Raw genomic sequence first — 113,159 nt, 5'->3', positions numbered from 1 at the left:
TTTCAGCCTCGCCCCGAGATCGACGTACTCCTGCGTCACGTCCGTTCCCTGCGCGCTGCTTTGATATTCGAGATGCTCGATCTTCTCCAAACCGGCGAGGAAGCCGTCGAAGCCGGTCGCCGGCACTTTAATCGTGAACGTGCCGCCCCGCTCAGCCGACGTCTTCTGATCCGCGAACTTCAGCAGATAACCGCCGGACAGATGAATGAGGTCCCGGAGCTTCGTCTGCGCTTCGTCGTACGCCTTGACTTCCATCGTGACGTTGCCCCGATAAACGATTTTCCGGTCGATGGGCTCGCCCGCGGCGCCGTTCCCGGCCGTACCGTCTTCCGAGCCGCCCGGCTGCGCGCCGGATCCCGAAGGATCGGCCGACTCCGGCGGAGCCTCGGCCGCCGCGCTCGTCGACGCCATCGTATCCGCCGTCGCGGACGAGTCTGCCGACTCCGACGTCGCCTTGTCGTCGCTGCCCGCGTCGGCATTCCCGGCATCGGCAGCCGCCGCCGAATCCGCCGAAGCTCCGTTGCTCGCGTTCCGGTTCGCCGCCGAGCAGCCGGCCAGCATGCCCGCCAGCACGGCCATTGCCAATAGACCCGCCCACCATTTCGCTCTCGTCCTCCGCATTCCCGCACCCCGTTTCTTCTCCCGTGCCATGCTCGCGACCCCCTGCTTTGTATTTGTTCGCCTGCGATGAAGGTTGCTGCGCGATCCAAGGAGGATCGAACAGGCAGCATTCATCGCTACGCGCCTTCCACTTCCCAAACGCGGAAGAGCTTCCAAATGTTGCGAGGCAACGCGAAGAGCCGGCACGCCGCGAGCCCAACGAAAAAAAGGAGCCGCTTCTCAAGGAAGGGCTCCCGCCAAGGTGACGCATAGGTATGGAATGCGCAAATCGCGATACGCTCGGCGCTTAATGCGCCTGCCAGCTGTCGAGGTACGTCTTCTGCTCGTCGGTCAGCTTGTCGATGCCGGTGCCGAGCGCTTCCAGCTTGTAGCGCGCGACCTGCTCGTCGAGCTCGTACGGCACGTTCACGACTTTGGCGCCGATCGCCTCGTAACGGTCGTTGACGTACTTCAGCGACATCGCCTGCAGCGCGAACGTCATGTCCATGATTTCCGCCGGATGGCCGTCGCCCGCGGCCAGGTTCACGAGCCGGCCTTCCGCCAGCAGGTAAAGGCTCCGCCCGTCCTTCAGCCGGAATTCCTCGATGTTGCGGCGCACGACGCGCTTGGAGACGGACATCGCCTCCAGCTCCGGCTTGTTCACTTCCACGTCGAAGTGGCCGGCGTTGGACAAGATCGCGCCGTCCTTCATGACTTCGTAGTGCTCCCCGCGAATGACGTCGCGGTTGCCGGTAACGGTGACGAAGAAATCGCCGAGCTTCGCCGCTTCGCGCATCGGCAGCACGGTGAAGCCGTCCATGTACGCCTCGACGGCCCGAATGGCGTCGATCTCGGTCACGACGACCTGGGCGCCGAGCCCTTTCGCCCGCATCGCCACGCCTTTGCCGCACCAGCCGTAGCCGACGACGACGACGGTTTTGCCCGCGACGACGAGGTTCGTCGTCCGGTTGATGCCGTCCCAGACGGACTGGCCCGTGCCGTAACGGTTGTCGAACAAATATTTGCAGTACGCGTCGTTCACGGCGACCATCGGGAACTTCAGCGAGCCGTCCTTCTCCATCGCCTTCAGCCGGATGATGCCCGTCGTCGTCTCTTCGGCGCCGCCGCGAAGATTCGCCATCAAGTCGGGACGCTCCGCGTGCAGAATGGTGACGAGGTCGCCGCCGTCGTCGATGATCAGGTCGGGCTTCGTTTCCAGCGCCTTGACCAGGAGGGCTTTGTATTCCGCCGGCTCCGGATTGTACTTCGCGTATACGGTGATGCCGTCCTCCGCCAACGCGGCGCAGACGTCGTCCTGCGTGGACAGCGGATTGCTGCCCGTGATCGTCACGTCCGCCCCGCCGGCCTGCACGACCTTCGCCAAGTACGCCGTCTTCGCCTCCAGGTGCAGCGAGATCGTGACTTTCAGCCCCTTGAACGGCTGCCCCCGCTCGAACTGCTCCCGAATCCGGTTAAGCACGGGCATGTGCGCCGCGACCCAATCGATCTTCAAGCGGCCGTCCGGCGCAAGCGCCATATCGCGCACGATGCTGTCTTGCTTGGCATTCCCAGTCATGGTCATCTTCCCTTCGCTCATAAAAAAATCAGATAATGGCCGCCGGACCGGTCGTACGGCGCCTCCAGCAGCTTCTCCAGCCACGATGCCCCGAACCGGTTCCAGAAGTCCGCCATGTTCAGCGTCCGCTCCTGCGGTCCGCCTTCCGGCCACAGCGCGAGCGCGACCCCGTCCTGCTGGCGCAGGGCGGCGTCGAAGCGCCGCGCGTGCGCTTCCTTCGTCCGCTTCTCCAAGTAAGCGATCTGGTCCAAAATGCGGCGCAGGTTGTTCGCGGAGAGCGCCTCGAGCCCCTTCTCCACGGAAGCGGACAGCCGCATGACCGGCGCGTAGAGCGCTTCGAATTGCGCGCCCGCTTCGGCGAATCGTTCCTCGATGCCGAGCTCGTCGCGCTCCTTGAGCCAAGCTTCGCGCCGGTCGGCGTAACGATGCACGACGTCGTCGAAGGAGAGCCCGTACTTGGCCATCTGCTTCTCCGTCGCGGCGTCCACCAGGGTATACGACATCCGCGGCAGGATCAGCGGCATTTCCATGCCCATGGCGCGGAACGCTTCGCCCGTCAGCGTCCAATAGGCGATCTCGCCGGGTCCGAGCACGGCGCCTAGCACCGGCAGCAGGTAATCCTGCATCAGCGGCCGGGTCAGCACGTTGTTGCTCAGCCGCTGCGGCTCTTCCGCGGCGATCCGCAGGAGCTCGCCGCGCGACAGCCGGCACGTCTCCTTGCGGTTCCGGAAGCTCCCGTCCGTTTCCTTATACAGCAGCGTCCGTTCGTCCGCCTCGAACACGAACAGGTTCGCGCAGCCGTCGGCGACGTCCGCCGACGGGGCGAAGCCCAGCTCGCGAAGCGCCGCCTCGGACCGCTTGTACGCCGCCTCGAGCGCGTCGTTGCGTTCGATCATCGCGGTAAACATCGGCGCTTCGAGCGCGCGGATGCCGGCATCGTCGGAATCCAGCAGGACGAGGCCCTGCTTCCCGAACAGCCAGCCCAGGACGGCGGCGAACCAGCCGGACAGGTCGTCGTGATCCGCCGCGAAGCGGCTCAGCGCGTCCAACAGCTCACGCTTGAACTCGCTGTCCGGCAGCACGGCGCCGAGCCGCTGCAGCGCTTCCGCCATCGCGGGCTTCGCCAGCTTCGTGCGGCTGACCGACGTGCGGCCCCCCGCCGGACGGTCGATCGCGACGCGGACGAGCTTGTCTTCGGCCGCGCGGACGTAGGCATGGTTGGCCTCGTCCCAGTCATGGTCCTCGCCCGCGATCCAGAACACGGGCACCACGTGCTTGCCCGTCAGTCCGGACGCTTCCCTGGCCGCGGCGATCGCGGTCACGGCTTTATGTATGACCAGCAGCGGTCCCGTCCACAGGCCGGCCTGCTGGCCGGTGACGACGACCGGAGCGCCCGCGCGGATCGCTTCGATGTTCGCCAGGACGGCGGGCACGGCATTCATTCGTTTATTATACGCCAGCAAGGCATCTGCCAGGCGTTCGGGCTGTACGCGTTTGTCTCCATGGGCTTCCAGCCAGTTCATGCGACGGTGCCAATGCGATTCTTCCGCGGGGTGGCTGCCGAACAGCGCTTCCACGCCGGGATGGCTGCGCTTCGCGTAAGCCTCGACGAGCGGCTGTCCGAACGGCAGCCGGACCGGTTCTGTTCTCATCAACAGTCTCTACCTTCTTTTCTCCGGTATACGAGCTCTATAATGGCATGCGTTTTTTCTCATTCATTGTACACATTGTTTCGGTAACCGTCAAAATAAAAGACCCTCCGTTTCCGGAGGGTCCGATAAAACCGCGGCGGCCGCGATTCAGGCGGTAAACAGACTCTTGCCGATGCCGACGAACATGAGAATCACGTAGCAGACGCTCATCAGAAAAAATCCGAGCCGCCAAATGGCGCGCGAAACGCGCCGGAGGTCGAGGTTGCCCTTCGACCGGTACTGCATGTTCCCCAGCAGCCCGCCGCCGAGCAGCAGGATGAGCAGAATGCCGTACAGGCCGAAGCCGCTGTCGAAAATATCGTTGAACAGCACCGCCACGCAGCCGATCAGCAGGGCCGTCGTCACGTCCATGGCGAGGCGGAACGCTTTTTTCCGGTCGCCGCTGACGGCGGCATAGCCGAAATAAACGAGCAGGAACGGCACGACGGGAATGACCGCCAATAGGGCATACACATGCTTGATGCTATCCCAAATCCAGCCCAACCCGCTCTCCTCCTCCCGAAGAATTACGTCACGCGCAGCGCCTTCACGAGGGCAAGGACCGCGTCGTTCATCCGCGACGAAAGACCGAGACGCTTGGCGTACCCGGCGATGCCGCCGTTGATCCAATCGATTTCCGTCAGGCGCCCGGCGCGCACGTCCCGCAGCATCGAAGATTCGTTGCCGGCGGTCGCCGCGCATACGCCGAGCAGGCGTTCCCAAAGATCCTCGTTGGACCGCAGCCCCGCCGCGCGGAGAATCGCTTCGCTTTCGTCGTGAAGCGCCCGCATCAGCCGCAGGCGGTACGGATCGCGCGAAAGCTCGCCGTTCCTGACTTGGTAAATGGCCGTCAGCGGATTGATGACCGCGTTCAGCAATAATTTTAGGAAAACTTGATCTTTGATCTCATTCGACAGATTCGCCTCGATTCCTGCATCTGCCAGCGCGTCAAGCAACATTTTTTGCGCCTCCGCGCCGTCGTCGTTCCGCCCGTCCCAGCGGCCGAATGCGAGCCGCCCCGTTCCGGTATGCCGTACCGTCCGCTCGTCCGGCTTCAGCGCGCCTTCCGTCGTCACGGCCGCATAGACCGGAGAAGCCGGCAGCGCTTCCGCGAGCCGTTCCATATGCCCGATGCCGTTCTGAAGCGCGAGCAGCGGCACCCCTCCCCGGAGCAGCCGCTCCAAATCCGCGAGCAGCCCCGCGTCGACCTGCGGCTGCTTCACGGCGAGCACGGCCCAATCCGCGCCGAACGCGCGGCATGCGCCGGCATCGACAAACCGCCGCACGGACGCGGCCGGGATAACGACCTTCGTCTCCGCGCCCGTCGCTTCCTTATATAAGAGACCCTGCGCGTTAAGGGCGCCAGCCTGCTCGTCCGACCGGGTGAGCAGGACGACGCCGTGCCCCGCCAGCGCCAGCCTCGCGCCGTACAGCAGCCCCAGCGCGCCGGCGCCCACGATGATGATGTTCACGCGTCCACCTCGCTAGTTTTGAATCGTGTTACCGCCATCGTACCAGAAGCAAACGAAAAAATCCCGCCGCGCCTGCATCAGGTACGGAGAGATTTTAAGGGGTTGCCGCACGGGGCGGCCTTATTCGATGCGTTCCAAATTTCCGTTCGCGTCCATTTTGAAACGCGGTTTCGATTCGTCTTCCTCGGTCAATACGGTCAGCCGCCGGGCGCGATCCATGATCTGAATCAGCGTCTTGTAGTCGTCGTTCACCGCGCGGTAATCCGTCTGCGCGTTGTTCACTTCGAGGGACAGCCGCTCGTTGATCTCGCGCAGCGCGAGCAGTTCTTCCTCCCTGTCCCGCAGATCGCGTTCGAGCGATTTGATCTGCCGGTTCAGTTCTTGGTACGTCGCTTTCCATTGGCGCAGGAACCGGATGACGGTATCGATCGAGAGCGATTCTTCCGTCAGCGGGTCGTTTTTGTAGGCGCGCTCCTCGGCATCCATTACGTTCAGGGAAGACACGTGAGGGGTTGCGGCGTACGTCTGCTTTTTCATATAATTCCGCTTCTGGCGCTGCTGCTTCGCGATCTGAATGGCATCTTCATAGCGCTTGCGAACGCAGCTGTTCCAGCGAAAACCGCAGGCCGCCGAAGTGCGGCCGATCCGCTCCCCCACTTCTTCGAACGCGGCTAGCTGCGTGCTGCCTTCGCGAATGTGCCGCAGCGTGACCTCGGCCAGAATGAGATCGTCATCCGGGCTCCAGGCATCTTGTCTCACTGCTGTCATGCAACCAAAACCTCCCAACATTAGGCGCTTACTTTATCTCTATGCCCTTGGTAGAGTTCATAGAATCTATCGGATACTAAATTGTATATCCATTTTTTTTTAGGCTCATACATGTTTTCAGCCAAATTGAAGCAAACTTGTACCAAGACGCTTTGCAAGTTAAAAAGTTTGCCAATTCGTCACGATTGAAACAGTTTACAGTCGTTACCTGAAACGTTATAATGGGCAATAGAAATCGGGTCGAGACTGACGAGAGGGGGAGAATTTCATGGCACGCATGTTCCGGGTGCTCGGCTTTTGGACGCTTGTGATCGCGCTGATGGCGTTCGCGGGACACATGAACGAGATGGCGCTCTTGTTCTTTATCCAAACCGCTGTGTTTGTCCTGTTAGGCTATTTGAACTTTTCCGAAAGAACCTATATGCTGATGTTCTGGGGATACATGTTTATCTCGTTCGTCGGCTTCACGTATTGGACGGTATTTGTAATGGGGAACCCATTCTAAATATACGGACGGACGTTTCACCTTATAAAAACAACCAAAAGGCTGTTCCGGGAGACAAGCTCTCCGGAACAGCCTTTTTTCGACGGGCGCGTCTATTTGCGCAGCGCCAGCACCTTGAACGTTTCGCTCATCGCATCGCTGAGCAGCAGCTGGCGGATGGCCCGGTTATGCCGCGCCGCCTCGCCGAACGGGTCCGTCCCGTCATGCGGCGCGAAATCCGCCAGCACGCCTTCGTCGACGAGGAACTGCTTCTGCGTATCGTAATACACCCGCTCCCAGCCCGCGGCCGCGGCGGCGGCCATGCAGGCGGTGAAGTTCACGTGCGCGGTCATGTCCTGGCCGCCTGGATCGAGCAATGGCTCGTCCCGGGCGACATGCTCCTTATAGCAGAGCAGCGTGCCGCGCATCCGGTGCGGCGCCGCCAGCTCCCGCGCCTCGTGGCCATAATCGACGAGCACGAGGCAGCCGCGGGCCATCCGCGCGGCCATGTCCGCGAGCCACGCCTCCGCGGCCAGGTTCACTTCGAGAATCTGGCCTTCCCGCAGCGTGATTCCGTCCCGGCGCAGCACGGCTTCAAGCCGGTCGTCCGAGAGCGCCATCTCCGCATAGACGAACGCCTCCCCGTCCCCTTCGCCTTCCGCGGCCTCCGCGACCCCCAGCTCCCGCAAGATTCCGCCGCGCAGGACGACCCGGTGCACCGGGAACGCGTCCAGCAGCTCGTTGGCAATCACGACGACGAAGCGATCGTCGGCGCTCGCGCATAAGGCGGCTTCCGCTTCGCCCGGCGTCATGTACTTCACGGCCGGTCCTCCGGCCATGCCCGTTCCCTCGCCCAGCCGACGACGCGCCTCCGCCAGATGGGCGGGACTTCCGTCCACGAGCCAATACGCTTCCGGGCTCCGACCCGGACGGCCGGCCTCCCATGCCGCCAGCATGTGCTGACCCAACGCGCCCGTGCCCGCTCCCCATTCAACGACCGTGACGGGAAGTCCCTGCGACCCGGCGAGCTTGGCCGCATACCCCGCCAGCTTGCCGCCCATGATCGTGCCGATCGCGGAGCTGGTATAAAAATCGCCCGCCCGGCCCACGCGGACGCCGCCGGCCCGGTAATAGCCGTCCCGTTCGTCGTACAGGCACATTGCCATATAATCGCGAAACGTCATCGCCGGCCGTTCCGAAGCGGCGCTGGAAGCATCCGCTCCCATCACCCGTCCGCGGCGGCCGCCGCTTTCGATCGCCTGTAATATCGCCGTCTCCAACCGCGTCTCGCGCCGCATGCGCGACCGCCTCCTTCCCTGAGACAAAATTGCCGGTACCGGATATAATAGACTTATTTTGCGCATATAGTAGGGCATGCACAGCCGCCAGAAAGGGGGTTGACCGTGCAAGGAACGAAACGCCGACGGGCCGTGTCGCTTGCCGCCGCGGCGCTTGCGCTATGGCTGACGATTTCTCCCGCGCTCGCCGAGCCCGCCGTCCCGGCCGACGAAGAGACCCGAAGCGTTATCGAGAAAAGCCTCTCCGTCGTCGAGATCGACAAGGAAATCGCGCGCATCGAGACGGAGCAAACCGCCGTCGAAGCCAAGCTTTCCGCCTCCCAAGCGGCGCTGGACAAGCAGGAAGCCGACATCGACGGGAAACGCGAGGAAGCCGGCAAGGTGCTCCGCGCTTATTATACCGGCGAACGCAATTCGCTGCTGACGGCGCTGCTTTCGTCCCGCAGCTTGTCCGGCATGCTGGCCATCCTGGACTTTTTCGATCTGATCTTCGCGTCCGACCGCGACACGCTGAACGCTTATCAAGCGCACTATCAAGCCTTGAAGAAGACCGTCGCCTCGCTGAACGCCCAATCCGCGCAGCTGACCGAAGTCGAAACCCGCCTGAGAACGCAGCGGGCCCGGGTCGTCGCGCTGCAGAGCGACGTGGATTCCGCCTTGAACGGCAGGGAAGACGCGGACAAGCTGCGGTCCCTGATCGACGACTATACGGCCTATTGGCAGAATGTCGGGCTGGTCGAAGTAAACCGCTACTTCAACGCGCTGTCGAAGGCAATGGGCCAAATCCCGTCCTGGGTCGAGAAGGACAAAGGCATGCTGGATATCGACGACTTCAATTACACGCTGACGATTCCGGACGGCAAGCTGAACGCCTTCCTGCGCGGGCAGAATCCCCTCTTCGACAACTTCGCGTTCGCCTTTAAAGAAGACAAGGTGATCATTACGGGCAAGAAGGACGATCTCGAGGTCGAGCTGTCCGGCCATTATACGCTGGAGCCGGCGGGCTCGATCCTGTTCCACGTCGACGAGCTGATTTTTAACGGCTTGGCGCTGCCCGATACGACGCGCAAGCAGCTCGAACGACAGTTTGACTTAGGCTTCTATCCGTCCGAAATCGTCTCGTTTCTAAAAGCGAAATCGGTCTCCGTCAAGGACGGCGCGCTGGTCATCAAACTCTCGATCAGCCTGTAAGGCGAAGCCGGGCCTGTCCCGTCTGATTCCATCTCATCCCGTCTCCCCCGTCTCATCCCGGCCAAGTCCGGCTATAAGGACGTTGTCGGCGGCGCTTCGGCGCCGCTTTTTGTCGTGCCTGCCGGCCGTTCCCCGTTCCATTCGGCGATCAGCCGCTCGGCCGCCTCGGGCGTGAATGGACGAGCATTGCCGCCGAGCGAGGCGCACAGCGCGGACCAGCGTTCCCACCGCTCCCGCCAAGGCGGATCCGGCGCCGCGGCCGCGGTCTGCAGCATCGGCACCAAATAATGCGGCGGGCGATTCGCGATCTCGTTGAATTCGAACTCGCCCGTCATGACCGAGGCGCGCGCCGGCAGACGGCCGAACGCGCGGTAGCGCGCGAGCTGCGCTTCGGGCTCCGTCATCGCCCGGATCCATTCCCGGGCGTCCGCCAGCTTGTCCGTCTCCGCCGTCAGCACGAAGCTTCGCCCGTTGCTGCGCACGACGGGGCCGTTCGCGGAGCCGATCGACAGCAGCGAGCGTTCGGCGTCGCTGAAGCGGAAATACACCGTCCACGGGATGACCGCGCTCAGCAGCTTGTCCTCCCGGAACGCTTGAACGAGCTCGCTCCCCTGCAGCAGCGGATCGTACCGCGTCAGTTCCTTCGCGTGCCCGGCCGCAAAGCGGAGCTGCTCTTTCTGAGCGGCGGTGAAGGGCGACAGGTTCGCCGCCGGCTTCGCGTCCTCCTGGAACAATCCGAGCCATGCGGACAAAGCCCGGGCATCCGCGCTGTTCAGATTGAAGGGACTGACGCCGGGCTTCGAAGCCGCGAGCGTCGCCGTCAGGGTCTTGAAGGCGGCCATGTCCTTGGGCGGTCCCGCCGCTCCGCCGGCTTTCAGCAGCGGCTTGGACCAGACGTTCAGCAGCGGGTTGCCGTCCACCGGAACGCCCCAGAGCGAGCCGTTCCATTTCACCATGTCCGTGAGCGCTTCCAGCTGGTCGGCGGCGAAATCGCCGGTCACGATCTCGTCGACCGGCAGCAGATCGCCCCGCATCGCGAGTTCGCGGACGCGGTCGTTATCGAGCAGCATGATGTCGAAGGGCTCGCCCGTTTCGGACGCCTGCTTGCGCGCGGCGTCGGGGTCTTCGTCGCGAATGTTCGTTAGGTTGACCGTTACCCGCGGATGGCCTTGCAAATACCGTTCGTTGCTCTTGATCCAATATTGAAATTCCGTCTCGTCCATGGAGACGGCGATCGTCAGCGTAATCGGCTCCCGGTCGTCGCCGTTCGCGACCTGCGGCAGCTGGCTGGAAGGCGCCCCGCCGCCTAACGGCGCGATGGGCGAGCCCGGCTTGCCCGACGTCGACACGAGCAGCGCCGCGCATATCGTGAATACGCTCAGCAGCAAAATGACCGCTTTTCTGCGTGACACCTTCTCCCTCCTCGCCGGTTGGCTTCGCTGCCTTTCCTTGTTTATCATTGTAACAAGAAAGCGTTTTTTTGTCGCTAGCCGCTTCGCCGCCGGCCCGCGTTGCGCCGCGGTGCGCGATCGTGCATACTATAGCTCATAGACGCCGATCGAAAGGAGAATGTTGCCGATGAACGCCGTTTACAGTCTCGAGCTGCACCTGCCGGAGGACAAGCTCCCCGGTTATTACGCGCAGATCGTCAAAGGCATCGCCGATGCCGTCACCTTGGTGGACCGCCACAAGACGCTGCTCTTTGTCGACGGTCCGGAAGCCCGTGACGCCGTAGAGCGGCTCGCCGCCAAGTACAACGTCGAGACCGAGCGCGGGCTGTGGCTGATGCTGGAGGCCGCGTGGGTCGCGAACGACCGCGTCTTCGGCGATTACGGCGTGACGACCCGCGAGGGCAACCGGTTCCTCGACCTCGGGCTCGCGTCCGTCGTCGCCCTGGCCGCCGCGGACGGCGAAGCCTCGGAGCTCGCGGCCGCGCTGACGCAGGCGGACGAGCATGCCCTCGCCTCGCTTGAACAAGAAGACGGCCGGCGGCTCCTGGCCGTCGACCGTCATCAAGAAGAATTGCTCGCGGGCATCGCCCGCGCGTACCGCTGTTCGTTCGAGACCGTCGTCCCGGCGTCCGTCTAGAGCAGGTCCGCCGCCAGCTGGGCGAGCTTGGAGCGCTCGCCCTTCTCCAGCGTCATATGGCCGCTGACGCCTTCCTGCTTGAACCGCTCCACGGCATGCGTGAGTCCGTTGCTGATGGAATCGAGATACGGATGGTCGATTTGCTCCGGATCGCCCATCAGCACGATTTTGCTTCCCTCCCCGACGCGCGAGACGATCGTCTTGACCTCGTGGCGGGTCAAGTTCTGCGCTTCGTCGACGATGATGAATTGCCCCGGGATGGAGCGTCCCCGAATATAAGTCAGCGCTTCGACTTGGATGCTGCCGAGGCCCATCAGAATTTTATCGATGTCGCCCGATTTCTTCGTATCGAACAGGAACTCCAGATTATCGTAAATCGGCTGCATCCACGGACGCAGCTTCTCTTCTTTCTCGCCCGGTAAGTACCCGATATCCTTGCCCATCGGCACGACAGGCCGCGCGATGAGCAATTTTTTATATTTGTGCTCGTCTTCCACCTTCATGAGCCCCGCCGCGAGCGCCAGGAGCGTCTTGCCCGTGCCCGCCTTGCCCGTCAGGGTGACGAGCGGAACATCGTCGTTCAGCAAGAGCTCGAGCGCCATCCGCTGCTGGGCGTTGCGGGCGGTGATGCCCCACACGGGGTCGTTGCTTAAGTAGAGCGGCTCCAGCCTCGCGGCATCCTGGCTGACCTTCAGCAGCGCCGATTTCGAGGTGCCCATCTCGTCGCGCAGAATCACGAATTCGTTCGGATGCAGCCGCGTGCCGAGCTGCAGGCTCTTGATCGACAGAAACCGGTACGTGTAGAATTCGTCGATGACGGACGGATGCACTTTCAGCGTCAGATAGCCCGCGTAGACTTCGGAAGGCGCCACGACCTGGTCGGACAAGTAATCCTGGGCTTCAATGCCGAGCACGTCGGCTTTGATCCGCACCAGCACGTCTTTGCTGACGATGATGACCGGTCGCTCCGTCCCTTTATCCTGCTCCTCCAGATGATAGTTCAGGGCCACCGCCAAAATCCGGTTGTCGTTCGTCATCTCCCCGAACATTTCCTGCACCCGCACGAAGCTCCGATGATTCAGCTCTACCTTGAGCACGCCGCCGCTTTCGAGTCCGATCCCTTCATGCAAATGTCCGCCTTCCCTCATGTTGTCCAGCAGCCGGGATACATGCCGGGCGTTGCGGCCGAGCTCGTCGGCAAGCCGCTTCTTCGAATCGATCTCCTCCAACACCACCGCGGGGATTATGACCTCGTTGTCCTCGAAGGCAAAGATCGCTTGCGGGTCATGAAGCAGTACATTGGTGTCGAGCACGAATATTTTTTTCATCGTGAGCCCTCCTGGCGTTGGGAATTTCGTTCAAAGGCGTACATAGCGAAACCCTCATCTAGGCAAACTAGGCTTGAACACAGGATGCAGACTTTAGAAAGGTCAGGTGGCGAATATGAGGAAATGGCTTGTGCCCGCTATGCTCCTTTGCTTGCTGGCAGCAGGTTGCAATACCGTCGCCCGCAATGAGACATCACCCTCTCCGCAAAATGATAACCGCGTTCGCGCCCAGCAAAGCTCGCCGCAGAAGAAGACGATCGGCAATCCCAAGCAAGTGGCCGCGCATTTGGAAAGCTTGGCGCGCAAGGTGCCCGGCGTGAAAGGCGCGCACTGCGTGGTGTTTCAAAATACGGCGGTCGTCGGCATCGACGTCGCCGGCAACGTAGACCGCTCCCGCGTCGGCACGATCAAGTACGCCGTAGCGGAGGCGCTCCGCAAAGACCCTTACGGCATCAACGCGGCCGTTACCGCCGACATCGACCTCTCCCATCGGCTGAACGAGCTCGGCGCCGACATCCGCCGCGGCCGTCCGATCGCCGGCTTCGCCGAGGAGATGGCGGACATCGTCGGCCGAATCGTGCCGCAGATGCCGCGCGACGTGCAGCCGATGCGGCCCGAGCCGCAAACGCAAGCCAAGCAGCAGCTGAACCAGCATTTGTAGGGGCGGACCGCTTCGGATTAGCGAGAACCCGTATGCGTACGCAAAAAGCCTAGTGAACGCATCACTAGGCTTTTTTCATGGCCGCAAACACCTGTCCATCCAGTTTGTCGGCGGCTCTTTTATCATACGTTTTCTCATGCTCCGGTCTTACGGACAAGCGTGCGCCGTAAAACATCGCATCGCGGATCGAAGCGATGTCGAGGTCGAAGCAGACAAGCTTAAAGGGTACGTCTTCCAAAGCCTCCGCGACGAGCCGTGCCGTGCCATGGATCGTTTGAACGGTTCCCGGCGCGAACAGCGTCACGCTTGCTTCGGCTGTCGAAGTCATGTTCACCGTCAAGCGCGAGCGGCCGTCGAGCGCGAAGCGCAGCGTGGCGCGGTCGACCGCATAAATCCACGAGATCGCGCTCGACGTAGGTGCCCCGGTTTCCGCGTCGATCGTGTGCAGAAGAACGAACGGTTGCTCATTCAATGCGCCGTATAGATCGTCAGAGAGTACCGCGACGGGTTCGGTCATCCGCATGCCCTCCTTGCCTGCAGTGTCATGAGTGCTCCGATGCCCTCATTATAGCATAGCCGCCATTGCTCTTCCACCGTCATTCCGCCAGTTTTGCGCTCAGCGCGTCTTTCGCGGCCTGCAGCTTCGCGTCGTCCAGATAGACGTAAGGACTTTTCCACGTGCCCTCCAGCGGAATGAACGTAATGTCGTTCGCGCCAATGCCGTAATACGTCTTCAGCATGTTCTCGACCTCGTTCGCCGGGATGTCCATCCGCAGGTTGTTGCCGACCGCCTTGATGACGCCGGCGATCTTCGGCACGCTGGAGAAGGATTTCATTTTGTCGGCGATTTGGCCGAGCACCTGGCTTTCGCGGCGGTTCCGGTCGAAGTCGCTGGACATGTTCTTCCCGTCGTTCGATTTGCGGTAGCGTACGAAGTCGAGCGCGTCGTCGCCCATCAGCTTTTGCCGGCCTTTGTTCAGGTCGATGTTCGTGCCGTCGGCGTTATCGACGTAATGCATATCCATGTCGACGTCGACCGTCACTCCGTCCAGCGCGTCGACCACGTCCGCGAAGCCTTGGAAGTTGATCGTGGCGGTGTAGTCGATCGGAATCCCGAAGAACTTTCCGAACATGGTCCGCAGGTCCTTCTTGGCCGCCTTCTCGGCCTCGGCGTTATCCAAGCCGTCGCCTTTCTCCAGCGCGCGGAACCTGGCAAAATACGCATTGGCTTTGTTGATTTTGTAACCGCTCAGCGCGATTCGGGAATCCCTCGGAATCGAGACGACGACGGCCGATTTGGTCGCCGGGTTGAACGCGGCGACCATCATGACGTCCGTGTTCAAGCTTCCCGTCTGCTTGCGCGTGTCCATGCCGAGGAGCATGAACGCGACCGGCTTGACTTTCACGGAATCCTCGGGCGCCACGACGACCGCCGGATCCGCGTCCGTCGTGATGTCCTTCAGCGCGTCTTTGGAAACGTACACCAAGTAGCCCAGGTAGCCGGCGACTCCGACCAGCACGAGGAGCAGCAGAACCATGATGCGGCGCGGCCAGTAGTTTTTCTTCTTCGGTCGAACGGCGTGCGTAGCCTTCCTTGACATGTTTTCCACCTTCGTTAGTTGTATTTCGGATTCGCGTTGATGTCGGCCAGCAGCTGTTCGGCGGTTTCCCGCGGAATCAGCTGCGTCTTCGAACGCCCGTCCTTGTCGTACTTCACGTGGACCATGGTGTCGTCCGTCTTATGTACGAGCAGGTTGGCGAGGCCGTGGTCTTCCGTCAGCATATCGCGAAAGAAATCGCGCGTGTCCGCCGCGGCCCGGTCGTCCGGCCTGGCTTCGGCGACAAGCTGAATCTGAAGCCAATTGAACAAGGCATCGTCCAGGCGCACGGCGTCAAACTCCTTCCGCGTCGGAGCGGCTTGCGCTGCCGCGTTTTGCCTTGATCTTGTCGTACAGCTGGCGGCCGCGAAGCAGCAGCATCATGAAGACCGCCACCGCCATGCACTGCACGATCGGCAGGATGTCGTACTGCAGCACGAACAGGACGAAGGCGCCGAAGGCCATCAGCAGATGGACGAGAATTTCTTTCAGGATCGGCAGCCGCTTCTGGGCGCGAAACACGGTGTTGAAAATATAAATCGTAAAGGCCAGGATCAACAAATACGTAAGGACGGGATGCGCATGAAACCAGCTTTGCATGGTGCTTACCTCCTTCTTTACTATAAATAGCATAACGATGCCCGCGAAGCAAATGCAGGGCAACGGTTCTCCCGAAGGAAATCCGCTGCCCTGCCTTGGTCAAAGCGTCTCAAGCGGGACGCGCTTTCGGTTTAAACGCCTGCTTGAGCGGTTTTGCGATGCTTCTCCGCGCGTTCGCGCTCGCTCTTGTTCAAGATTTTTTTGCGGAGGCGAATCGATTTCGGCGTTACTTCGCAGTATTCGTCGTCGTTCAAATATTCGAGCGCCTGCTCCAGGGAGAAGAGAATCGGCGTCTTCAGGCGGACCGTGTCGTCCTTGCCGGCCGAGCGGATGTTCGTGAGCGCCTTCTCCTTGCAGATGTTGACGATGATGTCGTTGTCGCGGTTATGCTCGCCGACGATCATGCCTTCGTAGACGTCCGTGCCCGGCTCCATGAACAGGATGCCGCGGTCTTCCACGCCGTTCATGCCGTAGAACGTCGACACGCCGTTCTCGCTCGAGATGAGCACGCCTTGATGGCGGCCGCCGACGGCCGTGCCGGCCAGCGGGCCGTAGCTGTCGAACGCATGGTTCATGATGCCGTAGCCGCGCGTCAGCGTCAGGAAGTTCGTACGGTAGCCGATCAGGCCGCGCGCCGGAATGATGAACTCGATGCGGACTTGCCCCGTGCCGTTGTTGACCATGTTGACCATCTCGGCTTTGCGCGTGCCGAGGCTCTCCATGACGGCGCCCATGCTCTCTTCCGGCACGTCGATCAGGAGGCGTTCGTACGGCTCCATCTTCGCGCCGTCGACTTCCTTCACGATGACTTCCGGTTTGGATACCTGCAGCTCGAAGCCTTCGCGGCGCATGTTCTCGATCAGAATGCCGAGGTGAAGCTCGCCGCGGCCGGACACGATGAACGCGTCGGGGCTGTCGGTTTCGTCGACGCGCAGCGCGACGTCGGTCTCAAGCTCCTTGTACAGGCGTTCGCGAAGCTTCCGGGACGTAACCCATTTGCCTTCGCGGCCCGCGAACGGGCTGTTGTTGACGAGGAACGTCATCTGCAGCGTCGGCTCGTCGATCTTCAGAACCGGGAGCGCCTCCGGGTTGGCCGGATCGGCGATCGTTTCGCCGATGTTGATCTCGCGGATGCCCGCGATCGCGACGATGTCGCCCGCTCCGGCTTCTTCGACTTCGATCCGCTTCAGGCCCTGGAAGCCGAACAGCTTCTCGATGCGGGCCTGCTTCGTCACGCCCTCCCGGTTGATGACCGCCACGGCCTGGCCTTGGCGGATCTTGCCGCGGTTGACGCGGCCGACGGCGATGCGGCCGAGGTATTCGTTGTAATCAAGCAGCGTCACGAGGAATTGCAGCGGCTCTTCGGCGCTTTCCTTCGGGGACGGGATATGCTCGACGATCGTATCGTACAGCGCCTGCATGTTCTCGTCCTGCTTCTCGAGGTTCAAGCTTGCGGTGCCCATCAGCGCGGACGCGTAGACGACCGGGAAGTCCAGCTGCTCGTCGTTCGCGCCGAGCTCGATGAACAGATCCAGCACTTCGTCGACGACCTGCTCCGGGCTCGCGTTCGGGCGGTCGATCTTGTTCAGGACGACGATCGGCGTCAATTGGCTTTCGAGCGCCTTGCGCAATACGAATTTCGTCTGCGGCATGCAGCCTTCGAACGCGTCGACGACGAGCAGCACGCCGTCGACCATCTTCATGATCCGCTCCACTTCGCCGCCGAAGTCGGCGTGTCCGGGGGTATCCACGATGTTAATAAGGTAATCCTTGTAGTTGACCGCGGTGTTCTTCGCCAAGATCGTAATGCCGCGTTCCCGTTCCAAATCGTTGGAATCCATGGCGCGTTCCTGCACCGTTTCGTTGTCGCGGAACGTGCCGGATTGTTGCAGCAGCTTGTCGACCAGCGTCGTTTTGCCATGGTCGACGTGCGCGATGATGGCGATGTTTCTGATGTTTTCTCTGGCTAGCATAGTACGTTATCCACTCCACTTTTTTATTTAGTCTGTAGTCTCTCGACTTGATTCATGTAACCCGTTCTTATGCCGAACGGCCCTGCCTTACCAGCGGGCTCTTCGTCCCACGACCAGCCAGGCGCCGGCCGCGATCAAGAACGCCGCGATGATGTACAGCCCCCAACCCCATACGAGCATGATGACGAAAAAGGATACCGCCGCAAGCGCCAGGATAATCGCCAGCGTGAGCGGAAATTTCGGACGATACGCGTCGAAAAGATGGTATTCGTACAGCCCCGCCGCGACGCTGAGGATGACGAACGGCCACAGATTCTCCATCTTGCTCCAGCCAAACGCCATGCAAAAGAAAAAAAGAAAGGCGTTGATCGTCAGAATCGCCCCGGGAATCAACACGAACGGAGGCAGCAGTCGTCCGAAAAACAGCACGTGCAGCAGGATGCCGGGAATCAGCAGAAACAGAGGCCAAAAGTTTGTGCCGATAAACGCAAACAGCCCCAGTTTTCCGAGCAAGATCACAACGCCGGCAGCCAAAAACAGCAGCCCGACGGTGTATTGGTTTTTCGACATGCCTAAGTTCCTTTCTCTCGACACATTTTTAACATTTACTAGTGTAATGGAACGGAAGGCAAAAAACCAGTGAAAGTACTGCAAATTACTGAAAATTATAGGATTCGGCCCTTTTTCGCGCGCAGCACCGCCACGACGATGACCAGCGGGATGAGCAGGATCGGAATCGCCTTGGTCAGCACCGCCGCGTTTTGCGCCAGGAAGCCGTGAACGGCCGGATCGTGGACGAGCATCTCGCCCGAGGCGTAGCCGAGCAGACCGCCCCCGATATACACCAGCGACGGGAATCGCCGCAGGATGCCGCTAAGCAGCTGGCTGCCCCAAATAATCATCGGAATGCTGAGCACGATCCCGAGCAAAATAAGCACGGGCTCTCCCTGCGCGACCGCGGCGATGGCCAGCACGTTGTCGAGGCTCATGATGAAGTCCGCGACGACGATCGTCCGCACCGCGGCCGCGAGCGTGCTGACCTTGCGCATCGCGTGGAATTCCTCGGCATGATCCGAAGCGTCCATGATGAGCTTCACCGCGATCAGGAACAACAGGACGCTGCCGGCGGCTTGCAGGTAAGGGATCTTGAGCAGGTAAATCGCGACCAGCGTCAGCGCGCAGCGCAGGCCGACCGCGGCGACGGCTCCCCAGAGCACCGCCCGCTTCCGCTGCTTCGGCGGCAGCTGCTGGCTCGCTAACGCTATGACCACGGCGTTGTCGCCGCTTAACAGCACGTTGATGAACATGATTTGGATAAACACGATCAAGCTGTCCACTTTCGTCCGCCTCCTTCGGAAAACGCGGCGGCCGCGCTTGCGGCGCCGGCGCTTCCGGCAAGTTCCTCGAACCGGGAAAAGCCCCGTCTATGAACGGTATGTCCCGGGCGGACAGGTTATGTTTGCGATTTTTGAATCTTTTCGCCGATTCGTCCGTATGAACGATCAAGTTACGTGGTATCAGAAAGGGTGTTGCGGAAATCATGGAATTGTTTTCGGTTGAATTTTTCACCGCGCTCGTCACGATCATCTTCATCGACTTGATCCTGGCCGGCGACAACGCGATCGTCATCGGTCTCGCGGCCCGAAAGCTGCCGAAGGAGCAGCAGAAGAAAGCCGTTATCTGGGGAACGGTCGGGGCGGTCGCCATCCGGGCCGTCGCGACGGTGCTCGTCGTTTATTTGCTGAAGGTGCCTTGGCTGATGGTCGTCGGCGGCGTGCTGCTGCTGTGGATCGCCTATAAGCTGCTCGTGGATTCGGATGCCCACGACGACATCCAGGCCGGCAATACGCTGTGGCAATCGATTCGCACCATCGTCATCGCCGATGCCGCGATGGGCATCGACAACGTCATCGCGGTCGCCGGCGCCGGACACGGCAGCATTCTTCTCGTCGTCCTCGGCCTCGTGATCAGCATTCCGATCGTCGTCTGGGGCAGCACGCTGTTCATCAAGCTCATTCAGCGCTTCCCTTGGATCGTTTACATCGGCTCCGGGGTCATCGCGTACACCGCGGCCAAGATGATTACGCACGAGAAGCGGCTGGAGGACGTATTCAATCACAATCCGGTCTTCGAATGGTCGTTCTTGATTCTCGTCGTCATCGCCGTCATTCTCATCGGACTCCGCCAAAACGTCCGTCGCGCGAAAGCGGCGCGGCAATTGGAAAGCGGCGGCGACTCGCACTAATCTCTCATATTCCCGAACATCTTATAAGCGGCAAGCCAAAAGGTCGCCCTCCCGGTCAACAGCGGACTGTTGCCGGAGGGCGACCTTTTTTGCCTCTTGACGTTAAATCGCGATGGGATGCGGCTCCCGCAAGCGGGTCGGAATCAGTGCCCCATCATCATGGCCGGGTCCGGCGCTTCGCCGCCCGCCTTCAGATCTTCGGCCTTCAAGCGCGGCTTGCGCAGCAGCAGGGTCAGCGCGACGCCTACGGTCGCGATGCAGGCGGACAGGAAGAACGTGTCGCCGTAGCCGGCCACGACGGCCGTCAGCGGATTCGCGTCCGCTCCCGCGCCCGCGGCATGGGTATTGATCTGCGACGTCAGATAACCCGTTAAGCCCGCGACGGCGAACGAGACGACGACCTGCTGCGCCGCCGTCGTGAGCGGCGTAACGCGGCTGACCAGCCGGCGCGGCGCGGAATTAAGCACGTGCGTGTTGAGCGGCATCATGGAGAAGCCCATGCCGATCCCCATCATGCAGATGGACAAGATAATAACCCACAATTGGGTATCGACCGTCACGTTCGACAGAATGAACAGCGAGACGGCGACGACGGCCAGACCGGCGAAGGCGAGCGGACGGGCGCCGATTTTATCGAACAGCTTGCCGCTGATCGGCATGCCGATCCCCGCGCACAGCGCCTGCGGCATCAGAATCCAGCCCGTCTCCAGCGCCGAGTAGCCCTTCACGCCCTGCAAGTACAGCGGTACGAGCAGCATGGCGCCGAACAGCGCGAGCTGCACGATCCAGGTCAAGATGATGCTGCGCGTAAAGTCCGAAGACCGGAATACTTTCAGCTCGAGCAACGGCTGCTTCTGCATCAGTTCCACGAAGATGAAGACGATCAGCGCGACGCCGCCTACCGACAAGCCTATAATCGTGGACGTCGAGCTCCAGCTCGTGCCGCCCTCGCTCACGCCGTAGGCCAGCATCGCGAACGCGATCGGCGCCAGGCACATGCCGATGACGTCCAGATGCGGAGCGGTTTGACGGTCGGAATGCGGCAAATAACGAAGACCGAGAATGAAGGCGATGATGCCGATCGGCAGGTTGATCATGAAAATCCAATGCCAGCTGACGGAATCGACCAGCCAGCCGGACAGCACGGGGCCGAACGCCGGCGCCATGAGCATCGGAATGCCGAGCATGCCCATGATCGAGCCGCGGCGTTCCGCCGGCGCGAGCTTGAAGACCATCGCCATCCCGATCGGGGAGACCATGCCGCCGCCCAAGCCTTGAATGACGCGGAAGAGAATCAGCTGCTCCGGCGTTTGCGCGATGCCGCACAGAACGGAGCCGATCGTGAACAAGGCGATCGTCAGCATGAATATTTGCTTGGAGCCGAATTTGTCCGTCAACCAGCCCGCGAGCGGGATGACGGCGGACAGCGCCAGCGTATAGCCGGTTACGGTCCATTGGATCGTCTTGAGGTCGGTATCGAAATATTCGACCAGCTTCGGGATGGCGTTGTTGACGACCGTGCTGTCCAAAATAACCATGATCATCCCTACGATGATGGCAAGCAGCGGCGGGAGTATGGACTTCAACGAGAAATCGTCTTGTCCTTTCGTGTTGGCTTGCGTTTGCGACATGAATGCCTCTGCTTTCTGCTCAATGAGCCCTGTATTGATAAAAATAATGATCCAGGAACAAATCGATCTGCTCCTCGATCGTGGCGGAGGTGTGCAGGGAGCCGTCCTGCATGGAATCGTGCTTGTTCGCCAAGCTGGCCTTGATGACGGGCGACAAAATCGCGGCGAACATTTGCTGCGTCATCAGGAGCAGCTTGTCCCTGCTGGCCGGGCCGATGATTTCCGTCAACGCGGAAAGCAGCTTATCCAGGCCTTGATTCTTTAGAAATTCGGCGTATTCCGCCTGCGATTCGAACCACTGCTCTTGCACGAGCAGCCGTTTGATCAGCTCGGGATGCTCCTCCAGCGAGGACGTGTACGACAGCAGGAACCGCTTCAAGCGCACGAGCGCCGGAAGCTCCGTCTCGTCGAACACGGCGAAGGCCGCTTGGAACGAGGTGAGCTGGACTTTCAGCGTCTCGCTGATCAGCTTCTCTTTCGAGCCGAAATAATAATTGACGAGCGCGACGTTCGCCCCCGCCGCGGCGGCGATTTTGCGGATCGTCACGCCTTCGATGCCTTCTGCTTTGATCAACTCCAACGTGGCGGCCAATATGTTCTCTTTCGTCGCGGGAATCCCTCCGGTCAGGTTTAAACGTTGTTTAAAACATCATTTAAAACAGTGTTTAATATACCTCGCCATGCTCCTTCTGTCAACCTTATTTTTGCTGCCTCGCGGCCGTGAAAGCCAAGCAAAAAGAGCCAATCGCGCCTCATCCCGGGGACAAGGCCGACTAGCTCTCGTTTACCGTATACCGCAAGGTTCGCCTTCGTTAAAACCAATCGTCCACGCCGGCGGATTGCGCCGCGGACCGGAATTCCGGCGTAATGGACAGCGTCTCGACGGAGGCGACCGCTCTGCCGATCAGGCCATCCAAATCCGCGAGGCCCGCCTCCGCCTTCTCGACCACGCCCAAGTTCGGATTGGTGGACGGATTCTTCGGCACGAAGAGCGTGCAGCAGTCTTCGTACGGCAAGATCGACGTGTCGTACGTGTCGATGTTCCGCGCGATCCGGATGATCTCGTTCTTGTCCATCGTCACGAGCGGGCGCAGCAAAGGCAGCTCCGTGGCCCGGCCGATAACGTTCATGCTGCTCAGCGTCTGGCTCGCGACCTGGCCGAGGCTGTCTCCCGTCACCACCCCGAGCGCTTCCCGCCCTTCCGCCAGGCGATCGGCGATGCGCAGCATCGCGCGCCGCATGAGCGTAATGATCAGCGAATCGTGGCCGCCCTGCGCGATGGCGGTTTGAATATCGGTGAACGAGACGAGATGCAGCTTGATCGGCGCCCCCGTATAGTGCGACAGCTTCCGCACGAGCGAGATGACCTTCTCCGTGGCCTGCTCGCTGGTGTAGGGATAACTGTGAAAATGAACCGCCTCCAGCTCCAAGCCCTGCCGCATCGCCAAGTACCCGGCGACCGGGCTGTCGATGCCCCCCGAAAGCAACAGCAGCGCCTTGCCGTTCGTGCCGTACGGGAAGCCGCCGGCGGCCTGCTCCACGCGGCTGAACACGTACGTCCCTTCGGGCTGGATCTCGACCTTCAGCTCCACCTCCGGCTCCCGGACGTTCACCTTCAGGCCGGGCAGCTCGCGGAGCACATGGCCGCCGACCAGATGGTTCATTTCCTGCGAGTCGTGCGGGAAGCTCTTGTCGACGCGGCGGACGGACACCTTGAACGTCTCCGGCTGTCTCGGCAATCCCCGCATGACGTCTATCGCCGCGCTTCGGATCGCCTCCAGGTCGTTCGGCGTCTTGCGCACCGGACTGAAGGATACGATGCCGAAAACGTCGCGCAGCCGGACCGCCATCTCTTCATAGGGCTCGCCGTTCAAGGCGACGTAGAGGCGCCCGAAAGCCTTCTGGATCCCCGCGCGCGGAAAATCGGCGAGCGCCCGCCTTACCTGTTCCCATACCCGCTTCTCGAACCGGTCGCGGTTTCTTCCCTTCACGGTAAATTCGCCGAAGCGCAGCAGTATCATATCCGGATTCATCTGTCAGTCCCCTTTGCGTTCCAACGGTTTTAGCTTTTGCACGACCTTCTCCAGCATCTCGCACAGCCGCGCCACTTCGGCGTCGCCGTGCTCGTCGCCGAAGCTGACGCGGACCCCGCTCGAGGCCCGTTCGCGGGACAGGCCCATCGCCAGCAGCACCCGGCTCGGCTCGTCGCTCTTCGAGGAGCAGGCCGACTTGGTCGAGGCCAGAATGCCGTGCTTCTCGAGCATATGAACGATCACCTCCGGCCGCATGCCGGGGTAGGAGAAGTTCACGATGTTGGGAGCGGCTCCGCCGCCGGCGCCGAGATCGGGGCTGCCGTTCGGCACCAGCTCCGGGATGGACGCGATGCCGGCCAAGAGCTTCGCCCGCAGCGCGTACATGCGCGCGGCCCGCTCCGGCTGACGCTCGACGGCGAGCCGGAAAGCCTTCGCCGCCGCGACGATCGCCGGCACGTTCTCGGTGCCGGGACGCAGCCCCCGCTCCTGGCTGCCTCCGCCGTATACGTGCCCGAGCTGCAGGTCCTGCCGGACGTAGAGCAGCCCGACGCCGCGCGGCCCGCCGAGCTTGTGCGCCGCGGCGGAGAACAGATCGACCCGGCTGCCGGCGAGATCCACCGGCACCTTGCCCACGCTTTGCACGCCGTCTACGTGGAACGCGATATTCCCGCGTCGCTTCAAGCGGGCGCCGATCTCCGCGATCGGCTGGATCGAGCCGACTTCATTATTGACGTGCATGACGCTGACGAGCGCCGTCTCGTCCGTCAGCGCCGCCTCGACCGCTTCGGCGGACACGATGCCCGTCTCGTCGGCGGGCACGTACGAGGCCGTCCATCCTTCGCGTTCCAGGCCGCGGACCGTATCGTAAACGGACGGATGCTCGATGGCGGTCGTCACGAGATGCTTGCCTTTCTTCGCGAGGCTGCGCGCCGCCCCGAGGATGGCCATGTTATTGCTTTCCGTGCCGCCCGAGGTGAACAGCCATTCTTCCGCGGCCGTTCCCGGGAAGAGGCTTGCGACGACGGCGCGGGCCCGCTCCAAGATATGCTTCGCTTCCTGGCCTCCGCGATGAAGCGAGGACGGGTTCGCGTAATGTTTGGCCATGACTTCGGCCATCGTCCGGATGACGTCCTCCAGCGGAGGCGTCGATGCGCAATGATCGAAATAATGCATGCTGCCTCGTCCTTTCGCGTTCGCTGATGTGCATTTCCTTATAGTATCGCATCGCGGCGGCAAAGATCAACGACCGAAGGCCGAAGCGGCAGGAATTGCCGCTTCGGCCTAAGGGGGCGGATCTCGATGCACGCTGCGGGATCCCGATTAGGTTCAACCGATATCGTTCGTCCGGGCGTTCAGCACTTTCGTGACGTAATTCCGCGTTTCTTCGGGCAGCCGTTCCATCAGCGCCTGAAAGTCGGCGTTCGTCTGAATGCCCGCGCGGTCCACCCGGCCCGGCCCCGCGTTGTACGCCGCCAGCGCCGCTTGGTCGTTGCCGTCGTATTTCTTCATCAAATAAGCGAGAAATTTCGTCCCGCCTTCGATGTTTTGGGCAGGATCGAACGCATTCGTCACGCCGAGGCTCCTCGCGGTACCGTCCATCAGCTGCATCAGCCCTTTGGCGCCCGCGCCGGACTCCGCGCTAGGATTGTAGGAGGATTCCGTCTGAATGACGGCTTTGATCAGCGACGGGTCGATGCCGTACTTGGCCGCGGCCATCTGAATCAGCGGCTCGTAATCGCCCGCCGCGCCAGCGTCCTCCGTGGCCGGCTCGCCCGATCCGCCGAGCATCGGCATCAGCGCGCTCAATCCGCCGAGCGCCGATGGGTCGGCTATCGAAGGGAGTCCGTCCGCGCCCGCCCGGTCGCTGCCGGAACCGCCGGCCATATATTGCTGCAGCAGCGTATCGAACAGCGACGAACCGTCCGTGCCCGCCGACGCGGACATGACGTTTTCGTTACCGTTCAGATCGAGGTTTGGCATGAATTGAAGCTGAAGGAGGGAACTCATAATACGCGGATCGATGCTCATTTCGGGATAGACCTCCACGGGTTAAGGCTTGGTTTCGACAAGGATTAACATCATTTTACATCCTTTCGCCCCGATTCACCAATGAGCCATTGGACCCAAGCCTGAGTCATTTCGCCTGCGAGCGCGCGCCGTATCCCGGGCGACGCCGCCCGCTTATGTAAAAAACCGGCGAAGAGACATGCTCTCCGCCGATTCGTTCAGGATATCGCATAATAAAGAGGTACGAGGACCAAGTAAGCCAGCACGGCGATGAAACCGAGCGTAATGGACGTTACGCCGAGTCCGCGCGCGCCCTGCCAGTACGCGATGAAGCCGACGACGACCGCGGTCGCCCCCAGCACGATCGGCCAGACGATCCAGGACATGACCGCCAGGATCAGCGCCGCCCATCCGGTCGCCACGCCCGCCGATTTCGTTTCGCGCACGACGTCGTTCGTTCGCTTGGTGACGCCGCGGTCCGGATAATAGTCGGGCATGGAACGCTGCGGCACGGCGATTTCCGCCGCCGATTCTTCGTTGTAGGCTTTCATGTCGGGATGGTAAAGCGGATTCGTTGCCGAATCGTCATGCGGGCTGTGCTCGAAACGATGCTCGGATTCGCGTTCCATTTCGCTTCACTCCTTCGGTTTAAAGGTATGGCAGCATGTGGACGCACTGTTCATCGCCTTGTCCTGGTGGTCGTGGCCAAATCCTTCTCCGGCGAATTCGGATTCGAATTCGACTTCGGCATGGCGGTCGATATCGACCTGGATATTGGCGGCGGCGCACTTGTTGCCTTCTTCCCAGAAGGAACAGTTCGCGACGCTGCAGCTAACGCCATTCGGCATAAAAATCACCCCCGGTATCAAGTTGCCCGTACCGGGGGTGAGTTATGTCTGCCTTATTTTTGACCTTGCATGCGCCGCTGCGTCATGTAATCACTTTCGTAATACGACAGGTCGTCGCGCAGCTCCTCGAAGATTTTGGATACGGACAGGACGATGTCGCGTCCCGCGCGGACCGGCTTCTTCCGAAAGCGGATGGCGTCTTGTCCCGTGTACGCGTAGCGGCCGTCTTCGGAATAGCACTCGTTCTTCGGATAGAAGAAGGCGTTGACGCATTGATGGTAGACTTCGTAAAGCGCGCGTTCCGCGAAATCCGTATCGAAATTCGGCCTTCTCAGCGCCACGCCGAGCTTCTCGTACGCCACTTCGGAGAACACGAGCATGTGGCGAAGGTCGGACAGCAAGCCTTTATAAAAAAGCGCCGATTCACTGTCTTGATCTTCGGCGAGAAGTTGGGGCAGGGCGTTTTCGTTCAGAAACGCTTCCAGCTGGCTGATGGCCATTTTCAATTTGTCCCGGGTCGATTCGCTAATCGCTTTTACGTTAGTCGAAGGCATGATAGGTAGATCCCCTTTCATTATCTGCAAACAATACTTAAATCATCAACATCGTACCACAAAATTGAAACAGATGGTACTGCCGTTTGGACCGGCCGGCCGTATATTTTGCTCCGGCGCACGCTACCCTAAGGACAAGTTGACGACAGGGCCGCGGCTTTCCCGAGGCGGCGCCGATCAGGGAGGATAAGACGATATGACTCGACGTAAATGGATCGGCTGGTTCGCCGTGCTTGCCGCGCTGGCGTTCCTCATCCCGCTGACGCCGTGGTTCGGCGGAGGACCGGTAAAGGCGCCGTCGAACAAGGCCGGGGTCAGCACGCTGTCCGCGCACAAGGAACGCCAGATGAAGCTGGCGACCGTCAAGTCGGACATGGACGCGACCGCGCTGCTGTGCACGACGGAATGCGCCCGCAATTTCCAGAAATTGATCAAGCACGAAGCGTCCATGCCGATGAACAAGCAGCACTTGGCGCATATGATGAAGATGCACAAGCAGATGGTCTACGTCTGGTGGCATCACCAGGGCGGCAGCGTCGCGCTGGGCGCCCAACCGTCCTCCGCGCAGCTGGGCGGCCTGGTCGGCCAAGCGAAGAAACGCGTCATGGCCGGCCAGGATTACGCATCCTCGCCGCTCCAAGCGAACGGGCACCGGTACATGGTGATCGGCGAAGCCGACCGGAAGCATCGCGGGGACGGCATCGTCGGGGTGCTGCTGCAGGATATCGTCATGAAGGTCGAAGGCCATCAGCGGCGGAACCTGCGCCTCGTCCCTTACCCGGCCGAGGGCAAGTATAAGATTGAATCGGTGAAGCCGAACTCCACGACGGACATCACGGTCGACAGCGGCGAAGACAACGGGAACGCGAGCCATTACCACATCAATGAAGTCGTGGTCCGTTTCCGGCAGCAGCCGACCGGCGACGAGATGGCCCGGATTCAGCATGACATCTCCGCCGTTTCGGTGAAAAAGCTGGGCTACACGTACGTCTTCCGTTCCCGCGTCATGAAAGCCGACGACATGATGCGGTATTTCAAGCGCAGTTGGCATGTCGCTTACGTCGAGCCCCATTACCTGTACATGACCAACGACGTGCCGTCCGTCGGCGCGAATGCCGACAACGGCGCGTCGATCGTGCCGAACGACGCCTTGTACGCCCAGTACCAATGGAATTTGCCGGTCATCGAGACGGAGAAAGGCTGGACGGTATCCAAAGGCAACGATCAAGTGCGGATCGGCGTGCTGGACACGGGCGTTCAGGCCGATCATCCCGACCTGATCGGCAAAATCGACGAAGGCACCAATCTGGTCGACCAGACCGCGCCGCCGGACGACGACGTCGGCCACGGTACGCACGTATCCGGCATTATCGCCGCCTCCGTCAATAACGGCGAAGGCGTCGCGGGACTGACCTGGTTCAACAAGATCGTGCCGGTCAAGGTGCTCGACGCGAGCGGCGCCGGCTCGACCTATTCTGTCGCCGAGGGCATCATATGGGCAACCGACCACGGCATCAAGGTCATCAACATGAGCCTCGGCAACTATGCCGAAGCGCAGTTCCTTCACGACGCGATCAAATACGCCTATGACCGGGACGTCGTGCTCGTCGCCGCGAGCGGCAACGACAACACCGAACGGCCCGGCTATCCGGCGGCTTATCCGGAAGTGCTCGCGGTCGCGTCCACCAACGCCGACGGCACGCGCTCGCCGTTCTCCAACTACGGCGACTACGTCGACGTCGCGGCGCCGGGCATGACGATCGCGAGCACCTATCCGGGCAGCCAATACGCCGCCCTGTCCGGCACGTCGATGGCCAGTCCGCACGTCGCGGCGCTCGCGGGGCTGGTCCGTTCCATCAATCCGGATCTGTCCAACGTCGAGGTCATGGACATCATTCGCAAATCCGCGAAGGATTTGGGCAGCAAGGGCAAAGACAAATACTTCGGCTATGGCCAAATCGACGTCGACCGCGCGCTGCTGGCCGCGCGCCAATCGACCACCGCGTCGCTGCAGCAGTTCCCGCAGCAGGTCGAGCGGCGGCTTGCCCAAATCGCCCGCAAATACAGCTGATCCGCTTTCGTGAAGAGCAGCCGGACCGGCAACGCGAAATAACCCGCAAGGCATGATGCCTTGCGGGTTATTTGAGCATATGGAAAGCTTGCCGTAAGCCGGGTTCTGTGCTTCGCGTGGTCAAACGGGAACTACCCTCCCACTTATGAAGCGACAATCATCTATCTAGGCCGGCCATTGCTGACCGGCTCAAGCGACCAACCCGAACGCTCCCCGGGCAAGGGTTGCAGCGCGAGGCTGCCGCGTTCTCTCGGTCTTGCTCCAGATGGGGTTTACCAGCACCGTTGTCGCCAACGGTCCTCGTGGTCTCTTACACCACGGTTCCACCCTTGCCTGTGCCGCGTCGTTATCGCAGCCATCGGCGGTCCATTTCTGTGGCACTATCCTTCGGCTCGCGCCGACTGGACGTTATCCAGCATCTTCGCCCTACGGAGCCCGGACTTTCCTCTCGCGGCAACAAGGCCGCCAGCGATTGTCTGTCAAACTTTCCGCGTATTCAATAGTATACTAAGAACGCGGCCAAACCTCAAGGCGGAATCGCGCATTGGCCGCTTTTACTTGCGCAGGGCAACGCCGGCAACGCTGGTAGCGGCTTCCCGCGGCGGTGCTACAGGAACCGGAACGGCTCCGTGTCGATCTGCGACGGCATCGTTTCCGTCGCGTAGCCGCGCCGCTGCAGCTCCTGACGGAGCCAGTCTGCCAGGCGCGGCTTCATGAGCTTCTCGATGTTGTGGCCGGGATCGATGATCGCGAGCCCGGCCGCCAGCGCGTCGTGCGCGGTATGGTAATCGACATCGCCGGTGACCAGCACGTCGGCGCCCGCGAAGGACGCGTGGCGGATATAACGCGAGCCCGAGCCGCCCAGCACCGCTACCTTGCGGATCGGCCGCTCCGGATCGCCGACGAGGCGCAGCATCGGCACTTCGAAGGCGGCTTTCGCCTTCGCCGCGAGCTCGCCCAGCTTCACCGGCTCCGGCAGCTTGCCGACCCTCCCGAGCCCGAAGACGCGGCCCTTCAGCTCAACGGCGTAGAGATCGTACGCGACCTCTTCGTACGGATGCGCCTTCAGCATCGCCTGCACGACTTTGCGGTGCGCGCTGTGCGGCACGATCGTCTCGATCCGGACCTCCTTGACGCGCTCCAGCCGACCGGCTTCGCCGATGAACGGCTGCGTGCCTTCGCCCGGCTTGAACGTGCCGACGCCGTCGATGTTGAAGCTGCAGTGGCTGTAGCCGCCGATCTGGCCGGCGCCGGCGTTCCAGACCGCCTGCAGCACCTGCTCGTGATGCGTCTCCGGTACGAAGACGACGAGCTTGTACAGCTTGTCCGTGTGGACGTCCTCCAGCGCCGAGCGCCCCTCCGCGGGCACGCCGAGCATGTCGGCCATCCAATCGTTGATGCCGCCGTCCGCGACGTCCAAATTCGTATGCGCGATATAGACCGCGATATCATGCTTGATCAGCTTCTCGTACAGCTTGCCCGCGGGCGTCGATGTGTCGAGCTTGGCCAGCGGCCGGTAAATGATCGCGTGGTGCGCGACGATCAGCTCGGCGCCGGCCGCGATCGCTTCGTCGACGACCTCCGGCGTAACGTCGAGCGCCACGAGCACCTTCGTCACTTCCTTCTGCAGCGTGCCGAGCTGCAGGCCGATCTTGTCGTTCTCCATGGCGATATGCTTCGGCGCCAGCTGCTCTACGAGCTGGACGACGGTTTGACCGTTTGCAAACAAGACAGCACCTCCTCGATCGCTTCCATTTCTTCGCGCAGCTGCGCTTCCTTGCCGCGCGATTCCGCGAGCTCGGACTGCTCGAGCTGCGCGCGGATCCGCTTCAGCTTGCCGTGTTCCTGCCGCCACTTCTCCGGCAGGAGCTCCGCCCGCTGGCGCAGCAGGTACGGGCCCATGCGGAACAGCCAGCAGCGCTTTCGCTCCGCGTCCATATCGGCCGGCAGGAAGGCGGGATCGTACACCTCCGCGTTCGTGACGTCCGTCGGGCTGTCCGCTTCGCGAAGCGCGCGCAGCACCTCGTACAGCTTCCCGTCCTCTTCCAGCAGCCACTCGCCCTGCAGCACGTAGCCATGCTCGAAGAGCCACCGGCGGACGAGCTCCTCGCCGACGTTCGGCTGCAGCACCAGCTCGCGGACGCCTTCCAGCTTGCCGGCTAGACGGCCCGTCTCCAAAATTTCCGCCATCAGGCTGCCGCCCATTCCCGCGATGGTGACGGTATCGGCTTCGCCGGGCTCGAGAACGGCCAGCCCGTTCCCTTTTCGCGCCGCGACGGCCTTCGCCAGTCCGGCTTCGGCGATCTGGCGCTTCGCCGCCTGCAGCGGCCCGTCGTTCAGTTCCCCCGCGATCGCCGAAGGGCATTTCCCGGTTTGCACCAGGTAGACCGGCAGCAGCGCGTGGTCGGAGCCGATATCGGCGGCGCGCGCGCCCGCGGTCACGCGGTCCGCGATCGTTTGTAATCGTTTCGACAGCTTTATCATGTTAGGCAACCCACGCAATCCATTGTTTTCGAAGCGAGAAGAGCAAGGCCCCTCCCGCGATGATTTTAACGATCAGCTGCAGCTGAATCCCGCCCGCCTCGTCCGCGAACAGCGCGGCGTACAGCTCCGGCATGAACCAGGCGAGCGCGCCGGCCGCGAACAGCATCGAGGCCGCCGGCTTCGTCCACCGCTGCACGAACCAGCTGAACCAGCCGAACACGAACGACAGCGGCACCCAGTACAGCTGGATCTCGTACCACGCCGGCGCGTCCGTCTTGTTGGCCAGCAGCCAGGCATAGACGAGGAAGGACGCCAGCCAGCCGCACAGATGCAGCAGCGGGATGCGGGCGCCGATGCCGAACGCGACCCAGACGAGCGCGCAGACCGACAGGAGCCCGGCTTTCCAGCCCCAAGCTTGCAGTTCGTGCAGCTGCAGCATGTACAGGCCAGCGCCTAGCATGAGCAGCATGCCGGCGCCGATTAGGCCCATGCCGGCGGACTCGCTCCGCCTCCGGTACTTTTGACCCAGAAGCAGTAGGGTATAAACGCCCGTCAAGCTGACCGCTATTTGCAATACCGGATGAAAAACGTTAAAATAAAGAACAATAAAACAAATCAAGGAAAATATTCCAAATGTAAGCAGCCATTGTTTCGCCGATGCTTCCTTGACGACGATCGCCGCTCTGCCCGCGAACGAGGCCGGCTTCCGGGACTCTCCTTCTTCCAGATACAGATTAAGCAGAAAGTCGCAATACTGCTCGGGCAGCAATTTGGTCCGCTGCCAATGCTCGATCTCTTTGACAATCGTTTTACGTCGTTCCTGATCCATGGCAGTCCTGTCGTCCCTCGCTTAACGTCAAGTTGGCCTTCATCGAAGCAGCGGCGATCCCGTCCGTTTCTTCAAAAAAGACCTTGCTGCACGAAGCAGTAAGGTCCCGGAATGATTATTCGAGAAAATCTTTCAACCGTTTGCTGCGGGACGGATGCCGCAGCTTGCGCAGCGCCTTCGCTTCGATCTGGCGAATCCGTTCGCGCGTGACGCCGAACACTTTGCCCACTTCCTCCAGCGTCCGTGTACGGCCGTCGTCCAGGCCGAAACGAAGCCTCAGCACGTTCTCCTCGCGCTCCGTGAGCGTATCGAGCACGTCCTCCAGCTGTTCCTTCAGCAGCTCGTACGCGGCGGCGTCCGCCGGCGCGAGCGCCTCCTGGTCCTCGATGAAATCCCCCAAGTGCGAGTCGTCTTCTTCCCCGATCGGCGTTTCGAGCGACACCGGCTCCTGCGCGATTTTCATGATTTCCCGGACTTTCTCCGTGCTCAGATCCATTTCGGCCGCGATTTCTTCCGGACTCGGCTCGCGACCCAGCTCTTGCAGCAGCTGACGGGATACGCGAACGAGCTTGTTGATCGTTTCCACCATATGAACCGGAATCCGGATCGTGCGCGCCTGGTCCGCGATCGCGCGGGTGATCGCTTGTCTGATCCACCAAGTGGCGTACGTGCTGAATTTGTACCCCTTCGTATGGTCGAACTTCTCGACGGCTTTGATCAAGCCCATGTTGCCTTCTTGAATCAAATCCAAGAACAGCATGCCGCGTCCGACGTAGCGCTTGGCGATGCTGACGACGAGCCGGAGGTTCGCTTCGGCCAGTCTGCGCTTCGCTTCTTCGTCGCCGTGCTCGATGCGCTTGGCGAGTTCGACTTCGTCGTCCGCCGACAGCAGCGGGACGCGGCCGATTTCCTTCAAGTACATCCGGACGGGATCGTTTATTTTAATGCCGGGCGGGAGCGCCAAGTCATCGTCGAAGTTGAAATCGTCCTGATCCCGTTCCTGATCTTCCCTGCCGCCGATCGGAAGATCTTCGTCGTTCTCGTTCACCACTTCGATGCCGATATCGTCAAGCTGCTCGAAAAACTCGTCGATTTGTTCCGGATCCTGATCGAACGGCGAGAGCTTCTCCATAATTTCTTTGTAGGTTAAGGAGGATCTCTTCTTCCCGTGTTCAATCAGCTGTTCCTTGACGAGTTCCAGCTTTTGTTCCGTATCCAGTTCAGTATGTTGATCATTCGCCATATTCCGACTCCCTCCTCCCTAGAAACGATCATCCTACCGACCTTTAAGCTGTCTCTCTAGGGCTATAATCTCACTTGCAATTTGTGCCGCTTTCAGCATATCGCCGGACCGCTCCGCCCGAACCATGGCTTCTTTTTTCTCTTCGACTTCCCGTAGTTTAGGCACCTTGACGATTTCGTTGACGTAATCGTCGAGCAGCTGCTCGTCGAAGGGCATGTCGTCGTCCATCATCAAGATCGAAGCGGCCGTCCGTTCCAGACGGTCATCCTGAAGCGATGCAATAAACCGGCTAACATCCGGATCATGGCCTTGCGCATAATAAGCATATAAATAAGCAGCAAGCGCTGCGTGATCCTCCACGTGGAACGCTTCCCCGAGCTTCCGATGCACCGCGCCGGCCGTATCCGCGCTTTGCAGCATTTGCGCAAGCAGCTTGCGCTCGGCTACCTGGTATGCGGGCAGCACCGGCGGCGCCGAGGACTTCCGGCGGTTTTCACGGTTTTCATTCCTACCATTATTCCACGAATTGTCGTTATTATCCCTTTGCGGTTTCATTTTTTGAAGCTGCTGCCGTTCGTTAAAACAGTCCTGCTTCAGCGATTCCAGGGACATATCGAACTCCCGGGACAGCTCCTTCAGGTAAAATTCCCGCTCTGTCGGCGAATCCAGCACGGCGATGATGCGTACGGCTTCAAGCAAGTAATTTTTCTGTCCCTCTTCTTCTAGGAGTATATGGTTTTTCTTTGCATATAATAATTTAAATTTTGTGGCGGACACCGGATGTTCGATAATTTCGCGCATGAAGGCGTTCGCGCCGTTCGCTTCGATGAACTCGTCCGGGTCCATGCCCTTCGGCAGCATGGCCACCTGCACCTTCAGTCCGGCCTTCTCCAGGATCGGAATCGACTTCAGCGCCGCGGCTTGTCCCGCATTGTCTCCGTCATAGCAGATCACCGCTTCGTCCGCGTTGCGCTGCAGCACCGCCGCATGCTCCTCCGTCAGGGACGTCCCCATCGAAGCCACGCCGTTCTGAACGCCGGCGCTCCACGCCTTCACGATGTCCATGTACCCCTCAAACAAAACGACGCGCCGGTTCTTGCGCATCGCCGCCCTGGCATGATGAAAATTGTACAAATTCCGGCTCTTGTTGAAGAGCATCGTCTCGGGGGAATTCAAATACTTCGGCTGACCCTCGCCGAGCATCCGTCCCGCAAGCGCGATCGGCTTGCCGTCCCGATTCCAGATGGGAAACATGATCCGGTCCCGGAAACGGTCGATGTATCCGCTCCTGTCCTGCTTGCCGATGAGCAGCCCGCCCTTCTCCATCAAAGCCGGGTCGAATTCCCGCTTCTCCAGAAAGCGCGCGAGCGTATCCCATTCCGGCGGCGCGTAGCCGATCGAAAACTGATCGATCTGCTTGTCGGTGACGCCGCGCGAACGCAAGTATTGCAAGGCCGGTTGCCCGTGCGTCGTGTTCATAAGCAAATAATGATACAATTTCACCGCCAGCTCATGGGCTTGAACCAGCTTGTCGCGTTCTCCGTTCCCTTCGTCGCCGCGCTGACCTTCCGGCGCGCCGCCCCACGCGATCGGGATTCCGGCTTCTTCCGCCATGACGCGAACGGCCTCGGGAAACGAATATTCTTCGATTTCCTCGATGAACTTAATCGCGTTGCCGCCCTTGCCGCAGCCGTAGCAGTAGAAAATCCCTTTCTCGGGGGTGACCGTGAACGACGGCGTCTTCTCCGAATGGAACGGGCAAAGCCCCTTCATGTATTTCCCGTGCTTCGAGAGGTGAACGTACTTCGCTACCGTTTCGACGATATCGTGGTGCTTGAGCACCGCTTCGATAACGGAATCCGGTATTTTCCCGTAAGCCATACTCTTTCACCTTCATCCTGAATAACAAGTAATACTATTCGCTACGGTTCACCATTCTCCTGCCGAGATTCCAAAACTTTTGTCAGCTTTTGCTGAAAGCGGTACCGATCCTCGTCCGTCATCGCTTTCGGCCCTTTCGTCCTTGCGCCTCCCCGCCGCCGTTTGGCAAGCGCGTGCCTGCGTTCCATCAAATAATCGATGTTGCGGTCGTCGTACCGCTCGCCCCGCGGGGAAAGGGCGATCGCGCCCCGGGCAAGCGCGATCGTGGCCAGCCCGAAATCCTGCGTCACGACGATGTCGCCGCGCCGCACGCGGTTCGCGATGTACAAATCCACTGACTGGTCGCTGCGGTCGACCTGCATGATCTCGACCCCGGCCTCCTGCTGAAGCCGGTGGTCGTGCGAAGCGACCATCAGCACCGCCACGCCGCGCGCCCGGGCCGCTTCGACAATTTCCCGCTTCACCGGACACGCATCGGCATCGACTACGATCGTTGGCTCCGCCGTCAACTTAGCACCACCGTATCTTCATGTGTAACTTCCGTACTATTATATACGGCAAATAACCAAAAAATCCTGCTTTCCCGCGCTCAAACGGATTCGATGTGCTCGAGGATCAGGCTGGCCGTCTCTTCGACCGCCTTGTGGGACACGTCGATGACGAGACAACCGATTTTCTCCATGACCGAGGCGGCATACTGCAGCTCGAACTCGATTCGGTCCGCCTTCGCGTACGACGCGCTGTCCGGCAGGCCGAGCGCCTTGAGCCGTTCCTTGCGGATCCCGTTCAGATAATGCACGTCGATGGTGAGGCCGACGACCTTCTCCTTGGGAATTTGGAACAGCTCCGGCGGCGGTCCGACTTCCGGAATAAGCGGCACGTTCGCGACCTTGAACTGCTTGTGCGCCAAGTACATCGACAACGGCGTCTTGGACGTCCGCGACACTCCGACGAGCACGATGTCCGCTTTCAGAATGCCCGTCGTGTCGCGCATGTCGTCGTACTTGACGGCGAACTCGACGGCATCGACCTTGCGGAAATAGTTCTCGTCCAGCACGTGGTTCAGTCCCGGCTCCTGGCGCGCCTTGCGGTCCGTCTTCTGCTCCAGGCTTTGGATGAGCGAGCCCAGCAGGTCGATGGCCGTCACGCCGTGCTTCTCCGCCAGCCGGAGCATCGCTTCCCGCAAGCCCGGAAGCACGAGGGTGTACAGCATGATCGCGCCGTGCTGCTTCGCCTGCGCGACGTAACGCTCGAGCGAGGCTTCGTCGTGCACGAACGGAACCCGGCGGATTTCCGTATGAATGGGATGAAATTGGGCTACCGCAGCCCTGACGACAAGCTCGCCGGTATCGCCGGCGGAATCGGAAACGACGTAAATGATCACTTCAGGCTGTGTATCGGCTGCCATTTCAATCCCCTCTCCAAAGATAGTCGGGTTACTAATACGCGGTTCCGCGCCTAAAGTTGCGCTTTGCTTTCGGCTTTGTTCGAAGGCGCGTTTGCTTCCCTATATAAAGCTGCGGTTCGCTCCGCGAACCCTTACCATACCAGTTTCGAAAAATCCGCCACTTGGGTGACGCTGCCCGCGATCGAAGCCAGCGTCGCCAGGCGGTTCGCCCGTACCGCTTCGTCCTCGGCCATGACCATGACGCGGTCGAAGTACGCATTGATCGGGTCCTTCAAGGCGGACAGCTTCACGATCGCGGCGTCGGCTTCGCCTTGCGAGACGAGTGACGCGATCTCGTCGCGCACCGACGTCCAGGCGCCGTACAGCTCGCCTTCCACCGCTTCCGCGAACAAGGCCGGCTTGACGTCGCCGGACGTAGCTTTCGCCGCCAGGTTGCAGACGCGGTTCAGCGCGTCCACGACGGTTTTGAATTCCTCGCGGCGCTCGCCGGCCGCGGCAGCCGTCAGCGCAGCGGCGCGATCGACCGTCTGGCGCAGGTCGTTGTAACCGACGGCCATGACGGCGTCGATGACGTCGTAGCGCACGCTCTGCTCCGTGAGCACGTTCTTCACGCGCAGGGCGAAGAATTCGTAGAGGTCCTTGCGCACGTCGGCGGCGTCGCGCTTCATGCCGCGGGCGGCGTGCACCTCGAGCGACAGGTCGAACAGCGTGCCGAGCGGCAGCTTCAAGCCGTGCGACAAGACGATCTGCACGATGCCCGCCGCTTGGCGGCGAAGCGCGTACGGATCCTGGGAGCCCGTCGGAATGATGCCGATGGAGAAGCAGCCGACGATCGTGTCGATTTTGTCCGCGAGGCTGACGATGGCTCCCGCGACGGAAGCCGGCGCCCGGTCTCCGGCGAAGCGCGGCTGGTAATGCTCGTTGATCGCCCGCGCCACGGCTTCCCGCTCGCCGGCTTTGCGCGCGTAGTCCTCTCCCATGATGCCCTGCAGCTCGGGGAACTCATACACCATTTGCGTCACGAGGTCGAACTTGCAGATCGCCGCCGCGCGCGCGGCATCGGCCGCGTCCTGCGCGCCCAGCGCAAGCGCGGCCGCCAGCTTGCCCGTCGTCTCCACGATTCGGCGGACCTTGTCGGCAACCGTGCCGAGCTCCTCGTGATAGACGATCGTCTCCAGCTTGGCCAGCGCGTCGCCGATGGCGAGCTTCTGATCCTCGGCGTAGAAGAACTTCGCATCGGACAGCCGCGCGCGCAGCACCTTCTCGTTGCCTTTCGCCACGTTCTCGATGGACGTCCGGTCGCCGTTGCGCACCGTCACGAAGTAAGGCAGCAGCTTTCCGTTGCCGTCCAGTACCGGAAAATACCGCTGATGCTCGCGCATCGACGTGATGAGCACGTCCTGCGGAATGTTCAGGAACGATTCGTCGAACGAGCCGAACAGCGCGTTCGGGTACTCGACGAGGAAGACGACTTCTTCCAACAGATCTTCCTTGACGGCGATATGCCAGCCCTTCTCGGCCGACAGCGCGTCGATCTGCGCCACGATCAGCGCTTCGCGCTCGGCCGCGTCGGCGATGACGTGCTGCTCCTTCAAGCGCGCGACGTAGTCGGCCGGGGACGGAATATCGGTTTCCGCGCCGAGGAAGCGATGGCCGCGCGTCGTTCGGCCGCTGCGCACCGCCGTGATTTCGAGCGGCACGACTTCGTCGCCGAACAAGGCGACCAGCCATTTGATCGGGCGCACGAAGCGCAAGTCGTAGCTGCCCCAGCGCATGTTTTTCGGGAAGGACATCGACGTGATCAGCGACGTCAGCCCTTCCGGCAGCACGTCGGCCGTCGCCGTGCCGATGCTGCTCTTGTTCGCGTAGACGTATTCGACCCCGCCGACTTCCTTGAAGAAGAAGTCCTTCGGATCGACGCCCTGGCTGCGGGCGAAGCCGAGCGCGGCCTTGCTCCATTCGCCGTTCTCGCCTCCCGCGATTTTGCGGGACGGCCCCTTCACTTCCTCATGGACGTCGGCCTGCTTCTCCTCGACGGCGCGAACGAGCACCGCGATGCGGCGCGGCGTGCCGTACGCTTCGATTTCGCCGTGCGCGATGCGGCTCGATTCCAGCCATTTGGCGGTCTTTTCTTTCAATTGGTTCATGGCGCCGCGCACGAAGCGGGCCGGCACCTCTTCGAGTCCGATTTCCAGCAGCAAATCCTTAGCCATTGTCGTTCGCTCCTTTCTTGAGCATCGGGAAGCCGAGACGCTCGCGCTCTTCCAAATACGTCGCCGCGCACGCGCGCGCCAGGTTGCGAACGCGCATGATGTAGCCCGTCCGCTCCGTGACGCTGATCGCGCCGCGCGCATCCAGCAAGTTGAACGTGTGCGAACATTTCAGCACGTAGTCGTAGGCCGGGAAGACGAGCTTATGCTCCATCGTTTTCTTCGCTTCTTCCTCGTACATGTTGAACAGCGAGAACAGCATCGCCGTGTCCGACGTTTCGAACGTGTATTTCGAATGCTCGTATTCCGGCTGCAGGAAAACGTCGCCATACGTTACGCCGTCCACCCATTCCAGATCGAACACGTTTTCCTTCTCCTGAATGTAGGAGGCAAGACGTTCCATGCCGTACGTGATTTCTACGGCCACGGGATTCGCATCGATGCCGCCGACCTGCTGAAAGTACGTAAACTGCGTGATTTCCATGCCGTTCAGCCACACTTCCCAGCCCAGTCCCCAGGCGCCGAGCGTCGGCGATTCCCAGTTGTCTTCCACGAACCGGATGTCGTGATGCAGCGGATCGACGCCGAGCCGCTTCAGGCTTTCCAAGTACAGCTCCTGGATGTTGTCCGGCGACGGCTTCAGAATGACCTGAAACTGATGATGCTGGTACAGCCGGTTCGGATTCTCCCCGTAGCGGCCGTCCGCCGGACGGCGGGAAGGCTCGACGTACGCGACGTTCCACGGCTCGGGGCCGATGGAACGCAGGAACGTCATCGGATTCATGGTGCCGGCGCCTTTCTCCGTATCGTACGGCTGGACAAGAATGCAATTTTGTTCCGCCCAGAACTGCTGCAGCGTCAAAATCATGGTCTGAAAATTCATGCGCTTCTTCTCTCCTTCATTCATAGTGAACGTCAAAAAAAGCTTCCGTCTCTACGTCTGAGCTACAGACGTAGGGACGAAAGCTTGCGCTTCCGCGGTTCCACCCTACTTGGCTCTCCGTCCGCGCGTCCTTGCGACGGCGGCGACAGCCCGCTTTTCGATACGGTAAACTCCGGAGCGCCCTTCGCCGCGCAGGTCCGTCCGGGCTTCCACTGTCCCCGGCTCGCTTCGATCGGACGGCATACCGACTACTTTCTCCATCATCGTTTGTACACATAATAACCTATCTTATCAATTCCAGGTCACCGTGTCAATCGCAGCCAAAAAGCCGTTCAAATCGAATACTTATCCATTTGGTCCAGAAACGCGCGCGACTTCAGCGGAAGGCCGATATGCGTATCCATCAGAAGCCGCATCGCCTTCTTCAGCTCCTGCTTCGTCTCGTCCTTGAGCTGCACGTTGCCGAGCCGCCGAAGATCCATGCCCTGGTAGACGCGCAGCAGCTTGAGCGCGCTTTCGCTAAGCGGCAGCGCCTGCGGGTCCTTGTAGGCGCAGCGGCCGCACAGAATGCCGCCGCTTCTCGCGGTCAGCGCCATCGGCCCCGCCGCGTTGCCGCACGACGCGCAGGCGGAGAAATCCGGCCCGTACCCGGCCGCCTGCAAAATTTTCATCTCGAACAGCTGCGTGGTCACCAGCGGATCCTTGCCTTCGGCGAGCGAGCCGAGGCAGGCTTTCAGCTGCTCGAACATGAACGCGCCGGCGTCTTCCTCCTGCAGCGCGCGGTCTACCAGCTCCGCCGCGTAGGAGGCATAGGCCGCCAAATCCAGCTGCTCACGCAAAACATGGTGAGATTCGATAATCTCACCATGCGTCAACGTTCCCAGGCCGCTGCTGCGAAAAAATAGATACTCCCCGTGCGTGAACAGCTGCGAAAGGGAGCCGTGGCGGCTTTTCAGTTTCTTCGCGCCGCGGACGACGACGCCGGCTTTGCCGTTCGTGTTCGTCAGCAGCGTGACGATTTTGTTGCCTTCCCCGTAATCGGTGCTTCGGATGACGATCCCTTCGACCCGGTACTGCATGAGCCTCTCCCCCAACAAACTCCGTGTACGGCTAAGTGGCGCCGTCGCTTTCGGCCGCGGGCTCCCCTTCCTCATCGTCGGAAACGGACTCTGCAGGCGCGTGGCGCTCCATCTCCCGGTACAGCAAGAAAGCTTCCACATCCCCGGTCAGCGTAAAATACTTCCACGAAAAAGTTCGCATTCGTATTCATCCTTTCCGCGCTCAGAAATGTTGCTCACGGATTAGGATGCGATGATCGAAGAGCCCTTATCCCAGCCAAATTATTGCTTATCCGGCAGCGCGGCCGGCGTCCATCGCGTCAATCGTTGCGGAAGCCGAGGTCCTTCAGAACCCGGTCCTGGTTGCGCCAATCTTTCTTCACCTTGACCCACAGCTCCAGAAACACGCGGGAGCCGAGCAGCGTCTCGATGTCGCGCCGCGCTTCCTTGCCGACCTGCTTCAGCAAGGCGCCCTGCTTGCCGATGACGATGCCCTTTTGCGAATCGCGCTCGACGAAGATCACCGCGCCGATGTAGACGACGCCGTTGTCCTGCACGCGCATGTCTTCGATGGCGACGGCGATGGAATGCGGCACTTCTTCCCGGGTGAGATGCAGAATCTTCTCGCGGACGAGCTCGGCGCAGACGAACTGCTCCGGGTGGTCCGTCACCTGATCCGCCGGGTAATATTGCGGGCCTTCCGGCAAATAATCGCCGAGCACCTTCAGCAGCGTGTTGACGTTGTTGCCCTGCAGCGCGGAGATCGGAATGACCTCGGCGAAATCGTACAGCTCTTTATATTGGACGATGAGCGGCAGCAGCGCGTCCGGCTCGATCTTGTCGATTTTGTTCATGACGAGGAACACCGGCGTGTTGACCTTCTTCAGCGCTTCGATGATGAAGCGGTCGCCGCCGCCCAGTCCTTCGGAGACGTCGATCAGGAAGAGCGCCGCATCCACTTCCCCGAGCGTGCCGATGGCCGACTTCACCATGAAATCGCCCAGCTTCGAGGTCGGCTTGTGGATGCCCGGCGTATCGAGGAACACGATCTGCGAACGGTCCGTCGTGTACACGCCGTGGATTTTGTTGCGCGTCGTCTGCGGCTTGTCCGACATGATCGCGATTTTCTGGCCGATGACTTCGTTGATCAGCGTCGACTTGCCGACGTTCGGCCGTCCGACGATCGCGACGAAGCCGGAGCGGTATTTTTCTTTGGATCCTTTGGACCCGGTCGTAGTCGTATTCATAGGTGGTCTAATGTCCCCTTCCAGGCATTACGCTATCGTTAAACTTCTTCCAGCTGCTTCGACGAGAACGCGCCGGGCAGCAGCTCTTCCACGGTCATTATGTTCCAGTCGCCCTTCGTATTGCCCATGACGACGGGCATGTCGGGCGCGCATAGCTCCACGAGCACCTGGCGGCAAACGCCGCAAGGCGTGATCGGCAAATCGGTGTCGCCGACGACGGCGATCGCCTTGAAGCTCTTCGCCGCGCGGCCGTCGGCGATCGCCCGGAAGAGCGCGGTCCGTTCGGCGCAGTTCGTCGGGCTGTACGCCGCGTTCTCGACGTTGCAGCCGAGATGGACGGCGCCCTCCGCATCGAGCAGCGCCGCTCCGACTTGAAAATGCGAATACGGCACGTATGCCTTCCCCTTCGCTTCGATCGCTTGCTCCATCAGCTGCCGGTATGGCTCCGGCAGCGGTTGTTTGGTGGTTTCGGACATGGCGGTCCTTCCTTTCTCTTCTTAAGGCACGATATGCGGTCCGAACACGATCAGGCCGACGATGACGGCCATGACCGCCGCCACGAGCACCGCGCCCGCGGCCGCGTCCTTGGCGGCCTTCGCGAGCGGATGCGGGCCCGGACTAGCCAGGTCGACGACGTGCTCGACGGCCGTGTTCAGCAGTTCCGCCCCCAGCACCATGCCCTGCGCGATGACGATCGCCAGCCATTCCGTCCGCGACAGTCCCGCGAGCCAGCCGGCGGCATTGACCGCGACGACCGCGACGAGATGAAGGCGCATGTTCGCTTCCGTGCGAACGGAAGCGCGGACGCCGGCCCACGCGAAGGCGACGCTGCGGAGGAACCGCCGCATCTTAGCGGGTCAGGCCGGCCTGCCGCAGCACCGCTTCCTGCTTCCGGGTCATGACGGCTTCGCTCTCCTCGTCCTGATGGTCGTAGCCGGTCAGGTGCAGGAACCCGTGCACGAACAGAAAGCCCAGCTCCCGTTCCAGCGAATGGCCGTACTCCTCGCTCTGCAGCTTGGCGCGTTCCGCGGAAATGATGATGTCGCCGAGCATGCCGTCGTACGGGATCGGGTCGCTCTCGTCGTCCACTTCGTAAATGATGTCCAGTTCTTCGTCCGTTTCTTCCTGCATCGCGAAGGACAAAACGTCCGTCGGACGATCGATGTTGCGGTAATCCTTGTTCAATTGGTGGATTTCCGCATCGTCGACGAACGAAAGGGTCACTTCGCCTTCCGTAATGCCCTCCGCTTCGCCCGCCAGCCGCAGCAGCCGCTCCAGCACACCGACGAACGCTTCGGAAATCACCACCTTGTCTTGATCGTTGCTCCAGTCCAACTGCAAACTCATGCCAGCCGCTCCTTTGGTTTCGCGTCTTCCGGATATTCGATGCGCGAATGAAAAATGCCCACGATGGTTTCTTTCAACGTTTGCGCGATTTTCTCCAGCTCTTTCAGCGTCAGGTCGCATTCGTTGAATTGATCGTCGTCGAGGCGTCCTTTGATGATTTTGTGTATCATCGATTCCACCTGCTCCATGGTCGGGCTGCGCATGCTGCGCACGGCCGCCTCGACGCTGTCGGCGATGCCGACGATGGCGGCTTCCTTCGATTGGGCTTTCGGGCCCGGATAGCGGAAGTCCTCCTCGGCGAAATCGGGCTCGACGCCCGCTTCTTCCGCCAATTTGAGCGCCTTGTGGTAGAAGAATTTCAGAAACGTCGTGCCGTGATGCTGCTCCGCGATATCGCGGATCGGCTTCGGCAGCTTGTGGCTCTTCAGCATTTCCACGCCGTCGCGCGCATGCGCGATGATGATCGATTTGCTGAGCTTCGGATCGATCGAATCGTGCGGATTTTCATAGTTTGTCTGATTCTCGATAAAATAACTGGGCCGCTTCGTTTTCCCGATATCGTGATAGAACGAGCCGACGCGGCACAAGAGGCCGTTGGCGCCGATCGCTTCCGCCGCGGCTTCGGACAGGTTGCCCACCATGACGCTGTGATGATACGTGCCCGGCGTTTCCGTCAGCAGCTTGCGCAGCAGCGGATGGTTCGGATTCGACAGTTCGACCAGCTTCAGCGCCGACAAAATGCCGAACGTCACTTCGAAGAACGGCATGAGGCCGACCACGAGAATCGCCGTCAGCAGCCCGCTCGCGAACGCGAAAGCCACGGTCATGATCAAATCGGTCTTGGCCGGCAGCTCGCCGAGCAGAATGATCGCGAGCGCCGAAGCCGACCCGAACAGGCTGGCCATGATGCCGGCCTTGAGAATCGTCGACCGCTGGCTCGCCCGGTGAATGGCGAAGATGGCCGCGAACGAGACGACCGCCGTCGTGAAGCCGTAATTGAAATCGAAGATCCGACCGGATTCCGAATTGAAAATAATGCTGCCCATGATGGCGAACACGAACGAGCTCACGACCGCCAGCTGCACGTCGAGCAGCAGCACGATCAGCATCGCGCCCATCGCCGTCGGCGCCAAATAGCCGACGTACGGCATCGTCGACGTCTGGGTCAGCTCCACGATATGCATCGCCAGGACGTTGAGCAAGTAGATGAGCAGCAGCATGCACAGCTGCGCGTTGGTGTACCCCGTCCGCGTGCCGCCGCTCAAATTCGACGCCTTCTCCAGATAGCCGTAGATGACGATCAGAAACAGCGTCGAGAACAGCAGCAGGCCGAGCTGCGGCCAATAGTTTTTCTTCGTCTGCAGCAGGCCGAACGAAGAGAGCCGGTCGTACATTTCCTTGTTGATGACGTCGCCCTTGTGGACGAGCACGTCGCCCTGCTTGATGACGACCGGCGGCGTGTTCTCCTTGGCCGCCACGCGGGCGTCGTTCGTCGCCTGTTTGTCGAGGAATTTGTTCGGCATGATCGCGTACCGCGCCAGCTCCTGCACGATCTCCCGCGACTTGCGCTCGCTGAGCGAGCTGGCGTTGACGAGCTCCGCCACCTTCGTGCGGGCCGTTTCCGCCTCCCGCAGCGAGTCGCCCATCAGCTTGTGGACGATCGATACCGCCACGACCTGCATTTCGTTTAATTGCGTCGGCGTCAGCTGCGGCAGTTTATAAAACGTCTCTTCCGGGATGCGGTACGCCTGTTCCTTGACGACGCTCGCCATCTCATCCAGCAGCGAGTCGTTATACGTGCCGTTCCCTTTGTTGGACCGGACGAACTGATCGACGTAGTCGATGTACATTTGCGGAATTTCGCTTCGGTAGATCGCCACTTTGTTCTCGAGCGAGACTTGATCGTCCTGGTTTAGCTGTTCCATCCGCGCGAAGACCTGCTCCAGCAGCGTCTCGTTGCGGAGCGCGACGATGGAATAGATCGATTCCACCTGCTCGGCCGCCTGCTCCTGCGCCTGCAGCGTCGCCTTCTCGTCCTTGATCTCCATCGGCGCTTCGATATCGCGGTCGCTCGCCTTGTTCAGTTCGATATGATACGTCTTCGGAAGCAGATGCGGCGCCAGACTGAAATAAAAAAGCAGCACGAAGAGCAGCAGCAGCAGCCAGCGAACGGCGCCGCTGTTCCTCCACCCGCTCCAATCGAACGTCTTCGCTTCCTCCTGACCGGTCTGCTGGTTCTCCATCGTTGCTATCCTCCTAGAGCGTGCATCCCCCAAAATCCCCCGAACGTCGCGGGACCTCCAGGGACTTCGTCCCTTGGACCCTGCTAAACGATACGCGCATGCGATGCGGTCTCCAAGGAGCGTTTCGCCTGCGCGCGTCCCCTGCCCGCGGCGGATGCCGGCTTCGCCGTCCCCGCAAGCGCGAAAAGGCTTGCCGTCCGGCGGCTTGAAGAGATTTTATACCTTCCGGCCGCCCGAACACAAGCCCATTAAACGAATTTCATTTTTCGGCGAAACCCGCCCCGCGCGCCCGCTTCCCCGGGCGTTTCCGTTCGGCTTCGGCAACATGCGTATACGATTCGTCCGGACGCGCCGTTTTGCGGGCGGCGTCCGCGCGCGAAGCCGAACGGGCCGGACCGCCGAAAAAAGAACGAGCAAAGCGCGTGCGAACGCTTTGCCGTTCATGCCGTATGTTTATTCGTCCCGGTTCTCCGCGTCCAAATTGTAAGCGGTAATGATTTTTTGCACCAGCGAATGCCGGACCACGTCCTGCTCGCCGAAGACGATGAAGCCGATTTCCGGGATGTCGCGGAGAATCCGCTGCGCCTCTATGAGGCCGGAGCGCTTGCCCCGCGGCAGGTCGATCTGGGTAACGTCGCCGGTGATGACCATCTTGGAGCCGAAGCCGAGCCGCGTCAGAAACATCTTCATTTGCTCCGGCGTCGTGTTCTGCGCCTCGTCCAGGATGATGAACGAATCCTCGAGCGTCCGTCCGCGCATGTAGGCGAGCGGCGCGACTTCGATCAGGCCGCGTTCGAACGCTTTCGTCGTCTGATCCGGGCCCAGCACGTCGTGCAGCGCGTCGTAGAGCGGCCGCAGGTACGGATCGACCTTCTCCTGCAGATCGCCCGGCAGGAAGCCGAGATTCTCGCCCGCTTCCACGGCGGGGCGGGTCAGAACGATCCGCTTGACCGCGCCTTCCTTGAGCGCCGCGACGGCCAGCACGACGGCCAGATACGTTTTGCCCGTCCCGGCCGGGCCGATGCCGAAGACGACGTCCATTTTCTTGATCGTTTTGACGTACGTCCGCTGGCCGATCGTCTTGACGCGAATCGGCTTGCCGCGGAACGTCGTCGTGATTTCCGCCTTGAACAGGTCGAGCAGCTGGTCGGCCTGCAGCGTGCGGGACAGGTCGAGCGCGTACGCGATATCCCGCTCCGAGGGCGAATAGCCGCCTCTGACGAGCTGCTGCAGCACCGTGTAGAACTGCTCGAGCGATTCGACTTCGTCCGCCGGGCCGGAGATCGCGATCTCCGCCTCGCGCGACATGATGTCGGAGGACGACTGCTGCTGCACGAGCCGCAAATATTTATCCTGCGGGCCGAACAATGCCAGCCCTTCCGCGGCGTTCGCGAGCGGAATTTTGACTACTTTGAATTCATTCGGCAAACATACTCAGTCCCCTTGCATTTGAACTAACGGTCTCTCTTTCACGATCGACTGGTCCACCTCGAAAAACACTTTCAAATAAACTTTACCATTGTCCGTCTTTTCATGCAAAATGTTTTCCGCGAGCACCTGCGCGCCGGGCCCGACTTTGGCCAGCAAATCGGCCTTCGCCTGCTCGATGCCCTCCGCTTTGGCTTCCTCGACGCTGACCGTCTGCTGCTGCATCTTGACTTCCAAAATCGTTTCCTTCATCCGCCCGAACGGCAGCTTCAGCGTCCGCCACGCCGCCCGTTCCTCTTCCGTCACGCGCTCGTACATGGCGAACGGGATTTTGCCGAAGCCGCTCACCTGAAGCCCCCGGCCGCCCGCGACGCCGTACCAGATCACTTTCTTGTTGCCCGTGTATACTTTCGTCGTCCGCGTAAGCGGCGATACGATGTCGTATTCGTGCCAGACGATCCCTTTTACCTCGCCCTTCGCCACGACCGCCTTGCCGTTCGCCGCGTCGCCGAGAAGGCCCGAGATCAGAACGTCGCCCTGCTTGACCTTCATGTTCGGCCGGACCACCGGATTGCCGGACTCCGCCATGACCTTCGTGACGACCGCGTCCGTGGAGGCGACGAGATGGCGGGGATTGAGCAGAACCTTCGGTTCCGGCGTCGCCGATTCCACGATCCGGATCGTCACGTGCGTGCCCCGTTTCTCCACGCCGATCCACGCCGCCCCGGGCAGCTTCTGCGCGAGATGGCGCGACAGGACCGACGAGTCCTCCAGCCGGAACGACCATTGGAACGGGTACAGTCCCTCCGCCTTGGCCGCCTGCAGGATCTGCTCCTCGGACAGCTTGTCGTTGCCCTGCACGTCGATCGACCAGACGAGCGAGGAGAGCAAGTACATCCCGACGAAGAACAGGACGAGCCCCGCCGCAAAAAAAACGCGCTTCCGCATCCGCTGCAGCCAAAACGGCATGCCGAGCCGCTCCCGGACATGCACCCGGCAGCCTGTCCGCTTCAGCAGCGGCCGCAAGCGGAAAAAGTCGCCCAAGACGACGTAGCCCAACAGCTCGCCTTCCTTCGTGCGGCGAATGGACCACAGCCGCAGTCCATCCGCGAGCGCTTCGTTCACGAGCCGCTCCGTCTCCTGGCCGCGTATGGTGACCGCGACGTAGCCCCGCAGCCATTGCATCCATGTCGCATCCATTTGTACGCCCCCTTATTCTCGGACCTCGATATTTTTGATGATGCCTTCCACGAACACTTCTTCCGTCCAAATGGTACGAATGACCAGGTCGCTCCCGGTCACCTCGAGTTCGCCTTTGCTCAGGGCCAGTCGCAGCTTGTCGCTGGAGAAATGCAGGACGCCGCGATGGTTCTCAATATACAGCTGCCGATCGCCGATCATCGTGAGACGGGGCAAATCCATAACGACGTCCTGCGGCAGGTCCAGCAAATCGGCAGCCATTTTTCGAAGTTTGCGGTTGATGCGGCGCATCCTGGCAGAGGCCCCCCTTCCCGTACTGTACCAAACTATGCGGGATGAGTCGGAAATATGAGAACGGCGAAGCCTCTCGCGAGCCGGCCCCGCAAATAAAAAAGCACCCGTTCCGAAAGGAACGGATGCTTGCGGCGAACGCCGGTTACTTCTGCTTGAGCGGCCGCTTCGATCTGGGCGGGCCGAGCACCTCGGACATGACGAACGCCTGCCGCAGGTCTTGGCCGCGCGGCGCGCGGAACGTCGCGCCGTCCGGCTGCGGCCGAGCGGACGCCGGAAGCGGCGAGCCCGCGGACGGCTTCGGCCGCGCCTCGGCGGCCCGCTCCGCTTCGAGCGCGCGTCCCAGCAGCGTTTCGCCGGTCAGCTCGGCGCCGACGTTTTCCTCGCTTGCGGTGCCGCCAGAGGGCTTCAGGTGCGACGTATACACCGAGCCGCCCAGAGGGCCGGACGTTTCCGGCGGCGCGACGAAAGGCCGGCCGGTATCCGGCTGCGCCTGCTGCGGAACCGGGCGGGCGTGCGGCCGCTGCGGCTGCGCCGGCCGGTCGGCTTGCGGCCGGGCTTGCGGCCGTCCGGCCGGTCCGCCGCCGAACGGCGGCATCCGGTTGCCGCCGGGGTTTTGCTTGCCGCGCGCCTTGTTCAGCAGCGAAAGCAGGATCCCCGCGATGATGATGACCACGTAAATATTCGAGAACAGCAGCTTCAGCAGCTCTTCCATGCGGTTACCTCCCCGTCCGGATCAAGCCGCGAAAGGCTGGCGGCCATTACCGCTCATCCTTCTCGGTCCCGTCTTTGCCGATCGAATTCCGCATGCTCGTATCGGCTTCGATGTTTTTGAAGTTCATGTAATCCAGCACGCCGATTTTGCCGGACTTGAGCGCCTCGGACATGGCGAGCGGCACTTGGGACTCCGCTTCCACGACGAGCGCGCGCATCTCGACGACGCGGGCTTTCATCTCCTGCTCCTGCGCGACGGCCATGGCGCGGCGTTCTTCCGCCTTCGCCTGGGCGATCCGTTTGTCGGCTTCCGCCTGCTCCGTCTGCAGATGGGCGCCGATGTTTTTGCCGACGTCGACGTCCGCGATGTCGATGGACAGAATTTCGAACGCCGTTCCGGCATCGAGCCCCTTGCCGAGCACCGTACGGGAAATGAGATCCGGGTTTTCAAGCACGTCCTTGTGCGACTCGGATGAACCCACCGTCGTGACGATGCCTTCGCCGACGCGGGCAATGATCGTTTCTTCGCCGGCGCCGCCGACGAGCCGGTCGATGTTCGCGCGCACGGTGACGCGGGCTTTGACCTTCACTTCGATGCCGTTCTTGGCGACCGCCGCGACGATCGGCGTCTCGATGACGCGCGGGTTGACGCTCATCTGCACGGCCTGCAGCACGTCGCGGCCCGCGAGATCGATCGCGGCGGCGCGTTCGAATTCCAGTTCGATGTTGGCGCGCTGCGCCGCGATCAAGGAGTTGACGACCCGGTCGACGTTGCCGCCGGCCAGAAAATGGCTTTCCAGCTGATTGATCGTGAGGCCGAGCCCGGCCTTGGTCGCCTTGATCAGCGGATTGACGATGCGGCTCGGGACGACGCGGCGCAGCCGCATGGCGACGAGCGTGATGATGCCGACGCGGACGCCGGACGCGAGCGCGGAGATCCACAGCATGATCGGGAAGAAGCTCAAAAATACGGAAATGGCGATTACGGCAAGCACGACGATGATAATGATTGTCACGGTAGGATCAAGCGTCACTGAAATCCCTCCAAATTATTCGTTCTCGTCTTTCGGCCTTACGACGACGCGGGTGCCCTCGACTTTGACGACCACCACGTCCGAATGCGGCGCGACGAACTCGCCGGACGTCACCACGTCGACGCGCTCGTCGCCGAAGCGCGCCGTGCCGGCCGGCCGCAGCGGCGTCAGGGCGATGCCGTGCCGGCCGAGATAGTCCGCCTTGTTCGCCGAGGAGCGGTACCCCTTGTCGGTCGTCAGCTGATCGCGCAGGATGAATTTGTTCCAGACGCCTTTATGCGCGAAGCGCTTCGCGACGAAGTAGACGATGACGGCCGCGGCGACGAGCGCGACGACGAGCGACAGCAGCGCGGACTTCGGATTCGGCGCGGCCAGCAGCACCCCCGCGACGAGCGCGGACGAGCCGAGAATGCCGAGAATGCCGAAACTCGGCAGGAAGAACTCCGAGACGAGCAGCAAGAGTCCCGCGATGAACAGCGCGACGTCCTCGAAGCCGGCGAACCCCGTTACGTAGTGGCCGAAGAAATAAAGCACGAACGCCAGCGTGCCGATGACCCCGGGCGCCCCGAAGCCGGGCACCATGAATTCGATGGCGATGCCGGCGATGCCGATGATCAGCAGGATCGTCATGACGGCGGGATGCGTCAGAAAATCGCCGATCTTCTCCACCGCGCTCGCTTCGTAACGGACCACGTTCGGCTGATCCAGCTTCAAGCCGTCGATCGCCGCTTGTTCCGTGTCCGCCGTAAATTCGGCATAGCCGGCCTTGACCGCTTCCTGGGCGGTCAGCGTCAGCACTTCGCCCTTCGCCTTCGTGCGCCCGAGCTCCTTCAGCTCGACCGTCAGCGACGGATTGACCATGGCCGCGGCGATGTCGGGATTGCGCCCGTTCAGTTCCGCCGCGGATTTCATCGTCTCCGTCCAGAACGACACCGTCTTCGGATTGTCGACGAGCGTTCCGGTTTCGTCCACGACGGCCGCCGCGCCGATCGTGCTGCCCGGCTGCATGACGATCTGCTTCGCGTTCAGCGCGATGTACGTGCCGGCCGACACGGCCTTGCCCTGCACGAACGCGGTCGTAGGCACCTTGCTCTCGCGGATCAGCTCCCCGATGTCGAGCGCGCTGTCGACCCGCCCGCCGAGCGTGTTGAGCACGAGCAGCACCCGGCTCGCTTTCGCTTCCTCGGCTTCCTCGTAAGCCCGTTTCAAATGCTGGTACAGCCCGGATTCCACCGACCGGTCCGCGTCGACGACGTAAACCGTCGAGCCGACGGAATCGCCGGCGGCCGCGGCTTTCGCCGGCACGGCGGACGTTCCCGCGAGCGCGAATCCGAGCAGCACGGCGACGGGCAGCAGCCACCTGAAGTTCCAACGCTGGACTTGCCGCACATTAGCCCCTCCTTTGTACGCCTAACGAACGACGCAACCTACTCCTCTAGTACGGACGCGGCCCCGACATGTTTCACGCTTACGCATGCGCGGCTTCCTTCAGCCGGACCGCGGTCCAGTCCGTCCGGTAAAACCGGACCATGACCGACAGGCCGAACACCATCAAGAACGTATACAGCGCGAGCCAGGCGCCCATGCTCCCCCAATGGAACACGAAGATGAAGAGGTAGGCGAGCGGCACGAACAGAAACCAGCTGACAATGAAGGAGACCCGCAGCAGGAACGTCGTGTCGCCGATGCCGCGCAGCCCGCCCGCGTAGAAGTTCAGCAGGCCGTCGAAGATTTGCAGGTACGCGGACGCCTTGATCAAGTACGCGGCGAGCTGGTACACCTCGGCGTCGTTCGTATACAGATGCGTAATATGCTCGGCGAAAATAAATTCCCCCGTTCCGAGCAGGACGAGAAACGCGCCGCCCAAAATCGCGGTGTCCGTGCCGACGCGCCGGCCGAGCAGCGGCGTCCCTTTGCCCACGAGCTGCCCGACGAGGATCGTCGCGGTCGAGCCGAACGCGAAGGCCGGCATGAAGCCGAAAGACATGATGCTGAGCGCCACTTCGTTGGCCGCCAGCGCTTGGTCGCCGAGGCGCGCGACGAACGCCGTGAAGATGTACATCGAGAGGCTGAGCGAAAATTCCTGCATGCCGAGCTTGCCGCTCTCCTGCGCGATCAGCTTCATCTCGACCCATTTGAACGTAAGGGTCAAGTAACGCCGCGTCTGGAATTTCTTGTTCAGCACGACGAAGAAGATGAAGGCGCAAATGAGCGTTTGAGCGCTTTCGCCGATTAGTATGGCGTACCCCGCGCCCTTTAACCCCAGCTCAGGCAGGCCGAGCTTGCCGTACGTCAGCAGGTACGTCAGAAGCAGGATCGGCACGTTCGCCATCAGCGAGACGACCATGGACAACTTCGTCGCCCCGATGCCGCGCAGAAAGCCGTGAAACGCGAAATTGATGATGCCGAAGGACATGGCGTAGAACCGCAGCTCCAGGTAGTAGGTCCCCGTGTGCACGAGCTCCGACGAGCCGCCGGTCCAGCGCAGCACGTCATCGGCGCCTACCAGGCCGACGAACGCGATGAGCAGCGCGAACGCCAGACACATGTACATCGCGATGTAGGTGCGCTGGATGCCCCGTTTCATGTCGCCCGCGCCGTGATTTTGCGCGACGAGGTAATTGACGGTGTGTCCGATGCCGGAGAAAAGGGCGAAGGCGTTGTACATAATGATGTTGGAGACGCCGACGATCGCGATGATGAGCGAGCCGAGCTGCCCGACGATGATCAGATTGATCGTCCCGACGACGGTAGCGCTTGCAAAGGAAACCAAGGACGGAATGGCCAGCAGTAAAATTTCTTTCCAATTTCGCAGCATGGACGCGTAAGCCTCGTTTCGGTAGGTTAGCCCTAATTGTCGCCCACCTAAAGAGGGTGTGTCAATAGGGGCACGGTGCCCGGCAACACGAAAAAACACTCCCCCGGAAGGAGGAGTGTTTGGCTGTCAGCCTATGTTATTGCAGAAATTGCTGCACAAATGTGTTTACTAGTTTACCATCAGCACGCCCTTTGACTTTCGGCATAAGAGCGCTCATGACTTTCCCCATCTCGGCTTTCGAAGAAGCACCGGTTTCCTGGATGGTCTGCTGAACAATCAACTTGATCTCTTCTTCGGTCAGCTGCTGAGGCAGGTATTCACTAATAATTTCAATTTCTGCTGCGACACCTTTCGCAAGATCATCGCGGCCGGCTTTCTCAAATTCTTGGAGGGAATCTTTACGTTGTTTGATCTCACGACTTAAGATATCAAGCACTTCGGCGTCTTCAAGCGGACGTTTCAGCTCGATCTCTTGATTCTTGATGGATGCGCGGAGCATCCGAATCGTCGTGAGCTTGAATTTGTCCTGGCTCTTCATCGCCTGCTTCATATCGTCGTTCAATCGTTCGCTAAGGTTCATCGTGGAAGGATCCTCCTAAAACTTTCTCTTGCGCGCAGCCTCGGACTTCAACTTACGCTTGACACTAGGCTTCTCATAATGCTTGCGTTTCTTCACCTCGGCCAATACGCCATCCTTTGCGATGGTACGTTTGAAGCGGCGGAGTGCAGCATCGATCGTCTCGTTTTTGCGAACTTTTGTTTCAGACACCAGTTTTCCCTCCCTCCGAATCAGACCGTCCAAGAAAGTTAACACGGTTCATCAAATTTAATTATAGTTGATAACGAAAGGCAGTGTCAACTTGAACGGACATGCTATTTTTTTCACCTAATTAAGGCCCTTCAGCTTCGTCCCGCCGAGCAGGTGAAGATGCAGGTGATACACGACTTGTCCGCCGTCGCCGTTCACGTTGTTGACGAGACGGTAGCCGGATTCCGCGATGCCGAGTTCCCCCGCGATCTGCCGGGCGGCCGCGAACAGCTCCGCCATCAGCGCGTCGTCCTCGGACGTCACGTCGTTCATCGTCGGGATATGTTTCTTCGGGATGATGAGAATATGTACGGGCGCTGCGGGCTGGATGTCGCGGAACGCCACGACGCGGTCGTTCTCGAACACTTTGTTGGACGGAATGCCGCCCTCGATGATGCCGCAAAAAACGCAATCCATGCTTCAAGCTCCTTTCCCGCCGAAATCGGTGCTACCTAATCTCCATCATAACGAAAAAAAGTAAGCAAGTCCAATGCCGGAAACCAGCGTCCGGTCGATGAACGCTGGTTCGTCAGGACGGCGCGGCAGCGAAGGCCGCCAAGGCTTAATAAAACGGCAGCAGCGACAGGCCGACGAGCGCCGTGAGCGGGAATACCTGCCGGTAGAAACGGCGGCGCGGGAAGAACGGATACGGATACAGCGGCGGGAAAAACGGCCCCGGGACGAACGCGCGGTCCATGCCGCCGCAGTGCGGCACCGCCAGGCAGACGACCTCGTCGTCGATATGCTCGATGAAGCCGTCGCAGCACCAGCCGTCGTGCGTATGCGCGAGCACGTAACGGTGCATATGCTCGTGGCACCAATGCTTCATTTCATGCTTATGGACGTGATGCGTGCTCGGCTTCGGCGTCTCGATCGGCGCCGTCGATGTCTTCCCCGGCGGAGTCGGGATCGTACCCGTCGATTTCTTGCCGGTCGCGCCTTTGGAAGCTTTGCCGACCGGGGCAATCGTCGCGCCCTTCGACGACGGCTTGACGACCGGGGACGTTGTCACTTTCTTCTCCATCTCTCAACATGACCTCCTTCAATCTCTTACCATGATATTCGCCCGTGGGCAAATGGCGCCTATGACTGGGCAAAATAGGCGTTTACCCGGGAGGGATCGATGCCGATTCGATGGGAATATCAGCCGAAAACGAGATAGATCGGCCCTCTTGCCGCGCGTATAATGGAAAACGCGAGAGCGCGCGGCGACGCGGCGCTCCAAGGAGATCGGCCGTGCCGAAGGGGCTTCGGCGCCGGCTTGGCCGGCAAGGCCGACGATTCGTCGGAAGGAGACAAGCTGCATGAAAGTGGCGATTATCGGGGGCGGGCTTGCCGGATTGACGGCAGCCGCGTATTTGTCGGTCCGGCCGGACGTCGAAGGCGTGCTGTTCGAACGGAGTCCGCAGCTGGGCGGCCGCGCGTTTACCTACGAGAAGGCCGGCTTCACGCTCAATTACGGCGCGCATGCCGTCTACGGCTTGGACCGCCACACCCTCTCCGTGATGGAGCGGGAGCTGCATCTGCGTTTCGGGAGCAAGCAGGTCGACAAGCGGAAGGTCATGTACGAGAAAGGCGAACGGTTGACGCCGGCTCCGCTCGATTTCGTGAATCTGGTCAAGACGGATATTTTAAGCGCGAGGCAGAAGGTCCGTTTCGTCGGAGAGATTACGGCGATCATCGCGAACATTCATCAGCTCAAGCATTACGCAACGCTCGGGGATTACCTGCGGGAGTCCGGCGCGGACGAGGACGTCAAGGAGTTATGGGAGCATCTCGTATGCAGCAACTTCTTCATCGCGCCCGAGGACGCGCGCCGCGTGCCGGGACCCGTCATCGCCGACTATTACCACAACTTGTTCCTGTCCCAGCGTCCCGTCAACTACGTGCTCGGCAGCTGGGCCGTCATCACCGATCAGCTGCGCGACAAGATCGGCTTGTCCGCGCGCTGGGCGATCGCCCTGCAGGAAGGCGTCGACGGCATCCGCTACGAGCAAGGCAAATACGTCCTGACGACGAAATCGCGCGAGGAGGCGTTCGACCGGGTCGTCTTCGCGATGCCGGTCCAGCAGGTCGTCAAGCTGCTGCGCGGCACGCCGTGGGAGCCGTTCCTGGAGCCGTACGAACGCAATTCCGCCACGGAAGTCATGGTCTACGACGTCGGGCTGCATGCGGTCGTCGCCCGGCCGTTCAGCTACATCAGCGATATGAACCATAAGCTGTTCATCTCGGACGTGTCCGCGACGGACCACACCCTCGTGCCGGAGGGCGGGCAGCTGCTGCAGGGCATCGCCTACCTCAGCGATGAGCGCGGCGGCGGCGAAGCCGACCGGAAAGCGTATCTCGAGGAACGGACGGCGCAGATGGAAGCGCTGTTCGACCGCCACTACCCGGGCTGGCGGGATGCCGTCGCGGTCAAGCGCGTATCGAAGAAGTCCATGGTGCAGAGCGTCAAAAACGTCGCGGGCAACAAGCTGCTGCCGATCCGGATCGAAAGCATGCCGTTTTATTTTTGCGGGGACGGCTGCGAGGGCAAGGGCGAGCTGGCCGAGCGCGCGTTCTCGAGCGGCCGTCTGGCGGCTTGGCGCATCGCGGGCGAATTGGAAAAGCTGCACGCGAAGGTGTGACGGACGTCGCGGACGCGGGACGGAATGGATGGAACGACGGAATGGATGGAACGACGGAACGACGGAACGACGGAACGATGGAATGAAGGAACGACGGAATGAAAGAAATGGACGAAACGACGGAACGGACGGATTGGACGAAATGGGGTTGGGCGCAGTTCGGGGCGCAGTTCGGGGCGCAGTTCGGGGCGGAGTTGCGGCGTTATCTGGCGCAAGGCAGCATACCGGCAAAATTGAAACGCAAAAGACCGGCCGCGTTCCTCGGCAAGAGGAAGCGCGGCCGGTCTTTTTGATGCGAACGTCGATCAATCCTTGAACGCGAGGTCCGCGGGCTTGTTCATTTCCGTCAGCAGATTGCCCGCGGTCGACGGCCAGCTGGCGTCGACCAGGATGGCGAGCGATTGCTCCTTATTGACCGTATCGTGCTGAAAAGCCGACAGCTCCTGCTCGCAAGCCTTGAACACTTGCAGCAATTCGTTCAAGTAGGCTTGCTCCCCTGCCGTGAGCGGCCCGTCATGATTGCCGACCGCTTGCAGCGACGCCAGCGTTTGGTCCAGGAACTCGTCCGCGCCGCGCTTCGCCGCGAACTTCCGGCCGTTCGCGTCTTCCGCCGCCCGGATGAAGTCCGCCGCGGCCGCCGCTTGCCGGTAGGCGGCCAACAGCTTGCTCTTCGCCAGCATGCGATCCGCGATGTCTCCCTTCGCGAGCAGGCCGCCGGTATCGGCGGCGGCCTCGGCGAAGAACGCCTTCGCGCCGTTGCCGGAGCGAATGACCGCCGCGCCGCGGTCCTCCTTGGACGTCTGGTCGTTCTGAATGAGCTTGGAATATAAGAACACGTTGCCGATTAAGCTGACGGTCAACAAAATCAGCACGATCGGCGTGAAAATCGGCCTCTTGGCCTGCTGTTCTTCCACGAGACTGCCCCCTACGCACGCAAGTTCCGCCGGTCTGCGCGTTGATTCGCTCCCCCGGCATTCTCTCCCCTACGTTAGCGGTTTCCCTCCTAGAAATCAACCGGACGCGCCCAACGTTAACAGTTCCGTCACATCGTCTCCAGCTCGACCGCGCTCCCGCGGCCGAACGGCTCGGACGGGGTGACGATCAGCCGGCGCGGAAGCCTTGCCCGCAGCTCCGGCACGTGGCTGATGACCCCGACCGCGAGCGTCTCGTGGTGCAGCTTCTCGAGCGCGGTGATGACCGTGTCCAGCAGCTCGGGATCCAAGGTGCCGAAGCCTTCGTCCAGGAAGAAGAATTGGAGCGGGTACTTGCCCCGCAGCTGGATTTGGCCCGAAAGCGCGAGGGCGAGCGCCAGCGACGCGAGGAACGTCTCCCCGCCGGAGAGCGTCGACACCGGGCGGCGAAGGCCGCCCGCGGCATCGTCGCGGATGACGAAGCCCCCGCCGGAATCGACCTCGAGCGCGTAACGGCGCTTGGTCAGGAAGCCCAGCCGTTCCGAAGCGGCCCGGCACACCTGCACCAGCTGCTCCTCGGCGACGTATTCCACGAACGCGTTGCCGCGGAAGACGGTCTGCAGCGACTTCAGCCGGTTCGTCAGCCGCTCCATGGCCGAGCGCTTCGCCTCCAGCGCGAGCCACCGTTCCTGCTTGCTCCGCAGCGATTCCAGATCGCGTTCCGCCTTCGCGGCCGCCTGCAGGCACAGCTCGCCCGATGCGCGCCGCGCGGAAAGTTCGGCGGCGGAAGCCTCCCATTCCTCTTCCGTCAGCGTGCGGCCGCCGAGCTGTTCGCGCAGCAGGGACGCCTGCGCCGCCAGCTGCCGCTCTTCTTCCCGGTGCTTCGCCACGAGATCCGCGATCGCGCCCTGCCGATCCAGCATCGGCCGCAAGGCGTTCACTTCGTCCGCGCTTTCGAAAGGCGACCGTTCCAGGGCGGCCGTCCACTCGGCGCCGGCTTCGCGGCGGCGTTCCTCCGCGGCGCGTTCCGCTTCCGCCGCGCCGGTCCGCTGCTCGGCCGCCTGCTGCAGCTCCCGCTGGGCGTCTTCGTGACGCCGCGAGCGCTCGGCGGTCCGGGTTCGCAGCTCGGCAAGCTCTCGCTCCGCCTTGCGAATCAATTGGTCGGCCGGCTGTCCTTCGGTGACGGCGGACAGCCGCTGCCGCTTCTCGTCCAGCTGCTCGCGCCGTTCATGGAGCGACGCTTCCAGCCTGGCGGCTTCCAGTTCGGCCTCGTTCGCGAGCCGCTCGCTCTCTTCCTTCGTCCGCGCCGTCTCCTCGATGTACGTGACGCTGCGGTCCAATCGGCCGCGCAGCTCGTCCGCTGCGGCTTCCCGCCCGTCGAGCGCCAGCAGCGCCGCCTCCGCCGTATCCGGGCGAAGCTCCGGCCCGAGCTGGGCCGCCCATTCCGCGAGCTCCCGCTCCAGCGCTTGCCGGCATTGCGCGTCATGCGCCCGCGCGCGGTCGGCCAGCGCTTCCTGCGTCGCGCAAGCCGCCGCGCTCTGCTCGAGCCGGCGCTCCGTCTCCGCGCAGCGGGCGCGCGCGGCGGCGGCGCGGGGCCGGGGCGAGGGGCCGGGCGGCCGCGCCACGCGCCCCGGGGCGCCCGGCCCGCCCGCCCATTTTCCCGGCGAGGCCGCCCGCCCCCCCGGCGCGCCCGTCCCCGCACGGGACGCGGCCCCCCCCCCCCCCCGACATGCCGTCGTTCGGCGGCGGCCGGGGCGGCCAGCGTCCGCAAGGGGGCGACGGCGCCCAGGTCCAAGGCGGTCAAGGCGGCGGCCAGCGCGGCAATTGGCAGGGCGGCGGCAAGGCGAACGGCGACGGCGCGCAAGGCCAGACGGCGGGCGGTCAAGCCGGGAACGGCCAAGGCGCGGCGGCCGGCGGCCAAGGCCAGGGCCAAGGCCAGGGCCAAGGCCGCGCGGGCGGCGGACGGTTCGGCGGAGGCGGCTTCATGAACGCGATGAAATTCGAGGACGCGCAGACCACCGTACCCGTGAACGCCGATACCCGGATCGTGAAGTTCGGCCGCGGGCAGAACGGGATGACGACCGACGCCTTGAAGGCGACCGATCTGCAGGCGGGCGACGTGCTGATGGTCTGGCTCGGCGCCGACAACAAGACGGCGGGGTACATCCGGCTTCAATTCAATCCGGCCGACATGGGCAACGCGGGAAAGGCAGGTAACGGACAATGAGAAAATGGTGGCTGCTTGGCATCGGCGCGCTGATCGTCGCCGCGGGCGTCTTCTATTATATGAAGCGCGACACGAAGGCGGCGGCTCCGGCGCCGACCGTCCAGACGACGCGCGTCACGAAGGGAACGATCGAAGTGAGCGTCAGCGGCACGGGAAGCCTGGCGCCGATCGACAAAGCGACGGTCAAAGCGACCGAGCAGGGCACCGTCGGGAAGGTCAACGTGGCGGAAGGCTCGGTCGTGAAGAAGGGCGACGTTCTCCTGACGGTCGAAGGCGAGGACAATAGCGACAAGATCAAGTCGGAGCAGTTGAACCTCGAGAGCCAGCTGCTTGACTTGTCGGACACGCAGAACAAGCTGAAGACGGCAACGGACGACGCGAGCATCGACAGCATTAAGCTGAATTTGAAGAAAATGCAGCTGCAAATCGACCAGACGCGCGAAAACATCGCGGATCTGCAGGACGCGGAGACGGGCAGCACGATTACGGCGCCGATCGACGGCACGGTAACGGCGCTGAACGTGACGGCGGGCGACTCGCTCAATCCGTCCGCCGAGCTGATCGACATTTCCAATTACGCGAAGCTGCAGATGGTCGTCGGCATCGACGAGCTGGACATCGCGAAGGTGAAGAAGGACCAGTCCGCGACGATTTCCGTCGAAGCGCTGTCCGACAAGACATACACGGGCAAAGTCGTCAAGATCGCCGACGAAGGCACGTCGAGCAACGGCGTCGCGTCGTTCGACGTGACGGTCGCGCTGGATAAGGCGGACGGCTTGAAGAGCGGCATGTCGGCCGAAGCGAGCATCGAGGTCGAGAAGAAGGAAAACGCGCTGATGCTGCCGATCGACGCGGTGCAGTCGCTGGGCGGCCGGTACATGGTATTCGTGCCGTCCGAAACGGCAGGTACGGGCGCGGCAGGCGGCCAAGGCGCGGCAGGAAGCCAAGGCGCGGCAAGCGGCCAAGGCGCGGCGAGCGGTCAAGGCGCGGCAGGCGGCCAAGGCGCGGCAGGCGGCCAAGGCGCGGCAGGCGGCCAAGGCGCGGCAGGCGGTCAAGGCGCGGCGAGCGGTCAAGGCGCGGCAGGCGGCCAAGGTGCCGCAGGCGGTCAGGGCGGCGGCTACGGCGGCCGGGGCGGTTACGCCGGCGCGCAAGGCGGCGGCCGAGGTCAAGGCGGCTATGGCGGTTTCGGCGCCGGCGGCGGCTACGGCCGCACGGGCACGGGCAGTAACCGCAGCGGCGCCAGCGGCGCGGGCAGCCGCTTCGGCACCGGCACGCCGAAGGTCATCACCGTCGGCATTCATAACGAGGATTACATCGAAGTGCTCACCGGTCTCGCGGAAGGCGACCGCGTCATTTTGCCGACGGTCGTGACGTCCTCCTCCTCGAACCAGCAGCAGGCTGGCGGGTTCGGCGGGGGCGGCCTCGGCGGCTTCGGAGGCGCGGCCATCGGAGGCGGCGGCTTCGGAGGCGGAGGCGGCTTCGCGGGCGGCGGAGGCGGCCGTACCACGACGCGGACGACGGGCGGCGGAGGCGGCGCCGGCGCGGGCGGAGGGACGCGCTGATGGAAGCGGCACGCGAACCGCTCATCCGGATCGAGACGCTGTCGAAGCTGTACAAGATGGGCGGCGAGACCGTCCACGCGCTGAACGAGATTTCGATGCGCGTCGAGCACGGCGATTTCCTGGCCATCATCGGTCCTTCCGGGTCCGGGAAGTCGACGCTGATGAACGTCATCGGCTGCCTCGACGCGCCGAGCTCGGGCAAGTATTGGCTGGACGGCGAAGAAGTCAGCCGGCTGCGCGAAGGCCGGCTGGCGGAGATCCGCAACCGGAAGATCGGCTTTATTTTCCAGGGCTTCAATCTGCTCAGCAAGTTGTCGGCGCTCGAGAACGTCGAGCTGCCGCTCATCTACCGCGGCGTGCCGGCCAAGCTGCGCCGGGAGCAGGCGATCGAGGCGCTCGGCAAGGTCGGCCTCGAGGGCCGCGTCAAGCATAGGCCGAGCGAGCTCTCCGGCGGCCAGCAGCAGCGCGTCGCCATCGCGCGGGCACTGGCCGGCAATCCGCCGATCCTGCTGGCGGACGAACCGACGGGCGCGCTCGACACGCGCACCGGCGCCGAGGTCATGGGCCTCATGCAGGAATTGAACCGGCAGGGGCATACCATCGTTCTGATCACGCACGACATCGCCATTTCCAAGCAGGCCAGACGTGTCGTTCGCATCCAGGACGGCCAAATCAGCGAAGAAGGCGGTGACAGTCGTGAATATCGGGCAAGCCTTCAAAATGGCGGGTAAAAGCATTCTGGCGAACAAAATGCGTTCCCTGCTCACCATGCTCGGCATCATCATCGGCGTGGCCGCGGTCATCGCGCTCGTCGGCGTCGGCCAGGGCACGACGAAGCAGGTCACCGACCAGGTGCAGAGCCTCGGCACGAACCTGCTGACCGTCAGCATCACGGGGCGCGGCTCCAAGACGACGCTCGATTACAAGGAAGCGGAGGACATCACGAACACGTCCGACATCGAGTTCGCCGCGCCGTACAACCAGCAGAACGCGACCGTGAAGAACGGCGGCAGCAGCACGAGCGTCAGCGTCGTCGGGACGACGGCCGACTACATGGACGTGAAGGATTACAGCCTGGCCCAGGGCCGGTTCGTCGCGCAGATCGACCTCGATTATTACCAGAAAATCGCGGTGCTCGGCTCCACGACGGCGACCGACCTGTTCGGCACGACGAACGTCGTCGGCCAGTCGTTCCTGATCAACGGCGTGCGTTACAAGGTCGTCGGCGTGCTGGCGACGAAGGGCAGCTCGCTCACCGGCTCCAACGACGAGATCGTCATCATCCCGATCACGACCTCCGAGCGGCTGTTCAAGTCCAAAGGGGTCAAGTCGATCAACGTGCAGGTGGCGGACCCGAAGAAGATGGACGCCGTCATGGCGGAGCTCGAAACCGCGCTTGGCAAGAAGTTCCGCGGCGACACGAACAGCTACCGCGTGTTCAACCAGCAGGACCTGCTCGACTCGTTCAGCAGCATCTCGGATACGCTCTCGCTCGCGCTCGGCGGCGTGGCGGCGATCTCGCTGCTCGTCGGCGGCATCGGCATCATGAACATCATGCTCGTGTCCGTCACGGAACGGACCCGGGAGATCGGCATCCGCAAGGCGATCGGCGCGAAGAAGCGGGACATCATGATCCAGTTCCTGATCGAATCGATCGCGCTGAGCGGCCTCGGCGGCCTGCTCGGCATCGGCATCGGGCTCGGGACGGCGCAATTGCTGCAGAAGTTCGCGAGCATGACCGTCGTCGTGTCCATTCCGATCATGGGCCTCGCGTTCGGCTTCTCGGTATTCATCGGCGTCGTGTTCGGCCTCTTCCCGGCGAACAAGGCGTCCAGCCTGCGGCCGATCGAGGCGCTTAGATTCGAATAGCGCACAACGCCGCTCGCGCCCATGAGGCGCGGGCGCGGCACGCGCGCACCAAGCGGCCGGACGGGGATATTCCCCCGTCCGGCCGCTTTTTTTCGCGTCCGCGAAGGGCGCCATTTTTAGCTATCCGGCCGCGCTAATTTTATATTTACGGGCTGACGGGCCTCCTATAGAGTAGGGGGAAGAAGGCTCAATCTCACGTAAAGAGGTGCTTCATGAAGTCGAAATTCACGTATACCCCGCCGGCCAACGGCTATCCCGAGTGGAACAATAACCCGGATATTTTCGAGCTGAACCGGATGAAGGCGCATGCGACGCTGATCCCGTTCGCCTCCGTCGAGGAGGCGCTGCGGGGCGACCGCTCCGCTTCGCGCAGCCGCTTGTCCCTGAACGGCACGTGGAAATTCGCGTTCGCCGAGAATCCGGCGTCGCGCATCGCCGATTTCCATGCCGACGCTTACGACCATTCGGACTGGGCCGACATCCAAGTGCCCGGCCATTGGCAGCTGCAGGGCTACGATTATCCGCAATACACGAACATCCGCTATCCGTGGGAAGCGTCGGAAGATCTCGTGCAGCCGTTCGCGCCGACCAAGTACAATCCCGTCGGTTCGTACGCGCGCACGTTCGAGGTGCCGGCCGAATGGGACGGACAGCCGGTGTTCATCAGCTTCCAGGGCGTCGAGTCCGCCTTCTACGTCTGGGTGAACGGCGACCTCGTCGGCTACAGCGAGGACACGTTCACGCCGGCCGAGTTCGACCTGACGCCGTACCTGCGTCCGGGCGCGAACAAGCTGGCCGTCGAAGTGTACCGCTGGTGCGACGCGAGCTGGCTGGAGGACCAGGATTTCTGGCGCATGAGCGGCATCTTCCGGGACGTCTATCTGTATACGGCGCCGAAAGCGCACATCTACGATTTCTTCGCGGTCACGGAGCTGGACGGGGACTACCGCGACGCGGAGCTGAAGCTGCGCGCGACGCTGCTGAATTATTTCGCGCAGGATCTCGGCACGGTGACCTTCGAGGCGCAGCTGTACGACCGGGACCGCCAAGCCGTGCTGCCGCAGCCGGTGACGGTATACGCCGCGATGGGCAAGGACAGCGAGGAGCTGGAGATCGAAGCGTCGGCGAACGTCGCGAATCCGCTGAAATGGAGCGCCGAGCACCCGAACCTGTACACGCTCGTCCTCTCCCTGAAGGACGCGGAAGGCCGCCTGCTCGAGACGGTCGGCAGCCGGATCGGCTTCCGCAAGTTCGAGATCAAGGATAAGCTGATGCTGATCAACGGCAAGCGCATCGTGTTCAAGGGCGTCAACCGCCACGAATTCTCCAGCCGGACCGGCCGGGCGCTCGGCTACGAGGACATGCTGACGGACGTCAAGCTGATGAAGACGCACAACGTCAACGCGGTGCGGACGTCGCATTACCCGAACAGCCCGCTCTGGTACGAGCTGTGCGACGAGTACGGCTTGTACGTCATCGACGAGACGAATCTGGAGACGCACGGCAGCTGGGAATACAACTCGCCGGTGCTGAAGCCGAGCTTCGTGCCCGGCAGCGACCCGGCCTGGACGGCCAACGTGCTCGACCGCGCCAATTCCATGATGCAGCGCGACAAGAACCATCCGTCCATCCTCATCTGGTCGCTCGGCAACGAATCGTTCGGCGGCGATAATTTCGTCCGCATGCACGACTTCCTGCGCGAGGCGGATCCGTCGCGGATCGTCCATTACGAAGGCGTCACGCAGTGGCGGCCGTCCGACGCGGCGACCGACGTGGAGAGCCAGATGTACACCCCGCCTTCCAAAGTAGCGGAGTACGGCGCCCATCCAAATTCGCCGAAGCCGTTCATTCTATGCGAGTACAGCCACGCCATGGGCAATTCGTGCGGCGGTCTTCATCTGTACACCGAGCTGTTCGACAAGTTTCCGCTCGTGCAAGGCGGCTTCATCTGGGACTGGATCGATCAGGCGATCTGGACGACGAACGCGGAGGGCGCCGCGTACCTCGCCTACGGCGGCGATTTCGGCGAGCAGCCGCATGACGGCAACTTCTGCGGCAACGGCTTGATCTTCGCGGACCGCACGGCGTCGCCGAAGCTGCTGGAAACGAAGCGCTGCTACCAGAACGCGGACGTGACCGCCGTCGATCTGAGCCGCGGCGTCGTCTCGCTGCGGAATAAGTTCCTCTTCACCGACTTGAGCGCGTTCGCGCTGCGCTGGTCCGTCGCGTTCGACGGCATCGAAGCGGCGAGCGGCAGCCTGGACGCCGCGGCGGCGCCGGGCGAATCGGCCGAGCTCGCGATCCCGCTCCCGGGGCGGACGGGCGAAGAAGGCGAAGCCGTCCTGACCGTGAGTCTGCACACCAAGTCGGACTCGCCGTGGGCCGATGCCGGCCATGAGGTCGCCTTCGGGCAGTTCGTGCTGCCGGAAGCGCAGGGCGTCGCCGCAACCGTCGGACGCGCGGACATCGGTTCGGGCACGGTGGAAGCCGCCGAGGAAGGCGGCCGGCTCGTCGTGCGCGGCCAAGGCTTCTCCGCCGCCGTCGATCTCGGCCACGGCGGTCTCGTCTCGTACATCGCGAACGGCACGGAGCTGATCCGCGGCGCGCTCGCGCCGAACTTCTGGCGCGCGTACACGGACAACGACCGCGGCAGCAAGCAGCACGAGGTCAGCGCGACCTGGCGTTCCGCCGGCGAAGAGCGCTCGCTTCGCGCGCTCGCCTGGGACGCGCGGCCGGACCGCGTCATCGTGCGCGCGGCGTTCACGCTGCCGACGACGGCGGAATCCCGCTGCGACGTGACGTACGAGATCCGCGGCGACGGCGCGATCGAGGTCGGCCTGCGGCTCGAGCCGGGCGAAGGGTTGCCGGAAATTCCGGAAATCGGCCTGATGCTCACGATGGACGGCTCGTTCGACCGGCTGGCCTGGTACGGCAAAGGGCCGCACGAATCGTATTGGGACCGCCAGCACGGCGCCAAGCTCGGACGTTACGAAGGCACCGTCGCGGAGCAGTTCGTGCCGTACCTGCGCCCGCAGGAGTGCGGCAACAAGGTCGGCGTCCGCAGCGCCGAGCTCGCGAACGGGGAGGGGGCGGCGCTGCGGATCGCGGGCGAGCCGCAGTTCGAGCTGAACGCGCTGCCGTACGCGCCGCAGGAGTTGGAGACGCACGACCATGTCTACAAACTGCCGGCCAGCGACAAGACGGTCGTCCGCATCAACCACAAGCAAAGCGGCGTCGGCGGCGACGACAGCTGGGGCGCGAAGACGCATCCGGAGTACGTGCTGCACGCGAACCGCACCTACGCGTTCCGCTTCACGCTGAAGGGCAGCGCCGAATAAGCGAACGAAAAAAGCGCCTCCGGCGCGGGCCGCATACTTGCGTATGCCGCCCGCGGGGGCGCTTTTTCTTTTGGCATTATCGAAGGGGAGGACCCGAGCTCAAGCGAGAAGGACGGTGAACCGGCATCCCGCGCTTGGCCGGGGCGGCGGCGCGAATGGGGCAGGCTCGTCCGGCGCGCGCGCGGCTACTCGTCGACGATGACGCCTTGGCCGGCTTCCAGTCCTTTGACGACCTCGACCTGATCGCTCGTCTTCAGCCCGGTCTCGATATCGACTTCTTTGACCCGGTTGTTCTCGATCGTCTCGACGTAATCGCGGCCGAACATCGATTTCAACGCGTCGCGCGGGATGATGAGGACGTTGTCCCGCTTCTCGATGAACAGCTTGAAATCGGCGTAGGTGCCGATCTGAATCGGCGTGCCGGGATTCTTCAAGGCAATGACGAGCGACTTGGAATTGCGGCGGTTCACCTCGTCGTCGTCGCTCTTCGGCGCGGTCGCCGGCGTCTGCACGACGGTGCCTTCGTACGCCTTCTTGTCGAGCGTGAGCGAAACCGCCGTTCCTTTCTGAACCGGCCGGAGCTTCGTGGCGTCGGTCGCGTCGTAGACGAAGTTGACCTTGCCGGGATCGGAGATGACCGCCATCGCGATGTTGGCCTCCACCGCTTCGCCCGGCTTCATATCGTTCAGGTACGTGATCAGCCCGTCCGCGGGCGCGAACAGCAGGGCTTTGCGGTATTGCTCCTTCAGCGCGTTCAGCTGCAGCTGTTCCGCGTCCAAGTCGATTTTCGCCAGCGAGACGGCATCCTTGCCCGCATTTTGCTTGACGGCGTCCTGATAGCGGATGGTGCGCTGCTCGACGGTGAGCTCCTGGAGCTTCAGCCGCATCGGCAGGTCGCCGGTATCCAGCTCCGCGATCGGCGCGCCGGCTTTGACCGTATCGCCTTCGGCGACGTACAGCTTCTTCAGAATCCCGCCGGATTCCGGGAACGAGACGGTCCGGTTCTCCTCCGATACGGCCGTAGCCGTCGAAGACAGGTACAGCTCCAGGTTGCCGCGGGTGACGGGCTCCGTGACGTGTTCCTCCGCCTTGCTCGTCAGCGCGGGGGGATCGAGCGGTTCTTCTTCGCTCGGCAGCAGCGAACAGCCGGCGAGCAGCGACAGCCCCGCGCAGAAGGCGGCGGCCCGCGCCAAATAAGGGCGGCGTTTGGTAGTCGTCGGGTAAGCCATAGGCTGGAAAGGTTCTCCCCTCGTCGTAAAATAAACGTCATACTTTATTTGACAAATTTGCTTATTCAAGCATAAACCCGGACCCGTGGAGTGTCAATGTGCGCGCTTCCATTTTGTTCGGCGGCGGGGAGCCGGGACGGCGGTTCGAGGCCGCGTTTCTACTAAAAGAGCGCCTGACGCGCATGCGGGGACGAACGGCCGATTGCGGGGGGCGTTAAGGCGCCAAAATCTTCCTAACGGCCAATTGTCACCCCTTTGGCGCTGTGCTATGGTAGCAAATGAACGTTTCGATATCGGATCAGATAAAGGTGGTAGGCACTATGACGACAGCTTCCGCGCGGACGGCCGCGCTGCGGACGGGCACGGTCTATGCCGTGCTCTTCGCGATCAGCGCCGTGCACTTGTTGAACGATACGATGCAGGCGGTCGTAAGCGCGCTGTTCCCGGTGTTCCAGGATTCGCTTCGCCTCACGTACGGGCAGATGGGGTGGATCGCGTTTACGCTCAACATGACGTCCTCCGTCATGCAGCCGGTCGTGGGCTACTTCTCGGACAAACGGCCGATGCCGTGGATGCTTCCGGTCGGCATGGGGCTGAGCCTCGCCGGCATGGCGGGCCTCGCGTTCGCCCCCGGCTTCTTCTACGTGCTGCTCGCGGTCGTCTTCATCGGCCTCGGCTCCGCGGTGTTCCACCCGGAGGGCTCGCGGGTCGTGTACTTCGCCGCGGGCGGCCGGCGCGGGCTCGCGCAGTCGATCTATCAGGTCGGGGGCAACGCCGGCAGCTCGCTCGCGCCGCTCATGACGATCTTCATCTTCCTGCCGCTCGGCCAGCCCGGCGCGATATGGGGGACGCTGCTGGCCGCCGCCGCGATCGCGATTCTCCTCCGCGTCGTGCCGTGGTACAAGACGCAGCTGGAGCGGCACGGCAAGCCCGTCAAGAAGGCGAAGGCGGCCGGAACCGCGGTCGCTGCCCCGGCCAAAGGGCGCTCCGTCATCGCGTTCGCCATGACGATTCTCGTGCTGCTCGTCTTCGCGCGCTCGTGGTACGTCAGCGGCATCTCGAGCTTCTACAATTTCTTCGCCGAGGAGACATACGGCCTGTCCGTCCGGGCGGCGCAGGTGCCGATCTTCCTGTTCATGGCCGCGGGCGTGCTCGGCACGTTCTTCGGCGGCGTGCTGGCCGACCGGTTCGGCCGCAAGCGGATGATCGTCTTCTCGATCGGCGGCGCCGCGCCTTTCGCGCTGCTGCTGCCGCATGTCGCGCTCGGCTGGGTCTATCCGATCAGCCTCGCGCTCGGCTTCATCCTCATGTCCGGCTTCTCGGTCAGCGTCGTGTACGCGCAGGAGCTCATTCCGAACAACGTCGGCATGGCGTCGGGGCTCATCACGGGGCTGGCGTTCGGGATGGGGGCGCTCGGCGCGATCGTGCTCGGCAACCTGGCGGAAGCTTGGGGGCTGCCCAAGGTCATGACCTATTCCAGCGTCCTGCCGCTGATCGGGCTGTTGGCGATGCTGCTGCCGCCCGACCGGCGCGAAGCGGCATAGAGGCGGAATAGAGGCGGCTTAGAGGTAGTATAGAGGTAGCATAGAGGTAGCATAGAGGTAGCATGAAGGTAGAATAGACGTAGCATAGAGGTAGCATAGAGGTAGCATGAAGGTAGAATAGACGTAGCATGGAGGTAACATAGAGGTAGATTAGAGGTAGAATAGAGGCGGAATCGCACGGTGGCGAGGCATGCAGGCAGGATTAGCCCAAAACGGGATCAAACAAGGACGGTTCCCACAGTGAGCCCACAAGCGAAAGGGTGAATAGCGCATGAGCCAAGCTTTGATCGCCGCCGCCGGGCGCGGAGACGCCGCGGAAGTCCGGCGGCTGCTCGCGGAGGGCGCGGAGGTGAACGCGCGGGACGCTCGGGGACGGACGGCGCTTCTCGCCGCCACGCATGCCGGCGATGCCGAGGCCGCGCGGCTCTTGATCGACGCCGGCGCCGATCTTGACCTGCAGGACGCGATCTTGGATAACCCCTTTCTGTACGCGGGGGCGCAGGGGCGGCTCGAGATCTTGAAGCTGCTGATCGCGGCGGGGGCCGACGCGAAGCGGACGAACCGGTACGGGGGCGTCGCGCTGATTCCGGCCTCCGAGAAGGGGCACGCGGAAACCGTCCGGACGCTGCTCGAGACGACGGACGTCGACGTCAACCACGTCAACAACCTCGGCTGGACGGCGCTGCTGGAGGTGGCCATCCTGAGCGACGGCGGACCGCGGCATCAAGAGATCGCGCGCCTGCTGCTTCAGCACGGCGCGGACCCGCGTCTGGCCGACCGGGACGGCGTAACGGCGCTAAGGCATGCCGAACGGAACGGCCTGACGGAGATTGCGCGCATCCTGCGGGGGGCGGAGCCTGGAGCGCGCTAAGGAATAGGGGATTGCGGCAGCAGGACGGCGGAAATACCCGTTCACGGCTGCCGCTTTTTTATGCCTTGCCGCACGCGATCCGAAAATAATTGTTCGGCCTAGAAGGAATTACCACTCAAAAAGGCGAATGTATATTCGCATTCAGGCGTTGATTTTGAGGAGGGGAATCGAATGGCCAAACAAATCGGCAGCTCGCTCAGCGTGCTCGCCGTATCGGATCTCGCCCGTTCGCGGGCGTATTACCGGGACGTGCTTGGCTTCGACGTGACGGATTGGTGGGCGGAGCGCGACGGCTTGAACGGCATGGCGCTCAAGCTGCATCAGGCGCCGGAGGGGTTCAAGCCGGTGCCGAATCCGCCGGAGCCCGGCGCGGACACGGGCATCGACGTACAGGGCTACACGGATACCTGGGCGGGACTTGACGCGTTGTACGAGGAGTTCAAAAGCAAAGGCGCGTCGTTCGCCCGCGAGCCCGTCGTCTATCCGGACTTCGGACCGTGGAAGGAATTCGTCGTCGAGGATCCGGACGGCTACCATCTCGCGTTCGGCGGCGTCGACGGCGGACGGGCGCATTGCAGCATCCGGCCGCAGATCGATTCGGCGATCCTATGGGTGCGCGACCTCGATCGGGCGGTCGACCGTTACGCCAAGCTGATGGGCCTGCCCGTCCGCGAAGAGGACCGTTTCGGCAAGCTGCATCTGTTCCGGCTGGACAACGGCACGCATCTGATGCTCGATTCGCACGGCATGGAGGGCGCGCCCATCCCGGAGCGCGGACCTTCGCTGAAGCTGGCGGCGACCGATATCGAGCGGGCCAAGCGGGAGGCGCTCGGCCACGGTTTCGAGCTCGCGTTCGACGTGCGGCGCCTGCCGACGGTCGCGTATTTCAATCTTCGCGATGAAGACGGCAACGTCGTGACGGTGACGCAGGAGCTCGTCACATCTTAATTCGGGAGGCGGAGAGACGATGAGGGTAGTAATCGTGGAGAGGCCGGCGATGCGCGCGGCGGTCATCCGCTCGGAGCTCGGCGGCGAAGGCACGCGCCGCGCCTGGCGGGGCGTCCAAGCGCTGCTGAACGGCCACCCCGCCGTGGCGAACGCGGAATACGGGCTGGTGTTCATCCCGGAATGGCAATGGGCGGACGGCGTGCGCGAGCTGTGGACCGGCGTCGAGATCACGGATGCCGGGGCGCTTCCGGACGGCGTGGAGACGATCGCGATTCCGCCGCGCAAATACGCCAAGCTCACGATCCGGGGGAATAGCGGAGCGATGGAGGACGGCTATGCGTTTCTGGCGAAATGGTTCGAACGGACGGGCATCGCGCGGGACGCGGACGAGGGCTCGTTCGGGTTCGAGGCGAACCGCTTGAAGCCGGTCGATCCGTTCGCGATTCCCCGTTCGGAGATCGCTTGGTTCGATTACGACATCTACGCGCCGATCAAGGACGGCGACGCGCTCGACCCGGACCCGCATCCGCGCGTCGAAAGCATCGCTCTCGCCGCGGAACCGGCGCGCCGGATCGTCGGCGTCGAGCGGTTCGTGGCGCAGGGAGACGGCGAGAACGCCGCGGAAGCCATTCCGGCGATCCGGGAGCAGTTCCTTCGCTTGAGCGAAGGATGGGCCGGCACGGGCGGCCGCGAAGCGGAGTTCGGCTTGTTCACGTACGCGCCGCCCTTCGGTCCGGACCAAAGCTTCCTGTACCTGGCCGGCGTCGAGATTCCCGCGGACGACGAGGGTCCGATTCCGGCGGGCATGACCGCGCGGACGATTCCGGCCGGCGAATTCGCCGCCGTGACGTACCGCGGGCCGCTGGCCGAAATCGGGCAGGCGCGGGGGTTCTATCATGGGAGCTGGCGCGGGCAGTCCGGCTTCGAAGCCATCGACGACTACGAATACGAGCGTTATGGCGACCTCTATCTGGGGGCGGACGACGCGGAATCCGTCGTTGAGCTTCGGTTTCCCGTCGTACGCGGGGCGCGGCCGGAGCGGCCGATGCCGCCGGCGTGCAGCCGCGAGTAGACGCAAGCGTTTCTCCGAGGCGGCCGGGAGGGGGGGCGGCCCCTTCCTTCGCCGCTTCCGGGCGGACGCCGCTTGAACGGAACGCGCCTTATGGCGTACACTGGTAGAAGGCTGCGGGTTCGCGGCCGAATCCGATAACGGGAGCGTGCAAGACGATGGCGAAGAGCGGGGCGCGCAAGCGCCTGGAGAAGCATGTGCGGCAAGGCGGTCTGGACCCGAGAACGCTGCGCGGAAGCTGGAACGGCGTGAAGCCGGCGACGAGGGTGAAACCGGACAAACGGAGAATCGCGTACCCCAAGAATGACGATGATCGAGGATTCAAGCCGGACGCGGCTTGAGGGCTGGATCATCGTCATTCTTGTTTCCGGAGCGAGCCCCGCGGCCGCCGGAGCGGGGGAACGTCGCCTGCCGTCGAACGGTTGCCAGTTGGCGGCGCATGGGCTATGATCGAGACAACGATTACATTTTGCGGGGAGATGGGTGAAATGGACGTATCGGAAGCGCTGTACGGAGCTTCGCTGCCGGAACTGAAGCAAGGCTACATGTTCCATGACGAATCGGACGGCTACTGCTGCCTCGTCTGCGGGGAACGGTACGAGGATGGCGTCGTCTACCCGGTCGGGGACCGAATGATGGAGGCGCGCAAGGCGATCGCCGCGCACGTCGCGGCGGCGCACGGCACGATGCTGCAGTTCCTGCTCGGACTGGACAAGAAGTCGACGGGCTTGACGGAGCTGCAAAAGCTCTTGATCGGCGCGTTCGCCTCCGGCAAGCCGGACGCGGAGATCGTCGAGCTGACGGGCGCCGGCAGCGCTTCGACGATCCGTAACCACCGGTTCTCGCTGAAGGAGCGGGCCAAGCAGGCGAAGCTCTTCCTCGCGATCATGGAGATGCTCGACGAGAGCGCCGAGCCGAGCGCGAAGGCCGTTCCCGCGCGGCGGACCGCGCCGCTGCCGGACGAGCGCTTCGCGCTGCCGCCGGAGGAATACAAGGCGCTGCTGGACAAGTATTTGCCGCAGGGCTTGGACGGAACGCTTACCGGGCTGCCGCGCAAGGCGAAGCGCCGGACCGCGCTGCTGCGCCATATCGCGACCAGCTTCCGGAAGGGCCGCCGTTACCGGGAAGCGGAAGTGGACGAGCTGCTCGCGCGGCTGATGCCGGAGGAGTTCGCCACGCTGCGCCTGCTCCTCGTCGATTACGGCTTCCTGGTGCGCGAAGGCGAAGGGGACGCCTACCGGCTGGGCATCTAAGCAAGGAAGAAGAAGGGACGTCGGAAGGAAAGCCATGAACAGACGCAAAGAGTTGCAAAACGAGTTCGGCGTCAAGGGACGCGCGATGGGCGTGTTCCAGATCGTCAACGGGCGCGACGGCAAACGCTACGTCGCGTCCTCGCCGACGCTGGATTCCGCCTGGCGGCGGGAGAAATTCATGCTCGATGCGGGCAGCCACCCCAATTCCGCGCTGCAGCAGGCGTACAAGGCGCAGGCGGGCGCCGATTTCCGCTTCGGGATCGTGGAGCGCCTGGCGCTTGACGACGGCGCGGGGCAGGGCGGCGAGGAAGCGGAGGCGGGGAAGCCCGCGCTCGGCCGGGGCGCCGTCCGGGCGTACCGGGACGCGCTGAAGCGGTTGGAGCGCAAGTGGCTCGACGAGCTGCGGCCTTACGAGCCGGAAGGCTATAATCGCGCGCCGGCGGAGCGCTGAGCCCGCGGCGCGCGGAGGTTCCGCCGCCAAGCCGCTGCCCGGCGCGATCGCGCGCGGGACATCAAGCCTTGAGAGTCGGCCGCCGACTCTCAAGGCTTTTTCCGTTGCCGGCGGGTGCGGTTCTTTAGGGCACGCTCCGGTGGGCTGCCCGCCCGGCCGGCTGTCAAGCCCGTTTCGCGGCGGCGAACGGGTCTCCCTGAAACGCAAACCGTCCCTTATAATAAATTCACGAAACGACGGAACCATTTTCCAGCTGCTTCGTCTACTTTCCGAGGTGAATCGCTTGCAGTTCGATTATTTGAAGCATGTCACGGACGGCTTGGACCGTCACGCGGTGCTGGACGAGCTGATGGCCGCGTACGGCAAGGACGTCTGGCATTTCGCTTACTTCATCACGCATTCCCGGGAGATGGCGGACGATATCGCCCAGGACGTCTTCGTGAAGGTGTTCCAGCAGCTTTACGAATTCCGCGGGCAATCGTCGATCAAAACCTGGCTGCTGGCCATTACCCGCAACACGGCGCGCGACGTGCTGCGGTCGGCCTGGGTGCGGCGGGTCGTGCTGTTCGATACGATCCGTTCGCATGCGCAGACTTCGCCTTCGGCGGAGCGGGAGAGCATGGACAAGCTGATGGCCGAGGAGATTTGGGCGGTCGTCTTGAAGCTGCCGCGCAAGCTGCGGGAAGTGCTCCTCCTGAGCAGCCGCTACGGGCTCTCCATGAGCGAGATGGCGGACATGCTTCGCGTGTCGGCCGGGACGGTGAAGTCGAGGCTGCACCGCGCCCGGGCGGCGGTCAACCGCAAGCTGGCCCAAGAAGCGCATTGGACCGGGGAGGAAGAATGGACATGAAGCAGCCGGGTTACGAATGGGAGCGGCGCCTCGCCGGCAAGCCCCCCGTGAAGAATGGGTTCACCTCGGAACTTGAGAACAAAGTGAGGGAACGCATTCGCATGACGACGACGACGCGACGACGCGCGCCGCTCCGAAAGGCGGCCGCACTGCTGTGCCTGGCCGTCCTGCTCGCCGGGGGCTGGCGGTTCGGGGACGATCTGAAGCAGCTGCTGCAGCCGCGGCCGCATGCCGACGTGCCGGCGGCGCTGAGCAAGGATCCGCTGGCCGCGAAGGAATACGACCTGAAGGTGCAGCAATTCGAGATGAACAACACGTTCGAATATTCGTTCAAGAAGCCGTTTATTATCCGGCATCCGTCCGTCAAGCTGTCGATCCAGGAATCGCCCGACGCGCTGTACGGGGATCCCGGCAAATTCGAGGCGTGGTTCGACGCCGAGCAGCCCGACGTGGTGCAGGTGCCGTATAACGTCTACGCCAAGCTGGCCGCCGACGGAAGGCTGAAGCCGCTGGACGTTCTGACGAAAACGGACAAATCGGAGACGGAGACCGAGGCGCTCCACGGGCCGCTCGTCGAACTGCTGCGCCAGGCCGGCGGGAACGGCGAATTGTACGGCCTGAGCTATGATCTGACGTCCACGGCTCTCTACGTGAACGAGGATCTCTTTGCCGCCCGCGGGGTGCCGCTGCCCGAAGGTCCCGTGAACGCCGACGAACTGCTGCAGCTGGCCGCGCGGTTCCGGGGCGCCGGCGTCAGCGGGTTGGCCGCGGTGAACCGGTCGAACACCTTCGCGACCGTCGCCGCCGCCGGCCAGACCTCCGGCTTGCAGACGATCGTCGACCAGAACGGAAGGCTGCGGGCGAAGGTGGACTCCGAAGGGTGGAAGCGCGTCTGGACGACCGTCGTCGACGGCTACCGGACGGGCTGGATGAACCAGGCGAAGCCGGTTCAATACGGCAAGAACGGGACGACCATGGCGGAGATCGGCAAGCAGGATCCGTTCGCGCTCGGGCAAGTCGCGATGACGCTTAGCCAGAGCTACTACTACGGCAATCTCAAGCAATACGAGCAAAGCGGCATCATGCATTTCAATTGGCGGACCCTTCCGATCCGCCTGGACCCTTCCGCGACGAACCAGGAAGCGTATCTCGGCACGTCGACGGTGTATGCTATTAACGCGAAGTCCGCGCAGGCGGATGCGGCCTGGGAGCTGCTTCGCTTCGTGGCCGGCGGAGCATGGCAGCGGAATGTGGATCCCAATAGCTATTTGCATCAGCAAGTGTTGGCCGCACCGGCCTCCATGGACCAAGCGTTCCGCAAGGAGTGGGAGGCTTTCTACGCCGCCGCGAACGTCGATCCCGCGAAGGCGGCGTCCGGCTTGGCGGCAAGCGGCGACCCGCGGCTCATACAGGCCAATCAAGTCCTGTACAAGCTGGGCGGCGAAGCCATGGATGCGATTCTGAAGGACGGCAAGTCCGTCGACGACGCCCTTGCCGATTTTCAGAGCCGGCTGGACGCCCAACTGGCGGTCATCGGGAAAGGGGACCAAGCGCCATGACCTCCATGACCGCCATGACCGCCATGAGGAAGCCCGCGCACAAGCCATGGGCCGCGTGTCTCCGTCTGCTGCTGCCGCTGCTGCCGGTCTTCGGGCTGCTGCTCGCCGCCTGCGCGAACGGCTCGGACGGGGCAGGATCGGCTCCGAAGGAAGTCGTCATCGGGATCGCGAACAAGAGCGCGTATGCCAGCGCATACGGGGACTATTTGTCGGCGGCTTTCCCCGACTTCAAGGTGACGTTGGTGGAGATGGACCCCGACTATAAGAACCCGCTGACCGACGAGCAGTACGAGCGCAAGCTGAACGAGGAACGCCCGGATTTGCTGCTCGGCTATGACATCCGTTACAAGCGTCTTGCCGCCGATGGGCTGCTCGAGGATTTATCGCCCCGCCTGATCGACGACAACCTGAAGGAAGCCGATTTCTACCCGGGGATGATCGAGAAAATGAGGCGCGACGGAGATGGCGGCCTATACGCGGTCTCGCCGACCTTTCAAGCGTCGGCGCTCTACTACAACGCGGACTTGTTCCGCAAATACGGCGTCCCCTTGCCGCAGGACGGGATGACGATGAAAGACGTCTTCGTGCTGGCGGCTCAATTCGGCAAAGCCGGCAGCGCCAAGGACGGCGTCGCCGGGTATCATCAGCCGTTCAGCAGCATGCCGCACAACTTGCTCTTCTCGTTGTCTACCCGGGATGGGCTGCGCCCCTACGATTTCCGGACCGGCAAGGTGACGATGGATACCACGTCCTGGCGGGAGATCGTCGAGACGGTCGCGGCGCTGTACAAGAACGGGACGTTCACCATGCAGAACGTCACCGGCGATACGGTGGACGGCGAGGTCTGGTACGGGCCGGAAGACGTGAACGAGGCGGATCTGTTCAAGAAGGGGAAGTCGGCCATGACGATCGGGGGTTACAACGCCATGCGGGGCATGCCGTTCGAGCTCGGCATGGTCACGCCTCCGGTCAGCTCGTCGGGCAACCGCTCCGAAGATATGGGGGTCTATACCTACATGGCGATTCCGGCGGGCGCCGAGCACAGTGATACGGCGTGGGAGATGATTCGCTTCATGCTCGGCGATTATGTAGCCAAGGTGCGTTCCGGACTGCAGGAAGAAAGCGAGCTGCCGACCCGCAAGTCGTATATGCAGTACGACCGCAACCCGCTGCTGCCGAAGCTGTACGAGATTCTGCCGGGGCTCGGCCAGTCCTATTCGCTGGAAGGGTACGACCCGAAATTCACGACGCTGTTCTCCGAGCTGGAGGACCGCGAGATTGCCGCCGCCGTTAAAGGCGAACGAAGCGTCGACGGCGTCATCGCCGCCATTCAGAAGGAAGGTCAGGCGCTGATGGATGCGGCGAAACCGAAGAAATAATGGCGCGCATCGCCCAAATTCTGCGTATGCCGTATTCCAATCCGCGGGTAATATGGTATAGTGAAAGAAGATGAGCCTAATCAGGCAAAAGGAGCCGGCGGCAACCGACTCCTCGCGCGACTCACCGCTTTAAGGGCGGAAGGCTCAGGAAGATATGGGAATTAGAGTAGACCGCATACCTTTGCGAGAGGGCGGTCTATTTTTTTTTGAGATAAGAGAGCAGCGCGAGAATAAACATGCCGAACGTAATCATCAGCGTTATCGCGTCTTTGGTCTCCATGGCATCACCTCCCCTCGGGGAGACTAGCCGACCGCCCTTGCTAGCCACTCATCGCTCCTTCATTATATACGAACGTAAGTTCGCATGTCTATGGTTATTTTGGGACATGTTTACAGAGACTTCGCAATTAATTGTGATATTTCATCTATAGCTGTAAATGTTTCAAAATGAATCTCGTTCATCATTTGAGGCAGCAAGAGATTACGTGCGGCGTAGTGAATCCGCTGCACGTAAAGAGAACGAAAGAGCTCGACGACAATTCACCGACGAAGAATGACGTAAAAGACGCGCGCGTCATTGCCCAATTGGTCAAAGACGGACGGTACGCCGTACCCAGCCTGCCGCAGAGCGTTTACGCCGAACTGCGAGAGACGACGAAGATTCGCGACCATCTGTCGACCGACCTGCGGGTGGTGCAAAGCATATGAGACAGGTAGCGAAGCGCGGCGCTGGTCTGAGCCGAATTCAAAGTCTTAAAGAGGCAGCACGCCGCTCTATAAGCATTGAACATGGCAAGGGACTGGCCAAGATGGAACTGCAGCTGCTGCTTACGCAGTACGAATTTCTTCAGGGACAGTTCACCGAGTTGCATGCCAAAATGGACGAACTGCTGGAGCAGATTCCCAGCAGCAAGCAGCTGTTAGCTATGAAAGGGACTGGCCGCGATACGGCTGTTGGATTTCTCGCTGAAGTCGGCGACATTCAGCAATACCGGCATCCGAGGCAGATCAGCAAGCTGGCTGGCTTGAACCTGCGCGAGAATACGTCCGGCAAACCTATCTGACCTCCACCTCATGGACAGGTTGAATGAAGGAATGTGGGAGCGAAGACTCTGTGAGACATGGGAGGGTTCACCGCCATGAGACCTTGTGGAGATCCAAAGGTGCGACTATATCTTTCCTAAGGAGCCACTTTTTACAGCAAGTAGTTTAAGGGGGGGGGGATCTTTGCGCTTTCTCCGCCCCCAGGAATTTCTTCATCTTGATAACCGTCCCAACTGGTCGTGGGAAATGTGTTCTTGAAAACACCGTATTCGTGAGATAGCGTGAGCAATTCGGAGAAAAGCGATTGTTCAAAGAGGGAGGTTAGTTTAGGGTAGGGAATATTAATTATTTTAGCGATGGGGAACTTTTTAATTAGATATGACGTTACAGAGTCGTGCCCAATTTTTTTCCAATATGAAGGGAGAGATTATGAAAAAGATACTGGCTTCATCGCTTATTGCTACAGCAGTACTGGTTGTGAGTGGCTCTGCTTTTGCTCTTGCGAATAATTCAAATACGGGAATCATGATCAGCAAACAGGAGTATGAAAGAATGTCTAAGATAATTATTGGAGTGAACAAAGGACAGCTACCAGTCTCTGCACTTAAAGCTGCTGAACCGCTTCTTCAAAAAAGACCTGACCTTGTATCCCGACAAACTCTTGAAAAATATAAAGCCATTCAATAATGGTGACATTTTTTTCGGTATCGCGATTTCTTCGTTCAAGACATCTTGGAGCAGTCTGCCGTCGGCAGATACTCCATTTTTTCGTTACGCTAACGGGCAGAATAACGTAAACTTCTCACGTTGTGAAACCTAACTGTGTCGCCGTGCATCTAACTTACGTCTAGGAGGAAGGAGGGAGACGCAGTGGATGTAACCAAGGAAGTAAAACGAGCACAAAAGGGTAGTAGGCAAGCCTTTGAGCGCCTGATTCAAGCGAATAAAGTCGTAATGTACCAAGTGGCGAAAACAATCCTAAAAAGGGATGCGGATTGCGAGGACGCCATCCAAGAAGCAATTATCAGGTCATTCGAGAAGATCCAGACGCTGCGCGAAGCGACCTATTTCAAAACGTGGCTACTGCGTATTCTGATCAACGAATGCAACCAGAATTTCCCGAAGATGACGTTAGACCGTACAATAAAAGTTCTCACTGATGTCATTGAAGAGAATAGAACCGAACTCTTTCATGTCATAACGGTTAACCCAGAGATCACCATGGCTTGTCAGTAAGACGCATCATTACGCTCAATATTTGATGAAGCAGGTCTAATTACAGCTGACGGTATTGGAATTGTAATGGTATCTCGGCTAAGAGGTGGAAATCTACCTGAGAGGGTTACTGGATATGACACGTTATTAAGGTTACTGAATTCTGGGAACCAATAGAAGTGGTCTTTTTATTTTTTGGGTGCAGATCCACTAACAAATGAAAAAGTGTGTGAGGTTATAGGCGAAAAGTATCCTGCCCTTTCAATAGTAGGTAGACACCATGGTTTCTTTAAACAAAATGAAGAAGAATGCGATTGTCGAAGAAATTGGAATCTTGAAGCCTGATATTCTAGTGGTTGCCCTAGGAGCACCTTATGCAGAAAGATGGATTCATAAGAATAAATCAAAATTAAATGCAAAGAGAAAGTCAGATCATTTCCAACGGCTTAAATATGAAAAATTGAGACGAGTAATGTAATGTAACTTACTGCTAACCATTTCGTGTTTGTATTAAACTAAGCTGAAGCTGAGATTTAAGTAAAAGATTTGTTGAGCGATCGGCTTAAATTGACAGTTAATGCGTAAGAAAGGGAGTGAACAATGAATCAATTCAGATATTGCGGAAAAAGCTTGAAGAGCAAAGTATCAAAAAATGAATAAGAATTTGTATGATATTTCATCATAATCATTTGATGCAAATAGACACATTCAGATACATGATGATTGGAACATCACAAGGAGGAGAAATCATGGGTAAATTTGACGGTAAAGTAGCAGTCGTAACAGGTGGTACAAGCGGCATCGGTCTTCAAGCAGCCAAGCAACTCGCACAAGAGGGCGCTCATGTCTATATCATGGGACGCAGACAAGCGGAGCTTGATGAAGCAGTAAAACAAATCGGTAACAATGTAACTGGCGTACAAGGAGACATTTCCAAGTTCGAGGATTTAGATAAGCTCTATGCGACGGTAAAGAGGCAAAGCGGGCATTTGGATATTCTCTTCGCGAATGCTGGGGTTGGACATTTGCAGCCATTGGGTGAAATTACAGAAGAGATGTATGAAAAAACGTTTGCTGTTAATGTGAAAGGTACGATTTTCACTGTTCAAAAAGCTCTTCCATTGTTTCCGGATAACGTTGGATCCATCATTCTGACGGGGTCTCGGGCGAATTCTGCTGCATTCAGCGTCTACGGAGCATCTAAGGCAGCGATTCGGCAGTTGGCTCGCAACTGGATCCTTGACCTCAAAGGAACTGGCATTCGTGTAAATGTACTAAGTCCAGGTTTCGTTAGTACGCCTGCCTACGATTACTTATTCGGCGAGAATAAGGATGCCGTTCTTGAATATGCGAAAAACATTACGCCGCTAGGCAGATTGGGAACGGTTGAAGATTTGGCCAATGCTGTCATGTACCTTGCATCAAGTGAAAGTAGTTATGTTAATGGAATTGAGCTATTCATAGACGGCGGAGTTGGTCAAGTCTAATCGCGAGATAAGAAGAAGAAACAAAAGCTTACCGTCACGTGCAGACTCGGTGGGAACCGCGATAACAGCCCGGCAAAGGCGGTGTCGGATGACAAGAACATTATCTCATTAAAGGCCGCGATAATCGCGGCTTTTTGTATTTATGGGATCAAGGTCTTGTCAAAAGCAGATGACAAGAACTTGATTCCATTTCCAAAATTGACAAGAACTTAACCTCATGACGAAAGGCTGGGAATCGTATATTGAAGCAGTCCGCAGGTGAAATAATAAGAACCTGTGTAATTACGAAACATTGTTGACGTTACGAAGGGGACATACCTATAATGACGTTATTCAGTTTATAATAAAGACGTTTACTTTATGAAATCTGTTATTAACCTGTGATGTCGTTTGAACAAATGATCCACTGACAGCAAGTTTGACTATTCTAAGAACAACGTGTGTTCTGGTAGGTATAGAGGGGTTTTTATAATGAAAGAAAACTTTTGGCGCGATTTACCACGACCTTTTTTTGTACTAGCACCCATGGAAGATGTGACAGATGTTGTTTTTCGCCACGTGGTAAGTGAGGCAGGCAGACCGGATGTGTATTTTACGGAGTTTGCGAATACGGAGAGTTATTGTCACCCAGAGGGGAACAAAAGTGTACGTGGGCGCTTGACTTTTACCTCAGATGAACAGCCCGTTGTAGCACATATCTGGGGAGATAAGCCGGAATTTTTCCGTGAAATGAGCATCGGCATGGCGAAAGAAGGATTCAAAGGCATCGATATTAATATGGGTTGTCCAGTGGCGAATGTAGCAGAGAATGGAAAAGGCAGCGGCCTCATCTGCCGTCCTGAAATCGCAGCGGATATCATCCAAGCCGCCAAAGCCGGGGGACTACCTGTCAGTGTGAAAACGAGGCTCGGTTTTAGTGACCTAGACGAATGGCGTGACTGGTTAACCCATATTTTGAAACAAGACATTGTTAATCTGTCCATTCATCTTCGAACAAGAGAAGAAATGAGCAAAGTAAAAGCTCATTGGGAACTGATTCCGGAGATTAAGAAGCTTCGTGATGAGGTGGCCCCAGATACACTTCTGACCATTAACGGGGATATCCCTGACCGTCAGACCGGCCAGCAGCTTGCAGAGCAATACGGTGTCGACGGTATTATGATTGGACGCGGTATTTTTCAAAATCCATATGCATTTGAGATAGAGCCGAAGGAGCACAGCAGTGCGGAATTGCTTGATCTGCTGCGACTCCATCTGGATCTGCATGATCAATACTCAGCAGAGGTACCGCGTTCGTTTAGTGCGCTTACCCGTTTCTTCAAAATCTATGTCCGTGGGTTTCGAGGAGCAAGTGAACTCAGAACCAGCTTGATGAACGCCAAATCAAAAAGTGAAGTGCATGTATTGCTGGATAAATTTGCAAGTGGAGCATGATGGGGCTGAGGAACATGGAAATTAGATGGGTAAGGGTCGATACCGAGTGAAAAGAACATATTGTGTTTAAATGATATTCATGAGACTAAATTATAAAAGTCGGACCATCTGACGGTGCTGACAAAGAATATACATTAGAACAACGATAAATCAACCGCCAAGGCAATGGTGCCCTGGCGGTTTTTCTTATGATGAATGTTGAATACAACAATATAAAGTGGGATTCGGGTGGTTTTAAGCTACTTGCGGGGCTTCCGAACCTGGTCTGTCAGAGCTGTGAAGCTTAGAAAAGCCATTTGAATAACGATATTGACCGACAACGTTACATAAACAGAACTGACAGGTTTGTCGCAGGAATGAAAACCACCTTTTTACAAATACTACACGTAGAAGCACTTCCTGAGGTTATCTATGACTCAACAAAAACGGTATTCACATCTGATGCATTCCTTTCCTTCAAATACCAGTATTGAATATTCACTGAATCCATGGATCCCGCTTTGTCTGCAGCTTTTCCAGGCTAAGGTAATTTGATTGTCAACAGTCCATTGATTGGCTATTCGTTAATTATCTTTGAATTACGATCAATAACCTTGAAAAGATCAACCAGGCTATTTATTGTTCCATGCTTGGACATTTTAAAGGTGCAAGGCATGTAATTCCTTGTTCCGGATCCGGCCAACCCTGCTTTGCCGCCGTCTTTTAAGGAAGAAAATTTAGGCAAACGGATATTTTTTAAATGAGCAATATTTATAGATCTGCTATTGTATGGAGGACCTCCAATGAAACGATATAGGAAATGGTTGCTCAAGCCAGCGGATCAGTATAGAACAGAGGAGCTTCAATTGGGTGAAGAGGAGCGCAACCTAACATCGGAAATCGATCGCAATGAGAAATTGCTCAAGGACATCTTCCGCAACTGTTCCGATATCGTATTTCGAAAAATTCGAGTTGCAGGGCACCTTCAATGGCTTGTCGTATTTATCAAAAGTTTAGTGGATGAAAAAATGATCGACGAACATGTCATTAAATCATTGGTAAAAAATGACAATACTCGAGACGAGCAATTCGAGGAAGTCGAAATTCTGGATGATCAAATGGTCTCTGCTGCAAACACAAATACAACCGGAAGCATATCCGAAATTGTTCGGTTGGTGTTAATGGGTTATGCCGTGGTTCTTACCGCCGGGGATAGCAATGCTTTGACGGTTACGGTTTCAGGGCTGGATAAACGAACCCCGGAAGAACCTACCTCCGAACCCGTCATTCGCGGTCCGCGGGAAGGATTTATTGAGCATATCTCCACCAATATTGGCTTGATCCGACGCAGAATTAAAACACCCCGACTCAAGACGGAGTCTTTTACGATTGGCGAAATCTCACAGACCCAAGTCGTCGTTGCGTATATCGAAGGCATCGCTTCGGATGCTGTCGTTGAAGAGGTTCGAAAGCGGGTATCCCGGATTCGAATCGATGGGGTGCTCGAATCCAATTATATCGAGGAGTTTATTGAGGACTATCCGTATTCGCCTTTTCCTCAAGTCCACAGTACGGAGCGGCCGGATGTCGTGTCAGCAGAACTGCTCGAAGGCAAAGTATCCATACTTGTTGATACGTCCCCCTTTGTGCTTATTGTTCCGATGACATTTTGGACGGGAATGCAGGCGAGTGAAGATTATTACATTCGCTGGCCTATCGCAACGTTTGTCCGCTGGATTCGTTTTATGTTCGCTACGATTGCGGTACTAGCTCCTCCCTTGTATGTCGCGGTAACAACCTTTCATCAAGAAATGATCCCCACCAGTCTCGTCTTGAGTATCGCGACTGCCCGGGAACCGGTACCTTTTCCGGCCCTGGTCGAAGCCCTATTGATGGAAATTACATTCGAGGCACTGCGTGAAGCGGGGATCCGTCTGCCCATGCAAATCGGCCAAGCAATCAGCATCGTCGGGGCGCTCGTTATCGGCCAAGCCGCTGTACAGGCGGGCATTATATCGGCTCCGGTGGTCATCATCGTGTCCATTACCGGCATTGCGGCATTTACGATTCCAAGATACAGTTTTGCAAACGGAATCCGGCTGCTCCGCTTTCCATTACTACTTTTGGCTGGTACGCTGGGGCTGTACGGGATTGCGATCGGGATTCTGGGGATCTTAGCGCACGTCGCATCCCTGCGCTCATTTGGCGTCCCTTATTTCAGTCCGGTAGCTCCGCTAACGCTTAGAGAGCTCAAGGATGTATTCATCCGCACACCGTTTTGGGCGAAAACAAGGCGTCCCCAAAGTATCGCAGCCAACGACTCGATTCGCCGGCCTCCGGGTCAGAAACCAAGTCCGAATCGAGGGGAATAACATCCCTTGATACGGGCGTATCTTATCCGTCAGTAGGTAGAAAGGAAAGGAATGCACAAGCATGAAACCACTCATATGTATCGGCTTACTTATCCTGATAGTGATAATCAGCGGCTGCTGGGACCGTAAAGAAATTAACGACCTTGCATTTGTTTCGGGTTCGGCGATCGACTTAACAAATGAGGGGAAGATATTGGGGACGCTTCAAATTCCAGTCCCCGGGTCCGGTCAGGGCAGCCCAAGTACGGGAGGGGGGGGCTCGCAAGAAAAGTTTTTTGTGATTACGGGTGAATCAAAGAATATAAGCGAAGGGGTCCAAGAACTTCAGAAAAAAAGCTCCCGTCAATTATTTACCGCTCATCGCAGCGTTATTTTTATCGGTGAGCCTCTGGCCAGACATGGAATTGAAGATGTACTTGACTATTTTACACACGACCCGCGAAACCGGTTAACCACCTATATGATGGTTGTAAAAGGCACGAATGCAAAGGAGATCCTGCAAACAAAGTACCCTTTTGAACTCGTTCCAATCGAAGCTGTCAAGGAAATGGAGATCTTAGGCAGCGAATCGGCGGTGACATTACGGGATTTTTTTATTGCGGCCTCGAGTGAAGGTATTTATCCCGTTATGGGCGTCATTAAGCCGGACTTTACACTGGCTGGAACGGCAATTTTTAAAAATTTTAAGCTCATTGGATATCTGAACGAAAAAGAAACATACGGTTTCCTCTGGGTCGCGGATAAAATAAAGAGGGTCAGAATTTACGCGGATTTACCTCAAGTTGGGGGAAACGTCAATGTGAGGGTTTCACGGGCGACAAGCAAGATGATTCCGCAAATAAATGGCAATAGAGTCAAGTTCAAAGTGCTTGTTCATGGGGAGGGAAGGGTTGATGAAAATAACACCTCGCTGGATCTCAATCAACCCGGGAACCTCGCGCTGGTGCGAAAGGCTGCCGAGCAATCGATCAAATCGCAAATTCAAGATTTTTTATTCCAATCCCAAAAACATTACCGGACGGATGTTGCCGGTTTCGGCCGGAAAGTTTACCGGGACCATCCGAGAAATTGGAGATTATTAAAAGATCATTGGGACAGGAGGTTTTCGGAAGCGGACGTCTCCGTATCGGTACAGATTAACCTGCGGGGGTCCGGATTGGGAAGCAGACCTTTACACATAAAAGAAAAGGAGAACAAAAAGTGATTTTACAAATTGGGGGGTACGTTGTGTTGGTGGTCGTATGGTCAGTTTTTAGCGTCCGGTCCTTCTTAAGAAAGCAGCAAACAAAAGAAGCCGTTATATACGGCAGTTTAATGGGGGTATGTGCCGTGATCGGTTCCTTGCTTCTTTCAAAGGCCCCGATTCCCAGCCCGCTTGCTCCGTATTTACTGCTGTTCAGGCCTTTTGGTGAACTTATTTTAAAGAAGTGAATGTTTTTTCTTTAAGACGTCGATGATCAGAAGTAACAATGGAATGAGAGTTTGGTTCACCAATCCCATCACGGGATATGTAAACGTAAGAAAGTCATTCAATTCCGCCGCGTTGGTGGAAACCCAAACGGATCCGATGACAGACAACAGCGTAACAGGTATCATGAACTTCCGATAATCCTGCAATTCGAAAAGATGGCTGATGTGAAGACAAAATATAAATAATAAGACGGAGGCTTTTAAAAATATACCCATCATCCACATCGAAACCGCAAAGGCCTCCAAGCGTTCAAAAGAACCTTGAATACCAATATACTGAATGACGCTTAAAAATGGAAAACTCAATTTATCCGTCACCGGACCGAAAACCATAATCGTCAGTACATCAATGATAACCATGAGAATGATAACACCACCTAGCGCAATCAGCGAAATCCTGCGCGCCTTTTCAGGTTGATTTAGAAACGGGATGAGCCACCCGAAAAAAAAGAATTGGCTCATCCAGGCGGTAGGGACGATGGCTCCTTGCAATACCGGCAATAGCCCGCGCGCTAATAGAGGCTTAAGCTGTCCGGGATCCGAGTCCTTGAGCGCCAGAATAAAAAGGGGGATTAAAAAGAGAATGATAATCGGTATGAGGAACTCCGTGCATCTTCCGATCACTTCAATTCCCCCTCGAACAGTCAGACAGCAGATAACGAGAAGCGCCAAGATGATGACAAGCGAAGGACTTTCCGGCAGCAGAACCGAGCTTACAAACTCGATATGGTTGTTTACAGTCTGCGATATAAAGAGAAATAAAAAGAAGAGGTAGTATAGTCCTAAACATTTCCCCAACCATTTCCCAACAATCCTTGATCCGTATTGCGTTATCGTCAACCCCGGATAACGATTTGCAAGTGCCGTCATAATCAAAATGCAGACGACCCCCGAAATTGAAGCGGGAAACACCGATATCCAGGCATCTTGCTTCGCAAAAGATACCATCACTCCCGGGACGATCAAGATTATCGTTGCGCCTACAAAGGAAAAAAATAACAATCCAAATTGCATGCTGGAAATTTTTTCGTTCATTTGTCTCATCATCCTCATATTTGCGAAAGGTATCCCTAGCGTTTCCATGGAGGGTTTTGGATATACCGTTCCTATGCCAAAGCGGTTAACTTTAAAGAAAACTAGTCGTTTTATTCGGCGATCATATCGTTTCACTGCCCCAGCGGAAAGCGAATCTGGGGAGAGAAACCGCCGAACTAACAATAATTCTTGAATAATGATGGTTTAGTGTCAGGTGACAAGAACATTATTTCATTAAAGGCCGCGTTAATGGTATTACCCCCTCATGGTTGACAGCGAAGAAAAGCCCATTGGTACAATGGACTTAAAAGCTGCAATCGGAGGGGATTTTTTTGGCGAAAAAGGGACAACTATTTTTCCAGTACACGGCACAATTAAAAAGAAAGGCTACACATCAACCATAAACGTGTCTACAGATTGATGAAGCGTCTCGAGATTCAGTCTGTTATCCGCAAGAAAAGACGTTTCTTCAGTAAAGAAGGGCATTTTGCTGATGAGTGGACCATCCTGCAGGTGGTCATGCAACAGCTATTTGCGTTCCATCGACGGTCGTCTCCGCAGAGCAGCTTCATACAACATTACTACATATCAATGCTATCGACGCGGTGGTGGCGGGCAAGGCGGCGGCCGCACAGGGATGAGAGATAACGGGCAAGGCGCAGGAACGATCGGGTAACCGCACCAGGCGCATTCGACGAGCGGACCTCGATTCGCGTGAATGACTTTAGGCACGGAAGCAGCCGGTTTTTACGATATGGCATTAACGGGCGTCGCAGGCCCGCCTTTTTTCGAGCTTTCTGATCAATAGAAAATAAGATACTAAGGTCATCATGAGAATTGGGTTAATGAGTAACGAGTACCAGATTGTCCACCAGCCATAGCTGAAATAGCCCCACGGCCTCGGGAGCAGCGTTGCTAATTCATATCCCCCTACGCCGATGTCCCACAATAGCAAATAGAGTGCTTGGTACCTTAACGGCTTATGGAACGGGTACCAATTCAAGATCATCATGTTTATGGGCGGGAGCAGTACCGAATGCGCGAACAAGTCCACCCAATCGACGTGTTGGGTAAAATACCAATAGCCATGATATTTGACGTCGACGTACAAGTCGAAGGTATCTTGAAATGCTGCGGTGAACGACCAGATGTGCAGGATTTGATTTCCAGTTAGCCGCTTGCACAAGAGAAAGGCGGCCGCGTTAAAGAGCGCGATCGCAAGCAGAAGCCCGACCATGTCGTCCAATTCCTTTATCGTTTTACTTTGCAGTTATTGTTGCCCAAAAAACCCCCGAACAACCTGCGCTCAATGTCGCCGGAAATGGAGTGATCCGCGATACATTTCTATTCTTGCTGACGAAAGCGCGATCGCACCGTGCACTGCTCTGGATGCTTTGCGCCAGTCATCGGAAGCGCATATATGGCAGCGGTCCTGTTCACGATGGAATTCGATTATCTACTAAATTGACAAAGCGCTTTTCCATACCTATAATTATACCCATAGGGGTATATGTATGTTTTGACTTTTTGAGTACATCAAATCTGTTTTGGTATGCCCCAGAAATTGTTCAATTAGTCCCCACATTGAAGGAGGATGCTCAGTGCCAGAAATCAAAGCAGATCAAACGCTGGACTGTAGAGGCATGGCCTGTCCAATGCCGATCGTTCGTACCAAAAAGGCCATGGATTGGCTGCAGGCCGGTCAGGTAATCGAAGTGCAGGCGACGGATAAAGGATCGCTTGCGGATATTCAAGGCTGGGCCAAGAATAGCGGCCATGAGTATCTAGGGACGGTTTGTGAGGGGGATTTGCAGAAACATTACCTTCGCAAGTCGAATAACGATGAAGCTAAGGAACCGAAGAAGTTTGCGAATACCATTTCCAATGAGGAGCTGATGCAAAAGCTGGCAAACGGAGAAAAGGTGAAGGTCCTCGATGTCCGCGAGCCGGCGGAATATGCCTTTCGCCATATTCCGGGTGCGATGTCGATCCCACTGGACGAACTGGAAAGCCGCATGGAGGAACTGAACCCTTGGGAAGAGATCCATGTAATGTGCCGAACGGGTAACCGAAGCGATATGGCATGCCAGTTGCTTGCCGAGAAAGGCTTCAAGCTTGTGAAGAACGTCGTGCAAGGCATGTCCGAATGGACTGGGCCGATTGAACAAAACCAATAAACGAAGGCTGATCCTCCCAGCTGCCCCTGCCAGCCGGCCACAAGCATTTTGCCGAAGGCTTTAAGAACGCCAACATTTCGTCCATTCCGTAGCTTGTTGAGATGACGCAGATGGGCTTCAAGATCATCGCCTGAGGACGTTATCGAAGGCTTTGAAGTGGACGGGGCGGTAACATTCCTGGATTTAGCCGAAGGATGCGAATATGTCCATGACATTCTAAAACGAAGAGGAGGAATCGCATGATGAATATTACAACAGGGCAACTCAGCAGGATGACAGCCAAGGAACTCACCCGAATCGTCCTGGCTAAAGAAGCATTGTTCATTCTGGACGTACGCAACGAAAGCGACTTTAACGACTGGAGGATCGAAGGAGAAAGCATTGAGATCATCAATATCCCGTATTTTGAACTGTTGGATGGCGTCGACGCAGCACTGGAGCGGATTCCGGACGACAAAAAGGTGCTTGTCGTGTGTGCGAAAGAAGGCTCGTCCAAATTCATCGCGGAACAGCTTGTTGAGGCCGGACGGACGAACGTGCGCTACCTGGAAGGCGGCATGAAGTCGTGGAACGAGCATTTGGAGCCGGTCAAGATCGGCGACCTGATGGACGGCGGCTCGCTGTACCAATTTGTTCGCATCGGCAAAGGCTGCCTGTCCTACATGGTCGTTTCCGGCGGAGAGGCCGCCGTCATCGATACGCTTCGGATGACCGATGTACTCGAGCGGTTTGCCAACGAACAAGGAGCGGTCATCAAGCATACGCTCGATACGCACCTTCATGCCGACCATATTTCGGGCGGCCGCAAGCTGGCGGAAAAAACAGGCGCAACGTACTGGCTGCCTCCGAAGGACGCCGGTGAAGTCACTTTCTCGTACGAAAAGCTGGAAGAGGGCCGCAATATCACTGTAGGCGGGACGAAAATTGGGATTCAGCCGCTTTACTCGCCGGGTCACACACTTGGCAGTACTTCTTTCATCGTCGATGAACGGTACCTGCTAACGGGTGATATTTTGTTTATCGATTCGATCGGGCGTCCCGATCTGGCTGGCAAAGCCGAGGACTGGGTGAGCGACCTTCGCAACACGCTCTATAATCAGTACAAGGAGCTGTCCGGGGACCTGTTTGTGCTGCCGGCTCACTTCGGCAAGGTGACTGAACTGGGCGAGGGCGGACGCGTGATGGCCCGACTGTCGGACCTGTACCGCAATAACCCCGGGTTGAACATCCGGGAGGAGGAAACGTTCCGCCGGACGGTAACGGAAAATCTGCCGTCGCAGCCGAACGCCTATCAGCAAATCCGTCAGACGAATATGGGGAAAATAACGCCTAGTGAAGACGAACAGCGCGAAATGGAAATTGGACCGAACCGCTGCGCAGTGCACGATAAATAAGGGAGGAATAGACAAGATGCAAGCAAATCTGGTAGTCGATACGAAGGGGCTTGCCTGCCCAATGCCGATCGTCCGGGCTAAGAAGGCGCTTGATAAGCTGGAAGCCGGGCAAGTGATGGAAGTGCTGTCCACGGACAAAGGTTCCGTGAATGATTTTCAGGCATGGGTCAAACAAACGAAACAGGAGCTGATCAAGCACGAGGAAGAGAACGGCATCTATAAGTTTTACGTGAAGAAGGTATAAGGAATATAAAATAAGCGAACCCGCATGGCGTAATCGCTTATTTTAGCCCGCCATAGACCACCCGTACGCCGAGGGTGCGGTAGCTCTCTTCTTTATAATGACCATCCGGGCATGCTTTAGTGCAGCAGACGGCATCGGTTTCTGCAATCAGCCGCTCCGCGCACACGGGGCATGTATCGATAAACAAGCTTTTCAGCTTCCTAAGCACGCCTAATCACTCATTTCATATGAATTTACTTGGTCTTATTATACGCATCAGCAGCTTTTTCGTATACAGGTTTTTGTAGTTTCCCAAAATGGATTGGAAGGAGTAAAACGTGGATATGCTGCTGTTTCTCGTCATGGTCGTACTGGGATTGGTAGGTTCCTTCTTTTCCGGCCTGCTGGGAATCGGCGGAGCCATCATCAACTATCCGCTGTTGCTTTACGTGCCTGCGATGCTGGGCGCGGCTTATTTTTCGGCCAGCGAGGTTTCCTCCATCAGCATGTTCCAGGTCTTTTTTGCTTCACTGGCCGGCGTGATCGCTTTTCGCAAAAAGACCATAAAAGGATCCGAAGGCGTCGTACACAAAGGGCTGGTTCTGTATATGGGGAGCAGCATCCTGGCGGGCAGCCTATTCGGCGGTTTCGTCTCCGGCATGCTAAAAGGGGATATTATCAATCTCACTTATGGCATTCTTGCGGTACTGGCGGTCGTTTTGATGCTGATTCCTGCCAGAGGAAAGGGAGACCAGCCGGCAGCAGAACTGCATTTTAATAAAGGGGTCGCCATCGGATCAGCATTCGTCGTCGGTATCGTCTCAGGCATCGTGGGCGCTGGCGGTGCGTTTATCCTCATTCCCATCATGCTGACCGTACTCCGCATTCCAACACGAACGACGATTGCTTCTTCGCTGGCCATCGTCTTCATATCGGCGATTGGCGGTGTCTTCGGCAAACTCGGCGGCGGTGGCATTCCATTATGGCCCACAGTATTCACCGTGATCGGCAGCCTGACCGGGGCGCCGATTGGATCCAAGCTAAGCGCGAAAATTAACGTAAAGGTACTTCGCTATGGGCTCGTCATCCTTATCGCATTGACCGCGGTCAAAGTTTGGTCGAGCATCCTGTAAATGCATCGGGAACTTTTCACAAGAGGGTTGTTGGCGCAGTCCATTCAGGCCTTCAAATTACCTATAGGGGTATATGTATAAAATCATAAGAAAGAGGGTCCAAGCTCATAATGAAAGAGAAATCAACGATCGTCCTATTCAGCGGCGAGCTTGATAAAGCCATTGCTGCGTTCATCATCGCTAACGGTGCTGCGGCATACGACCATGAGGTCACGATCTTTTTTACCTTTTGGGGATTGAACGCGCTTAGGAAAGACGAAGCAATCAAAACTAAGAAGGGGATGCTCGAGAGGGCATTTGGCTGGATGATGCCGCGCGGACCCAAGAAGCTTGGCTTGTCCAAAATGAATTTCGGCGGCCTGGGACCGCAGATGATCAAGCATGTGATGAAAAAGCACCATGCACTTTCGCTGCCGCAGCTGATTGAGCTGGCACAAGAGCAAGGGGTTAAGCTCGTTGCATGTACCATGACGATGGATCTGCTCGGCCTGCAGCAGGAGGAGCTCATTGACGGGATTACGTATGCCGGCGTTGCCGCGTATCTAGGTGACGCATCGAACGGCAAGGTCAATCTGTTTATTTGAACATTGAAATCCCTTATTTTTTTGCTCTATACTATACCCATACCGGTATATCAATGAGGAAGGTGAGGAATTGAATATGGATTACAACTATACGGATGAACTGAAGACGCGTCTGCGCAGAATTGAAGGTCAGGTACGAGGCGTGCTTAGGCTCATGGAGGAAGGCAAGTCGTGTAAAGAAGTGGTTGCACAGCTGTCGGCTGTACGAAACGCTTCGGACAAAGCCATTGCCCAGATCGTAGCCGAGAACCTACAGCAATGCATTCAGGCCGAGCAAGCCGCAGGCAACTACGATACGGGGAAAATGGTAAAGGAAGCAGTCGAACTGCTCGTGAAGAGCCGTTAATCCTGCTGCTAAAATATTCGACTCGTCCAAGGTGAGAGACATCAAGGCATTCAACGTAGCAAAAACGTTAACTTCTCAGGTTGTGGCGACAAAACTGAAACGCCGGTGAGCAGCTCAACCTGCAGGGCGTGCGCGAACCGGAAGAGTACGCACGATGGATCGGCTGCCGTTGTCCATTGAAGTCACAATAGAAGGAAGTCTTCGTTTAATATGAACAGCCCGTTTGTACATGCCGGGCTGTTCCTTACCGTGCCCTTCGAGGAAACAACAGTTCTACTTTCGTTCCTTCACCAAGCTTCGAATCAATGCGGATGCTTCCGTCATGCGCGTTCATGATCCATTGTGCGATAGACAGACCGAGCCCTGTACCGCCTTCTGCCCGTGACCTCGCTTTATCCCCTCGGTAAAACCGCTCAAACAGATAAGGCAGATCCTCATCCGCAATGCCCTTCCCGTTATCTGTCACGCTAATGTAGACGAGCTGGCCTTCGCTCCGGGCGGTGATAACGATTCGCCCCGAAGAAGCGGTGTACTTCAGGGCATTATCCAGCAAAATAAAAAGCAGCTGGCGGATTCGCCCCTCATCTCCCCAAAGGGTCAGAGGTTCCTGCAGCTCCGCCGACAAATCAACGTCGCGAATGCTTGTTAATAGTCGGAACTGTTCCACGATTTCCCGAATCAGGGAACCAAGAGGGACCGCGGCGCGATGAATCAAGAGCTGATTGGAGTCAGAGCGGGCAAGCGTTAGTAAGTCATCCAGTAACTTGTTCATTCGTTTGCTTTCTTTCAAAATGAGGGCGATATGCGCACTTTCCTGCTCGATCGTATGGTCGGGTTGCCGCAGAAGCATCTCCGTTTGCGCGTGAATGACCGCATTCGGCGTTCGAAGCTCATGTGAGGCATCGGCGACGAAACGCTGCTGCTTATCCCACGAATTCCGGATTGGAATCAGCGCCCTTCCAGCCAAAAACCGGCCGGCTAGTATGGAAATGATGACGCCGGCGATGATGACCGAGCAGATATCCCACAATAAGGTTCGCAGCGTGCTATTCGCATCGTCCAAACTGCGGACGATCCCTATCGTGACGATCGAGCCACGATTCTGTCGCACATTCGGAAACTCGAACACTCGGAAGCCGTGCTTGCCGATCGTAACCGTCATAATCGTTTCACCCATGGGAGCGGCCTTGAACAACAACGCCGTATCCGTTGAAAACGACTGTTCCGGCAGTTGGCCGATCAGTTTGCCCTCGCCGTCCCAGAACAGATACGTGGTTGTTTCATCTTGCTCGGGATCCGGCTGATCGGAACGGAGCATGTTCGATAATTCGCGGAAGCCCGCGATGCGGTTCTGAGCCATCTTCAATACTTCATCCGTGTCATGGTAAAGCCTGTACCTCAGATGTACATATAAGAGCGAGCTCAGCATTGCAAGCACGATAAATATGACGACGGCATTAAGAATGACGAGCCTTCGCCGGACCTTACTGAACATGCGGTTCACCTTTGAAAATAAATCCGATTCCCCGCACCGTGCGCAATAGCCGGCCCGCTTCTTGCACCATGAGCTTTTTGCGCAGATGATGAACGTAAACGTCGACAGCCGAAAGCGCCGCCCCCGAATCAAAGCCCCAAATTCGGTCAGAAATTTGTTCACGCGTCAAAATTTGATTCCGATGAATCATGAAAAACTCCAGCAGCGCATATTCGGTGGCCGTCAAATGCAGCTCGGTCTCGTCGCAATATGCGCTCTTCGATGCCATGGAGAGACGGAGCGGGCCATATGTCAAATCGCCATCCAGTCCGACCGTGCCGCGTCTTCTGAGAACAGCTCTTGCACGGGCAAGCAATTCGGACACGGCAAACGGCTTGACCATATAGTCGTCCGCACCTGCATTTAGCCCGACCACCCGGTCCTTCACCGCATCTTTGGCGGTTAACAAAATGATCGGAACGCCGACTTGAGCGGCTCGTAGCTTGCGAATGATTTCAATGCCGTTCATTCCCGGGAGCATCACATCGAGCACGATTAGATCGTGAATTGCCTGCTGCGCTAAATAGTAGCCATCATCGCCATTCTCGGCGCCGTCCGCATGGAAAGCTCCGTCCTCAAAAACGCTGCGGATTAAAGCAAGCAAGGCTGCGTCATCCTCGACGATTAACACACGCAAGGCCGGCACCTCCATTAGGTGGATTTTTACTTATTGTAGCAGAATGCCGGATTTTAAAAAAATTTAAAGGTTGCCCGTTTATACTGAGGATTGACGTACCAACGTTGAAAGAACTGGAGGAGTGGGCGTGGCCAACATGAGCAAGAAATGGGTCGTTCTCTGTTCAACGGCTATTACGGCGGTTTATGCCGCGGGCTTTTTCACTACGGAATCTCAAGCGTCCATAGAGCCGCTACCGCAGACGCAAGTCCAACTTGACACCAGCCAGTCTAATCGGATGTATAATGACGGTGTCTTTACGGGGATGGGCAGCAATCGCCGAGGTTCGATACAGGTGAAAGTCACAATTAAGGAAGATCGGATCACGGATGTTGAAATCAGCGATTTCGAGATGCACTATGCCGAAAGCGATGTCGTTGATTTACCAAACGAAGTGGTGCAGACCCAAAACCCGCAAGTGGATAATGTTTCCGGCGCTACGTATAGCACGGCTGCTTTCGAGGATGCGGTACAGGATGCCCTAGCGCAAGCGATGAACGCATGAAGACGATGCACAAAGCCAAACTGATGATGGGTACCGTTGTCGATATGAAAATCGTCTATAACGAGCTGACAAGCAGGGAGGAGATGGAGCTTGCCATTGACCGTGCTTTTGAGGTATTTCGCAGCGTCGAGCAGGCGTGCAGCCGGTTTTCCGCCGACAGCGAGTTAATGAAGGCTTGCTTACAGCGCGAAATGCCGGTCCGAATCAGCCCGCTTTTGTATGAACCTCTTCATGCAGCTCTGGAGATGGCTCGGATGACGAAGGGAAGGTTCGACCCGACGATCGGGAGCATCATGGAAGCATACGGCTTTAACCGTCATTATTTAACGGGCGGGGTTATCGAGAGCCGGGCGGCGGAGCACGTGTCCTATCAGGATGTCATTCTGGATGAGCAGGAACGGACCCTTCGTTTGCTTAAACCGATGGTCCTCGATTTAGGCGCTTCTGCCAAGGGTTTTGCTGTCGACCTGGCGTCTCATGAACTGAATAAGCTGGACGGCGCGGCTGGTTTTGTTATTAATGCAGGCGGCGATCTATACGCCAAAGGCGTCAACGACCAAGAGTTACCGTGGAAAGTCGGCATTCGGCACCCGATCCATCAGGATCATTTCATTGCCGCGATCGATATGAGTCAGGGGGCGGTATGTACATCCGGGAGCTACGAACGCAAAAGTCCCAGTACGGCCGGCATCCACCATTTGATCGCCCCCGCTTCAAAGCAATCGCCAAACGATTGGATCAGCTGCAGCGTGATCGCACCTTACGCGATGATGGCTGACTTGTACTCGACCGCCGCATTTGTCCTAGGTGCCGAAGAGGGTCGACGGTTCATTGAAGATGCCGAATTAGATGGATTGCTGGTCACTCCGGGACTGCAGGTTGTCCGGATTGGAGGAGGCATACAATGACAGCGGGTCAATGGATAAAAACGCCGAAGAGCTATGTAATCATGGCCATAATTGTCAATTTACTAATGGCCTCCGTTTTGTCGCAAGATATAAAGGGAGTCGCGAATAGCCTGCTTGGCGTAATCGTGTCACTGGCATTGGACGTCGTCTGCTGCTTGCTCGAAAAGCGAAAACGAATGATGCCGGATGGCGCCGTCATTACCGGGCTCATTATCGCCTTGATTTTAGGTACGCACACCGCACCGCTGATCGTCGTGGCAACGGCAGTGTTCGCCATTTCGTCCAAGCACATGCTCGTCTACAAGAAAAAACCTGTACTGAACCCAGCGGCGTTCGGATTGCTTCTAGCTGTGATGGTGTTTCATTCCGAACAATGCTGGTGGGGAGCATTCGGTGATCTACCCGCATGGGACTGCTTCTTCTAATCGGCGGTTACCTGATTACGAATAGAGTGCGGAAGTATCCGCAGATTTTCGCCTTCTTCGGCACATACTTCTTGCTGCAGCTGTTGTTGGGATACCTTCAGCTAGGGGATACCGCGGATGCATTGCGTCCACCGATTATAAATGCAACATTGTTTTTCGGTTTCTTCATGTTGACGGATCCCCCGACTTCGCCGGCCAAGACTAGGGATCAAATCTGGTTCGGAATAATTGCAGCGGCAACCGCCGCCATCGTATATGGGCTTTATGGTGGCTTAATGTATCTCTTTATCGGGCTCATGGCCGGAAATGTGTTTCATGTGGTAAGGCAGCGATTATCCGTGAACCGGCCCAATTCGTCCTCTAAACCGACGTCGAATCCAATATCCGCTTCTCCGAGGTGATTGCCATGAGCAAAAGCAAAAAAGTATGGATTCCGGCGTTCATCGCTCTCATCGTAGCGGCCGTTCTTGTCTTATGTTACTACATTTACGCCCCATCCAAGGGAGAACTTCATCCACGTTTCCCGAAAGGCGGAGACGGGACGGTGTCTCCGGGGGGACTACGGCCAGATAGAGGCGAAGATTCTGCAGTAAGCGGTTATTTTTCCACTTTCGGTACGATCGCTTTATTTGCGGGTGCAGCGAGCTTCTCGTGGCTTTGGTTTAAGAAAAAGCGTAAGTCTGCGTCGAGGCTCGTCCGTCAAGCCGGAAAGCTGTTGTATTCGCTGCATAATCTGCTTGGCTGGACAACGTTCATCCTGATCGTCGTCCATGGAAGCTATTTCGTAGTCACGAAAATATACGATGAGCATGTATATACGGGTCTTGCCGGGTTTGCCATTTTACTCGCCTTGACCGGTTACGGCTATTTCATCACTAAGATCCGGAACAAATGGATGCGGTCCGTGCACCGTACACTCGGCTTGTTATGGCTCCCCGTGCTCTGGCTGCATGCCGGAGGCTCGGCGGTTCTTGCCTCTGCGGCAACGCTCGCGGTCGGAGGCATCGTTTATCTGCTGGAAAAGCCGGCGAATCGAACAAAGCAAACCGTTCAAGATAACTCAAATCAAAGTTAAGACTGTAGGGAGCGAATCGTATGAGCCATTCAGATCATTCCATTCATCGTGAACATCATTTCACCGCATCTGACGCCGTTCGGGACATCGTAATCGGAATGTCGGATGGACTGACGGTTCCGTTTGCGCTCGCCGCCGGTCTCTCGAGCTCCGTCCCTGGTACGAACATCGTCGTCATCGCCGGTCTTGCTGAGATTGCAGCCGGTTCGATCGCCATGGGACTCGGCGGCTATTTGGCCGCGAGGACAGAACGGGAGCATTATTTCAACGAATTGGAGAGAGAAAAGAAGGAGATCATTGAGGTTCCGGAACGCGAAAGGGAGGAAGTCGCTGAAGTGTTACGGGGGTGGGGGCTTCAGGAAACTAACGTTAGGCTGGCGGTAAAGGAAATTAGCGCAGATTCCGATCGGTGGGTTGATTTCATGATGAAGCTCGAACTTGGGCTTGAAAAGCCCGAGCCTAAAAGAGCCCGAAACAGCTCCTTAACCATTGGTATATCCTATATTGTGGGTGGGCTCATTCCGTTAATTCCCTATATGATCATCCATCGTGCCGTTACGGCCTTGCTGGTTTCCGTCGTCTCAACCTTAATTGCTTTGTTCATTTTCGGTTATGTCAAAGGTAATTTCACGGGTTCAAAGCCGCTCAAAAGCGCTGTTCAAACCGCGCTTGTCGGCGGCATTGCAGCGGGAATCGCATATTTGGTCGCTAAGATAATTACGTAATCACACTAATTATTGCAGCTTTGCATCTATGTGCGAGATTGTCACGTTTTATTTCTTACAAGTTTATATCCGTCCAATAACAAACAACTCCAAAATGTATATGGGCAGAAACCCAACATTTTGGAGTTTTCCTGCTGTAGGCTATGCCGTTGCACGCATTCGACAATCGCCCGCTTTTTGATCGCTATTATTTTCTCAGGTTCATGGACGCGTCTCCTGAACAGTTCCAAACGGATGATGAGGCGGCGCATAAATGACATAAACCTTAAGAGGAACCTTACCTATATTGGTGACATTGTGCCATTTTCCAGCCGGTACAACAATTGCATAGTCATCATAGGCCATAGCTTGAAAATCTAAATGATCTTTGGAATCGCCCATTTGAACTAGCCCTTGACCTTGTTCAATCCTTATAAACTGGTCAGTTGTAGGATGCATTTCCAGACCTATGTCTTCACCTACGTTAATAGTCATTAAAGTGATTTGAAAAAATTGCCCTGTCCATAAAGCAGTACGGTAATTGTTGTTTTGCTTGGCAGCAAGGTTAATATTCACAACCAATGGCCTTGTTCCATAATCATGTAATGGTAAACTTCCATATTGTTGGAAGGTTCGTTGGGTGCCGTAGTCGTACGAAGGACAATGGTGTTCGATTGGTTTTTGCCATTGATGCAAGTGAGGATACATACTCAAGCTCCCTTCAGTTTAGATTACAGAAGACCTTTTATCCTATGCAACTGCCTAGTTCTTGGTAACATGAGCTCAGGACATAACTTATTATCGTCGTGGCTGATAATGGATAATTTTTCTGTAAAGGGGGACTTTAAATTCATGGATATAGTTGTACTGTGGAAACGGGAAGGAGTCATTTGCAATGATGGATCATCTGGTGATATTGCTCCGAAGCATCTCCGCCTTTTTAATTTTGCTTATTATCACGAGAATTCTAGGCAAACAAACATCATCGAACATGAATTTTCATGAGTTTGTCACAGCTGTGATATTAGGCGCAATAGCAGCTAATTTTGCATTCAACGAAAAAATAAATATCTCGCACCTTCTTATATCTTTTACCGTGTTTACGGTTACTTCATTTATCTTATCGAAAGTAATTCTTAGAAGCAGGAAATTACGAATGTGGGCTGAAGGTAACGGATTCTGAACAGTTTCCAATCGAACTTATAATAGACGTACAAATGCTGCACGAAAATTTCATTTCCAACCATATCTCTCAGGACTGGTTCATGAATGTGCTTAAATCACACAAGGTTACCGTGGAAGATGTGTTCTATGCGGTCAGGGGAAGACACGGTCAGTTGTACTTGGATTATTATAAAGATGAAATTAAGCATCCCATTGATGTTGAGTGATCCATTTGTCCTGCTGAGGGTCACCTAATCGCACGCCGTTACTGTGAATAATGTATCGGGAGCGACATACTGAATGACTGCGTTTGAAGAATGCCGTGCAAGACTTACATCAAGTTTGCCCTTTTTGCTCAAGATAGTGATAGCCAGCATCGTTACGACGGATTCGGAGAACGTACAAATTCGTTTGTTTGTAACATAATGTCTTCGACGACGTCTTTCACTGGCCCTCCAGTTCCTCTAGAGATATTCTGTCGATTAGATTATATCCGTTACCCAATCCGTTTGGCTTCACTACAACGGTTCCTAGGTTCGGAATTTGACCTAATCCAACCCCCGGCGGAAAGCTGTGAGAAATAATAATTTGATTGCTGCCTTGGGGCGGCTGTTTTTCCAATACCGTCAAGAGTTTATTTAATATATTTGATTGTTCTCTGGGACTCAAGCTACCACTGCTCAGCCTATATATATCATATCCATTCGGGTCTACTTGTACATTCTCTCCTCCAAATGCCAATGCTGCTGTTTCAATCGTCCTGCAAAAAGGACTGGCTTCTACCGGCAAGGAGATGGGTATACGTAATCTCCGTATTGAATCCCCGTAGGCGATTGCTTGGCGTCTTCCTTCGTCGGAAAGATTTCTTTGAGTCATACAATCCTGAAAATTCAGGTTTGGTTGATCATGTCCTAAAGTTGCTTCTCCGTGCCTTGTATAGAGTATATAACCCCCTCTACGCAGGTCATCTAATAGTGATCTTTGGGCTACTACGAATGGATTGCGATATTGATTTACTGCCATAGCTTTATATCGGTGAGCCAAATCCATATTCATAAACTGATGTTCAGCATATTCATTACATAAAATCGGATAGGCAGCTGATGCCAATTTCAACCTACTGAATAGCTCTGCCTGATTAAAGTGATAACGTTCCATTTTTTCCGAATTCCAAACCATTCCATTGATTATTATATGAGTCAAGGTGAACTCTCCTCAAAGTGTGGCATTACACTAAACAACCTTCATACTGAATCAACACATTTTATTCGATTTCTAACTGAATGTGCGCATATTACGATTGAACAAGTCGGTTGGATTCAAGGTTGAAGGTTATTGGAACTGTAACGGCCGCAACAGCGATTCAAGAGTCAGCAATTGAGCGATACGGTCTTTTCAACAAGACACGCACTTTAAATATGTGATCGATAACTTGAACCGCAATAATGTGATAACGGCCGACGTTAGTATTGTTTCAATTAAACAGTTAAGTTGAGGATCAATTGGAATGAGTCCTATCACAAGTAACGGCAAGTATTTGAATGACGAGAGGCTGAATTTAGCCAGGTGGTTATTGATCGTAAAAGAGCAGCGCCAATTTGGTTTTTTGGACTTCTGGTGCTAATAATTACTTCCTTTACAGACGATCTTGGTGCAGAAATTGGGATGTGGGTTTATCCTATAAAACTACTACCATACTCTAATTTCTTTTCCTTTTGATTTGTCTTTAGTTCCTGTTGCACAAATGTTGATTTATCAATATTGCAAAACATGGAAGACCTTCCTGTTAGCATTATTGATACAAGCGGGTATTTTTGCAGCTGTTGGAGAGCCATTTTCAATACGCAATTAATAATATTAACTGTGGGCAGCGAGTGCCTGCTTGTGGCTGCGGCGGATAATGACAATGAAGCGATGATGCAATGCGAGAAGTCGGTACGTTCGAGCCGTGATGCTTGTACGATCGCAAATGACCGCAGCATGGGAAATTTAGTCAGCCTCGATACCGAACGGCTGCCAGACCAGGGCAGCCGTTTTTTTTTGCTGGCTTGATTACGCTCGGAATAAAAATGGAGCTTCAACCGGTCTGGTCCGAAAATCGTAGAAAAGTTCATTTTCTCCTTGTCGTGCTGACACTAAAATACAAGTTGACCATGCATCCGCGCTGCGTCTGGACACCTGGCTTTTGGAGATTGCGGCGGCTTTTTGGCGCTGCAAACGGGATGTCGACCGTCGAGAGGGGGACAGCTTAGGAATTGAAGTGAAGTCTGCTTGTGATTCGATCGTGTGCCTTTGCCATGAGGATGAACGAGGATCCATTTACGAAATCTGCCATAGAAGGGATGACACTATGAACAAGCGCAAACGGACGTTACGCTTGGCTTCACGTCTGACATCTTTGGTTCTTAGCGTTTTGCTGGCGGCAATGACGCTGCCGGGGACGGTTTTCGCGGAAACCCCTGCCGGCGGCGATCCGTTCCAAGGCGAGATCCTGTTCCCCTTCAACGAGGGGAACGGTCCGACCTCCAGCGCCCTTACGGGCGGTCTGACGGCTACCTTAGACAACTATGCGCGGGATCCGAACGGCCGGGGCGGCACGCCCGCCATCTCCAACGATCAAACGGGCAAGAACGGGATCACGATCGACTACGGTGCCGAGTTCGCGAGCGTAACCGATTTGACCATGGGCGTATGGGTGAAGCCCTCGGCTCCCAGTCCGGGAACCTCCAGTTCTTTAATGGCCCCGCCATATAGCGGTACCACGGGCAATTGGGGATTCGGCAACGGCGAAATCTGGTGGGGGATCGACTGGGGCACCGATGCCAATACCTTCGCCGACACCAGCATAAGCTTCCTATCTTATGGATCGGACGGTTCCGAGTGGGGGAGCACCATGTCCGCGCCGGCGGGGAACCTGGCCGACGGCGGCTGGCACTATCTGGCGTTCTCGTTCAGCGCGTCGGCGAAAACGGTCGCGCTGTATGTGGACGGCAGTCCGATCGGCGAGAAGACCTACGCGTCCACATTCCCCGTCAATCTGCAAGCTTACAAGTGGTTCGGCGGGAATGGCTATCAGGGGCGCGCGTACACCGGCCTCCTGGATGAGCTGTCGGTGTTCCCCGCGGTTCTCGACGCCGGCGCGCACGAAGCGCTCTATAACAGGGCGCCCAATACGAGCGGCGGCAATCCGGAGGATCCCTTCCAAGGCGAGAACCTCTTCCCCTTCAATGAGGGGAACGGTACGACCTCCGGCGCCCTTACGGGCGGTCTGACGGCCACCTTGCACAACTATTCGTGGGATACCGGCAACAACGGCCGGGGCGGCACTTCCGCGATCTCCTCGGAAGACAGGGGCGCGAGCGGGCTCACGATCGACTACGGGGATCCGTTCGCGAGCTTAACGGATCTTACCATGGGCGTGTGGGTGAAGCCTACGATCCCCGCCGAAATCCAGGATGTGGGAAAAGTCAGTTATTTAATGGCCCCGCCTTACGGAGGGACCCATGGCGATTGGGGGCTGCCTAACGGAGATATTTGGTGGAATATCAAATGGGGCACCGAGGAAAACCATTACGCGGACACCACGATCGACTTCTTGGTTGTCGGATCGGACAATGCCGGTTGGGATGGCGGCTTTTCCGCGACGGCTGGGAATCTGGCGGACGGCAATTGGCACTATCTGTCGTACGTTTACAGTGCGACGGAGCTGACAATCAAGCTGTATGCGGACGGCGCGATGATCGGCGAAAAAAAGTATACTTCCCTTGCCCCCATCAATCTGCAAGCCTACAAGTGGTTCGGCGGGAATGGCTATCAGGGACGCGCGTACACCGGCCTCCTGGATGAGCTTTCGGTCTTCCCTTCGGCTCTTGGCGACGCCGCGCAAGAAGCGCTCTATAACCGAGCGCCCAATACGGACGGCACCGGCCAGCAGGCGGATCCGGCCGACACCGATCAAGTGGGCGACAAGACCTATTATGTGGCTAAGACCGGCAGCGACGGCAATCCGGGTACGGAAGCCGAGCCTTTCCTTACGATCCAGAAGGCAGCCGATGTCCTGCTGCCCGGCGAAACCGTCATCATCCGCGAGGGCGTCTACGAGGAATCCGTACGTCCGAAATACAACGGCACGGCGGATCATCCCATTACCTATAAAACGGGCGGCGGCGAGAAAGCGGTCATCTCCGGCGCGAACCTGATCACCGAGCAATGGCAGACGGCGTCAAACCCCGGCGCGGCGGAATACGACGCCGACGACGCGAACCTATGGAAAGTAAACATGCGCTTGCCGATGGGCAATTACCGCAATCAAATTTTTGCGAACGGCGAAGCCATGCTGCCGGCACGGTATCCGAACGTGGCGAAGGAAGACGCGTACTACCGTCCGAACTGGCTAACCTACGCGTTCGACGGCGAGAACGCCAGCACGGGCGGATGGTCTACCCCGGCGGGCAAGCTGCGCGACCCCGAGCTGAACCAGCCCGCAGGTACATGGAACGGCGCGGCCATCGTGGGCATGGACAACCGCGGATGGAACTTATCCGGCGCGGAAGTCGTCTCCTCCACGCCCGGCTGGCTGAATCTGGCGAACCTCGACTTCTACGAGCTAGGGCCGACCGGCTACGCTTCCGGTAATGATTTCCATTACTATCTCCAAAACGCAATGGCCGCTCTGGACGCGCCATTTGAATGGTTCTATGACGAGAGCGGCGAAACCCTGTATGTCCAGCTCCCGAACGGCATGAACCCGAACGAGCTGGATATTCGTTACAAAGCGCGCGAATGGGGTTTGGATCTGTCCGGCCGCAAGTATATCCATATCGAAGGCATCGACCTGAACGGCTCCAACCTGACCATGCGTAACGGCGTGAGCAATGTCGTCGATCATATGACGGCCAAGTACGTCACCGAATTCCTGTCCCCGGACGATGAGCGGGGCGGCATCATCGTGGGCGGCAAGAACAACGCCTTGATCAACAGCGAGATCGCGTATTCCGCCGGCGCGCTGGTCACCGTCGAGGGCGAGGGCAACAAGATCGTCAATAACAAGCTCCACGACGCGACTACCGGCCCGACCATGTTTACGTTCGCGATCACCGTTTCGGGCATGAATCACTTGATCAGCCGCAACGAGGTCTATAACGCCAGCGGCACGCTGATCGGCGGCAGCTTCTACGCCAGCGAAATCTCGTACAACGACATCCATGACGGCAACTGGCACAGCACCGACGCGGGTCTGATGTACTTCGCTTATACCGATATGGGAAACAGCCAAATTCACCACAACAACATCCATGACTCCCACAGCGAATTTTCCAATGGCGTGTATTTTGACCTGGGCGGCAAGAACGCCCAAGTGTTCCATAACGTGTTTTGGAATTTGCCCTGGGCGGCGATGTTCGTAAACGCCAGCTCGGAGTTCGTATCCGCGTTCAACAACACGGTCTACCAAGGAGCAACGGCTCACCCGAACCCTGAAATGTACACGAACTCCCCCGGGGACGCCTATATGGACGTCTACATGAACAACATCGTGGATTCCCGCGGCGTGGGCACGGATAACGTCAACGCCGGCGCGGTCGTGAAGGACAATTACAGCAGACCGGAAGACGACGTCGACGGCACCGCCACCTTTACCGACCCGGCTGCGCATGACTTTACCCTGAAAGCCGGTTCCGGCGCGATCGGCGCGGGCGCCTATCAGCCGGGAGACAACTGGGACGCGGGCGTGCAGGATACGCCGGTAACGGCCGGCGAAGTCAGCGGAGGTCCGCGGCTCCTGCCCTACGCGAACCGAAACCTGCTGTTCAACAGCGGGTTCGAGTGGCCGCGGCTCGACGTCCAAGGCATGGGCACCTTGCCTTATTGGAACAAGACGGGGACGGGAAGCGCATCCCTCGTGCAAGCCTCTTCATCGGCCGACAACGCGCATGCCCGCGAGCAGTACGCCGTGGCGCTGACCGGTCAGAATATCGGCCTGGAGCAGACCATAACCGGTCTGGAGCCCGGCAAGGATTATGTTCTGCGCGGCTTTGCCCGGATGGGCAGCGGCAGCGAGGCCGCCGGACAAAACGTGGAAATCGGCGTGCGCGTCGGTCCGAATACCCTTAAGGGCGATGCGAATAGGCCCGCATGGCGAGCGGTTTCGATTCCATTCACCGCGGACCAGACCGGAGAAGCGACGATTTATGCGACAAAGACAACCTCCGGCTCGCAGGCGCTGATAGACGATTTCTCGGTTGTGAGCGCCGATCTGGTGCCCGACCTTGCGCCGCCTAGCGACGATCTATACCCGATGCTTCACTCGCCGGTGGCACTCCTGGACGATATGCTGTACGAGGATTCCGATTGGACTACAGCGGGCCAATCCTCGTTCGCGAAGGACGAACCGACCGGCCTCGCGCTGGAAGCGCAGCCCGGTCAAACCGCCGCCGCGTTCTACACCCGGGAGAAGTACGGAGACAAGGACTTCTATTTGAAACTCGGCGAGCATGAAAAGCTTGACGCGCTCGACCTGAACCTTATACTCCGGGCCAACGCGGCGACGCGGACCGCCAATCGGTATGAGATCGCGATTCACGGCACGACCGCCACGCTGACCCGTTATTACAGCGGCACAAGCACCCGGCTGGGCCAGTGGCAGGTGGCTATCAACGACCGGCTCTTGAAGGCCGGCTCGGTATGGGATGACAGCAACGGCAGCGGTAACGGCGGCGTAACCGTGACCCTCAAGAGCGGGGACGATACGCTGTTCTCCTTCCGCGACGAAAGCAACTTAAACGTCTCGACCCCCGGCTACTTCGGTCTGGCGACGGAATCCGCCATCGCACTCGGACGCGTGACCGAATATGTGGATATGCGCTCCGTAATCGCGGATAAGGCCAACTGGACATCCGGGTCTTCCATCGCCTGGGCGAATAGCGATACCCGGCTGACCCCGGTCGGGAGCGCAACCGCCGGGTACACCGACCGGACATTCGGCGACGCGGAGTTCGCGGTGGGCTTTGAATCCGGCATGAACACGGGGGCGTTCCCCAACTTTACGCTGCGGGCTCCGACCGAGGAGGATCTTCTGAACAACCCATGGAGCGGCGCGAAATACAGCGTCATCTTCAAGGAGGGCTCCTTTGAGATTCAGCACTGGCCGGAGCTCTGGAAGCCCGGCGCAGCCATTCTGTCGGATGACGGCAGATCGGCGCTGGCGGACAACAAAGGCTTCGTGCCGGCGTATACGGACACGCTCGTGAAAGTCAGCATCGTGAACACCGACTACGGCGTGTGGATCCGCGTCAAGGCAGGCGACGCGATCGTCGCGAGTTGGCTCGACGAGAACAATTATCTTCCGAGCGCGGGATATTTCGGCATCTGCGGCTACACCGAGCCCATGACGATCTCCGTGCCGAACGAGAGCACGTATGTTCCTGTCATCGGCAACCCGGACGATAAGCCGGGCAACGCGCCCATAGCGGTTACCGGCATCGGCGTGACGAGCGCATCGATGATCGGCGAGCTGGGAGAAACGGCGCAAATGACCGCAACCGCAACGCCGGACAACGCGACGGATACATCCGTCTCCTGGGCGGTCGTCGGCGCGAATGGCGGCGCAACGGACAAGGCGACGATCGACGAGACCGGCCTGCTGACCGCGGCTGCCGACGGCGTAGTCAAAGTCGTCGCCACGGCGAAGGACGGATCGGGCGTAACGGGCGAACGCCTTGTCACGATCGATTCGACGCCGCCGGCAATCGTGGGGCCGAGCGAGCTGTCGTTCCTCCAAACGGAAGCGGTGTCGATCGCGTTCTCCGCAAGCGACGGCGGAAGCGGCTTGCAATCGTTGACCGCCTCCTTTAACGGCAAGTCGACATCCGGCACGGATGCCGTGGCGGTTTCCGCGGATCCCCTCGGCCTCGCGGCCGGAACGTATCCGATCGTCGTTACGGCGACGGATAATCTGGGCCATCGAACGACGCAGACGTTCAGCTTGAACATCACGATGGAAGTCGCGCAATTAGACGAACTGATCGCGCTCGCGCAAACCCGCGGATTGATCGCCGATGCCAAGACCGTGAAGTCGCTGCAATCGGATATCGACCACATTCAAAAGGATCAAGCGAAAGGCAAGCTGGAAGCGAAGGATTTCAAACAGCTGGAAAAGGATATCAACAAGGAAAAAGGCAAGAAAATCGACGCCGCCTTCGCGGATCGGTTGCTGCTGAGCATCGAGGCTCTGAAGCGTTCTCTGTAAGCATAAGCAAAAAACCGGCTTGCGGAAGCAAGCCGGTTTTTTAGTTAAGTTTTTTATTTCGCTCGCCCATCCCGGATAACCCGCCCGCCGAAAGAAGGTACTGTCCGTAGAGAATTGCGCCCTTTCGGCGCGTTCTGCATACGGCCGAGGGACGCCATATCGGTGCTTACCATCGCGGCTTTTTTTGGTATATACTAGCGTTCTTGTTAAAACCAAATTTCGGCGCAACATCAAAATGCCGCTTATCTCATTTCCGTTGGAAGAAGAGCGCCTTAGCGTTATGGTTCGGACGGCTTTTTTTATCCTGCCGCAACTTTCGAAATCTGGAAGCGTCTGTAAAATCAGGGAGCGCGCGCTTTGAAGGAAAGGTTGGTGGACATGACAAGGGAATGGACAAGGGGCATGCTGCTTGCGGCCGTGCTGCTCGCGGGGACAACGGGAAGCGCCGCGGTTTCGCCGGCGGCGGCTGCGGGGGCCGATGCGCCGCGGCTGACCGGCAACGGCTTGCCGATGCTGGACCCGGCCTTTGGAAATGATACGCATTTTATGAAAGCGCTCGCTTTAGAACTGTACAAGGAAAGCCCCGTGACCGCGTAGTTGCCGAAGCGGTGGCGCTACTATGGGATGCGGAGCCGGCTTACAGAGGATGGCTACAGGCTGACGGCTTATCGTTCAGCAATGGTATGGTTTGATGGTAAAGAGAACCGTAATGGGAGTGGGAAACGAATGAAGTTGGATATCGCGGCCATTGTCGAACAGCTCGGGCTTGACTCGGCTAGATTCGGCGAATGGAAAAGCAAGGCGCTTGAGACGGAGCAGGCCTATAGCATCCAGGCGCGTTCATTTGAGGGGATCGAAAAGGAAGGCGCGCTTCATCCGATAAACGGCAGCCCCAAATGCACGGAGGCGCCGCCGACTTTGCCTTGATCCTTCATGCACGCATTTCGTGCGATCCTCCATGCCGTACAAAGCCAGTCCGATCGATTCCTGGATCGGACTGGCTTTTTGGTTTGCTCCGGGACGACTCCAGAATAGCTCCGAGAGAACGCCGAGAGAACTCCAAGATGACGACAGCTCTATTAACGCGCAACATCGTATATTTTTACCCGAAATCGTACTTTTGTATATATAAACCGGCTCCGTTTCACTCTAGAATAGATATGTAAGCCTTTTCAAAATCGTTGCGCGCCACAGGCGCGGCGACGGTACGCGAATGTAAATCCGTAGCTATGGAGGCTGAAGATGGAGCGGACGAAGATCATCATCGATACGGATATCGGCGACGATATCGACGACGCGCTGGCGATCGCCTTTGCGCTGGAGTCGCCCGAGCTGGACGTGCTCGGCATTACGACGGTGTTCAAAAACGTGACAGCGAGGGCGAAACTTGCGGTTCGGCTGCTGGAACATGCCGGACGCGCGGACATTCCCGTCTACGCCGGCATCGGCAGTCCGATGCTGAACAAGGTTGACGTGAACGAGATCCCGAACCAATACGCCAAAGAACGCGACGGGGACGCGGCGGGGTTCGGCACGAACGGCATCGACTTCATGATCGATACGATCCTGAAGTCGGACGGCGGGATTACGCTGGTGCCGATCGGCCCGCTGACGAATATCGCGATCGCCATTCTTAAAGAGCCGGCGCTTCGAAGCAAGGTGAAGGAAATCGTCATGATGGGCGGCTGCTACTACAGCCATCTAAGCGAATGGAACATCCGGTGCGACCCGGAGGCCGCGAGAGTCGTGTTCGAATCCGGCATCCCGATCAGGGCGGTCGGCCTGGACGTGACGGTGCAATGCGTGCTGACCGCGGAAGACGCGGACCGGCTGACGACCAGCCCGAAACGATCGGCCGCGTATCTCCCGGAGCTGCTCGCCAGGTGGCGGAAAGTGACGGACCACCATCCGATGCTGCACGATCCGCTGGCCGTCTGCGCCGTATTCGACGATCGCTTGCTCGAATTCCAACAGGACGACATCGTCGTGGAGACGCAGGGCGAATTTACGCGCGGGCAGACGTATAACCGCAGCGCCCTCTACTGGCGCGGCGGCGCCGACCGGTCCGTCATCCGGGCCGCGAAGCGCGTCGAGGCGGAAGCGTTCCTCAAGCTGTATATGGACAGGGTGTGCCACCGAAGCCATGACGCCATGGCGCAACGACTCGCGGACGAAGGAAGGGATAGCGGTTGAACAAGCACGGCATTCTCTATGAACTTCGTAAGAATCGAACCTTATTTCTCATGGCGCTGCCCGCCGTGCTGCTGGTCCTCTTAATCTCTTACATCCCGATGGCGGGGATCATCCTGGCGTTCAAGGACTACCGCTTCGATCTCGGCGTGTTCGGCAGTCATTGGAACGGGTTCGAAAACTTCAAATACTTCTTTAATTCGGGAACCGGGCTGCGGGTCACGCGCAATACGATTCTGTACAATGTGCTCAATCTGGTGACCTCGCAGCTGTTTGCCATCATGATCGCCATTTTCATTAACGAGATGCGAGGGAAATATTTCAAGAAGGTCTCGCAATCGATTATTTTCCTCCCTTTCTTCATCTCATGGACGATCGTCGGCGTCTTCGTGTACAACATTTTCAACTACGAGACCGGGACGCTGAACTCGGTGCTGAAATCGCTGCACATGGACCCCGTCAACCTGTACAGCACGCCGACGGTATGGATCTTCATCATCTGTTTCTTCAACTCCTGGAAGTGGGTCGGCTATACGTCGGTCATTTATATCGCTTCGATTCTCAGCATCGACGCGGAATGCTTCGAGGCCGCCGAGATCGACGGCGCGAACGTGTTCCAGAAAATCTTTTATATTACGATTCCGTCGATCAGCCCGACGATCTTCATCATGTTCCTGCTCAATATCGGCCGGATCTTGCGCGGCGACTTCCAGATGTTCTACCAGATCATCGGCAACAACGGCCAGCTGTTCGATTCCACCGATGTCATCGATACGTTCGTCTTCCGATCGCTGCTGACGAGCGGCGACATCGCGATGCCGGCCGCGGCGACGTTCTATCAATCCGTGCTCTGCTTCGTCATCATTATGGTGGTGAATGGCGTCATTCGGAGGACCAGACCGGACAACGCGCTGTTCTAGGATGCATGCCCGAGCAGCGAACAAAGTTCGCGACCAGGCAGGATGCATGCCCGAGCAGCGAACAAAGTTCGCGACCAGGGGGTAAGCCGATTACGTTTTCGCCAGGAAAGGAGATTTATGGAGAACAATCTTGCTATCGACCGGACGGGAAGGATTCCAAAGACGGCAGGCGCGAATTTCCTATTCAACGTGATCAGCTACACGGTGGTGAGCGTGGCGGCGATCCTCTGCCTGCTGCCGTTCGAAATTCTCATCTCCGGCTCGTTCACGGACGAGAGCGCGATCGCGCTGCACGGCTACGGCATCATACCGAGCGATTTCTCGCTCGAAGCGTATCGCGTGTTGTTCAAGTTCCCGCAAGCGATCATACGGGCCTACGGCGTATCCATTTTCATTACGGCGGTCGGGACGGTCATCGGGCTATTCCTGACTTCGATGACGGCTTACGTGATGAACCGCAAGGATTTCAAGTACCGGAACAAGCTGGCGTTCTTCTTCTACTTCACGACGTTGTTCAACGGCGGCATTCTGTCGACTTATATCTTCTTCGTGAAGTACCTGCAATTGAAAAACGACATGCTCTCCTTGATCCTCCCGCTGCTGATCAACGTGTTCTACCTCATCGTGATGCGGACCTTCATCAGTTCGATTCCCGATTCGATCAGCGAATCGGCCAAGATCGACGGAGCGGGAGACTTCACGATCTTCATGAAGCTCATCCTGCCGCTTACGAAGCCGGGGCTCGCCACCATCGGCCTGTTCTATGCCCTGGATTACTGGAATGACTGGTACAACGCGATGCTCTACATTACCGACGTGAACAAGTACCCGCTGCAATATTTGCTGTTCTCGACGCTGCAATCCGCCGAGGCCATCTCGCGGATCTCCAAGATGGCCAGCGTGGCCGCCATTTCCGTTCCGACCTTGTCGCTCAAGCTCGCCATGGCGGTGATCGCGACGGGGCCGATCATTCTCGTCTATCCGTCCGTGCAGAAGTATTTCGTCAAAGGCCTTACGGTCGGCGCAATCAAAGGATAATGCCGGATGATCCGGTTTATCGCATAACGACTATTTCAAGGGGGATGCGTATGAGAAGATCAAACGTATTAACGCTGCTTCTGGCAATCACGCTCACAATGGCGATTGCGTTAACCGGCTGCGGCAATAACTCCGGAAATTCAAACGCCGATTCGGGCAGCGGCGGCAATTCGGGCACGAGCGGCAATGCGGGCGGCACGACGGATAACGCCGCTGCCGGTGCCGACAATGGCGCGGCGAAGCCGGATATCGACCTGTCCAAGCACGTCGACCTGACCATGTACCTGATCGGCTCGCCCGCCCGGGATTACGACATGGTGCTGGCCGAAGTGAACAAGAAGCTGGAGAAGGA

The 113,159-nt window shown here is 58.7% G+C and carries 114 protein-coding genes, 1 other RNA gene and 3 pseudogenes (2 of these 118 cut by a window edge); 54 read left to right on the top strand and 64 right to left on the bottom strand.

All coding sequences use genetic code 11. The annotated features are described in order from the left end of the window. The 6 genes from I8J29_RS06665 to I8J29_RS06640 form a co-directional block, all read right to left on the bottom strand. A protein-coding gene (locus I8J29_RS06665) for a DUF4349 domain-containing protein (protein ID WP_208846889.1) crosses the window boundary here: on the bottom strand, nt 1–621 show its 5' portion. The gene continues 507 nt to the left of window position 1, outside the view; the window shows 621 of its 1,128 coding nt (coding positions 1–621); it begins with the start codon at nt 619–621; its stop codon lies off the left edge, out of view. Nucleotides 622–907: 286 nt separating this feature from the next. Beyond that, on the bottom strand, nt 908–2,176 hold the full coding sequence (locus tag I8J29_RS06660) for an adenosylhomocysteinase (protein WP_208846888.1): 1,269 nt from the start codon (nt 2,174–2,176) through the stop codon (nt 908–910). Nucleotides 2,177–2,193: 17 nt separating this feature from the next. Next, nucleotides 2,194–3,828 (bottom strand): bacillithiol biosynthesis cysteine-adding enzyme BshC, encoded by a 1,635-nt coding sequence (bshC, locus tag I8J29_RS06655; protein ID WP_208846887.1) that lies wholly within the window; start codon nt 3,826–3,828, stop codon nt 2,194–2,196. 147 nt (nt 3,829–3,975) lie between these two features. Next, nucleotides 3,976–4,371: a DUF3397 domain-containing protein gene (locus I8J29_RS06650; RefSeq protein ID WP_090638368.1), complete on the bottom strand. Its 396-nt coding sequence runs from the start codon at nt 4,369–4,371 to the stop codon at nt 3,976–3,978. A gap of 23 nt (nt 4,372–4,394) precedes the next feature. Continuing rightward, nucleotides 4,395–5,339, bottom strand: a complete 945-nt coding sequence (locus I8J29_RS06645) for a ketopantoate reductase family protein (protein WP_208846886.1) — start codon at nt 5,337–5,339, stop codon at nt 4,395–4,397. A 120-nt stretch (nt 5,340–5,459) separates the two neighbouring features. Further along, entirely contained in the window at nt 5,460–6,107 is a 648-nt protein-coding gene (locus I8J29_RS06640; protein ID WP_208846885.1) for an RsfA family transcriptional regulator, read from the bottom strand. Nucleotides 6,108–6,375: 268 nt separating this feature from the next. Here I8J29_RS06640 and I8J29_RS06635 point away from each other — a divergent pair, with 268 nt between their 5' ends. Then, nucleotides 6,376–6,612: a DUF2626 domain-containing protein gene (locus I8J29_RS06635; protein WP_090638377.1), complete on the top strand. Its 237-nt coding sequence runs from the start codon at nt 6,376–6,378 to the stop codon at nt 6,610–6,612. Nucleotides 6,613–6,704: 92 nt separating this feature from the next. Here the strand turns inward: I8J29_RS06635 and I8J29_RS06630 are convergent, their stop codons facing one another. Next, nucleotides 6,705–7,889 carry a class I SAM-dependent methyltransferase gene (locus I8J29_RS06630; protein WP_208846884.1) on the bottom strand — a complete coding sequence of 395 codons (1,185 nt, stop codon included), beginning with the start codon at nt 7,887–7,889 and terminating at the stop codon, nt 6,705–6,707. A gap of 105 nt (nt 7,890–7,994) precedes the next feature. Here I8J29_RS06630 and I8J29_RS06625 point away from each other — a divergent pair, with 105 nt between their 5' ends. Then, nucleotides 7,995–9,080 (top strand): coiled-coil domain-containing protein, encoded by a 1,086-nt coding sequence (locus I8J29_RS06625; protein ID WP_208846883.1) that lies wholly within the window; start codon nt 7,995–7,997, stop codon nt 9,078–9,080. 71 nt (nt 9,081–9,151) lie between these two features. On the opposite strand, the gene I8J29_RS06620 is transcribed toward I8J29_RS06625, so the two are convergent. Further along, nucleotides 9,152–10,492, bottom strand: a complete 1,341-nt coding sequence (locus I8J29_RS06620) for an extracellular solute-binding protein (RefSeq protein WP_208846882.1) — start codon at nt 10,490–10,492, stop codon at nt 9,152–9,154. 166 nt (nt 10,493–10,658) lie between these two features. On the opposite strand from I8J29_RS06620, the gene I8J29_RS06615 reads away from it, so the two are divergent. Then, entirely contained in the window at nt 10,659–11,168 is a 510-nt protein-coding gene (locus I8J29_RS06615) for a hypothetical protein (RefSeq protein ID WP_208846881.1), read from the top strand. Here I8J29_RS06615 and I8J29_RS06610 read toward each other — a convergent pair. Next, a complete protein-coding gene (locus I8J29_RS06610; protein ID WP_090638388.1) occupies nt 11,165–12,496 on the bottom strand; it encodes a PhoH family protein in 1,332 nt (443 codons plus the stop codon). The genes I8J29_RS06615 and I8J29_RS06610 overlap by 4 nt on opposite strands. A 115-nt stretch (nt 12,497–12,611) precedes the next feature. Here I8J29_RS06610 and I8J29_RS06605 point away from each other — a divergent pair, with 115 nt between their 5' ends. Beyond that, a complete protein-coding gene (locus tag I8J29_RS06605; RefSeq protein ID WP_208846880.1) occupies nt 12,612–13,157 on the top strand; it encodes a YhcN/YlaJ family sporulation lipoprotein in 546 nt (181 codons plus the stop codon). A gap of 64 nt (nt 13,158–13,221) precedes the next feature. Here the strand turns inward: I8J29_RS06605 and I8J29_RS06600 are convergent, their stop codons facing one another. The 7 genes from I8J29_RS06600 to I8J29_RS06570 form a co-directional block, all read right to left on the bottom strand. Further along, a complete protein-coding gene (locus tag I8J29_RS06600; RefSeq protein WP_208846879.1) occupies nt 13,222–13,674 on the bottom strand; it encodes a pyridoxamine 5'-phosphate oxidase family protein in 453 nt (150 codons plus the stop codon). A gap of 79 nt (nt 13,675–13,753) precedes the next feature. Continuing rightward, on the bottom strand, nt 13,754–14,758 hold the full coding sequence (locus tag I8J29_RS06595) for an LCP family protein (RefSeq protein ID WP_240545959.1): 1,005 nt from the start codon (nt 14,756–14,758) through the stop codon (nt 13,754–13,756). Between the two features lie 14 nt (nt 14,759–14,772). After that, the gene (locus I8J29_RS06590) at nt 14,773–15,045 is read right to left on the bottom strand and encodes a hypothetical protein (RefSeq protein WP_208846878.1); all 273 of its coding nucleotides are present in this window, start codon (nt 15,043–15,045) and stop codon (nt 14,773–14,775) included. A 4-nt stretch (nt 15,046–15,049) separates the two neighbouring features. After that, nucleotides 15,050–15,355, bottom strand: coding sequence for a YlaH-like family protein (locus I8J29_RS06585; RefSeq protein ID WP_090638397.1), 306 nt, complete (start codon nt 15,353–15,355; stop codon nt 15,050–15,052). Nucleotides 15,356–15,486: 131 nt separating this feature from the next. Beyond that, nucleotides 15,487–17,328 carry a translational GTPase TypA gene (typA, locus tag I8J29_RS06580; protein ID WP_208846877.1) on the bottom strand — a complete coding sequence of 614 codons (1,842 nt, stop codon included), beginning with the start codon at nt 17,326–17,328 and terminating at the stop codon, nt 15,487–15,489. Nucleotides 17,329–17,415: 87 nt separating this feature from the next. Next, nucleotides 17,416–17,898 carry a hypothetical protein gene (locus tag I8J29_RS06575; protein ID WP_208846876.1) on the bottom strand — a complete coding sequence of 161 codons (483 nt, stop codon included), beginning with the start codon at nt 17,896–17,898 and terminating at the stop codon, nt 17,416–17,418. A gap of 95 nt (nt 17,899–17,993) precedes the next feature. Further along, the gene (locus tag I8J29_RS06570) at nt 17,994–18,665 is read right to left on the bottom strand and encodes a TerC family protein (protein WP_208846875.1); all 672 of its coding nucleotides are present in this window, start codon (nt 18,663–18,665) and stop codon (nt 17,994–17,996) included. 203 nt (nt 18,666–18,868) lie between these two features. Here I8J29_RS06570 and I8J29_RS06565 point away from each other — a divergent pair, with 203 nt between their 5' ends. Next, nucleotides 18,869–19,573, top strand: a complete 705-nt coding sequence (locus I8J29_RS06565) for a TerC family protein (RefSeq protein ID WP_208846874.1) — start codon at nt 18,869–18,871, stop codon at nt 19,571–19,573. A gap of 143 nt (nt 19,574–19,716) precedes the next feature. Here I8J29_RS06565 and I8J29_RS06560 read toward each other — a convergent pair whose 3' ends face one another. From I8J29_RS06560 to I8J29_RS06525, 8 genes are all read right to left on the bottom strand, one after another. Then, nucleotides 19,717–21,204: an MDR family MFS transporter gene (locus I8J29_RS06560; protein WP_208846873.1), complete on the bottom strand. Its 1,488-nt coding sequence runs from the start codon at nt 21,202–21,204 to the stop codon at nt 19,717–19,719. 19 nt (nt 21,205–21,223) lie between these two features. Then, nucleotides 21,224–21,796, bottom strand: coding sequence for a TetR/AcrR family transcriptional regulator (locus I8J29_RS06555; protein ID WP_208846872.1), 573 nt, complete (start codon nt 21,794–21,796; stop codon nt 21,224–21,226). 220 nt (nt 21,797–22,016) lie between these two features. Then, on the bottom strand, nt 22,017–23,237 hold the full coding sequence (thiI, locus tag I8J29_RS06550) for a tRNA uracil 4-sulfurtransferase ThiI (RefSeq protein WP_208846871.1): 1,221 nt from the start codon (nt 23,235–23,237) through the stop codon (nt 22,017–22,019). Between the two features lie 3 nt (nt 23,238–23,240). After that, the gene (locus tag I8J29_RS06545; protein WP_208846870.1) at nt 23,241–24,410 is read right to left on the bottom strand and encodes a cysteine desulfurase family protein; all 1,170 of its coding nucleotides are present in this window, start codon (nt 24,408–24,410) and stop codon (nt 23,241–23,243) included. 153 nt (nt 24,411–24,563) lie between these two features. After that, nucleotides 24,564–25,265 carry a lytic transglycosylase domain-containing protein gene (locus I8J29_RS34155; RefSeq protein ID WP_208846869.1) on the bottom strand — a complete coding sequence of 234 codons (702 nt, stop codon included), beginning with the start codon at nt 25,263–25,265 and terminating at the stop codon, nt 24,564–24,566. 197 nt (nt 25,266–25,462) lie between these two features. Further along, nucleotides 25,463–25,873 (bottom strand): DUF4190 domain-containing protein, encoded by a 411-nt coding sequence (locus tag I8J29_RS06535; RefSeq protein ID WP_090638425.1) that lies wholly within the window; start codon nt 25,871–25,873, stop codon nt 25,463–25,465. Nucleotides 25,874–25,879: 6 nt separating this feature from the next. After that, entirely contained in the window at nt 25,880–26,092 is a 213-nt protein-coding gene (locus tag I8J29_RS06530; RefSeq protein WP_208846868.1) for a DUF1540 domain-containing protein, read from the bottom strand. Between the two features lie 53 nt (nt 26,093–26,145). Continuing rightward, on the bottom strand, nt 26,146–26,646 hold the full coding sequence (locus I8J29_RS06525) for a YpuI family protein (protein ID WP_090638428.1): 501 nt from the start codon (nt 26,644–26,646) through the stop codon (nt 26,146–26,148). Nucleotides 26,647–26,842: 196 nt separating this feature from the next. Here I8J29_RS06525 and I8J29_RS06520 point away from each other — a divergent pair, with 196 nt between their 5' ends. Next, a complete protein-coding gene (locus I8J29_RS06520) occupies nt 26,843–28,717 on the top strand; it encodes a S8 family peptidase (protein ID WP_208846867.1) in 1,875 nt (624 codons plus the stop codon). Nucleotides 28,718–28,796: 79 nt separating this feature from the next. Here I8J29_RS06520 and rnpB read toward each other — a convergent pair. The 28 genes from rnpB to I8J29_RS33675 form a co-directional block, all read right to left on the bottom strand. Next, an RNA gene (rnpB, locus tag I8J29_RS06515) (RNase P RNA component class A) lies at nt 28,797–29,205 on the bottom strand. A gap of 119 nt (nt 29,206–29,324) precedes the next feature. Then, the gene (locus tag I8J29_RS06510) at nt 29,325–30,446 is read right to left on the bottom strand and encodes a Nif3-like dinuclear metal center hexameric protein (RefSeq protein WP_208846866.1); all 1,122 of its coding nucleotides are present in this window, start codon (nt 30,444–30,446) and stop codon (nt 29,325–29,327) included. Next, on the bottom strand, nt 30,410–31,201 hold the full coding sequence (locus I8J29_RS06505) for a tRNA (adenine(22)-N(1))-methyltransferase (RefSeq protein WP_208846865.1): 792 nt from the start codon (nt 31,199–31,201) through the stop codon (nt 30,410–30,412). Before I8J29_RS06505 ends, I8J29_RS06510 begins: the two co-directional genes overlap by 37 nt. A 1-nt stretch (nt 31,202) precedes the next feature. Next, nucleotides 31,203–32,030: a hypothetical protein gene (locus I8J29_RS06500; RefSeq protein ID WP_208846864.1), complete on the bottom strand. Its 828-nt coding sequence runs from the start codon at nt 32,028–32,030 to the stop codon at nt 31,203–31,205. Between the two features lie 115 nt (nt 32,031–32,145). After that, on the bottom strand, nt 32,146–33,273 hold the full coding sequence (gene rpoD / locus I8J29_RS06495; protein WP_208846863.1) for an RNA polymerase sigma factor RpoD: 1,128 nt from the start codon (nt 33,271–33,273) through the stop codon (nt 32,146–32,148). A 33-nt stretch (nt 33,274–33,306) separates the two neighbouring features. Then, nucleotides 33,307–35,154, bottom strand: a complete 1,848-nt coding sequence (dnaG, locus tag I8J29_RS06490) for a DNA primase (protein ID WP_208846862.1) — start codon at nt 35,152–35,154, stop codon at nt 33,307–33,309. A 41-nt stretch (nt 35,155–35,195) separates the two neighbouring features. Beyond that, nucleotides 35,196–35,663 carry a YaiI/YqxD family protein gene (locus I8J29_RS06485; protein ID WP_208846861.1) on the bottom strand — a complete coding sequence of 156 codons (468 nt, stop codon included), beginning with the start codon at nt 35,661–35,663 and terminating at the stop codon, nt 35,196–35,198. 80 nt (nt 35,664–35,743) lie between these two features. After that, on the bottom strand, nt 35,744–36,562 hold the full coding sequence (locus I8J29_RS06480; RefSeq protein ID WP_208846860.1) for a pyruvate, water dikinase regulatory protein: 819 nt from the start codon (nt 36,560–36,562) through the stop codon (nt 35,744–35,746). A 131-nt stretch (nt 36,563–36,693) separates the two neighbouring features. Beyond that, nucleotides 36,694–38,775, bottom strand: a complete 2,082-nt coding sequence (gene glyS, locus I8J29_RS06475; protein ID WP_208846859.1) for a glycine--tRNA ligase subunit beta — start codon at nt 38,773–38,775, stop codon at nt 36,694–36,696. Further along, nucleotides 38,768–39,655, bottom strand: a complete 888-nt coding sequence (gene glyQ / locus I8J29_RS06470; protein ID WP_208846858.1) for a glycine--tRNA ligase subunit alpha — start codon at nt 39,653–39,655, stop codon at nt 38,768–38,770. Before glyQ ends, glyS begins: the two co-directional genes overlap by 8 nt. 332 nt (nt 39,656–39,987) lie before the next feature. Continuing rightward, nucleotides 39,988–40,734 (bottom strand): DNA repair protein RecO, encoded by a 747-nt coding sequence (gene recO, locus I8J29_RS06465; protein ID WP_208846857.1) that lies wholly within the window; start codon nt 40,732–40,734, stop codon nt 39,988–39,990. Nucleotides 40,735–40,765: 31 nt separating this feature from the next. Continuing rightward, on the bottom strand, nt 40,766–40,915 hold the full coding sequence (locus tag I8J29_RS06460) for a YqzL family protein (protein ID WP_090638456.1): 150 nt from the start codon (nt 40,913–40,915) through the stop codon (nt 40,766–40,768). Nucleotides 40,916–41,033: 118 nt separating this feature from the next. Further along, complete coding sequence (gene era / locus I8J29_RS06455) at nt 41,034–41,960, bottom strand: GTPase Era (protein ID WP_208846856.1); 927 nt, start codon at nt 41,958–41,960, stop codon at nt 41,034–41,036. Nucleotides 41,961–41,998: 38 nt separating this feature from the next. After that, complete coding sequence (gene cdd / locus I8J29_RS06450) at nt 41,999–42,436, bottom strand: cytidine deaminase (protein WP_208846855.1); 438 nt, start codon at nt 42,434–42,436, stop codon at nt 41,999–42,001. Nucleotides 42,437–42,457: 21 nt separating this feature from the next. After that, on the bottom strand, nt 42,458–42,808 hold the full coding sequence (locus tag I8J29_RS06445; protein WP_208846854.1) for a diacylglycerol kinase family protein: 351 nt from the start codon (nt 42,806–42,808) through the stop codon (nt 42,458–42,460). A gap of 1 nt (nt 42,809) precedes the next feature. Then, nucleotides 42,810–43,307, bottom strand: a complete 498-nt coding sequence (ybeY, locus tag I8J29_RS06440) for an rRNA maturation RNase YbeY (RefSeq protein ID WP_208846853.1) — start codon at nt 43,305–43,307, stop codon at nt 42,810–42,812. Next, nucleotides 43,304–45,550, bottom strand: a complete 2,247-nt coding sequence (locus tag I8J29_RS06435; protein WP_208846852.1) for an HD family phosphohydrolase — start codon at nt 45,548–45,550, stop codon at nt 43,304–43,306. Before I8J29_RS06435 ends, ybeY begins: the two co-directional genes overlap by 4 nt. A gap of 453 nt (nt 45,551–46,003) precedes the next feature. Next, the gene (locus I8J29_RS06430) at nt 46,004–46,978 is read right to left on the bottom strand and encodes a PhoH family protein (protein WP_208846851.1); all 975 of its coding nucleotides are present in this window, start codon (nt 46,976–46,978) and stop codon (nt 46,004–46,006) included. Between the two features lie 6 nt (nt 46,979–46,984). Then, the gene (gene yqfD / locus I8J29_RS06425) at nt 46,985–48,178 is read right to left on the bottom strand and encodes a sporulation protein YqfD (RefSeq protein WP_208846850.1); all 1,194 of its coding nucleotides are present in this window, start codon (nt 48,176–48,178) and stop codon (nt 46,985–46,987) included. Between the two features lie 12 nt (nt 48,179–48,190). Further along, nucleotides 48,191–48,469 (bottom strand): sporulation protein YqfC, encoded by a 279-nt coding sequence (yqfC, locus tag I8J29_RS06420; RefSeq protein ID WP_090638477.1) that lies wholly within the window; start codon nt 48,467–48,469, stop codon nt 48,191–48,193. 145 nt (nt 48,470–48,614) lie between these two features. After that, nucleotides 48,615–49,184 (bottom strand): single stranded DNA-binding domain-containing protein, encoded by a 570-nt coding sequence (locus tag I8J29_RS06415; RefSeq protein WP_208846849.1) that lies wholly within the window; start codon nt 49,182–49,184, stop codon nt 48,615–48,617. A 46-nt stretch (nt 49,185–49,230) separates the two neighbouring features. Next, nucleotides 49,231–50,217, bottom strand: coding sequence for a flotillin-like protein FloA (gene floA / locus I8J29_RS06410; RefSeq protein WP_090638482.1), 987 nt, complete (start codon nt 50,215–50,217; stop codon nt 49,231–49,233). A gap of 15 nt (nt 50,218–50,232) precedes the next feature. Further along, nucleotides 50,233–51,606, bottom strand: coding sequence for an NfeD family protein (locus I8J29_RS06405; RefSeq protein WP_208846848.1), 1,374 nt, complete (start codon nt 51,604–51,606; stop codon nt 50,233–50,235). Between the two features lie 79 nt (nt 51,607–51,685). Then, nucleotides 51,686–53,035 (bottom strand): MATE family efflux transporter, encoded by a 1,350-nt coding sequence (locus I8J29_RS06400; RefSeq protein WP_208846847.1) that lies wholly within the window; start codon nt 53,033–53,035, stop codon nt 51,686–51,688. 136 nt (nt 53,036–53,171) lie between these two features. Continuing rightward, nucleotides 53,172–53,615: a GatB/YqeY domain-containing protein gene (locus I8J29_RS06395; RefSeq protein ID WP_090638490.1), complete on the bottom strand. Its 444-nt coding sequence runs from the start codon at nt 53,613–53,615 to the stop codon at nt 53,172–53,174. A gap of 15 nt (nt 53,616–53,630) precedes the next feature. Continuing rightward, entirely contained in the window at nt 53,631–53,804 is a 174-nt protein-coding gene (gene rpsU, locus I8J29_RS06390; RefSeq protein WP_090573672.1) for a 30S ribosomal protein S21, read from the bottom strand. 117 nt (nt 53,805–53,921) lie between these two features. Further along, on the bottom strand, nt 53,922–54,260 hold the full coding sequence (locus I8J29_RS06385; RefSeq protein ID WP_208846846.1) for a histidine triad nucleotide-binding protein: 339 nt from the start codon (nt 54,258–54,260) through the stop codon (nt 53,922–53,924). A gap of 145 nt (nt 54,261–54,405) precedes the next feature. Continuing rightward, entirely contained in the window at nt 54,406–54,867 is a 462-nt protein-coding gene (locus I8J29_RS33675) for a hypothetical protein (protein ID WP_240545958.1), read from the bottom strand. Between the two features lie 280 nt (nt 54,868–55,147). On the opposite strand from I8J29_RS33675, the gene I8J29_RS06375 reads away from it, so the two are divergent. Further along, nucleotides 55,148–56,470, top strand: coding sequence for an FAD-dependent oxidoreductase (locus I8J29_RS06375; protein WP_208846845.1), 1,323 nt, complete (start codon nt 55,148–55,150; stop codon nt 56,468–56,470). A gap of 98 nt (nt 56,471–56,568) precedes the next feature. Continuing rightward, nucleotides 56,569–56,763 carry a hypothetical protein gene (locus I8J29_RS06370; RefSeq protein ID WP_208846844.1) on the top strand — a complete coding sequence of 65 codons (195 nt, stop codon included), beginning with the start codon at nt 56,569–56,571 and terminating at the stop codon, nt 56,761–56,763. Nucleotides 56,764–56,775: 12 nt separating this feature from the next. On the opposite strand, the gene I8J29_RS06365 is transcribed toward I8J29_RS06370, so the two are convergent. Next, nucleotides 56,776–57,384, bottom strand: coding sequence for a hypothetical protein (locus tag I8J29_RS06365; RefSeq protein ID WP_208846843.1), 609 nt, complete (start codon nt 57,382–57,384; stop codon nt 56,776–56,778). A gap of 128 nt (nt 57,385–57,512) precedes the next feature. Next, nucleotides 57,513–59,006, bottom strand: coding sequence for an SbcC/MukB-like Walker B domain-containing protein (locus tag I8J29_RS34430; protein WP_208846842.1), 1,494 nt, complete (start codon nt 59,004–59,006; stop codon nt 57,513–57,515). A gap of 104 nt (nt 59,007–59,110) precedes the next feature. On the opposite strand from I8J29_RS34430, the gene I8J29_RS06355 reads away from it, so the two are divergent. From I8J29_RS06355 to lacZ, 5 genes are all read left to right on the top strand, one after another. Further along, a complete protein-coding gene (locus I8J29_RS06355) occupies nt 59,111–59,608 on the top strand; it encodes a hypothetical protein (protein ID WP_208846841.1) in 498 nt (165 codons plus the stop codon). Then, nucleotides 59,605–61,170: an efflux RND transporter periplasmic adaptor subunit gene (locus I8J29_RS06350; RefSeq protein ID WP_208846840.1), complete on the top strand. Its 1,566-nt coding sequence runs from the start codon at nt 59,605–59,607 to the stop codon at nt 61,168–61,170. The genes I8J29_RS06355 and I8J29_RS06350 overlap by 4 nt, the downstream gene beginning before the upstream one ends. Then, nucleotides 61,170–61,901, top strand: a complete 732-nt coding sequence (locus I8J29_RS06345; RefSeq protein WP_208846839.1) for an ABC transporter ATP-binding protein — start codon at nt 61,170–61,172, stop codon at nt 61,899–61,901. Before I8J29_RS06350 ends, I8J29_RS06345 begins: the two co-directional genes overlap by 1 nt. Next, nucleotides 61,867–63,039, top strand: a complete 1,173-nt coding sequence (locus I8J29_RS06340) for an ABC transporter permease (protein WP_208846838.1) — start codon at nt 61,867–61,869, stop codon at nt 63,037–63,039. The genes I8J29_RS06345 and I8J29_RS06340 overlap by 35 nt, the downstream gene beginning before the upstream one ends. 212 nt (nt 63,040–63,251) lie before the next feature. Beyond that, complete coding sequence (gene lacZ, locus I8J29_RS06335) at nt 63,252–66,377, top strand: beta-galactosidase, LacZ type (protein WP_208846837.1); 3,126 nt, start codon at nt 63,252–63,254, stop codon at nt 66,375–66,377. A 185-nt stretch (nt 66,378–66,562) separates the two neighbouring features. Here the strand turns inward: lacZ and I8J29_RS06330 are convergent, their stop codons facing one another. Beyond that, a complete protein-coding gene (locus I8J29_RS06330; protein ID WP_208846836.1) occupies nt 66,563–67,606 on the bottom strand; it encodes an efflux RND transporter periplasmic adaptor subunit in 1,044 nt (347 codons plus the stop codon). A 320-nt stretch (nt 67,607–67,926) separates the two neighbouring features. Here I8J29_RS06330 and I8J29_RS06325 point away from each other — a divergent pair, with 320 nt between their 5' ends. From I8J29_RS06325 to I8J29_RS06280, 10 genes are all read left to right on the top strand, one after another. Next, nucleotides 67,927–69,150, top strand: a complete 1,224-nt coding sequence (locus tag I8J29_RS06325) for an MFS transporter (protein WP_208846835.1) — start codon at nt 67,927–67,929, stop codon at nt 69,148–69,150. 271 nt (nt 69,151–69,421) lie between these two features. After that, complete coding sequence (locus tag I8J29_RS06320) at nt 69,422–70,021, top strand: ankyrin repeat domain-containing protein (protein WP_208846834.1); 600 nt, start codon at nt 69,422–69,424, stop codon at nt 70,019–70,021. A 171-nt stretch (nt 70,022–70,192) separates the two neighbouring features. Beyond that, nucleotides 70,193–70,969, top strand: a complete 777-nt coding sequence (locus tag I8J29_RS06315; protein WP_208846833.1) for a VOC family protein — start codon at nt 70,193–70,195, stop codon at nt 70,967–70,969. A gap of 19 nt (nt 70,970–70,988) precedes the next feature. Further along, nucleotides 70,989–72,041: a GyrI-like domain-containing protein gene (locus tag I8J29_RS06310; RefSeq protein WP_208846832.1), complete on the top strand. Its 1,053-nt coding sequence runs from the start codon at nt 70,989–70,991 to the stop codon at nt 72,039–72,041. Between the two features lie 155 nt (nt 72,042–72,196). Then, nucleotides 72,197–72,379 carry a hypothetical protein gene (locus tag I8J29_RS06305; RefSeq protein ID WP_208846831.1) on the top strand — a complete coding sequence of 61 codons (183 nt, stop codon included), beginning with the start codon at nt 72,197–72,199 and terminating at the stop codon, nt 72,377–72,379. Between the two features lie 147 nt (nt 72,380–72,526). Then, nucleotides 72,527–73,291: a DUF2087 domain-containing protein gene (locus I8J29_RS06300; protein WP_240545957.1), complete on the top strand. Its 765-nt coding sequence runs from the start codon at nt 72,527–72,529 to the stop codon at nt 73,289–73,291. A gap of 34 nt (nt 73,292–73,325) precedes the next feature. Further along, nucleotides 73,326–73,742 (top strand): GIY-YIG nuclease family protein, encoded by a 417-nt coding sequence (locus I8J29_RS06295; protein ID WP_208846830.1) that lies wholly within the window; start codon nt 73,326–73,328, stop codon nt 73,740–73,742. Nucleotides 73,743–74,016: 274 nt separating this feature from the next. After that, the gene (locus I8J29_RS06290) at nt 74,017–74,592 is read left to right on the top strand and encodes an RNA polymerase sigma factor (RefSeq protein WP_338113077.1); all 576 of its coding nucleotides are present in this window, start codon (nt 74,017–74,019) and stop codon (nt 74,590–74,592) included. Further along, nucleotides 74,589–76,151, top strand: a complete 1,563-nt coding sequence (locus tag I8J29_RS06285) for an ABC transporter substrate-binding protein (protein WP_208846828.1) — start codon at nt 74,589–74,591, stop codon at nt 76,149–76,151. Before I8J29_RS06290 ends, I8J29_RS06285 begins: the two co-directional genes overlap by 4 nt. Continuing rightward, the gene (locus tag I8J29_RS06280; protein ID WP_208846827.1) at nt 76,148–77,530 is read left to right on the top strand and encodes an ABC transporter substrate-binding protein; all 1,383 of its coding nucleotides are present in this window, start codon (nt 76,148–76,150) and stop codon (nt 77,528–77,530) included. The genes I8J29_RS06285 and I8J29_RS06280 overlap by 4 nt, the downstream gene beginning before the upstream one ends. Before the next feature lie 196 nt (nt 77,531–77,726). Here the strand turns inward: I8J29_RS06280 and I8J29_RS33665 are convergent, their stop codons facing one another. Further along, nucleotides 77,727–77,810, bottom strand: a complete 84-nt coding sequence (locus I8J29_RS33665) for a putative holin-like toxin (RefSeq protein ID WP_256253072.1) — start codon at nt 77,808–77,810, stop codon at nt 77,727–77,729. A gap of 170 nt (nt 77,811–77,980) precedes the next feature. Here I8J29_RS33665 and I8J29_RS34710 point away from each other — a divergent pair. The 10 genes and pseudogenes from I8J29_RS34710 to I8J29_RS06235 all read left to right on the top strand — a co-directional run. After that, nucleotides 77,981–78,585 (top strand): annotated as a pseudogene (locus tag I8J29_RS34710) (IS110 family transposase); the annotation flags it as partial. A gap of 418 nt (nt 78,586–79,003) precedes the next feature. Next, nucleotides 79,004–79,261, top strand: a complete 258-nt coding sequence (locus I8J29_RS06270) for a hypothetical protein (protein ID WP_208846826.1) — start codon at nt 79,004–79,006, stop codon at nt 79,259–79,261. 183 nt (nt 79,262–79,444) lie between these two features. Continuing rightward, nucleotides 79,445–79,810 (top strand): sigma factor, encoded by a 366-nt coding sequence (locus tag I8J29_RS33660; RefSeq protein WP_338113073.1) that lies wholly within the window; start codon nt 79,445–79,447, stop codon nt 79,808–79,810. 66 nt (nt 79,811–79,876) lie between these two features. Further along, nucleotides 79,877–80,134, top strand: a pseudogene (locus tag I8J29_RS33655) (WecB/TagA/CpsF family glycosyltransferase). After that, the gene (locus I8J29_RS33650; RefSeq protein ID WP_240545956.1) at nt 80,070–80,267 is read left to right on the top strand and encodes a WecB/TagA/CpsF family glycosyltransferase; all 198 of its coding nucleotides are present in this window, start codon (nt 80,070–80,072) and stop codon (nt 80,265–80,267) included. Before I8J29_RS33655 ends, I8J29_RS33650 begins: the two are co-directional and overlap by 65 nt. Before the next feature lie 271 nt (nt 80,268–80,538). Beyond that, nucleotides 80,539–81,276, top strand: coding sequence for an SDR family NAD(P)-dependent oxidoreductase (locus tag I8J29_RS06255; protein ID WP_208846825.1), 738 nt, complete (start codon nt 80,539–80,541; stop codon nt 81,274–81,276). Nucleotides 81,277–81,747: 471 nt separating this feature from the next. Further along, on the top strand, nt 81,748–82,710 hold the full coding sequence (locus tag I8J29_RS06250) for a tRNA dihydrouridine synthase (RefSeq protein ID WP_208846824.1): 963 nt from the start codon (nt 81,748–81,750) through the stop codon (nt 82,708–82,710). 782 nt (nt 82,711–83,492) lie between these two features. Continuing rightward, nucleotides 83,493–85,061: a spore germination protein gene (locus tag I8J29_RS06245; RefSeq protein WP_208846823.1), complete on the top strand. Its 1,569-nt coding sequence runs from the start codon at nt 83,493–83,495 to the stop codon at nt 85,059–85,061. A 61-nt stretch (nt 85,062–85,122) separates the two neighbouring features. Next, complete coding sequence (locus tag I8J29_RS06240) at nt 85,123–86,265, top strand: Ger(x)C family spore germination protein (protein WP_208846822.1); 1,143 nt, start codon at nt 85,123–85,125, stop codon at nt 86,263–86,265. After that, entirely contained in the window at nt 86,262–86,492 is a 231-nt protein-coding gene (locus tag I8J29_RS06235) for a hypothetical protein (protein ID WP_208846821.1), read from the top strand. The genes I8J29_RS06240 and I8J29_RS06235 overlap by 4 nt, the downstream gene beginning before the upstream one ends. On the opposite strand, the gene I8J29_RS06230 is transcribed toward I8J29_RS06235, so the two are convergent. After that, on the bottom strand, nt 86,481–87,566 hold the full coding sequence (locus I8J29_RS06230) for a GerAB/ArcD/ProY family transporter (protein WP_208846820.1): 1,086 nt from the start codon (nt 87,564–87,566) through the stop codon (nt 86,481–86,483). The two genes, I8J29_RS06235 and I8J29_RS06230, sit on opposite strands and share 12 nt — an antisense overlap. Before the next feature lie 378 nt (nt 87,567–87,944). Here I8J29_RS06230 and I8J29_RS34590 point away from each other — a divergent pair. Then, nucleotides 87,945–88,049 (top strand): annotated as a pseudogene (locus I8J29_RS34590) (IS3 family transposase); the annotation flags it as partial. 277 nt (nt 88,050–88,326) lie between these two features. Here I8J29_RS34590 and I8J29_RS06225 read toward each other — a convergent pair. Next, nucleotides 88,327–88,803, bottom strand: coding sequence for a hypothetical protein (locus I8J29_RS06225; RefSeq protein WP_208846819.1), 477 nt, complete (start codon nt 88,801–88,803; stop codon nt 88,327–88,329). Nucleotides 88,804–89,209: 406 nt separating this feature from the next. Here I8J29_RS06225 and I8J29_RS06220 point away from each other — a divergent pair, with 406 nt between their 5' ends. The 3 genes from I8J29_RS06220 to I8J29_RS06210 all read left to right on the top strand — a co-directional run bounded on the left by I8J29_RS06220 (nt 89,210) and on the right by I8J29_RS06210 (nt 91,381). After that, a complete protein-coding gene (locus I8J29_RS06220) occupies nt 89,210–89,743 on the top strand; it encodes a sulfurtransferase TusA family protein (protein WP_208847142.1) in 534 nt (177 codons plus the stop codon). Nucleotides 89,744–89,985: 242 nt separating this feature from the next. After that, nucleotides 89,986–91,137, top strand: a complete 1,152-nt coding sequence (locus I8J29_RS06215) for an MBL fold metallo-hydrolase (RefSeq protein ID WP_420831103.1) — start codon at nt 89,986–89,988, stop codon at nt 91,135–91,137. Nucleotides 91,138–91,153: 16 nt separating this feature from the next. Beyond that, the gene (locus I8J29_RS06210; RefSeq protein ID WP_208846817.1) at nt 91,154–91,381 is read left to right on the top strand and encodes a sulfurtransferase TusA family protein; all 228 of its coding nucleotides are present in this window, start codon (nt 91,154–91,156) and stop codon (nt 91,379–91,381) included. Between the two features lie 37 nt (nt 91,382–91,418). Here the strand turns inward: I8J29_RS06210 and I8J29_RS06205 are convergent, their stop codons facing one another. Beyond that, complete coding sequence (locus I8J29_RS06205) at nt 91,419–91,568, bottom strand: hypothetical protein (protein WP_208847175.1); 150 nt, start codon at nt 91,566–91,568, stop codon at nt 91,419–91,421. A gap of 130 nt (nt 91,569–91,698) precedes the next feature. Here I8J29_RS06205 and I8J29_RS06200 point away from each other — a divergent pair, with 130 nt between their 5' ends. The 3 genes from I8J29_RS06200 to I8J29_RS06190 all read left to right on the top strand — a co-directional run bounded on the left by I8J29_RS06200 (nt 91,699) and on the right by I8J29_RS06190 (nt 93,423). Then, nucleotides 91,699–92,493 carry a sulfite exporter TauE/SafE family protein gene (locus I8J29_RS06200; protein WP_208846816.1) on the top strand — a complete coding sequence of 265 codons (795 nt, stop codon included), beginning with the start codon at nt 91,699–91,701 and terminating at the stop codon, nt 92,491–92,493. Nucleotides 92,494–92,603: 110 nt separating this feature from the next. Beyond that, nucleotides 92,604–93,077, top strand: coding sequence for a DsrE/DsrF/DrsH-like family protein (locus I8J29_RS06195; protein WP_208846815.1), 474 nt, complete (start codon nt 92,604–92,606; stop codon nt 93,075–93,077). Nucleotides 93,078–93,153: 76 nt separating this feature from the next. After that, nucleotides 93,154–93,423 carry a metal-sensitive transcriptional regulator gene (locus I8J29_RS06190; protein WP_208846814.1) on the top strand — a complete coding sequence of 90 codons (270 nt, stop codon included), beginning with the start codon at nt 93,154–93,156 and terminating at the stop codon, nt 93,421–93,423. Between the two features lie 244 nt (nt 93,424–93,667). Here I8J29_RS06190 and I8J29_RS06185 read toward each other — a convergent pair whose 3' ends face one another. Together I8J29_RS06185 and I8J29_RS06180 are read right to left on the bottom strand one after the other, a co-directional pair. Continuing rightward, a complete protein-coding gene (locus I8J29_RS06185) occupies nt 93,668–94,783 on the bottom strand; it encodes a sensor histidine kinase (RefSeq protein ID WP_208846813.1) in 1,116 nt (371 codons plus the stop codon). 124 nt (nt 94,784–94,907) lie between these two features. Further along, complete coding sequence (locus I8J29_RS06180) at nt 94,908–95,588, bottom strand: response regulator transcription factor (protein ID WP_338113094.1); 681 nt, start codon at nt 95,586–95,588, stop codon at nt 94,908–94,910. A gap of 142 nt (nt 95,589–95,730) precedes the next feature. Here I8J29_RS06180 and I8J29_RS06175 point away from each other — a divergent pair, with 142 nt between their 5' ends. The 6 genes from I8J29_RS06175 to I8J29_RS06150 are packed head-to-tail and all read left to right on the top strand — an operon-like array spanning nt 95,731 to nt 99,271. Next, a complete protein-coding gene (locus tag I8J29_RS06175) occupies nt 95,731–96,138 on the top strand; it encodes an FMN-binding protein (RefSeq protein WP_240545955.1) in 408 nt (135 codons plus the stop codon). After that, nucleotides 96,135–97,046: an FAD:protein FMN transferase gene (locus I8J29_RS06170; protein WP_240545954.1), complete on the top strand. Its 912-nt coding sequence runs from the start codon at nt 96,135–96,137 to the stop codon at nt 97,044–97,046. The genes I8J29_RS06175 and I8J29_RS06170 overlap by 4 nt, the downstream gene beginning before the upstream one ends. Beyond that, complete coding sequence (locus I8J29_RS06165) at nt 97,043–97,471, top strand: RnfABCDGE type electron transport complex subunit D (protein WP_208846810.1); 429 nt, start codon at nt 97,043–97,045, stop codon at nt 97,469–97,471. Before I8J29_RS06170 ends, I8J29_RS06165 begins: the two co-directional genes overlap by 4 nt. Beyond that, the gene (locus tag I8J29_RS34585; RefSeq protein WP_208846809.1) at nt 97,453–97,872 is read left to right on the top strand and encodes an RnfABCDGE type electron transport complex subunit D; all 420 of its coding nucleotides are present in this window, start codon (nt 97,453–97,455) and stop codon (nt 97,870–97,872) included. The genes I8J29_RS06165 and I8J29_RS34585 overlap by 19 nt, the downstream gene beginning before the upstream one ends. A gap of 5 nt (nt 97,873–97,877) precedes the next feature. Continuing rightward, a complete protein-coding gene (locus I8J29_RS06155) occupies nt 97,878–98,546 on the top strand; it encodes a hypothetical protein (protein ID WP_208846808.1) in 669 nt (222 codons plus the stop codon). A gap of 20 nt (nt 98,547–98,566) precedes the next feature. Further along, complete coding sequence (locus I8J29_RS06150; RefSeq protein WP_208846807.1) at nt 98,567–99,271, top strand: VIT1/CCC1 transporter family protein; 705 nt, start codon at nt 98,567–98,569, stop codon at nt 99,269–99,271. Nucleotides 99,272–99,472: 201 nt separating this feature from the next. Here the strand turns inward: I8J29_RS06150 and I8J29_RS06145 are convergent, their stop codons facing one another. Beyond that, complete coding sequence (locus I8J29_RS06145; RefSeq protein ID WP_208846806.1) at nt 99,473–99,958, bottom strand: cupin domain-containing protein; 486 nt, start codon at nt 99,956–99,958, stop codon at nt 99,473–99,475. A 187-nt stretch (nt 99,959–100,145) separates the two neighbouring features. Between I8J29_RS06145 and I8J29_RS34415 the strand changes: the two genes are divergently transcribed. Then, the gene (locus tag I8J29_RS34415) at nt 100,146–100,433 is read left to right on the top strand and encodes a DUF421 domain-containing protein (RefSeq protein WP_338113071.1); all 288 of its coding nucleotides are present in this window, start codon (nt 100,146–100,148) and stop codon (nt 100,431–100,433) included. A gap of 425 nt (nt 100,434–100,858) precedes the next feature. On the opposite strand, the gene I8J29_RS06140 is transcribed toward I8J29_RS34415, so the two are convergent. After that, complete coding sequence (locus tag I8J29_RS06140) at nt 100,859–101,617, bottom strand: histidine phosphatase family protein (RefSeq protein WP_338113068.1); 759 nt, start codon at nt 101,615–101,617, stop codon at nt 100,859–100,861. 470 nt (nt 101,618–102,087) lie between these two features. Beyond that, complete coding sequence (locus I8J29_RS06135; protein ID WP_208846805.1) at nt 102,088–102,528, bottom strand: hypothetical protein; 441 nt, start codon at nt 102,526–102,528, stop codon at nt 102,088–102,090. A 236-nt stretch (nt 102,529–102,764) separates the two neighbouring features. On the opposite strand from I8J29_RS06135, the gene I8J29_RS06130 reads away from it, so the two are divergent. From I8J29_RS06130 to I8J29_RS06100, 7 genes are all read left to right on the top strand, one after another. Then, nucleotides 102,765–108,659 (top strand): LamG-like jellyroll fold domain-containing protein, encoded by a 5,895-nt coding sequence (locus I8J29_RS06130; RefSeq protein WP_208846804.1) that lies wholly within the window; start codon nt 102,765–102,767, stop codon nt 108,657–108,659. Nucleotides 108,660–109,016: 357 nt separating this feature from the next. Then, nucleotides 109,017–109,256, top strand: a complete 240-nt coding sequence (locus I8J29_RS06125; RefSeq protein ID WP_208846803.1) for a hypothetical protein — start codon at nt 109,017–109,019, stop codon at nt 109,254–109,256. 129 nt (nt 109,257–109,385) lie between these two features. Next, complete coding sequence (locus I8J29_RS06120; RefSeq protein WP_208846802.1) at nt 109,386–109,586, top strand: hypothetical protein; 201 nt, start codon at nt 109,386–109,388, stop codon at nt 109,584–109,586. 315 nt (nt 109,587–109,901) lie between these two features. Beyond that, nucleotides 109,902–110,852: a nucleoside hydrolase gene (locus tag I8J29_RS06115; protein ID WP_208846801.1), complete on the top strand. Its 951-nt coding sequence runs from the start codon at nt 109,902–109,904 to the stop codon at nt 110,850–110,852. Continuing rightward, nucleotides 110,849–111,769 (top strand): ABC transporter permease, encoded by a 921-nt coding sequence (locus I8J29_RS06110; protein ID WP_240545953.1) that lies wholly within the window; start codon nt 110,849–110,851, stop codon nt 111,767–111,769. Before I8J29_RS06115 ends, I8J29_RS06110 begins: the two co-directional genes overlap by 4 nt. 117 nt (nt 111,770–111,886) lie before the next feature. Continuing rightward, nucleotides 111,887–112,807: a carbohydrate ABC transporter permease gene (locus tag I8J29_RS06105; protein ID WP_208846800.1), complete on the top strand. Its 921-nt coding sequence runs from the start codon at nt 111,887–111,889 to the stop codon at nt 112,805–112,807. Between the two features lie 50 nt (nt 112,808–112,857). After that, a protein-coding gene (locus tag I8J29_RS06100) for an ABC transporter substrate-binding protein (RefSeq protein WP_208846799.1) crosses the window boundary here: on the top strand, nt 112,858–113,159 show its start. 1,282 nt of this gene lie beyond the right edge of the window; only the first 302 of its 1,584 coding nucleotides appear in the window; it begins with the start codon at nt 112,858–112,860; its stop codon lies beyond the right edge, outside the window.

Origin of the sequence: Paenibacillus artemisiicola, from assembly GCF_017652985.1 — a bacterium.
In the GTDB taxonomy this organism is placed as follows: Bacteria; Bacillota; Bacilli; order Paenibacillales; family Paenibacillaceae; genus Paenibacillus_Z; species Paenibacillus_Z artemisiicola.
The sequence above is the reverse complement of the archived record's forward strand: the minus strand, read 5'-3'. Positions and strand labels throughout refer to the sequence as shown.

What these genes read in the sequence shown, in the direction of transcription:
- I8J29_RS06660 (WP_208846888.1), bottom strand. Translation starts at nt 2,176, where the DNA reads ATGACTGGGAATGCCAAGCAAGACAGCATCGTGCGCGATATGGCGCTT.
- bshC (WP_208846887.1), bottom strand. Translation starts at nt 3,828, where the DNA reads ATGAGAACAGAACCGGTCCGGCTGCCGTTCGGACAGCCGCTCGTCGAG.
- I8J29_RS06640 (WP_208846885.1), bottom strand. Translation starts at nt 6,107, where the DNA reads ATGACAGCAGTGAGACAAGATGCCTGGAGCCCGGATGACGATCTCATT.
- I8J29_RS06635 (WP_090638377.1), top strand. Translation starts at nt 6,376, where the DNA reads ATGGCACGCATGTTCCGGGTGCTCGGCTTTTGGACGCTTGTGATCGCG.
- I8J29_RS06630 (WP_208846884.1), bottom strand. Translation starts at nt 7,889, where the DNA reads ATGCGGCGCGAGACGCGGTTGGAGACGGCGATATTACAGGCGATCGAA.
- I8J29_RS06615 (WP_208846881.1), top strand. Translation starts at nt 10,659, where the DNA reads ATGAACGCCGTTTACAGTCTCGAGCTGCACCTGCCGGAGGACAAGCTC.
- I8J29_RS06610 (WP_090638388.1), bottom strand. Translation starts at nt 12,496, where the DNA reads ATGAAAAAAATATTCGTGCTCGACACCAATGTACTGCTTCATGACCCG.
- I8J29_RS06605 (WP_208846880.1), top strand. Translation starts at nt 12,612, where the DNA reads ATGAGGAAATGGCTTGTGCCCGCTATGCTCCTTTGCTTGCTGGCAGCA.
- I8J29_RS06600 (WP_208846879.1), bottom strand. Translation starts at nt 13,674, where the DNA reads ATGACCGAACCCGTCGCGGTACTCTCTGACGATCTATACGGCGCATTG.
- I8J29_RS06595 (WP_240545959.1), bottom strand. Translation starts at nt 14,758, where the DNA reads ATGTCAAGGAAGGCTACGCACGCCGTTCGACCGAAGAAGAAAAACTAC.
- I8J29_RS06585 (WP_090638397.1), bottom strand. Translation starts at nt 15,355, where the DNA reads ATGCAAAGCTGGTTTCATGCGCATCCCGTCCTTACGTATTTGTTGATC.
- typA (WP_208846877.1), bottom strand. Translation starts at nt 17,328, where the DNA reads ATGCTAGCCAGAGAAAACATCAGAAACATCGCCATCATCGCGCACGTC.
- I8J29_RS06575 (WP_208846876.1), bottom strand. Translation starts at nt 17,898, where the DNA reads ATGTCGAAAAACCAATACACCGTCGGGCTGCTGTTTTTGGCTGCCGGC.
- I8J29_RS06565 (WP_208846874.1), top strand. Translation starts at nt 18,869, where the DNA reads ATGGAATTGTTTTCGGTTGAATTTTTCACCGCGCTCGTCACGATCATC.
- I8J29_RS06560 (WP_208846873.1), bottom strand. Translation starts at nt 21,204, where the DNA reads ATGTCGCAAACGCAAGCCAACACGAAAGGACAAGACGATTTCTCGTTG.
- thiI (WP_208846871.1), bottom strand. Translation starts at nt 23,237, where the DNA reads ATGAATCCGGATATGATACTGCTGCGCTTCGGCGAATTTACCGTGAAG.
- I8J29_RS06545 (WP_208846870.1), bottom strand. Translation starts at nt 24,410, where the DNA reads ATGCATTATTTCGATCATTGCGCATCGACGCCTCCGCTGGAGGACGTC.
- I8J29_RS34155 (WP_208846869.1), bottom strand. Translation starts at nt 25,265, where the DNA reads ATGAGCATCGATCCGCGTATTATGAGTTCCCTCCTTCAGCTTCAATTC.
- I8J29_RS06535 (WP_090638425.1), bottom strand. Translation starts at nt 25,873, where the DNA reads ATGGAACGCGAATCCGAGCATCGTTTCGAGCACAGCCCGCATGACGAT.
- I8J29_RS06530 (WP_208846868.1), bottom strand. Translation starts at nt 26,092, where the DNA reads ATGCCGAATGGCGTTAGCTGCAGCGTCGCGAACTGTTCCTTCTGGGAA.
- I8J29_RS06525 (WP_090638428.1), bottom strand. Translation starts at nt 26,646, where the DNA reads ATGCCTTCGACTAACGTAAAAGCGATTAGCGAATCGACCCGGGACAAA.
- I8J29_RS06520 (WP_208846867.1), top strand. Translation starts at nt 26,843, where the DNA reads ATGACTCGACGTAAATGGATCGGCTGGTTCGCCGTGCTTGCCGCGCTG.
- I8J29_RS06505 (WP_208846865.1), bottom strand. Translation starts at nt 31,201, where the DNA reads ATGATAAAGCTGTCGAAACGATTACAAACGATCGCGGACCGCGTGACC.
- I8J29_RS06500 (WP_208846864.1), bottom strand. Translation starts at nt 32,030, where the DNA reads ATGGATCAGGAACGACGTAAAACGATTGTCAAAGAGATCGAGCATTGG.
- rpoD (WP_208846863.1), bottom strand. Translation starts at nt 33,273, where the DNA reads ATGGCGAATGATCAACATACTGAACTGGATACGGAACAAAAGCTGGAA.
- dnaG (WP_208846862.1), bottom strand. Translation starts at nt 35,154, where the DNA reads ATGGCTTACGGGAAAATACCGGATTCCGTTATCGAAGCGGTGCTCAAG.
- I8J29_RS06480 (WP_208846860.1), bottom strand. Translation starts at nt 36,562, where the DNA reads ATGGCAGCCGATACACAGCCTGAAGTGATCATTTACGTCGTTTCCGAT.
- glyS (WP_208846859.1), bottom strand. Translation starts at nt 38,775, where the DNA reads ATGGCTAAGGATTTGCTGCTGGAAATCGGACTCGAAGAGGTGCCGGCC.
- glyQ (WP_208846858.1), bottom strand. Translation starts at nt 39,655, where the DNA reads ATGAATTTTCAGACCATGATTTTGACGCTGCAGCAGTTCTGGGCGGAA.
- recO (WP_208846857.1), bottom strand. Translation starts at nt 40,734, where the DNA reads ATGCAGTACCGGGTCGAAGGGATCGTCATCCGAAGCACCGATTACGGG.
- I8J29_RS06460 (WP_090638456.1), bottom strand. Translation starts at nt 40,915, where the DNA reads ATGCGAACTTTTTCGTGGAAGTATTTTACGCTGACCGGGGATGTGGAA.
- era (WP_208846856.1), bottom strand. Translation starts at nt 41,960, where the DNA reads ATGAATACGACTACGACCGGGTCCAAAGGATCCAAAGAAAAATACCGC.
- cdd (WP_208846855.1), bottom strand. Translation starts at nt 42,436, where the DNA reads ATGTCCGAAACCACCAAACAACCGCTGCCGGAGCCATACCGGCAGCTG.
- I8J29_RS06445 (WP_208846854.1), bottom strand. Translation starts at nt 42,808, where the DNA reads ATGCGGCGGTTCCTCCGCAGCGTCGCCTTCGCGTGGGCCGGCGTCCGC.
- ybeY (WP_208846853.1), bottom strand. Translation starts at nt 43,307, where the DNA reads ATGAGTTTGCAGTTGGACTGGAGCAACGATCAAGACAAGGTGGTGATT.
- I8J29_RS06435 (WP_208846852.1), bottom strand. Translation starts at nt 45,550, where the DNA reads ATGGAGAACCAGCAGACCGGTCAGGAGGAAGCGAAGACGTTCGATTGG.
- yqfD (WP_208846850.1), bottom strand. Translation starts at nt 48,178, where the DNA reads ATGGATGCGACATGGATGCAATGGCTGCGGGGCTACGTCGCGGTCACC.
- yqfC (WP_090638477.1), bottom strand. Translation starts at nt 48,469, where the DNA reads ATGCGCCGCATCAACCGCAAACTTCGAAAAATGGCTGCCGATTTGCTG.
- I8J29_RS06415 (WP_208846849.1), bottom strand. Translation starts at nt 49,184, where the DNA reads ATGGAAGAGCTGCTGAAGCTGCTGTTCTCGAATATTTACGTGGTCATC.
- I8J29_RS06400 (WP_208846847.1), bottom strand. Translation starts at nt 53,035, where the DNA reads ATGCTGCGAAATTGGAAAGAAATTTTACTGCTGGCCATTCCGTCCTTG.
- I8J29_RS06395 (WP_090638490.1), bottom strand. Translation starts at nt 53,615, where the DNA reads ATGAACCTTAGCGAACGATTGAACGACGATATGAAGCAGGCGATGAAG.
- I8J29_RS06385 (WP_208846846.1), bottom strand. Translation starts at nt 54,260, where the DNA reads ATGGATTGCGTTTTTTGCGGCATCATCGAGGGCGGCATTCCGTCCAAC.
- I8J29_RS33675 (WP_240545958.1), bottom strand. Translation starts at nt 54,867, where the DNA reads ATGGAGAAGAAAGTGACAACGTCCCCGGTCGTCAAGCCGTCGTCGAAG.
- I8J29_RS06375 (WP_208846845.1), top strand. Translation starts at nt 55,148, where the DNA reads ATGAAAGTGGCGATTATCGGGGGCGGGCTTGCCGGATTGACGGCAGCC.
- I8J29_RS06370 (WP_208846844.1), top strand. Translation starts at nt 56,569, where the DNA reads ATGAAAGAAATGGACGAAACGACGGAACGGACGGATTGGACGAAATGG.
- I8J29_RS06355 (WP_208846841.1), top strand. Translation starts at nt 59,111, where the DNA reads ATGCCGTCGTTCGGCGGCGGCCGGGGCGGCCAGCGTCCGCAAGGGGGC.
- I8J29_RS06350 (WP_208846840.1), top strand. Translation starts at nt 59,605, where the DNA reads ATGAGAAAATGGTGGCTGCTTGGCATCGGCGCGCTGATCGTCGCCGCG.
- I8J29_RS06345 (WP_208846839.1), top strand. Translation starts at nt 61,170, where the DNA reads ATGGAAGCGGCACGCGAACCGCTCATCCGGATCGAGACGCTGTCGAAG.
- lacZ (WP_208846837.1), top strand. Translation starts at nt 63,252, where the DNA reads ATGAAGTCGAAATTCACGTATACCCCGCCGGCCAACGGCTATCCCGAG.
- I8J29_RS06330 (WP_208846836.1), bottom strand. Translation starts at nt 67,606, where the DNA reads ATGGCTTACCCGACGACTACCAAACGCCGCCCTTATTTGGCGCGGGCC.
- I8J29_RS06325 (WP_208846835.1), top strand. Translation starts at nt 67,927, where the DNA reads ATGACGACAGCTTCCGCGCGGACGGCCGCGCTGCGGACGGGCACGGTC.
- I8J29_RS06320 (WP_208846834.1), top strand. Translation starts at nt 69,422, where the DNA reads ATGAGCCAAGCTTTGATCGCCGCCGCCGGGCGCGGAGACGCCGCGGAA.
- I8J29_RS06315 (WP_208846833.1), top strand. Translation starts at nt 70,193, where the DNA reads ATGGCCAAACAAATCGGCAGCTCGCTCAGCGTGCTCGCCGTATCGGAT.
- I8J29_RS06310 (WP_208846832.1), top strand. Translation starts at nt 70,989, where the DNA reads ATGAGGGTAGTAATCGTGGAGAGGCCGGCGATGCGCGCGGCGGTCATC.
- I8J29_RS06305 (WP_208846831.1), top strand. Translation starts at nt 72,197, where the DNA reads ATGGCGAAGAGCGGGGCGCGCAAGCGCCTGGAGAAGCATGTGCGGCAA.
- I8J29_RS06300 (WP_240545957.1), top strand. Translation starts at nt 72,527, where the DNA reads ATGGACGTATCGGAAGCGCTGTACGGAGCTTCGCTGCCGGAACTGAAG.
- I8J29_RS06295 (WP_208846830.1), top strand. Translation starts at nt 73,326, where the DNA reads ATGAACAGACGCAAAGAGTTGCAAAACGAGTTCGGCGTCAAGGGACGC.
- I8J29_RS06285 (WP_208846828.1), top strand. Translation starts at nt 74,589, where the DNA reads ATGAAGCAGCCGGGTTACGAATGGGAGCGGCGCCTCGCCGGCAAGCCC.
- I8J29_RS06280 (WP_208846827.1), top strand. Translation starts at nt 76,148, where the DNA reads ATGACCTCCATGACCGCCATGACCGCCATGAGGAAGCCCGCGCACAAG.
- I8J29_RS33665 (WP_256253072.1), bottom strand. Translation starts at nt 77,810, where the DNA reads ATGGAGACCAAAGACGCGATAACGCTGATGATTACGTTCGGCATGTTT.
- I8J29_RS06270 (WP_208846826.1), top strand. Translation starts at nt 79,004, where the DNA reads ATGAAAAAGATACTGGCTTCATCGCTTATTGCTACAGCAGTACTGGTT.
- I8J29_RS33650 (WP_240545956.1), top strand. Translation starts at nt 80,070, where the DNA reads ATGGTTTCTTTAAACAAAATGAAGAAGAATGCGATTGTCGAAGAAATT.
- I8J29_RS06255 (WP_208846825.1), top strand. Translation starts at nt 80,539, where the DNA reads ATGGGTAAATTTGACGGTAAAGTAGCAGTCGTAACAGGTGGTACAAGC.
- I8J29_RS06250 (WP_208846824.1), top strand. Translation starts at nt 81,748, where the DNA reads ATGAAAGAAAACTTTTGGCGCGATTTACCACGACCTTTTTTTGTACTA.
- I8J29_RS06245 (WP_208846823.1), top strand. Translation starts at nt 83,493, where the DNA reads ATGAAACGATATAGGAAATGGTTGCTCAAGCCAGCGGATCAGTATAGA.
- I8J29_RS06240 (WP_208846822.1), top strand. Translation starts at nt 85,123, where the DNA reads ATGAAACCACTCATATGTATCGGCTTACTTATCCTGATAGTGATAATC.
- I8J29_RS06230 (WP_208846820.1), bottom strand. Translation starts at nt 87,566, where the DNA reads ATGAACGAAAAAATTTCCAGCATGCAATTTGGATTGTTATTTTTTTCC.
- I8J29_RS06225 (WP_208846819.1), bottom strand. Translation starts at nt 88,803, where the DNA reads ATGGTCGGGCTTCTGCTTGCGATCGCGCTCTTTAACGCGGCCGCCTTT.
- I8J29_RS06220 (WP_208847142.1), top strand. Translation starts at nt 89,210, where the DNA reads ATGGCCTGTCCAATGCCGATCGTTCGTACCAAAAAGGCCATGGATTGG.
- I8J29_RS06215 (WP_420831103.1), top strand. Translation starts at nt 89,986, where the DNA reads ATGAATATTACAACAGGGCAACTCAGCAGGATGACAGCCAAGGAACTC.
- I8J29_RS06210 (WP_208846817.1), top strand. Translation starts at nt 91,154, where the DNA reads ATGCAAGCAAATCTGGTAGTCGATACGAAGGGGCTTGCCTGCCCAATG.
- I8J29_RS06195 (WP_208846815.1), top strand. Translation starts at nt 92,604, where the DNA reads ATGAAAGAGAAATCAACGATCGTCCTATTCAGCGGCGAGCTTGATAAA.
- I8J29_RS06190 (WP_208846814.1), top strand. Translation starts at nt 93,154, where the DNA reads ATGGATTACAACTATACGGATGAACTGAAGACGCGTCTGCGCAGAATT.
- I8J29_RS06185 (WP_208846813.1), bottom strand. Translation starts at nt 94,783, where the DNA reads ATGGCTCAGAACCGCATCGCGGGCTTCCGCGAATTATCGAACATGCTC.
- I8J29_RS06175 (WP_240545955.1), top strand. Translation starts at nt 95,731, where the DNA reads ATGAGCAAGAAATGGGTCGTTCTCTGTTCAACGGCTATTACGGCGGTT.
- I8J29_RS06170 (WP_240545954.1), top strand. Translation starts at nt 96,135, where the DNA reads ATGAAGACGATGCACAAAGCCAAACTGATGATGGGTACCGTTGTCGAT.
- I8J29_RS06165 (WP_208846810.1), top strand. Translation starts at nt 97,043, where the DNA reads ATGACAGCGGGTCAATGGATAAAAACGCCGAAGAGCTATGTAATCATG.
- I8J29_RS34585 (WP_208846809.1), top strand. Translation starts at nt 97,453, where the DNA reads ATGGGACTGCTTCTTCTAATCGGCGGTTACCTGATTACGAATAGAGTG.
- I8J29_RS06155 (WP_208846808.1), top strand. Translation starts at nt 97,878, where the DNA reads ATGAGCAAAAGCAAAAAAGTATGGATTCCGGCGTTCATCGCTCTCATC.
- I8J29_RS06150 (WP_208846807.1), top strand. Translation starts at nt 98,567, where the DNA reads ATGAGCCATTCAGATCATTCCATTCATCGTGAACATCATTTCACCGCA.
- I8J29_RS06145 (WP_208846806.1), bottom strand. Translation starts at nt 99,958, where the DNA reads ATGTATCCTCACTTGCATCAATGGCAAAAACCAATCGAACACCATTGT.
- I8J29_RS34415 (WP_338113071.1), top strand. Translation starts at nt 100,146, where the DNA reads ATGATGGATCATCTGGTGATATTGCTCCGAAGCATCTCCGCCTTTTTA.
- I8J29_RS06135 (WP_208846805.1), bottom strand. Translation starts at nt 102,528, where the DNA reads ATGAACTTTTCTACGATTTTCGGACCAGACCGGTTGAAGCTCCATTTT.
- I8J29_RS06130 (WP_208846804.1), top strand. Translation starts at nt 102,765, where the DNA reads ATGAACAAGCGCAAACGGACGTTACGCTTGGCTTCACGTCTGACATCT.
- I8J29_RS06120 (WP_208846802.1), top strand. Translation starts at nt 109,386, where the DNA reads ATGAAGTTGGATATCGCGGCCATTGTCGAACAGCTCGGGCTTGACTCG.
- I8J29_RS06115 (WP_208846801.1), top strand. Translation starts at nt 109,902, where the DNA reads ATGGAGCGGACGAAGATCATCATCGATACGGATATCGGCGACGATATC.
- I8J29_RS06105 (WP_208846800.1), top strand. Translation starts at nt 111,887, where the DNA reads ATGGAGAACAATCTTGCTATCGACCGGACGGGAAGGATTCCAAAGACG.